General features: G+C 50.7%; 100 protein-coding genes, 3 tRNA genes and 1 pseudogene (2 of these 104 running past the window's edge). 103 read left to right on the plus strand and 1 reads right to left on the minus strand.

The features are described 5' to 3' along the window. The 18 genes from GF409_04350 to GF409_04435 form a co-directional block, all read left to right on the plus strand. Positions 1-1,391, plus strand: the 3' portion of a protein-coding gene (locus GF409_04350; GenBank protein ID MBD3426442.1) for a hypothetical protein. Its footprint begins 187 nt before the window's first position; 1,391 of the gene's 1,578 nt are visible here — the last part of the coding sequence; the start codon falls outside the window, past its left edge; its stop codon occupies positions 1,389-1,391. Continuing rightward, entirely contained in the window at positions 1,388-3,094 is a 1,707-nt protein-coding gene (locus GF409_04355; GenBank protein MBD3426443.1) for a carbon starvation protein A, read from the plus strand. Before GF409_04350 ends, GF409_04355 begins: the two co-directional genes overlap by 4 nt. Next, positions 3,085-3,161 (plus strand) — tRNA-Arg (locus GF409_04360). The genes GF409_04355 and GF409_04360 overlap by 10 nt, the downstream gene beginning before the upstream one ends. Before the next feature lie 16 nt (positions 3,162-3,177). Next, positions 3,178-4,830 (plus strand): NAD+ synthase, encoded by a 1,653-nt coding sequence (locus GF409_04365; protein MBD3426444.1) that lies wholly within the window; start codon positions 3,178-3,180, stop codon positions 4,828-4,830. Between the two features lie 85 nt (positions 4,831-4,915). Continuing rightward, a complete protein-coding gene (locus GF409_04370) occupies positions 4,916-5,866 on the plus strand; it encodes a glycosidase (GenBank protein ID MBD3426445.1) in 951 nt (316 codons plus the stop codon). Between the two features lie 84 nt (positions 5,867-5,950). Then, positions 5,951-6,026, plus strand: a tRNA-Lys gene (locus tag GF409_04375). A 34-nt stretch (positions 6,027-6,060) separates the two neighbouring features. Beyond that, positions 6,061-6,136: transfer RNA gene (locus GF409_04380), tRNA-Gly, on the plus strand. 96 nt (positions 6,137-6,232) lie between these two features. Continuing rightward, positions 6,233-6,706 carry a PTS sugar transporter subunit IIA gene (locus GF409_04385; protein MBD3426446.1) on the plus strand — a complete coding sequence of 158 codons (474 nt, stop codon included), beginning with the start codon at positions 6,233-6,235 and terminating at the stop codon, positions 6,704-6,706. A gap of 19 nt (positions 6,707-6,725) precedes the next feature. After that, positions 6,726-7,976 carry a uridine diphosphate-N-acetylglucosamine-binding protein YvcK gene (gene yvcK / locus GF409_04390; GenBank protein MBD3426447.1) on the plus strand — a complete coding sequence of 417 codons (1,251 nt, stop codon included), beginning with the start codon at positions 6,726-6,728 and terminating at the stop codon, positions 7,974-7,976. A 7-nt stretch (positions 7,977-7,983) separates the two neighbouring features. Next, entirely contained in the window at positions 7,984-9,993 is a 2,010-nt protein-coding gene (locus tag GF409_04395) for a DUF1926 domain-containing protein (protein MBD3426448.1), read from the plus strand. 3 nt (positions 9,994-9,996) lie between these two features. Then, a complete protein-coding gene (locus GF409_04400) occupies positions 9,997-10,272 on the plus strand; it encodes an HPr family phosphocarrier protein (GenBank protein MBD3426449.1) in 276 nt (91 codons plus the stop codon). Positions 10,273-10,307: 35 nt separating this feature from the next. Continuing rightward, a complete protein-coding gene (ptsP, locus tag GF409_04405; GenBank protein MBD3426450.1) occupies positions 10,308-12,095 on the plus strand; it encodes a phosphoenolpyruvate--protein phosphotransferase in 1,788 nt (595 codons plus the stop codon). Between the two features lie 24 nt (positions 12,096-12,119). After that, positions 12,120-12,863: an NTP transferase domain-containing protein gene (locus GF409_04410; protein MBD3426451.1), complete on the plus strand. Its 744-nt coding sequence runs from the start codon at positions 12,120-12,122 to the stop codon at positions 12,861-12,863. 20 nt (positions 12,864-12,883) lie between these two features. Further along, positions 12,884-14,026 (plus strand): methionine adenosyltransferase, encoded by a 1,143-nt coding sequence (locus GF409_04415; protein MBD3426452.1) that lies wholly within the window; start codon positions 12,884-12,886, stop codon positions 14,024-14,026. A 42-nt stretch (positions 14,027-14,068) separates the two neighbouring features. After that, positions 14,069-15,478: an adenosylhomocysteinase gene (locus GF409_04420; GenBank protein ID MBD3426453.1), complete on the plus strand. Its 1,410-nt coding sequence runs from the start codon at positions 14,069-14,071 to the stop codon at positions 15,476-15,478. A 9-nt stretch (positions 15,479-15,487) separates the two neighbouring features. After that, positions 15,488-16,471 (plus strand): 6-phosphofructokinase, encoded by a 984-nt coding sequence (gene pfkA / locus GF409_04425; GenBank protein ID MBD3426454.1) that lies wholly within the window; start codon positions 15,488-15,490, stop codon positions 16,469-16,471. Positions 16,472-16,499: 28 nt separating this feature from the next. After that, positions 16,500-17,594, plus strand: coding sequence for an LptF/LptG family permease (locus GF409_04430; GenBank protein MBD3426455.1), 1,095 nt, complete (start codon positions 16,500-16,502; stop codon positions 17,592-17,594). Positions 17,595-17,603: 9 nt separating this feature from the next. Continuing rightward, entirely contained in the window at positions 17,604-18,692 is a 1,089-nt protein-coding gene (locus GF409_04435; protein ID MBD3426456.1) for an LptF/LptG family permease, read from the plus strand. Here GF409_04435 and GF409_04440 read toward each other — a convergent pair. Next, positions 18,673-19,365: a hypothetical protein gene (locus GF409_04440; protein MBD3426457.1), complete on the minus strand. Its 693-nt coding sequence runs from the start codon at positions 19,363-19,365 to the stop codon at positions 18,673-18,675. The genes GF409_04435 and GF409_04440 overlap by 20 nt on opposite strands. Before the next feature lie 141 nt (positions 19,366-19,506). Here GF409_04440 and GF409_04445 point away from each other — a divergent pair, with 141 nt between their 5' ends. The 85 genes and pseudogenes from GF409_04445 to GF409_04865 all read left to right on the plus strand — a co-directional run. Further along, positions 19,507-19,899, plus strand: a complete 393-nt coding sequence (locus GF409_04445) for a DoxX family membrane protein (GenBank protein MBD3426458.1) — start codon at positions 19,507-19,509, stop codon at positions 19,897-19,899. 78 nt (positions 19,900-19,977) lie between these two features. Then, positions 19,978-20,166 (plus strand): ferredoxin, encoded by a 189-nt coding sequence (locus GF409_04450; GenBank protein ID MBD3426459.1) that lies wholly within the window; start codon positions 19,978-19,980, stop codon positions 20,164-20,166. 102 nt (positions 20,167-20,268) lie between these two features. Further along, on the plus strand, positions 20,269-21,057 hold the full coding sequence (locus GF409_04455) for a polysaccharide deacetylase family protein (protein MBD3426460.1): 789 nt from the start codon (positions 20,269-20,271) through the stop codon (positions 21,055-21,057). 11 nt (positions 21,058-21,068) lie between these two features. Further along, a complete protein-coding gene (locus GF409_04460; GenBank protein MBD3426461.1) occupies positions 21,069-22,358 on the plus strand; it encodes a glucose-6-phosphate isomerase in 1,290 nt (429 codons plus the stop codon). A gap of 3 nt (positions 22,359-22,361) precedes the next feature. Further along, a complete protein-coding gene (locus tag GF409_04465; protein MBD3426462.1) occupies positions 22,362-23,318 on the plus strand; it encodes a hypothetical protein in 957 nt (318 codons plus the stop codon). 109 nt (positions 23,319-23,427) lie between these two features. After that, positions 23,428-23,613 (plus strand): hypothetical protein, encoded by a 186-nt coding sequence (locus GF409_04470; GenBank protein ID MBD3426463.1) that lies wholly within the window; start codon positions 23,428-23,430, stop codon positions 23,611-23,613. Between the two features lie 13 nt (positions 23,614-23,626). Beyond that, entirely contained in the window at positions 23,627-26,047 is a 2,421-nt protein-coding gene (locus tag GF409_04475; protein ID MBD3426464.1) for an AAA family ATPase, read from the plus strand. Between the two features lie 8 nt (positions 26,048-26,055). Then, a complete protein-coding gene (locus GF409_04480; protein ID MBD3426465.1) occupies positions 26,056-27,693 on the plus strand; it encodes a CBS domain-containing protein in 1,638 nt (545 codons plus the stop codon). Positions 27,694-27,724: 31 nt separating this feature from the next. Then, positions 27,725-28,339, plus strand: coding sequence for a hypothetical protein (locus GF409_04485; GenBank protein ID MBD3426466.1), 615 nt, complete (start codon positions 27,725-27,727; stop codon positions 28,337-28,339). Between the two features lie 131 nt (positions 28,340-28,470). After that, complete coding sequence (clpB, locus tag GF409_04490) at positions 28,471-31,065, plus strand: ATP-dependent chaperone ClpB (GenBank protein ID MBD3426467.1); 2,595 nt, start codon at positions 28,471-28,473, stop codon at positions 31,063-31,065. Between the two features lie 12 nt (positions 31,066-31,077). Then, a complete protein-coding gene (locus GF409_04495; GenBank protein ID MBD3426468.1) occupies positions 31,078-31,731 on the plus strand; it encodes a DnaJ domain-containing protein in 654 nt (217 codons plus the stop codon). Positions 31,732-31,747: 16 nt separating this feature from the next. Beyond that, the gene (locus GF409_04500) at positions 31,748-32,029 is read left to right on the plus strand and encodes a metalloregulator ArsR/SmtB family transcription factor (protein ID MBD3426469.1); all 282 of its coding nucleotides are present in this window, start codon (positions 31,748-31,750) and stop codon (positions 32,027-32,029) included. 56 nt (positions 32,030-32,085) lie between these two features. Further along, on the plus strand, positions 32,086-32,577 hold the full coding sequence (locus GF409_04505) for a hypothetical protein (GenBank protein ID MBD3426470.1): 492 nt from the start codon (positions 32,086-32,088) through the stop codon (positions 32,575-32,577). Positions 32,578-32,584: 7 nt separating this feature from the next. Beyond that, entirely contained in the window at positions 32,585-33,598 is a 1,014-nt protein-coding gene (dusB, locus tag GF409_04510; protein MBD3426471.1) for a tRNA dihydrouridine synthase DusB, read from the plus strand. Further along, on the plus strand, positions 33,595-34,185 hold the full coding sequence (gene maf, locus GF409_04515; protein ID MBD3426472.1) for a septum formation protein Maf: 591 nt from the start codon (positions 33,595-33,597) through the stop codon (positions 34,183-34,185). The genes dusB and maf overlap by 4 nt, the downstream gene beginning before the upstream one ends. Next, positions 34,182-35,027: a radical SAM protein gene (locus GF409_04520; GenBank protein ID MBD3426473.1), complete on the plus strand. Its 846-nt coding sequence runs from the start codon at positions 34,182-34,184 to the stop codon at positions 35,025-35,027. The genes maf and GF409_04520 overlap by 4 nt, the downstream gene beginning before the upstream one ends. Next, positions 35,008-35,718, plus strand: a complete 711-nt coding sequence (locus GF409_04525) for a hypothetical protein (protein ID MBD3426474.1) — start codon at positions 35,008-35,010, stop codon at positions 35,716-35,718. The genes GF409_04520 and GF409_04525 overlap by 20 nt, the downstream gene beginning before the upstream one ends. 75 nt (positions 35,719-35,793) lie before the next feature. Beyond that, positions 35,794-36,135 (plus strand): hypothetical protein, encoded by a 342-nt coding sequence (locus GF409_04530; protein ID MBD3426475.1) that lies wholly within the window; start codon positions 35,794-35,796, stop codon positions 36,133-36,135. A gap of 127 nt (positions 36,136-36,262) precedes the next feature. Next, entirely contained in the window at positions 36,263-37,006 is a 744-nt protein-coding gene (locus GF409_04535; protein ID MBD3426476.1) for a MotA/TolQ/ExbB proton channel family protein, read from the plus strand. Between the two features lie 11 nt (positions 37,007-37,017). Continuing rightward, positions 37,018-37,443 carry a biopolymer transporter ExbD gene (locus GF409_04540; GenBank protein MBD3426477.1) on the plus strand — a complete coding sequence of 142 codons (426 nt, stop codon included), beginning with the start codon at positions 37,018-37,020 and terminating at the stop codon, positions 37,441-37,443. 24 nt (positions 37,444-37,467) lie between these two features. Further along, entirely contained in the window at positions 37,468-39,816 is a 2,349-nt protein-coding gene (locus GF409_04545; GenBank protein ID MBD3426478.1) for a tetratricopeptide repeat protein, read from the plus strand. Next, complete coding sequence (locus GF409_04550) at positions 39,803-41,461, plus strand: VWA domain-containing protein (protein MBD3426479.1); 1,659 nt, start codon at positions 39,803-39,805, stop codon at positions 41,459-41,461. The genes GF409_04545 and GF409_04550 overlap by 14 nt, the downstream gene beginning before the upstream one ends. A 33-nt stretch (positions 41,462-41,494) precedes the next feature. Then, positions 41,495-41,638, plus strand: a complete 144-nt coding sequence (locus tag GF409_04555) for a hypothetical protein (GenBank protein MBD3426480.1) — start codon at positions 41,495-41,497, stop codon at positions 41,636-41,638. Positions 41,639-41,673: 35 nt separating this feature from the next. Next, entirely contained in the window at positions 41,674-41,814 is a 141-nt protein-coding gene (locus tag GF409_04560; GenBank protein ID MBD3426481.1) for a DUF3096 domain-containing protein, read from the plus strand. 19 nt (positions 41,815-41,833) lie between these two features. Next, positions 41,834-42,217: a hypothetical protein gene (locus tag GF409_04565; protein MBD3426482.1), complete on the plus strand. Its 384-nt coding sequence runs from the start codon at positions 41,834-41,836 to the stop codon at positions 42,215-42,217. Positions 42,218-42,221: 4 nt separating this feature from the next. Continuing rightward, positions 42,222-42,677 (plus strand): nucleoside deaminase, encoded by a 456-nt coding sequence (locus tag GF409_04570; protein ID MBD3426483.1) that lies wholly within the window; start codon positions 42,222-42,224, stop codon positions 42,675-42,677. A 100-nt stretch (positions 42,678-42,777) separates the two neighbouring features. Continuing rightward, entirely contained in the window at positions 42,778-42,975 is a 198-nt protein-coding gene (locus tag GF409_04575; protein ID MBD3426484.1) for a hypothetical protein, read from the plus strand. 109 nt (positions 42,976-43,084) lie between these two features. Next, positions 43,085-45,076: a DEAD/DEAH box helicase gene (locus GF409_04580; protein MBD3426485.1), complete on the plus strand. Its 1,992-nt coding sequence runs from the start codon at positions 43,085-43,087 to the stop codon at positions 45,074-45,076. A gap of 125 nt (positions 45,077-45,201) precedes the next feature. Further along, a complete protein-coding gene (locus GF409_04585; GenBank protein MBD3426486.1) occupies positions 45,202-46,194 on the plus strand; it encodes an AAA domain-containing protein in 993 nt (330 codons plus the stop codon). Positions 46,195-46,212: 18 nt separating this feature from the next. Beyond that, entirely contained in the window at positions 46,213-47,100 is an 888-nt protein-coding gene (locus tag GF409_04590) for a DUF58 domain-containing protein (GenBank protein MBD3426487.1), read from the plus strand. After that, a complete protein-coding gene (locus GF409_04595; protein ID MBD3426488.1) occupies positions 47,101-48,054 on the plus strand; it encodes a hypothetical protein in 954 nt (317 codons plus the stop codon). Continuing rightward, positions 48,054-49,055, plus strand: a complete 1,002-nt coding sequence (locus tag GF409_04600; protein MBD3426489.1) for a VWA domain-containing protein — start codon at positions 48,054-48,056, stop codon at positions 49,053-49,055. Before GF409_04595 ends, GF409_04600 begins: the two co-directional genes overlap by 1 nt. Beyond that, positions 49,056-50,075: a VWA domain-containing protein gene (locus tag GF409_04605; GenBank protein ID MBD3426490.1), complete on the plus strand. Its 1,020-nt coding sequence runs from the start codon at positions 49,056-49,058 to the stop codon at positions 50,073-50,075. It begins immediately after the preceding gene. Between the two features lie 4 nt (positions 50,076-50,079). Beyond that, positions 50,080-51,075: a tetratricopeptide repeat protein gene (locus tag GF409_04610; GenBank protein ID MBD3426491.1), complete on the plus strand. Its 996-nt coding sequence runs from the start codon at positions 50,080-50,082 to the stop codon at positions 51,073-51,075. A gap of 22 nt (positions 51,076-51,097) precedes the next feature. Further along, positions 51,098-52,951, plus strand: a complete 1,854-nt coding sequence (locus GF409_04615; protein MBD3426492.1) for a hypothetical protein — start codon at positions 51,098-51,100, stop codon at positions 52,949-52,951. Further along, the gene (locus tag GF409_04620) at positions 52,951-53,745 is read left to right on the plus strand and encodes a tetratricopeptide repeat protein (GenBank protein ID MBD3426493.1); all 795 of its coding nucleotides are present in this window, start codon (positions 52,951-52,953) and stop codon (positions 53,743-53,745) included. The genes GF409_04615 and GF409_04620 overlap by 1 nt, the downstream gene beginning before the upstream one ends. Beyond that, a complete protein-coding gene (locus GF409_04625; protein MBD3426494.1) occupies positions 53,745-57,140 on the plus strand; it encodes a methionine synthase in 3,396 nt (1,131 codons plus the stop codon). Before GF409_04620 ends, GF409_04625 begins: the two co-directional genes overlap by 1 nt. Before the next feature lies 1 nt (position 57,141). Then, positions 57,142-57,348, plus strand: coding sequence for a hypothetical protein (locus tag GF409_04630; GenBank protein ID MBD3426495.1), 207 nt, complete (start codon positions 57,142-57,144; stop codon positions 57,346-57,348). A gap of 78 nt (positions 57,349-57,426) precedes the next feature. Beyond that, complete coding sequence (gene mnmG, locus GF409_04635) at positions 57,427-59,295, plus strand: tRNA uridine-5-carboxymethylaminomethyl(34) synthesis enzyme MnmG (GenBank protein MBD3426496.1); 1,869 nt, start codon at positions 57,427-57,429, stop codon at positions 59,293-59,295. Next, complete coding sequence (locus GF409_04640) at positions 59,292-60,197, plus strand: TIGR01212 family radical SAM protein (GenBank protein MBD3426497.1); 906 nt, start codon at positions 59,292-59,294, stop codon at positions 60,195-60,197. The genes mnmG and GF409_04640 overlap by 4 nt, the downstream gene beginning before the upstream one ends. Before the next feature lie 112 nt (positions 60,198-60,309). Then, positions 60,310-68,394, plus strand: a complete 8,085-nt coding sequence (locus GF409_04645) for a protein kinase (protein MBD3426498.1) — start codon at positions 60,310-60,312, stop codon at positions 68,392-68,394. Between the two features lie 131 nt (positions 68,395-68,525). Then, complete coding sequence (locus GF409_04650; GenBank protein ID MBD3426499.1) at positions 68,526-68,930, plus strand: hypothetical protein; 405 nt, start codon at positions 68,526-68,528, stop codon at positions 68,928-68,930. After that, the gene (locus tag GF409_04655; protein MBD3426500.1) at positions 68,845-70,281 is read left to right on the plus strand and encodes a PAS domain S-box protein; all 1,437 of its coding nucleotides are present in this window, start codon (positions 68,845-68,847) and stop codon (positions 70,279-70,281) included. The genes GF409_04650 and GF409_04655 overlap by 86 nt, the downstream gene beginning before the upstream one ends. Positions 70,282-70,300: 19 nt before the next feature. Continuing rightward, positions 70,301-70,660 carry a response regulator gene (locus tag GF409_04660; protein MBD3426501.1) on the plus strand — a complete coding sequence of 120 codons (360 nt, stop codon included), beginning with the start codon at positions 70,301-70,303 and terminating at the stop codon, positions 70,658-70,660. A 50-nt stretch (positions 70,661-70,710) separates the two neighbouring features. Beyond that, positions 70,711-71,877 carry a TRAM domain-containing protein gene (locus GF409_04665; GenBank protein MBD3426502.1) on the plus strand — a complete coding sequence of 389 codons (1,167 nt, stop codon included), beginning with the start codon at positions 70,711-70,713 and terminating at the stop codon, positions 71,875-71,877. After that, complete coding sequence (locus tag GF409_04670; protein MBD3426503.1) at positions 71,874-72,233, plus strand: hypothetical protein; 360 nt, start codon at positions 71,874-71,876, stop codon at positions 72,231-72,233. The genes GF409_04665 and GF409_04670 overlap by 4 nt, the downstream gene beginning before the upstream one ends. A gap of 103 nt (positions 72,234-72,336) precedes the next feature. Beyond that, positions 72,337-73,287, plus strand: coding sequence for a nucleoid-structuring protein H-NS (locus GF409_04675; protein ID MBD3426504.1), 951 nt, complete (start codon positions 72,337-72,339; stop codon positions 73,285-73,287). 2 nt (positions 73,288-73,289) lie between these two features. Continuing rightward, positions 73,290-73,925, plus strand: coding sequence for a bifunctional 4-hydroxy-2-oxoglutarate aldolase/2-dehydro-3-deoxy-phosphogluconate aldolase (gene eda / locus GF409_04680; protein ID MBD3426505.1), 636 nt, complete (start codon positions 73,290-73,292; stop codon positions 73,923-73,925). A gap of 27 nt (positions 73,926-73,952) precedes the next feature. After that, positions 73,953-74,723 (plus strand): exodeoxyribonuclease III, encoded by a 771-nt coding sequence (xth, locus tag GF409_04685; GenBank protein MBD3426506.1) that lies wholly within the window; start codon positions 73,953-73,955, stop codon positions 74,721-74,723. Further along, positions 74,720-76,036, plus strand: coding sequence for a radical SAM protein (locus GF409_04690; protein MBD3426507.1), 1,317 nt, complete (start codon positions 74,720-74,722; stop codon positions 76,034-76,036). Before xth ends, GF409_04690 begins: the two co-directional genes overlap by 4 nt. Continuing rightward, on the plus strand, positions 76,026-76,973 hold the full coding sequence (locus tag GF409_04695; GenBank protein ID MBD3426508.1) for a hypothetical protein: 948 nt from the start codon (positions 76,026-76,028) through the stop codon (positions 76,971-76,973). The genes GF409_04690 and GF409_04695 overlap by 11 nt, the downstream gene beginning before the upstream one ends. Before the next feature lie 43 nt (positions 76,974-77,016). Next, positions 77,017-80,079 (plus strand): glycogen synthase GlgA, encoded by a 3,063-nt coding sequence (gene glgA, locus GF409_04700; protein MBD3426509.1) that lies wholly within the window; start codon positions 77,017-77,019, stop codon positions 80,077-80,079. Positions 80,080-80,091: 12 nt separating this feature from the next. Beyond that, positions 80,092-82,224: a DUF1926 domain-containing protein gene (locus GF409_04705; GenBank protein ID MBD3426510.1), complete on the plus strand. Its 2,133-nt coding sequence runs from the start codon at positions 80,092-80,094 to the stop codon at positions 82,222-82,224. Positions 82,225-82,443: 219 nt separating this feature from the next. Beyond that, positions 82,444-83,094 carry a DUF4912 domain-containing protein gene (locus GF409_04710; GenBank protein ID MBD3426511.1) on the plus strand — a complete coding sequence of 217 codons (651 nt, stop codon included), beginning with the start codon at positions 82,444-82,446 and terminating at the stop codon, positions 83,092-83,094. Between the two features lie 2 nt (positions 83,095-83,096). Beyond that, a complete protein-coding gene (locus GF409_04715; protein MBD3426512.1) occupies positions 83,097-84,680 on the plus strand; it encodes a DUF1957 domain-containing protein in 1,584 nt (527 codons plus the stop codon). A gap of 27 nt (positions 84,681-84,707) precedes the next feature. Next, entirely contained in the window at positions 84,708-84,980 is a 273-nt protein-coding gene (locus tag GF409_04720; GenBank protein ID MBD3426513.1) for a DUF2934 domain-containing protein, read from the plus strand. Between the two features lie 81 nt (positions 84,981-85,061). Then, a complete protein-coding gene (locus GF409_04725; GenBank protein MBD3426514.1) occupies positions 85,062-86,327 on the plus strand; it encodes a glucose-1-phosphate adenylyltransferase in 1,266 nt (421 codons plus the stop codon). A 46-nt stretch (positions 86,328-86,373) separates the two neighbouring features. Next, a complete protein-coding gene (locus GF409_04730; GenBank protein ID MBD3426515.1) occupies positions 86,374-86,946 on the plus strand; it encodes a hypothetical protein in 573 nt (190 codons plus the stop codon). A 29-nt stretch (positions 86,947-86,975) separates the two neighbouring features. Next, positions 86,976-88,037 carry an SO_0444 family Cu/Zn efflux transporter gene (locus GF409_04735; protein MBD3426516.1) on the plus strand — a complete coding sequence of 354 codons (1,062 nt, stop codon included), beginning with the start codon at positions 86,976-86,978 and terminating at the stop codon, positions 88,035-88,037. Further along, positions 88,038-88,433, plus strand: coding sequence for a YkgJ family cysteine cluster protein (locus GF409_04740; protein MBD3426517.1), 396 nt, complete (start codon positions 88,038-88,040; stop codon positions 88,431-88,433). After that, on the plus strand, positions 88,430-88,810 hold the full coding sequence (locus tag GF409_04745; protein ID MBD3426518.1) for a response regulator: 381 nt from the start codon (positions 88,430-88,432) through the stop codon (positions 88,808-88,810). Before GF409_04740 ends, GF409_04745 begins: the two co-directional genes overlap by 4 nt. Before the next feature lie 9 nt (positions 88,811-88,819). Next, positions 88,820-90,946, plus strand: coding sequence for a response regulator (locus tag GF409_04750; protein MBD3426519.1), 2,127 nt, complete (start codon positions 88,820-88,822; stop codon positions 90,944-90,946). A 1-nt stretch (position 90,947) separates the two neighbouring features. Further along, complete coding sequence (locus GF409_04755) at positions 90,948-93,146, plus strand: PAS domain S-box protein (GenBank protein ID MBD3426520.1); 2,199 nt, start codon at positions 90,948-90,950, stop codon at positions 93,144-93,146. Positions 93,147-93,159: 13 nt separating this feature from the next. Beyond that, entirely contained in the window at positions 93,160-93,540 is a 381-nt protein-coding gene (locus tag GF409_04760; GenBank protein MBD3426521.1) for a response regulator, read from the plus strand. A gap of 10 nt (positions 93,541-93,550) precedes the next feature. Continuing rightward, positions 93,551-94,135, plus strand: coding sequence for a response regulator (locus GF409_04765; GenBank protein ID MBD3426522.1), 585 nt, complete (start codon positions 93,551-93,553; stop codon positions 94,133-94,135). Between the two features lie 219 nt (positions 94,136-94,354). Beyond that, complete coding sequence (locus GF409_04770) at positions 94,355-94,744, plus strand: MarR family EPS-associated transcriptional regulator (GenBank protein ID MBD3426523.1); 390 nt, start codon at positions 94,355-94,357, stop codon at positions 94,742-94,744. After that, positions 94,741-95,646: a glucose-1-phosphate thymidylyltransferase RfbA gene (gene rfbA / locus GF409_04775; GenBank protein ID MBD3426524.1), complete on the plus strand. Its 906-nt coding sequence runs from the start codon at positions 94,741-94,743 to the stop codon at positions 95,644-95,646. Before GF409_04770 ends, rfbA begins: the two co-directional genes overlap by 4 nt. Before the next feature lie 27 nt (positions 95,647-95,673). Next, on the plus strand, positions 95,674-96,243 hold the full coding sequence (gene rfbC / locus GF409_04780) for a dTDP-4-dehydrorhamnose 3,5-epimerase (GenBank protein MBD3426525.1): 570 nt from the start codon (positions 95,674-95,676) through the stop codon (positions 96,241-96,243). 29 nt (positions 96,244-96,272) lie between these two features. Further along, entirely contained in the window at positions 96,273-97,298 is a 1,026-nt protein-coding gene (gene pseB, locus GF409_04785; protein MBD3426526.1) for a UDP-N-acetylglucosamine 4,6-dehydratase (inverting), read from the plus strand. Then, positions 97,258-98,439, plus strand: a complete 1,182-nt coding sequence (gene pseC, locus GF409_04790; GenBank protein ID MBD3426527.1) for a UDP-4-amino-4,6-dideoxy-N-acetyl-beta-L-altrosamine transaminase — start codon at positions 97,258-97,260, stop codon at positions 98,437-98,439. The genes pseB and pseC overlap by 41 nt, the downstream gene beginning before the upstream one ends. Beyond that, a complete protein-coding gene (locus GF409_04795; protein ID MBD3426528.1) occupies positions 98,436-99,362 on the plus strand; it encodes a hypothetical protein in 927 nt (308 codons plus the stop codon). The genes pseC and GF409_04795 overlap by 4 nt, the downstream gene beginning before the upstream one ends. A 25-nt stretch (positions 99,363-99,387) precedes the next feature. Beyond that, positions 99,388-100,182 carry an NTP transferase domain-containing protein gene (locus GF409_04800; protein ID MBD3426529.1) on the plus strand — a complete coding sequence of 265 codons (795 nt, stop codon included), beginning with the start codon at positions 99,388-99,390 and terminating at the stop codon, positions 100,180-100,182. Between the two features lie 14 nt (positions 100,183-100,196). Continuing rightward, the gene (locus GF409_04805; protein ID MBD3426530.1) at positions 100,197-101,507 is read left to right on the plus strand and encodes an aminotransferase class III-fold pyridoxal phosphate-dependent enzyme; all 1,311 of its coding nucleotides are present in this window, start codon (positions 100,197-100,199) and stop codon (positions 101,505-101,507) included. A gap of 164 nt (positions 101,508-101,671) precedes the next feature. Then, positions 101,672-102,589, plus strand: a complete 918-nt coding sequence (locus tag GF409_04810; protein ID MBD3426531.1) for a methyltransferase domain-containing protein — start codon at positions 101,672-101,674, stop codon at positions 102,587-102,589. Beyond that, positions 102,590-104,056, plus strand: coding sequence for a GNAT family N-acetyltransferase (locus GF409_04815; protein ID MBD3426532.1), 1,467 nt, complete (start codon positions 102,590-102,592; stop codon positions 104,054-104,056). It abuts the gene before it with no gap. Between the two features lie 2 nt (positions 104,057-104,058). Continuing rightward, positions 104,059-105,063: pseudogene (gene pseI / locus GF409_04820) on the plus strand (pseudaminic acid synthase). A 598-nt stretch (positions 105,064-105,661) separates the two neighbouring features. Continuing rightward, the gene (gene hisF, locus GF409_04825) at positions 105,662-106,420 is read left to right on the plus strand and encodes an imidazole glycerol phosphate synthase subunit HisF (GenBank protein MBD3426533.1); all 759 of its coding nucleotides are present in this window, start codon (positions 105,662-105,664) and stop codon (positions 106,418-106,420) included. A 31-nt stretch (positions 106,421-106,451) separates the two neighbouring features. Beyond that, entirely contained in the window at positions 106,452-107,642 is a 1,191-nt protein-coding gene (locus GF409_04830) for an N-acetyl sugar amidotransferase (protein MBD3426534.1), read from the plus strand. Positions 107,643-107,648: 6 nt separating this feature from the next. Further along, positions 107,649-108,272 carry an imidazole glycerol phosphate synthase subunit HisH gene (gene hisH, locus GF409_04835; protein ID MBD3426535.1) on the plus strand — a complete coding sequence of 208 codons (624 nt, stop codon included), beginning with the start codon at positions 107,649-107,651 and terminating at the stop codon, positions 108,270-108,272. Beyond that, on the plus strand, positions 108,269-109,093 hold the full coding sequence (gene hisF / locus GF409_04840; GenBank protein ID MBD3426536.1) for an imidazole glycerol phosphate synthase subunit HisF: 825 nt from the start codon (positions 108,269-108,271) through the stop codon (positions 109,091-109,093). The genes hisH and hisF (GF409_04840) overlap by 4 nt, the downstream gene beginning before the upstream one ends. Beyond that, a complete protein-coding gene (locus GF409_04845; protein ID MBD3426537.1) occupies positions 109,090-110,217 on the plus strand; it encodes an N-acetyl sugar amidotransferase in 1,128 nt (375 codons plus the stop codon). The genes hisF (GF409_04840) and GF409_04845 overlap by 4 nt, the downstream gene beginning before the upstream one ends. Positions 110,218-110,269: 52 nt before the next feature. Continuing rightward, positions 110,270-111,859 carry a hypothetical protein gene (locus tag GF409_04850; GenBank protein ID MBD3426538.1) on the plus strand — a complete coding sequence of 530 codons (1,590 nt, stop codon included), beginning with the start codon at positions 110,270-110,272 and terminating at the stop codon, positions 111,857-111,859. Continuing rightward, a complete protein-coding gene (locus GF409_04855; protein ID MBD3426539.1) occupies positions 111,843-113,630 on the plus strand; it encodes an ATP-binding cassette domain-containing protein in 1,788 nt (595 codons plus the stop codon). Before GF409_04850 ends, GF409_04855 begins: the two co-directional genes overlap by 17 nt. Continuing rightward, positions 113,506-114,357 carry an acylneuraminate cytidylyltransferase family protein gene (locus GF409_04860; protein ID MBD3426540.1) on the plus strand — a complete coding sequence of 284 codons (852 nt, stop codon included), beginning with the start codon at positions 113,506-113,508 and terminating at the stop codon, positions 114,355-114,357. The genes GF409_04855 and GF409_04860 overlap by 125 nt, the downstream gene beginning before the upstream one ends. Before the next feature lie 38 nt (positions 114,358-114,395). Continuing rightward, positions 114,396-115,343 carry the 5' portion of an SDR family NAD(P)-dependent oxidoreductase gene (locus GF409_04865; protein MBD3426541.1) on the plus strand. It continues 51 nt past the right edge of the window, so 948 of the gene's 999 nt are visible here — the first part of the coding sequence; it begins with the start codon at positions 114,396-114,398; its stop codon lies beyond the right edge, outside the window.

Consider the following 115,343-nt stretch of genomic DNA (forward strand, 5'->3'; position numbering starts at 1 on the left):
CTTTCAAAAAAGATTCCGTAAAGGTGCCTTCCAGGATAGTTGTGGTCAACGCTTCTCACGATGACCTGCCCACCTCTTATGAGACGGCCAGGATCTTTAATGATTTCTGCAGGGAGAAAGGCTATGCCGCCGAGGCCGTTGTGGTGAACACCCGGGAACACCTGCTTAAGGAGGTCAATGTCGATCCTGAGGAGACTTTACTGGTCAGCCAGTGTGTTGACAAGAATGTATACAACGTTGCTCTGGCAGAAGAGCTGGCCCAGAAAGGTACGGTCACCGTCCCCGGCAGGGTCACCGCCCCGGGAAGCGTGTTCTCCGATAAGGACAGCACCTATCGGTTGCTTTCCGAGGAGGGAAGCGATTGGAGCAAGGTAGCAAGATATGTAAAGGTGCCCGTGGAGGGAAAGAGCGTCGAAGAGGTTGTTGATGAACTTTTCCAGGCGGTGGACGAGCTTGAACAGTTGACCGGGGATATTACATTCTTCGTTAAGCCTCATGAAGGCGGCGGCGGACTGGGGGGTTTTCGCATAACCAAGGTGAAGGAGGGGTACATAATACCGGATCTATCCAAGGTTTCCGGGGACCTCTCCGAAATACACCCGACCTTCATTGATTTCGACCTTTCCAGCGAGGCCAAATTAAGGGAGCTTTTGTGGATATACAGGCTTTTCGCAGGCAATGATAAAATGTCGGAAAACTATTTGAAGGTTAAACTTCCCGTTATGAACAAGGACCAGACCGAAGCTATCGGTATCCTGAAAGAGTACCTCGCCGGCAGCGAGATAAAAAGGCACAAAAAACTTGCCGGTATGGTGCTCAGTCCGGAGAAAGCCCGCAGCACGCTGGTGGAGGCGATAAAGATCTTCGAAAAGAAGTTCTACAGAAGATATGTGCCGCTTGTTAACGAGCATATAGATTTCGGATTATGGGGATTGAGGGCCCATTACAGGCTTTCCACCGAAGGGCCCAGACTGGAGACGATGTATCACCGAATTTTCCAGCTCGGGTTCACCGAGGAAGGCCTGGGGTACGTGGGGTCGGATAATATCTCTAATAAACAGACCGGGGATCTTGAGATCACCAGGCTGGGACCGGTTAACCCGATAATGCTCGAGGCCATAGGAGGAGAGCAGGCGCTTTTTGATTCGCTGTTAAAGGGCGCAGAAGCTTTGGCCGAACTCAATGATCTTCTTGCGGATGAGGAGAAAGGATCCGTTCCGCTCAGGCTGCAGTTGGACCTGGCGACGATATCCCGCCGTATCGGAGAGGGCAATGCCGATACCGCACGGGGATTATGCCTGGCCTCGCGCTGGTCTGATTTCGTGCGTAACGCCCGCCAGTGGCTTGAGGACAGCCTTGTGTATTATACAAAAGTAAAGGAGTCCGGTTGAATTCGGTCTACATAACAATATTTTCTATTCTGGTCTTGTGGGCGGCTTATCACTTTTACGGTAATTACATAGCCAGGAAGGTGTTCCGTGCCAGGAGGGACAACCCCGTGCCCAGCGAAGAGCTGAGAGACGATGTGGACTACGTGCCCACGAACAGGGAAGTGCTTTTCGGTCACCATTTCGCTTCGATAGCGGGTACCGGCCCCATTGTAGGACCCGCCATAGCCGTTATCTGGGGATGGGTGCCCGCGCTTATCTGGATACTGGTTGGTTCAATTTTCGCGGGCGCGGTTCATGACTACGCTTCCTTGATGATGTCCACCCGGAAAAAAGGCGTATCCATCGGTGAGCTCTCAAAAGGGGTCATCAGCCCACGGGTCAGGACGCTTTTTCTTTTCGTTATACTGTTCGCCCTGTGGATAGTCGTCGCCATATTCGGGATGGTGATGGCGGTAATATTCAAGATGTACCCGCAAGCGGTGTTCCCGGTGTGGATACAGATACCGATAGCGGTATCTGTGGGATGGCTGGCGTACCGCAAAAAGTGGAATATGACGGTAATGTCCATCGTCGCGGTGGTCCTTATGTACGCGTCCATAATTGTCGGGGTCAGCATGCCGCTCAGCATGCCCGGACTTTTCGGTCTTACGCCCATGGCCATGTGGATAATAGTGCTTTTTATCTACGCGTACATAGCCTCGGTGTTGCCTGTCTGGACACTTTTACAACCACGCGATTACGTTAATTCGCACCAGCTGATAGTTGGTATAATTCTTATAGTGCTTGGTATCTTTTTCGCGCATCCGGTGATGGTCGCCCCGGCCGTACAGCTCGCGCCCGACGGGGCTCCGCCCATACTGCCGTTCCTTTTTATAACCATCGCCTGCGGGGCCATCAGCGGTTTTCATTCGCTGGTCAGTTCCGGCACCAGCTCAAAACAGCTGAAGAACGAGGAGGATGTTCATTTTGTGGCATACGGCGGCATGCTCGCAGAGGGCCTTGTCGGAGTGCTTGTTGTGGTGGCAGTGGCCGCGGGGATAGGTATTTTCGCGAAAACAGCCACCGGTGAGGTGCTGAGTGGAAGCGCCGCGTGGGAGTATCATTACTCGAGCTGGGAAGCGGCTCGGGGGCTTACCGCGAAGGTAGCCGCTTTCGTTAACGGCTCGGCCAACATGCTTACGGCCCTGGGGATCCCGCTTGAGTACGGACAGGCCGTTATTGGCGTTCTCATCGCTTCTTTTGCCGGTACTACTCTCGATACGGCCACCCGTATACAAAGGTACGTGGTGACGGAGCTGGCGGTCGATTATAAAATCAAACCTATGCAGAAAAGGTATCCCGCGACTGCTCTTGTTGTCCTTGCCGCGGCGGCTCTTGCCTTCAGTGAAGGAAGCGGCAAGGGGGCGCTGCTTTTATGGCCGCTTTTCGGTATAAGCAACCAGCTTCTGGCGGGACTGGTTCTGCTTGTTGCGACGATATACATCATCAAGGAGGAGAGGACCAATGCCTGGACAACAGGCGTACCGATGATATTCATGATAATCACATCCAGCTGGGCGATGACGGTAGGGCTTGTTAATTTCTATAATACGGGATCGCATCTCAGGTTCGTTATCGGCAGCATGCTGTTCCTGTTGGAGATATGGATGATAATCGAGGCGGTTTTATACCTTCAAAGAAGAAAGAAAGGCGAGCGCCTGTAGCTCAGCTGGATAGAGCAACTGGCTTCGAACCAGTAGGTCGCAGGTTCAAGTCCTGCCGGGCGCGCCATAAAAAGGGGACAATAATGAAAGTGACCATAGCGCAGATAGATCCGGTCATAGGAGATATTGACGGCAACCTTAAAAAGATCGTGGATGTTTTCTGTGACCATGCCAAGCGAACGGATCTTGTAGTCTTTCCGGAGCTATCTGTTACCGGATATCCTCCGCGTGACCTTTTGGAAAAGCCGGGTTTCATAGAAAAGGCGCAGGAAGCCCTGCGCGAACTCGAGCAGATCTCAGGCAAATATCCGACCAGTGGCATGATCGTCGGTTCGCCTGTACCTACCGGTAAAAAAACAGGCAAGGGGCTTTACAATTCAGCCGTTCTGATACATGGGGGAAAGGTGCTCGGCTCCAGCAGCAAGACGCTTCTTCCCGCCTATGATGTGTTTGACGAGACGCGCTACTTTGAGCCCGCTCCCGAGCCGGCTGTTATTCCATTCAAGGGGGAGATGCTGGGCATCTCCGTTTGCGAGGACATGTGGACGGCGGATGAGCTCTGGCCGAGAATGGTTTACGGGTGCGACCCGATCGAGAAACTTAAAGAAAACGGAGCGACGATACTCATCAACGTTTCGGCATCGCCTTTTTACGCGGGCAAGGAAAAGATCAGGTATGACCTTATAAAAAGCCATGCGATCAAACACGGCAAGCCTTTCATTTTCGTGAACCAGGTGGGTGGTAACGATGAGCTTGTCTTTGACGGCAGGAGCCTTTCGGTGGACGCGCAGGGTGAACCGCTCGCCGTGCTTTCACCTTTTACCGAACAAATCAAGACGGTGGATACATCTGGTCGGGCCAGCGAGGGAAGTTACTCCCCCCAGGATGAGATAGAATCCGTTTACCAGGCCCTGGTGCTGGGACTGACCGATTACATGTCCAAATGCGGTTTCAGGGAGGCGGTAATAGGCCTCTCGGGCGGGATAGATTCGGCCGTTGTCAGCTGTATAGCCGCCGACGCCATAGGGCCGGAGAACGTGCTGGGCATCACCATGCCTTCGGAATATACCTCAGAGGAAACCGAGAATTATTCTAAGCAGCTTGCCTCGAACCTGGGTATATCCTTCAGGGTGATACCAATTAACGATATATATACCTCCTATCTAAAAGCTCTTAAGAACGACATTGAGCCGGAGGATGAGACAGACCTGGGTATAACCTTCCAGAACATACAGGCGAGGGTAAGGGGTAATATCCTGATGGCCTTTTCCAATCGGTACGGTCATCTTTTGCTCAGTACGGGCAATAAAAGCGAACTGGCCGTTGGATACTGCACGCTCTACGGTGATATGGCAGGAGGTCTTGCCCTTATATCCGATGTCCCCAAGACGATGATATACAAAATGGCTGGATATATAAACAGGAAAAAGAAGCTTATCCCGCAAGAGATAATCGACAGGCCTCCTTCTGCTGAGCTGAAGCCGGGGCAGCTGGACCAGGATACCCTGCCGCCTTATGATAAACTTGATGAGGTGCTTTACCGGTATCTGGACGAGGGAGAGTCCCCGAGAAAACTTATCTCCAGCGGTCTGGACGGAAAGCTCGTGAACTGGGTGGTAAGGAGCGTCAGCAGGAACGAGTATAAAAGAAGGCAGGCCCCTCCCGGGATCAAAGTGACCAGCAAGGCCTTCGGTTCAGGCAGGAGAATGCCAATTGCCGCCAGGTACACCGAATAAATGGTCCTGGCAGTTGCAATTTTACGGCTTTCATGATATAAAATGCTCTACCTGAAAATATACCTCGACAAGAAAAGGAGTCATCATGGCGAACGAAAGTGTCCTGAAAAGGTATAAGGGCAACCCCATAATCACCGCCAGCGCGGTACCCAGGGCCAACAGTATACATAACAGCGCTGTAGTCCCTTTTGAAGACGGATATGCGGGGATATTCCGCGTGGACGAAATAGACTTCAATTTCACCATGCACGTGGGTTTCAGCAAGGACGGTATCAAGTGGGATATAGAACCGGATATACTGAAGATGGAGTGCGACGACGAATATCTCAGGATAACCGACAGGACCTATGATCCCAGGCTTACAAAGATAGGCGATACGTATTATTTCACCTGGTGTCTGGATTCGCCCCAGGGGCCAGTGATAGGAATGGCAACCACCAAGGATTTCAAAAGGTTCGAACAGAAAGAGAACCTGACGCTGCCGGCGAACAGGAACTGCGTTATCTTCCCCCGGAAGATAAACGGTAAGTATGCCATGCTCAGCAGGCCGAGCGACAGAGGGCACACTCCCTTCGGGGACATGTTCTTCTCCTCGAGCCCTGACCTTGTCAACTGGGGCTGTCACCGTTTCGTTTTCGGTACCACCAGGAGCAGCTGGCAATCCACTAAGATAGGCCCCGGTCCGGCGCCGATAGAGACCGAGCATGGGTGGCTTCTGATCTACCACGGCGTTTGGACGAGCTGTAACGGCTACCTTTATTACGCCGGCGGGGCGATACTGGACCTTGAAGAACCCTGGAAGGTCCTTTACAGGACAAAGGATTACCTCCTTGCCCCTTCGGAACCGTATGAAAGGGTGGGGGATGTCCCTAACGTTGTCTTCCCCAGTTCGGCGATAGTCAATGACGGCACGATCCGTATTTATTACGGATGCGCCGATACATGTATATCCATAGCCGAGGGGGAGATCGAAGAAGTGATCGATTATATAAAGACCCATAGCTATGAAGCCACGGGAGGCTATAAAAGGGCTTGAGGGTTGAAGATACGTTATTAATATTATATTTATACTTGAATTTTTTTTTGACCCTGTGATATAATACGCTTCTAAAATAACGGTGCCCGCATAGCTCAGCTGGTAGAGCAACTGACTCTTAATCAGTGGGTCCAAGGTTCGAGCCCTTGTGCGGGTACCATCTTTTTCTTTATAAGAAATTGTACGCAAGTCGAGCGGGTGTAGCTCAGTTGGTAGAGCATCACGTTGCCAACGTGATTGTCGTCGGTTCGAGCCCGATCACCCGCTCCATTTTTAGAAGACCTCTCTAGTTCAGGAGCTTTCCAGAAAAAATGTTTTAGGTGCGAATATATATTATTGTGGGATAAATAATAAATTAGGAGTGGCATGAACATTATAGATTTACTCTCAAAAGACGCGATATCCGTGGACCTCCAATCGACCGAAAAGGAGGAGATAATCTCGGAACTGGTAGAACTGCTCGTTTCTTCAGGTTCCATCAAGAAACCGGACAAGGATCTGGTCCTGAAAAAACTTCAGGAAAGGGAGATGCTCGGCTCTACGGGTATAGGAAAAGGGGTTGCTATTCCGCATGCCAAGTGCGCCAAGGTAAAGAAAATGGTAGCCGCTCTGGGGATCTCGAAGGAAGGAACGGACTTCAAATCCCTGGACGGGGAAGCGACACATATTTTCTTTCTCCTTATAGCGCCGGGCGAGACTCCCGGTCCCCATCTTAAGGCGCTGGCCAAGATATCACGTCTTTTGGACGACAAGTTCGTCAGGGACAGGCTGCTTTCGGCTTCATCGCCGCAGGAGATATTGAAGATAGTCAAAGACGAAGAACTTAAAAAAGTAGCCTGATCAGGATACAAGGATAAGCATGAAGCGGCTAAAGTGGTTATATCCCGGGATGCTCATAAAGCGGTGGATATTCCTTACGGTCTTCGGGATACTTCTGGTCTCGATGGGGTTTGTGATAGTCATACTTGAACGCAACCCCGAGAACAAGGCCATAGCGGGCCTTGTCATTATCTCCGGTATACTTTGCGTGATAATAGCCGTAAAGAGGATACTCAAGTCGCTCATGGCGGCCCTGGTGCCGGAGCCGGGACGGGCCGAGAACCTGCTGGTAGAGAAGATATATGAAAAACGCATCCTGGAAAAAGGTCCCAAGATAGTCGTTGTCGGCGGCGGGACCGGGCTGTCCACCCTCTTGACGGGGCTTAAGCAGAAGACGAGCAACATTACCGCTATCGTCACGGTAGCCGATGACGGGGGCTCTAGTGGCAGACTGCGGGAAGAGTTCGACGTTCTGCCGCCGGGGGATATACGCAACTGTCTGGTGGCCCTTTCCGATTCAGAGGATTTGCTGGGCGCTCTTTTCCAGTTCAGGTTCAGTGAGGGCAGAGAGCTCAGGGGACATAATTTCGGGAATCTTTTCATTACCGCTCTTTCACAGGTTACGGGGGATTTCGCCAGGGCGATCAGGGAATCCAGCAAGGTCTTGGCCATAAGGGGCAACGTGGTGCCCGCTACTCTTGAAAAGGTCAGGCTTGTTGCCAAAAGGGAGGACGGCAAGGAGACGGTGGGGGAAAGCCGCATACGCGAAGAGGGCAACAGCCCCATCAACCGCCTGACGCTTACGCCTGACGGGTGCGAAGCCGCAAGGGAATCCGTCGAGGCGATAAGAGAGGCCGATGCCATTATACTCGGCCCGGGCAGTCTTTACACGAGCGTAATGCCCAATCTGCTCATTGAAGGGATAAAGCGAGAGATAATCAGGTCAAAAGTGCCCAAGATATACATATGCAACGTAATGACCGAAGCGGGGGAGACGGACTATTATTCTGTAAGCGACCACGTGAGGGCGATCATAAAGCATACGCATCCGGCGATAATCAATTACTGCGTAGGGAATGTTTCACGGATCCCCAAGCCGTTGTATGAGAAATACGCGAAGGAGAACAAGTTCCCGGTGAAGCTTGATGAGAACGACGAACGGTGGCTCAGACAAGAGAACATAACATTGGTCAAAGCGCACATAGCCAGCATGAAAGAATTCGTCAGGCACGACACGCATAAATTGAGCGACGTGATCGTAAGGATATTGAACGAACACAAGAAAAAATGAGGAACGCGTGAAAGCGGCAAAGTTCGCAATGGCGTTTCATTGCTATCAACCGGTCTTTAACTTTGTATCGGAATTTGAGAATGCGTATGAAAAGGCGTATCTGCCCCTTGTTGATACCCTGGGAGGATATCCCCGGGTCAGGGCGTCATTGCATTTTTCAGGTAATATGCTCGAATGGCTGGACGGGCGGCACCCGGATTATCTGGATAAGCTCAGGCTGCTGCTCGATCGGGACCAGATAGAGATACTGGGTGGAGGCTGTTACGAGCCGGTAATGGCCATAATACCCGAGCGGGACAGGGTGGAACAGCTCAGGCTGACAGAAACCCTTATCCAAAGGCTCTTTGGAGTGAAGCCGGAAGGCGCATGGCTCGCCGAAAGGGTGTGGGACCCCTCCCTTGCGGACACACTTAGCGGAGCGGGGATCAAATACACGATAGTTGACGACCACCACCTGGAAATGGCGGGTTTCGGTGAAAAGGTGTTCGCGCCGTGCTTTACCAGCGGTGAAAAGGGCAGGGTGGCTTTATTCGCCTGCCTGAAAGCGCTCAGATATTCGATACCTTTCAGGCCTCCGCGGGCATCGATAGGGTACATGAAGAGTATCGCTGCCGCAAGAGGTGATGAACCCACGTGTTTCTTCTTCGCCGATGACGGCGAGAAGTTCGGTGCCTGGCCGCATACGTACAGATGGGTTCACAAGAGGGGATGGCTCAAGAGTTTTTTCGCTCTTTTACAGGATAATGCGTCATGGCTTGAGACGGTCAGATATTCTGATGTTCTCTCCAGCGTCGAATGCGAGGAAGTGGGCAATGTGCCGCCTTCAAGTTACGCAGAGATGATGGGCTGGAGCGGCGGGGACTTCAGGAACTTCCTCGGGAAATACCCCGAGGCGGACAGGATGCACAAAAGGATGCTTTCTGTGAGCGATGCTATAAACGCGCATGGAATCGCCTGCGAGAGAACCCGGGCCGCGAGGAAAGAGCTTTTCAAGGCACAGTCGAACTGTGCTTACTGGCACGGCACTTTCGGCGGACTTTACCTGCCGCATCTTCGAAGCGGTGTGTACAGGCATCTGATAAGGGCGCAGGACATGATAGAGCCACCTGAAAGGGAAAAGCTCCGGAATTTCCAGTGCGTGGAAGTGGACCTCGGCTCCGCGGGCAGTGAGACCCTGCTGGGAAGCGGGCATCTGGACATTTATATAAGTCCCGGTGAAGGAGCTTCGGTAAGAGAGCTCGCCCACAAGGCTTCAAGCAGTAACCTGGTCAACACACTGACGCGTGTAAAGGAAAAGTACCATGATAAGCTGGGCAGGGGTTTTTCGCTCAGGGTGAGGAAGGCCAGAAGGGCCATTTTCCGGGGAGAGCACGCTGATATACATGACGTTCTAGGCGCGGCCGAGAAAGGCCTTAAAAAACACCTGATCTATGATAATTATCGGAGGGGATCTTTTCTCTCGCATGTTTTCCTGGAAAAATTCCCGTGGAAGGACCTGGCTTCGGGTAGATCCGGATGCAGCAGCTTCCTCAAGGGGGGATATTCCTCCTCCGTGAGAACGCATAGTGGATTCATTACATGCGACCTTGCAAGGAGAAGCGTTGTCCCTTCAGCCGGTGGGGCATCTTGCGAGGTGGGGATGGCTAAACGCGTGATGCTTGGAGAAGGGCCGGCCGTGATGTTCTCTGAGAGGCTTGAAAAATATTCCTCCGGCAGATATGATTTGAGGCATGCGGTGGAATTCAATTTTCTTGTCTGGGATAAAAAGGTGATTTCGCGTCAAAGGTTATTGCGAACGGATGCTTTATCGCTGAAAGACATGTACTCGGGCACGGTGCTCGATTTTTACATGGACAAAAAATATACGGTCTATGCCAGACCGGTTTATACGGTCAACGAGACCGAAATAGGACTTAAGAAAATGTTCCAGGGGATATCCGTCTTCATAGGGAATGATATCGTCCTGGACGATCAGAGAGGATCGGATCGGATAAAAGTGACCATAGCGATAGGATAGTTGATGGAGATCAGAAAAGAAATAGTCGTTAAGAACAAGACCGGGCTTCACGCCAGGCCCGCTGCCTTGTTCGTTCAGATAGCTAATAAATACCAGAGCGACATAACGATAATCAAGGATGACCAGGAGGTCAACGGGAAATCCATAATGGGTATACTTATGCTCGCCGCGGAAAAGGGTTCAAAGGTGACCATAGTGGCCAATGGTGAGGATGCTGAGCATGCCGTTAAGGAGTTGGAAGAGATACTGCTTAACGACATGGAGCCTGAAAAATTCTGAATAACAGGTGGCAGGAAGAAGAGGGGACTAATCTGATGGCTGATAATAAGAAGTCTTCCAAGAAGAAACAGATCCAGCTTAAGGGGATCCCGGCAGCGCCCGGTATCGCGATAGGAAAAGCTCATGTTTTCGGCACGGAGGACATGATACCCCAGGAACGCAAGATATCCGAATCAGAGGTATCCGGCGAGATAGACAGGTTCAAGCGGGCTCTTGCCGAGACCAGGAAAGAGGTCCTTGCCATTGAAAGAAGGATCTCCAAGGAAATGGGGGTAGAGCACGGGAGTATATTCAGGGCGCATCTTCTGGTTCTCGAGGACAGCGTGCTCGTGCAGGAGGTCATCTCCCGCCTTAAAAAGAGGAAAAAGAATATCGAGACCATCTTCGCGGAAGTGCTCAATAAGTACATAAGCGTTCTGTCTTCGGCCAAGGACGAATACCTCAGGGACAGGGTAAGCGATATAACCGATGTGGGAAAAAGGATACTTCGCAACCTGATCGGAGCCGAAGAAAGGAGCATGGAAGGGCTTCACGATAAATCCATTATAATCTCCTATGACCTTTCTCCTTCGGATACTGCAATGATGCACAAAGGCCGGGTGATAGGCTTCGCTACCGATATTGGCGGCAGGACCTCACATACCGCCATCATGGCGAAATCCCTGGAGATACCCGCAGTGGTCGGGCTGGAATCCATTACCGACGTGGTCAAGAACGGCGACCAGGTGATACTTGACGGTACGCACGGTGTGGTCATAGTCAACCCCACCAAGAGATTTCTTGACAAATACCATAAGGAGAAGAAGAAGCTCGAGAATCTTGAAAAGGAACTCGTCGAGCTTAAGACCCTCCCCAGCGAAACGACCGATAACAAGAAGGTCACCGTTGCGGGTAATATAGAGCTTCCCGAGGACGTGGCAAGTGTCATCTCCCACGGCGCCGAAGGCATAGGTCTTTACAGGACCGAATATTTCTATATGAACCGGCGGGATCTGCCCAGCGAAGAGGAACAGTTCAACGCCTACAAATCCGTGGCCCTCAGGATAAAACCCCATTGTGTCGTTATAAGGACCCTTGACCTGGGCGGGGATAAGTTCCTTTCGCAGCTTGAGGTCCCGAGGGAGATGAACCCGTTCTTGGGGTGGAGGGCGATACGCTTCTGCCTCGCCAGACCTGATATCTTCAAAGCCCAGCTGAGGGCGATACTCAGGGCCTCGGCGTTCGGTAACCTTAAGCTGATGTATCCGATGATATCCGGTGTCGGGGAGCTCAGGCAGGCAAATATGCTCCTTTCGGAGGTTAAGGAAGATCTGCGCAAGGAAAAGGTCAAGTTCAATAAGGATATCCCGGTCGGGGCGATGATAGAAGTGCCCTCGGCTGCCATTACCAGTGACGTGCTGGCCAAGGAAGTCGATTTTTTCAGTATCGGCACCAACGATCTGATCCAGTATTCACTGGCTGTTGACAGGGTGAACGAAAAGATAGCCTATCTTTATGAGCCCACTCATCCGGCTGTTCTTAACCTCATAAAGCAGGTGATAGACAACGGGCACAGTGAGAACATACCCGTGGCCCTGTGCGGTGAGATGGCGGGGGATATTTCGCTTACCATGATACTGCTCGGCCTGGGGCTGGATGAGTTCAGTACTTCTCCTATCGCTGTTCCGGAGATAAAAAAGATCGTTCGTTCGATAAGTTATGACCAGGCGAAGGAGATCGCCGAAAAGGCGCTTACTTTCAGCACGGGTAAAGAGGTGCAGGATTTCGCCAGGAAAAGATTGCTCGAAATAGTACCTGATATAGCCATAGAGTTGTCCGAATAAGTAGAATGTAAGGAAAGGATAAACATGAAAGCTCTGATACTAGCTGCAGGATACGGCACGAGGCTGTACCCGTTAACGCTTGACCGCCCCAAACCCCTGGTCAAGGTCGGCGGCGTTACCATACTGGAACGGCTTTTACGCAAGCTTGAGACCATCGAAGAATGTGATGAGATCTACATCGTTACCAACGACAAGTTCCACGACATGATAGTCAAATGGGTGCGCGACAGGAGTTTTTCGGTAAAGCTCAAGGTGATAAACGACCTCACCCGCTCCAATGAGGACAGGCTGGGCGCCATAGGCGATATAAACCTGGTGCTGAAGAAGGAGAATCCGGAGGATGACGTGCTCATACTGGCCGGGGATAACCTTTTCGAATTCGATATAAGCGATTTCATATCCTTCTCGAAGAGAAAGAACAAGTTCAGTGTCGCCCTGTATGACGTCAAGGACCGCAAACTCGCCCAGAGGTACGGGATCGTTTCGCTGGACGACGACAAGAAACTGACAGAATTCCAGGAGAAACCCGATAAACCCAAGAGCACCCTTGCCTCGACCGGGATATATTTCATGCCGCAAGAGACTCTCGGGATGATGAAGGATTATATGAGGACCGATCTTGTCAAGGATGCCCCGGGCAATTTCGTCAAATGGGTTTCAGAAAAGGACGGTGTTTACGGGTATGTGTTCAACGAAGGATGGTACGATATAGGGGACAAAGGTTCGCTTGAGAAGGCGGATATCGAGTACAGGAAAAAAGAGCTATAATAAGGAAAAAGGAGAAATGGATGAAGAACAGGTATTTATTCACCTCTGAAAGTGTTACCGAGGGGCACCCGGACAAGGTTTGCGACCAGATATCGGATGCTGTGCTGGATTCTATATACAAGGAGGACCCTTCCGGACGTGTCGCCTGCGAAACCATGGTGACCACGGGCCTGGCGATAGTCGCGGGTGAGATAACGACTTCCTGCTATGTTGATATACCTAAAGTGGTCAGGAATACCATAAAGGATATAGGGTACACACATGCCGATTACGGGTTCGATTACCTTACCTGCGGTGTTATGACGTCCATTCAGGAACAGTCGCCCGATATAGCCATGGGCGTTGATGTGGGTGGTGCGGGTGATCAGGGCATGATGTTCGGTTATGCGACCGACGAAACGCGTGAATTCATGCCCATGCCCATCACCCTCGCGCATGCCCTTACCCGGCGCCTGGCGAAGATCAGGAAAGAAAGGGTGGTCAAGTATCTCCGTCCGGACGGCAAGAGCCAGGTGACGGTAGAGTACCAGGACGGTAAACCCAAAAGGATAGCGACCATAGTGGTGAGTGCCCATCATGACCGCAAGACCGACATGAAGGATATCCACAAGGATATGAAGGAGCTTGTCATCAAGGAGGTCATCCCCCAGGAACTGGTGGATAAGGATACCAAGATATTCGTTAATCCAACCGGCCGGTTCGAGGTCGGGGGGCCGCAGGGTGACACTGGAGTTACCGGCAGGAAGATAATCGTTGATACCTATGGTGGCGTGGGCAGCCATGGCGGTGGATGTTTCAGCGGCAAGGACCCCACAAAGGTGGACAGGTCCGCTTCCTACATGGCCCGTTATGTGGCAAAGAACATAGTCGCCGCGGGAATAGCCCACAAGTGCGAGATCCAGTTCGCTTACGCGATAGGCGTACCGGAACCGGTGAGCATCATGGTGAACACTTTCGGTACCGGAAGGATCACCGAAGACAAGATCGTAAAACTGGTCAGGGAGAATTTTGACCTTACCCCCGGGGGCATAATCGAAAAGCTCATGCTCAGGCGTCCCATATACAGGAAGACGGCCGCCTACGGTCATTTCGGAAGGGACGGGGAAGGTTTCATGTGGGAAGAGATCGACATGGCCGAGGTCCTGAAGAAAAAAGCCAAATGACCGGTGTCTGCCAAAAAGCAGTTAAAGGAGAATGAAATGGCAATTTCTACCGAGGATTACAAGATAAAGGATCCCGCGTTGGCGGATCTGGGCAGGAAAGAGATAGCCATAGCCGAGCGCGAGATGCCCGGGCTTATGTCCATAAGGAAAAAATACAGCAAGCAGAAACCCCTCTCTGGCGCGCGTATCATGGGTTCCCTTCACATGACCATACAGACGGCTGTTCTCATAGAGACGCTGATCGAGCTGGGAGCGAATGTGAGATGGGCGAGCTGTAACATATTCTCGACGCAGGACCACGCCGCGGCGGCTATGGTCGAAAGAGGTGTGCCCGTTTTCGCCTGGAAAGGGGAGACCCTCGAAGACTACTGGTGGTGCACCGAGCAGGCTCTCACTTTCCCCGGCGGGAAAGGTCCGAATCTAGTGGTCGATGACGGGGGGGACGCCACGCTCATGCTGCATCTGGGCGTGCAGGCGGGAAAGGACCCTTCGGTGCTTGATAAAGAGCCCGGCGGGGAGGACGAGGAATGTCTTTTCAAGCAGTTAAAAAGTTCCCTGAAGAAAGACCCCTCTAAAGGGGACACTCTTGTTTCGGAGTGGACAGGTGTTTCAGAGGAGACCACTACCGGGGTCAACAGACTGTACCGCATGATGAACAGCGGTACTCTCCTGGTGCCGGCCATCAACGTGAACGATTCGGTGACCAAATCCAAGTTCGACAACCTTTACGGGTGCAGGGAGTCCCTGGGTGATGGCCTCAAGCGGGCCATGGACGTGATGCTTGCGGGCAAAGTTGCCGTTGTATGCGGTTACGGTGACGTCGGCAAGGGTTCGGCACAGTCGCTCCGGAGTCTCGGCGCCAGGGTGATAATCGCCGAGATAGACCCCATTTGCGCGTTACAGGCGGCTATGGAAGGATATGAGGTGACGACCATCGAAGAGACACTGGGCAAAGCCGATATATACGTCACTGCCACGGGTAACAGGGACGTAATAAGGATAGAACACATGGAAAGAATGAAAGACCAGGCCATAGTCTGTAACATCGGTCATTTTGATAACGAGATTCAGGTTTCGAAGCTGGAGAACTATCCGGGCATAAAGAAGGTGAACATCAAGCCCCAGGTGGATAAATTCATCTTTCCCGGGGGCAGCGAGATCTTTCTCCTTGCCGAAGGCAGGCTTGTAAACCTTGGATGTGCCACGGGTCATCCTTCTTTCGTAATGTCAAATTCCTTCAGCAACCAGGCCCTGGCGCAGATGGACCTGTGGAAGAACAGGGACAAGTACGAAAAAAAGGTATATTGCCTGCCCAAAAAACTCGACGAGGAGGTCGCCAGACTGCATCTTGAGAAGATAGGCGTTAAACTGACCAGGATGACCAGGGACCAGGCTGAATATATTGGCGTGCCGCTCGAGGGGCCTTACAAACCCGAACATTACAGATACTGAGAGAGGTGTATGGCAGATAAGTTAAAGAGGATAGGAGTGCTTACTTCAGGAGGCGACGCGCCGGGGATGAACGCCGCAATAAGGGCTGTCGTGCGCAAAGCCTGTCATGAAGGCCTTGAGGTCAAAGGAGTGCTCAGGGGATACGAGGGCCTTATCAACGGCGAATTCATCGATATGGATTCCCGCAGTGTGAGCAATATACTCGGTAACGGAGGGACCATTCTCAAGACGGCCCGCTCCTCCGCCTTCATGACCAAGGAGGGGCAGAAGCGCGCGGTAGATAACCTTTCCCGGAACGGCCTGGATGCTCTGGTCATAATCGGTGGGAACGGTTCTTTCCAGGGAGCGCATGTACTGCATTCCGAATGGGGCGTTACGAACATAGGCATACCGGGCACCATAGATAATGACCTGGGGTATACCGATTATACGGTGGGATCCCACACTTCGGTAGATACCGTGCTGGATGCGGTGGACAAGATACGTGATACGGTGACCAGCATGGAACGCATCTACGTTATCGAGGTGATGGGCAGGGAAGAGCCTTACATAGCCGTTATGGCAGGTCTTGCCGGGGGAGCGGAAGAAGTGCTTTATCCCGGTAAAGAGATCACGATAGAGGAGATGGCCGGGGAGATCCGTTCAGCCGAGAAGCGCGGCAAGAGGAGCTGGATCATAATCGTTTCCGAGGGGTTTTCCAGCGCCCACGATCTTTCAAGCAGCATCGCCGAAGCCACAGGTTACGAAGTCAGGCCCATAACCCTCGGCCATGTGCAAAGGGGCGGCAGACCCAACGCACCCGACAGGGTTCTCGCCTCAGCAATGGGGGTGGAGGCCGTCTCAGCCCTGCTTGAAGGCCATTCGGATAAAATGGTAGCCGTCCAGGCGCGCAAGCTCTGCCTTGTGCCTTATCTGAAAGCCTGCCACGAGAGGGAAAAGGACCAGAAGCTGTATGCCAGGACCTATGGGCTCACGAAACTTCTAGCCAAATAAAGAGCCGGCTATTCACCGTAAGCATAAAATGAGAATAACAACAAGATATCTTCTTAAAGAACTGGGAGGCCCTTTTGCCGCCTCTCTTTTTGTCTCGACCATCATCCTTGCAGCCGGGAACATCATCCAGACCGCGGACATGGTGGTGAATAAGGGCGTTGAGATAACTCAGGTCCTCAAACTATTCTTTCTTTTTTTGCCGTATGTCCTTATTTTCACGATACCCATCTCGGTGCTTGCCGCGGTACTTCTCGGCTTCGGCAGGCTTTCCAGCGACAATGAGATAACTGCCCTCAGGACGAGCGGTATAAGCATATACAAAGTGATACTGCCTATCATCATCGCCGGTTTCATCATAAGCCTTGCAAATGTGCCGCTTAATGACAAGATCCTTCCCCAGTCGGAATACCAGGCCAGGAAACTGGCAAAGAGTCTAGGGATAAAACACCCCACCGCGATGCTCGAGCCGGGGGTTTTCGTCAAGGGATTCAAGGACTACATAATCTTCGTGCATAATGTCAAGGGCAACAAGCTCGAAGGGATAAGGATATACCAGCCTCGCGAAGGAAAGGCGACAAGGGTCATTATCGCCAAGAAGGGGGAAGTTATACCCATGCCCGAGGAAGACGCCGTCAAGCTGAGGCTTGAGGACGGAACCGCCGATGAGGTAATGCCAGACAAGCCGGATGAGTTCTACAAGCTCACTTTCAAGGAATATTTCATGACGCTCAACCTTGAGCACGCGGTAAACACCAGCAATATCCAGAAAAAGGCGAGGGAGAAGAGCATCAAGGAACTGCTCCAGGAGATGGACACTCTGGCTGAAGATGATATTAACAGCGTTCCTCTAAGGGTCGAGCTTCATAAAAAACTCGCCCTGGCGTTCTCGAATCTGGTGTTCGTGCTGGTAGGTATCCCCCTGGCGATCACGACGCACCGCAGGGAGAAATTCGTCGGCCTGGGACTGGCGGTAGCCCTGTTCCTTGTATACTGGGGGATCATGCTCAGCGGGGTCGCCTTCGCGATAAGGGCCCTTATCCCCGCGTGGCTGGGCGTCTGGGCGGCGAACATGATCCTTACGGCCATAGCTTTTATTCTTTTCGGAAGGGTCGCTGGAAAATAAGGAAAAACAATGCGGATACTGGAAAAATACGTTCTTGGGAATTTTTTGGCCGCCCTTGTTTTCTGTGTGCTCCTTCTTGTCGTGCTGGGCATTATCGGTGACGTTCTGGGATTCATAGACGACATCTTCAAGCATGATATACCTCTGGGCAGCATCCTTTCATTTTATTTTTACCTTGCGCCTTTCGCTTTCGTGAACATGCTGCCTTTCGCTTGCATACTCAGCTCCGCTTTTGTTTTCAACAGCCTGAGCAAGCACCATGAGGTGACGGCGGTGATAGCGAGCGGGCTGAGCTTGTGGAAACTGTTAAGGCCCGTGGTATGCGTGACCTTCATCTTGTGTATAGCCACTTTCATAATCAATGACAGATATGTTCCCCCGAGCATGCAGAAAGCGACCCGCATCAAACAGGAGGAACTTGAAACTGGCAAGGAGAGATCCTCCTCCCACATGAAGAATATCGCGGTGTACGGTAAAGGCGACCAGATCATCTTTGCCAAATCATATTCTCAGAAAGAAGAGAGACTTGAGAACGTCATCATTCACAAACAGGATGAAAATAACCTCGTCAGCGAGAAGATAAGCGCAAGGCTTGTTGAATACTTGGGAGATGGTGCGTGGATGGGGACGGATGTGATCGTTTTCACTAAAGGAGAAGGCGGTCAGTTCGCGCCCGATCCCGAAGTCTACAAGAAGAAGCGCCTTGATATAAGAGAGAAGCCCCAGGACTTCTCGGCGCACCAGTGGGATCCCAAGTTCATGAGCTTTCAGCAGCTCAGGAAATACCTGCGCCTTTTCAGCAGGGGATCCCCCTCCACGGTCAGGCGGCTTCTTGTGGACCTCAACTACAAGCTGTCCTTTCCTTTCGCCGCGCTTGTTACGATACTTGTCTGCGTACCTTTCAGCATAGAAACAGGCCGTGCCAACCCGTTAGTGGGCATGGTCAGGGGTATTACCGTTGCCATGCTGTATGTACCTGTAATGGCGGTAAGCCTGGCCCTGGGAAAAGGAGGCGTTCTGCCTCCGGTCGTGGCGGCCTGGTTCAGTAACGTGCTCTTCGTGGGGCTGGGAGTATATTTCATACACCAGAAAAGCTGATCTGTTTTCTCGGGGTTCTGGCCAGAGTGAACCCTGATACCTTGCCCGCGCCTGCCTGGACGAGCTGCCGGGCGCAGGTCTCAAGAGTTGCTCCTGTTGTGATTATGTCGTCCACCAGTACCACGTTCCTCCCGGCGACCAAGTCTTTGTCGATAACCCTGAAGGACCCGGCAAGGTTCCTTACCCGTTCGTTCCTTGGAAGCCCCGTCTGGGCTCCGGTATTCCTGGTTTTGACCAGGATGTGTTTATGGCTGGGGACCGAAAGCTCTTGCTGGAGGATGTGCGCGATGAGTTCCGACTGGTTATATCCTCTTTTCCGTCTTTTTGCCGGATGCAGGGGTACGGGTATCAGGCAGTCGGAATCCTTTAGAAGGACGCCGTACTTCTCCAGGCAGGAAGAGATCATCCCGCCGAATAAAGGGGTCACTTTGAGGCGTCCGTTGTACTTGAACTTCTTAATGCACAGGCGAAGGCTCCCTGCGTATGGTCCGCAGGAGAGGATATTTTCGAGGGGGCCGGAACCGCTGGCAGGAGGGAGGAAGTGATCATTTAAGTCTCCCGCACAATCCGGGCAGATCGGCAGAGGGTAATCTGCGCTGTGCTTGGCGCATAAGGCGCATGTCTCGGGGAAAAAAAGGTTAACACAGGAGTTGACGATTTCTGCCAGTACCATAAAGCTTCCTCCATTTATATATATTGAGATGCGCCCCGGAGTGTTATTTCTTTCAAAAATTTTGTATTCTAAACGATATTCATATAAAATAAACCTGATAATATATTCATCGGGAAAGGATTTAAGATGAAGAACGAAAACTTGTTCAATCTTTCCATGCTGGTTCTCAGGCTCGTGCTCGGGGTCATTTTCGTTGCCTATGGCGCGCAGAAGCTCTTCGGGACCTTTGACGGCATAGGTCTGGAGGGAACGGCCAAGATGGTTGAAGGCCTTGGGTTCGGGAATGCCTATACGATCGCCCTGGCATGGGCCTGTATAGAGTTCATAGGCGGTATATTTCTCATGCTGGGCATACTGGCGAGATGGTCGGCTTTGGCGATATCCCTCACCATGCTCGTGAGGATCTGGAAAATCAATCTCATGTACGGGTTCTTTCTCCAGAACGGGGGAGTTGAATACGGTCTTTTAGTGGTGGGAGCATGTATACCCCTCATCCTTTTGGGTGGGGGCAGCTGGTCCGTCTGGGATATCTAGATCGTCCCTTCCGGAGCCGCTTGACCCTGTGAGTTGATTCTGATAGAATAGGCGAAAACGAAAGAGAGGTGCTTTATCATGAAAGCTGTAATTGACCAGGACAAATGCATTGGTTGTGGACTCTGCCCCCAGATAGCTCCCGAAGTATACGAGATGAAGGGTGATAAGGCAGTTACTATCTTGGACGAGATACCGGAGGACAAGGCTGAAGCCGCCCAGAACGGTGCTGACCAATGCCCTGTGGCGGCGATAGAAATAGTCAAGTGACCGCGACAGTGCTTCTTTGAATCAAGAAAAGACCCCTCCGCAACCCTTTACGGGGCGGCCGAGGGGTCTGTTATATTACAAAAAAAGGACTAACTGACCGTAATGAGAGCGTTGAGAAGGGTTATAGCATTTCTATTAGTGGTTGTTCTGCTTTTGACGGGTTTCTATTTTTTCTACATGAAGCCCAGGAAAGTGATCCCCATCCTCATGTACCACTCGATAAGCGACGATCGGGGGAGTTCACTTAATGTGACTGCGGAGAACTTCGACAGGCAGATGAGGTTCCTTGTCATGGGAGAGTATTCTGTTATCTCCCTGGATGATCTTGTCCGGGGTATCCGCCAGGAGCGCAAATTCCATCCCAAAACAGTCGTTATCACTTTTGATGACGGCTTCGAGGACAATTACCTTAAAGCTTTTCCTGTTTTGGCGAAATATAAACTGCCCGCGACGATATTCCTTGTAGCCGGCTATATTTCCGAGCGGGAAGGGTATCTTGACTGGGACCAGGTGAAGCTCATGATGGATAACGGCATTGATTTCGGCGCACATACGGTGAACAACGTATATCTGCCTTCGGTGGAAGACACCCGCACCCTGTGGTGGGAAGTTCACGGACCCAGGAACATAATAGAGAACAATACGGGCAAGGCGCCCGGTTATTTCTGTTATCCGACCGGCGGTTTCAACACCAAGGTGAAGAACGCCGTAAAAAGGGCCGGCTACGAAGGCGCCTGCACGACCAACAGGGGATTCGACAGGCTAAACAGGGACGTATACGAGCTTAACAGGATAAAGGTCACCAATTCCGACATGACCAAACCGTTCCATTTCAGGGCGAAACTCTCGGGATATTATAATCTTTTCAGGAGCCCGAAAAAAGGCGATTAAGGGGGAGTTCCATGCACAAAGGACTTATATACGATACCAGATACCTGGAGGGGAGTGTTTCCGAGGAGGATATCCAGGATCTCTTTCCCGAGATCGAGAAAGCGCATTCCCAGATTACCCGGGGTACCGGCGAAGGAAGCGATTATCTCGGATGGCTTGACCTGCCCGGCAGGATAACAGACGATATGACTGGAGAGCTTCTGGATACGGCTTCCGCTCTGCGTGAGAAGTCTGATGTAATGGTCATAGTCGGTATTGGCGGGTCTTACCTCGGCTCCCGGGCTGCGATTGAGTGCCTTTGCCCTCCGGAGGAGAAGAAAAGGATATTGTTCGCCGGTTACAACATGTCCTGCAGCGAGCTTAAGTCACTCGCGCAGCAGCTTGAGGATAAGGATTTCAGTGTGAACGTGATATCCAAATCCGGGACCACGACCGAAACGGCGGTGACTTTCAGGATACTTCAGGACCTTTTGAAAAAGAAGTACGGCCCCGGCGATATTTCCGAAAGGATCATAGCCACAACCGATAAGGAAAAAGGTGCCCTCATGACCCTGGCCCGGAAGAACGGTTATAAAACCTTCGTGATACCGGACGATGTGGGCGGGAGGTTCTCTGTCCTCACGCCGGTCGGGCTTTTCCCGATGGCGTGCGCGGGTATCGACATAAAAGAACTTATTGAGGGGGCGAGATACCAGCAGAAAGCTTCATCAGAGTGCGATATCGTTTCCAACCAGAGCTACAGGTACGCGGCGGTACGCAACTGTCTTTACCGCAAAGGTAAAAGGATAGAGATACTCGCTAATTTCAACAGCAGGCTCCATTACGTGAACGAATGGTGGCGCCAGCTTTTCGGTGAGAGCGAAGGCAAACAGGGTAAGGGTATTTTTCCTTCATCATGCGACTTTTCGACCGATCTTCATTCCATGGGACAGCTTATACAGCAGGGTGAAAGGAACCTTTTCGAAACGTTCCTTATCTTCGAGAAGGAGTCCTCCGGTTGCAAAGTTCCCAGGACGGATGAGGATCTGGATAAACTGAACTATCTGGCGGGGATGGAGCTCAGCCATATTAACAGAAAAGCCTATGAGGCGACGAGCCAGGCCCACTTCGAGGGAGGAGTGCCCAATTCAACGGTCTTTCTGCCCGAGAACACCGCGCACAGCCTCGGCCAGCTTTTCTATTTCTTCGAAAAAGCCGTAGCCGTATCCGCTTATTTGGCCGGGGTTAATCCTTTCGACCAGCCCGGTGTGGAGGCCTACAAGAAGAAAATGTTCAAACTCCTGGGTAAACCCGGCGCCTAGATCATGGAAATAGAATTCACTTTTATAAGCATATCCGTGGCCATACTGAAACTGTTCATGATAATGGTCGCTGGATTCTTGCTCTATTATTTCAAACTGATAGATGATAAGTTCACCGACATGCTGAGCCTGCTTCTTGTCAGGCTCGTTTTTCCCGCGCTTATAATATCTAAAACCGTCTTTCATTTCAGTTTCGCTGAATATTCTTACTGGTGGTTCCTGCCGTTGTGCGGTATTATCTTCTCGCTCGGGGGCATGGCTATGGGAGGTGCGGTGCACAGGCTGATGCGGCTTGACGCGCCTGTAAAGGAATTCATGTCAAGCTGCGGGTTCCAGAACTGCGGATATCTTCCTATGAACCTCATACTTTTCGCGTTCGCCGGGGCGGTGGCCGACAGGCTTCTTGTTTATATGTTCCTTTTTACCTTGGGGTTCAACCTTATTATGTGGTCGCTTGTTCCGCTTTTTCTTTCCGACAGGTTGAAAAGCGGGTTCCATCTCAAGGTATTCCTCAACCCACCGGTCGTGGCGATAGCGTTCTCTCTTGTTTGGGTAAGCCTCTTCGGAAAAGAGAGCCTGCCCCCGATTGTGGCCGATCCGCTGAAACAGCTCGGACAGGCGGCCTTTCCGCTTGCGATGCTGACCCTCGGCGCTTATCTTTCAAGGTACCGCGCGTTCCATCCCGAAAGGAAGTTATCCCTGGTAGCCTGTACCGTGACAAAACTGGTATTATTCCCGCTTTTGGTACTTGGGATACTTCTTATGGTTCCCCTGAGCCATGATTACATGTTTTTCCTCTTTCTGCAGGCCGCGATGCCCACAGCTGTATCCCTAGTGGTTATAGGTAGTTACACAAACGCCGACAATAAATTCCTTAGCAGCAGCATATTTTACACCCATCTGGTTGCGATCTTCAGTATACCTCTCTGGCTGGCGATATTCAGTTTTTTTACAGGATAAATCCCCGGGGATAAATGCTTGTTCCTGACGTTTGACTTATCACGGATAATAGGGTATTTTAGTTAAATCGGATGATATAATATATATATATTTTAAGGAGGTACATAATATGGCTTTGGGTATAATATTAATAATATGCGGGATACTGATTGCCTTGTATCCGCCCTTATTGTCACTGGTAGTGGCCGTTCTTCTTATTTTCTCGGGTATTGTTGTAACGATCATGGCTTACAGGTACAAGAAAATGGCGCGCCAGTTCGACGATCCGTTCCTGGATTTTTTCATGAAAATATAAAAGGAGCATTATAATGAGAGAGTTAAAGGCGAACGATCTCAGGCATGAATGCGATTCTTCAATATTTCCCTTTAAAACGACCGAAGATTACGAGTTCGAACATGAACCGGTGCACCAGGAAAGAGGCGTGAACGCAATAGATTTCGGGCTTAACGTCAAATCGAACGGGTTCAATATATTCGTCTGCGGGGCGACCGGCACCGGAAGGAACACACAGGTTAACAAACTCGTCAATGAGATAGCCGCTAGGCAGAAGAGCCCGGATGACTGGCTGTATGTCTATAACTTCAGTCGCCAGGATGAGCCTGTTGCGATAAGCCTGCCCGCGGGCAGGGGCATAATGTTCAAGAAGGACATGGAAGAGCTCATAGACGAGCTCAAGGTCGAGATCCCCAAAGCCTTTGAAAGCGAGGACTACGAAACGCGCAAGCATGAGCTGTTAAAAGAATATAAGACCATGAGGGATTCCACCCTGGAAAAGGTCGAAGAAGAAGCGTACGAGCAGGGCTTCATGCTCAAGCAGTCGGCTACCGGGGTCATACTGGTGCCCCGAAGCGGCGAACAGCCGATGACGGCGGATGAGTATAACGATCTTTCGGACGAAGAGAAAGAAGAGATAGACGGGGAAAAGCACGAGCTCCACATAAAGATCGAAAAGGTCTTAAGCGAAGTGAGGGCGATGGAGAAAGCGGCTAAAAATAAAATAAAAGAGCTGGAAAAAGAGGTCGTGCTTTTTTCTGTCAAACACATTATTGACGAGCTGCGCTTCAAGTATAGGGAATTCGAGGATGTAGTGCAGTATCTTAACCTGGTCCAGGAAGACATAGTCGATAATCTTGAACTTTTCAAGGAAGAGGAGGAAGACTCCCAGAACGTCCTTTTCGGGGTCAAGACCCCTTCCAAGAAAACCTCTTTGAACAAATACAAGGTCAACCTCCTGGTCGACCACAGGCATTCTAAGGGTGCTCCGGTAATCAGGGAACCCAACCCGACATATTATAATCTTGTGGGGAGGATCGAGTACGTCTCTCACTTCGGTTCCATGTCCACCGATTTCACCATGATCAGCGCCGGGGCTCTTCATAAGGCCAACGGGGGGTACCTCATACTGCAGGCTATGGACGTTCTTACCAGTTTCATGGCATGGGACGTGCTCAAAAGGGTCATACGTAACCAGGAGATAAAAGTAGAGGACATAAACGAACAGTTCAGGCTTATTACCACTACCAGCCTGAAGCCCAATCCCATCCCATCAAATATAAAGATCATCATGATAGGCCCGCCGTGGCTTTATCAGGTGCTTTACAAGTTCGATGAGGATTTCCGCAAGATGTTCAAGATAAAGGCGGATTTCGACATCGAGATGGACCGTGTCGATGACATGATAAATAAGTATGCCTCCTTCATCAAGGTTCGCTGTGAAGAGGAAGGTCTCAGGCATTTCGACAGGAAGGCCGTGGCAAAGATAGTCGAGTACGGTTCGCGCCTTACCCAGGACCAGGAAAAGCTCAGCGCCCGGTTCATGTACATCGCCGATCTTTTGAGAGAAGCCGATTACTGGGCGGGCAGGGATAACAAGGAGTATGTCGACAGGCCCCATGTTGAAAAGGCGATCCATGAGAAGATATACCGTTCGAACATGATAGAGGAGAAGATCATTGAACTTATCGACAGGAACATAATCATGATCGACGCCGAAGGCGCGGAGGTGGGGCAGGTCAACGGTCTTGCCGTACTGGATATAGGCGAATACATGTTCGGTAAACCCACGCGTATCACCGCCAAGACGTTCATGGGTATAAAAGGTGTCGTGGATATCGAACGGCAGGTCAAGATGGGCGGAAATATCCATTCCAAAGGCGTCATGATACTCAATGGGTATTTCGGGGAGAAGTTCGCTCAGGATAATCCCCTTACCCTGAGCGCGAGCATATGTTTTGAGCAGTCCTATTCGGGGGTCGAAGGAGATTCGGCATCCAGCACCGAAGCTTATTGCCTGCTTTCATCGCTTTCGGGGGTCCCTATCAAGCAGTCAATAGCCGTCACCGGGTCTATGAACCAGCATGGCATGGTGCAACCGATAGGCGGGGTTAACGAGAAGATAGAAGGTTTTTACCATACCTGTAAGATAAAGGGCCTTACCGGCGATCAGGGAGTTATGATCCCCGGGTCGAACGTGAAACACCTTATGCTCAAGGAAGAGGTCATAGAAGCGGTGAAAAAAGGAAAGTTCCATATCTGGGCAGTTTCCACAATAGACGAGGGCATTGAGATCCTCACCGGCAAGAAAGCGGGCAAAAAGAACAGAAAAGGCGCGTATCCCAAGGGGTCTATAAATTACCTCGTGGATAAGAAGCTCAAGGAATACTCCAAGAAATTCTCCAAGTTAGCCGAGAAGAGAAAACGCGCCAAAACGGGTCGGAAAGGCAGCTAGAGATCCAAATGAATATATTGCTGGTAATAGGACTCGTCATCCTTCTGGGTATGCTGGGAGGTAAAATAATGAGCAAGCTGAACCTGCCCCAGGTCATGGGGTACATGATAATCGGCTTGCTCCTGGGCGAATCATTCCACGGTTTCTTGAGCGGTCCCATCATTGATTCCTTCAGGCCCATAATCAGCCTCGCACTGGGCATAATCGGCTTTATGATAGGTTCGGAGATAATCTTCGACCGGTTCAAGAGATACAGCCGTTCGATATACACCATCCTTTTTGTCGAGGCACTCCTCACCTTTTTCCTTGTAGCCGGCGGGGTCACACTCCTGACCGGTAAACTGTACGTGGGGCTGATACTCGGGGCTCTGGCTTCGGCGACGGCTCCGGCGGCGACCTACAGCGTTCTAGGCGAATATAAGGCCAGGGGGCCTGTGACAACGACCACCCTGTCGATCGTGGCGCTCGATGACGCGCTGGCCCTCCTTATCTACGGTTTTGCGAGCGTGTTCGCAAGGGCCATAATAGTACAGCAGCGCGCTTCGGTGCTTTTGACCCTTGCGGTTCCTATAATGCAGATAGCCGGCTCCATACTTATAGGATTAGTCTCCGGTTTCATATTGCACAAGGTAGCCTCAAAGATGAAGGCCAGGGAGCAGATGCTTCCCTCCACGCTGGGCACCATAATCCTTGTAGTGGGGCTCTCCATATATTTCAAGGTCGATCCCATACTCGCTTCGATGGTACTGGGCACGGTTGCATCGAACCTGCAGTCGGCGGAGAACAGGGAGATGTTCGAGCAGATAAAACGATTCAGCCCGCCTATTTTCATACTTTTCTTCGTTATAGTCGGCGCGCGCCTTGATGCCAAGATACTTACCAAGGGCGGGGTTCCGGCGATCGCGGTGGCGTATATAGTCGCGCGGAGCATAGGCAAGGTGGCCGGCGCTTATATAGGGGGTAAGATCTCCAAGGCCAGGGAAACTGTGACCAAATATCTCGGTTTCTGTCTTTTTGACCAGGCGGGAGTGGCCGTCGGTCTTGCCCTTGCGACATACCATACCTTCAGCATGCTGGGCGGGGAGGCCCGCATAGCCGGTCTTATGATAGTCAATATAATCACGGCGACGACCTTTTTGCTGCAGATGGTCTCGCCGCCGATGATAAAGCTGGGCATAAAAAAAGCCGATGAGATCAACAGGAACGTGACCGAGGAGGATATAGTCGAATCCCACAAGGTCAAGGATGTGATGGAGGAGGACTTCTTTGTTATCAGGGAGAACAATAACCTCCACCAGATCATTGATATAATGAAGAAGACCGACGCGTTCAATTTTCCCGTTGTAAAGATGAACGGCGATTTTCTGGGTGTTATTTCACTGGGGGATCTGCGCGATACGTTCAACGAGGAACAGATGGACGAACTCATACTCGCCGGAGACATAGTCCGTGAAACTGATACCGTCGCGTACGCTGACCAGGAGCTTAAGGATGTGATAAAGGTCTTCAGGGCGAAGAACATTGATTATATCCCCGTTCTGGCTGACAGCACGAAAAACCAGTTCGTCGGCCAGCTTGAATACCGCAGGCTGATGGATCATATAACCAAGGAAGTGATATTCAGACAAAAAGAACTGGAAACCTGAGTCGATTATTAACTGAAGGGAAGGTGTGGGCATGAAGAAGATCTTAGTTGTGTTTGCGGTGATAACGGCGTTATCGCTGGCACTGACGTCCGTCGGCCAGTCACGTACGGTAATAAAAAATCTTTATACCGAGCTGGAGGGCGTTCGGGACATCAGGATCTACGTAGCCGATGTCAAGGATTCCTCCGGAGGTCAGATGAAAGGGATGCTAGAGGATACCAAAAAAGCCATAGAGAGTGAATTCGACACGAGACTGTCGCTTGACTTTAAGATCGTCGACAGCAGGAGTAAGGCCGATTTCATCATCATGGTCGATGTTGAGGAGCGCATATGGCTAGATCATGACCCTTTAGATTCCGACAAGGGGATAGGGACGCCCGCGACGGTCGCCGATATGCTTCTTGACGAGGACTACGCCAGGATGCAGGCGGATGTTGTAATACAAAAGGGGCCCAATGCCAGCAGGGATGTCAAAAAAGCCCTTAGGGACCTGCGCATACGGGGCGACGTGGTCTGGGAGAGAGAGCTCAAAGCCACCGTTACAGAGGGGGATATGCCCGAAGAGGCAAGCAAACCGCTTATCGAGAAGCGCCTTGCCCATATGATAATGATAAAGGTCTTCGGGAAAAAAGCGAAGATAAGATAAACCCCAGTTCGGAGAAAGATGGAAAAGCCTTGACTTTTCCATCTTTTTTGTTTAATATATAGATAGATATAAATATATCTATTTGATTTAAGAAGAGCTTCTTTACGCTAAATTAAGGAGGTTGAAAATATATGAGGTCCGATAGATTCACCGTTAAAACACAGGAGGCTTTACGCAACGCTGTCAACGAGGCCGTTGAACGCGGCCACCAGGAAGTTGACGTGGAGCACCTGCTTTACGCCCTTCTGGAAGATGAAGCCGGGAGCTGTTCAGTGATAATAAAAAAGATAGGAGCCGATCCCCACCGGATCCGGCAGATACTCGGTGAAGAGCTCGCCAAGAGGTCGAAGGTTAGCGGTGGAGGCGCCCAGCCCTATCTTTCCAATCGGTTGAACAGCGTGCTGTCCGTTGCCGAATCCGAAGCCAAGAAGCTCAAGGACGATTTTATCAGCGTTGAACATCTGCTTCTGGCCATGTCCGAAGAAAAAGGCACCGTTTCATCTGACATCTTAACAGGTGAAAAGGTAACAAAGAGTAATATCCTCGGCGCTTTAAAGGAGCTCAGGGGCGGACAGAGGGTTACCGACGAGAACCCCGAGGGTAAGTTCCAGCCGCTCGAAAAATACGGCCGGGACCTGGTGGAACTGGCCCAGATGGGCAAGCTTGACCCGGTCATAGGCCGGGACGAGGAGATACGCCGGCTTATACACGTTCTTTCGCGCAGGACCAAGAATAATCCCGTTCTTATAGGGGATCCCGGTACAGGTAAGACGGCCGTTGTCGAAGGGCTTGCGCAGCGGATAGCATCAGGGGATGTGCCGAACAGGCTCAAGAACAAAAGGGTGATAGCCCTGGACTTGGGATCACTTATCGCCGGGGCTAAATACCGGGGTGAATTCGAGGACAGGCTGAAAGCTGTTCTTAAGGAGATAAAGGAAAGGGAAGGGGAGATAATACTTTTCATAGACGAACTACACACCCTCGTGGGCGCGGGGGGCGCCGAAGGCGCGGTGGACGCCTCCAACATGTTAAAGCCGGCTCTTGCCAGAGGTGAACTTCGCTGTATAGGTGCGACAACGCTTGATGAATACCGCAAATACGTGGAAAAGGACAAAGCTCTTGAAAGAAGGTTCCAGCAGATCTTCATAGGGGAGCCGTCTGTGGAAAATACGATAGCCATCCTTCGAGGTCTCAAGGAGAAATACGAGGTCCACCACGGGGTGATGATATCAGATTCGGCGATAATAGCCGCAGCGATGATGTCTGACAGGTACATTTCAAACCGATTCCTCCCGGACAAGGCGATAGATCTCATAGACGAGGCCGCTTCCAAGCTGCGTATCGAGATAGACAGCGTTCCGACCGAGATCGACCAGGTGCAGCGCAGGATCATGCGTCTTGAGATAGAGCGCCAGGCGCTGAAAAAAGAGGACAAGACCGAGGCTGGCAAAAGCAAGATAAAAGCCGTGGAAGAGGAGCTCAAAGAGCTGCGCAGCGAACTTGAGAAGATGAAGGACCACTGGGAGAAGGAGAAAGCCGCGATCGGCAGGATAAGGGACATAAAAGAGAAGATCGACCGGGAAAAAATAGAAGAGACGAATGCTGAGAGGGAAGGTAATCTTGCCAAAGTTTCGGAGATAAGATACGGTTCGCTTGTCAAGCTGCAGAAAGAGCTTGACGAGAGAACGAAAACGCTCGCCGAGATACAGAAGGACAGGGTCATGCTCAAAGAGGAGGTCAACGACGAGGATATCGCCAAGATAGTCTCGCAGTGGACTGGTATACCCGTGAGCAAGCTGATGGAGTCTGAAATGGAGAAGCTCGTTCACATGGAGGACGTTCTTAAGACCCGTATCGTCGGGCAGGACGAGGCCGTGGAAAAGATAGCTAATACCGTCAGGCGCTCCAGGAGCGGGCTGGGTGATCCAAACAGGCCCATGGGGTCGCTGCTTTTCCTGGGGCCGACGGGAGTAGGCAAGACGCACATGGCCCGCACCCTGGCGTGGTTCCTTTTCAACGATCCCGAAGCCATGGTCAGGATCGATATGTCCGAGTATATGGAAAAACACGCGGTTTCCAGGCTGATCGGGGCGCCTCCCGGTTACGTGGGGTACGAAGAAGGAGGGCAGCTCACCGAGAGGATACGCAGGAGGCCCTACAGCGTAGTACTGCTCGATGAAATAGAAAAAGCTCATCATGACGTTTTTAACATACTTCTTCAGATAATGGACGACGGGCGGCTGACCGACGGGCAGGGGCATGTGGTGGATTTCAAGAACACCATATTGATCATGACCTCCAACATAGGTAGTCAGTATTTTGTGGACAAGACCAGCGGTAAGGAGGATATCCGCAGAAAGGTCACCGAAGAGCTTAAGAAGAATTTCCGACCGGAGTTCCTGAACAGGCTTGACGAGACAGTTATCTTCAATCGCCTGAGCGAAGAGGATGTTCTCAAGATAGTTGAACTTGAACTCGGTGAGGTTAAAAAGCGGCTTGAGGCTAAGAACATAGAGCTGGTGGTCACTGGTCCAGCGCAAAAAGAACTGGCCTCTCTCGGGTATGATCCGGATTACGGGGCCCGGCCCCTGAAACGGCTGATACAGAAAGAGATCCAGGATAAACTCGCGATGGAACTGCTTAAAGGCCGGATCTCCGATGGTGATAAGGTGACGGTTGATTATGACAGCAAGGAAAAGAGCTTCGTTTTCAAAAATACAGGATAAGAGGTGATATGAATGGCTAATGAAGACTATTATTCCGTACTCGGAGTGAAAGAGGACGCCAGCCAGGACAAGATCAAGAAAGCATACCGCAAGCTGGCGCTTAAATACCATCCGGACAAGAATCCCGGGGACAAGAAAGCCGAGGAGAAATTCAAGAAAATATCTGAAGCTTATTATACTCTCGGTGACGAAAAGCGCCGGAAGGAATACGATAACCTCCGGAAAATGGGTGGTTTCACGGGGGATTTTTCATCATCCCAGGGTTTCGATCCCTCCGAATTCTTCCGGCAGTTCTCAAGAGGAGGCAGTTTTTCATCGAGTTCGGGCTTTGGTGATATTTTCGGTGATATTTTCTCTGAAGCGGCTGGTCCCAGAGGAGGCAGGACGCGCACTTATTATTATTCGACCGGTGGCGGCCTCCGGGCAGACCAGGCGCAGACCCCGGCTGAGGTCAATACCGATTCCAGCGCCGTTCTTCCCATACCTAAGAAGCTTGCCGATAAGGGCGGGGAAGCTAAGTTCAGGCTTGCCACGGGGCGGAATATTACACTGAAGATCCCCCCGCAAACCAAAGAAGGGCAGAAACTCAGGCTCAGGGGCCAGGGCGAGGTCTGTCCCTGCTGTAAGCATAAAGGGGACCTGATAGTAACCATAAGGATAAAGTAAAATGGACGATCATGATATTGTAAAAATATTCAAGGCGCTAGCCGATAAGACGCGGCAGGATATAGTTGGACTGTTGGCGGAGGAGGAGATGAACGTTACCGATATCTGTTCCGAGTTCAATATTACCCAGCCCACCGTCTCCCACCACCTGCATATTCTCAAGAACTGCGATCTTGTTGACACCCGCAAGGACGGTAAGAACGTTTATTACTGTCTGAGACAGGAGATAGTCGACGAGGCTTTCGGCCGGATAGTCAAGAAAATGCATATAAAAATAGTCAGGAAGAAGAAAAGATAAGCTTAAGCTCCCTCCACTTGCGGGTTTTCCCTGCGTTATGATATGATATTACCACCATGAGAACGACACTCGTAGTCGACGGATATAACGCTATAAACGCTATTGCCAAAACGAGAAGGCATCTTGGGAAGGATCTGCTTTCGGCCCGGAGTGATATCATAACGATAACCAAAGAGTATGTCCGATCCAGCGGGTATATCACGGATTTCTGTGTTGTATTTGACGGGCAGGATAAATATCGTCATAATGAAAGGCTTTACGGGGCGGGTGACATTTCACAGGTCTTCTCCCGTACGGGTGAAGGTGACGATAAGATCATACGGACCGTTAAGGAATATTCCGCCGATGGCAGGGTGATCGTCGCCTCGAACGATAATTACGTGAGGAACATGTCCCGGGGCTACGGGGCCAGGATCCTTCCGGTAGAAAACCTTGTGAAGAAGAAGCGCAGCGTATCCCGCAAGGAACGGGGGAGTTCAAAGAGAATAGACGAGAAGATCAAAAACAGGATAACCCGTGAGTATAGAAGAATGCTGGGTTTGGAGTGAGATATAGATGGATACAATTACCCGTACAGATAATTCGCCGATAAGGCAGATGATAGAGGCTAAAGCCGTTTTGGCGCCCATGGCCGGCATAACGGACGTGCCTTTTCGTATGCTGGCAAGGTCTTTCGGCTGCGCGTTCTGTTTCACGGAGATGATAGACGTTAACGGCATAATATACAACAACAGGAAGACCTTTAAACTCATCGAAAGGGTCCCCGCAGATGCACCTCTGGGAGTGCAGCTCGTCGGGCAAAACGAGGATAAGTTCGCTTACGTCTCCAATCTCTTGCAGAGGAAGGGTTACAGGATGATCGACATCAACGCGGGTTGTCCTGCCAGGAAAGTCATCAAAGCCGGTAAGGGCGCTGCGCTTCTTAAGTCTCCTGAGAAGATCCACAGCATAGTGAAGAGGGTGGTCAGCGAGGTCGACGTGCCGGTTACCGTTAAAATACGCAGCGGGTGGGATGAAAATACCAGAAATTATCTTGAGGTGGCGGATGCGGCTTCTTCTGCGGGCGCAAAAGCTATCTGTGTTCATGTCCGTACCAGGGAGCAGATGTACAAGGGAAAGGCCGATCACGAAGTTAGCCGCCAGATAAAGAGCGCCCTGGATATTCCCGTTTTCGCCAGCGGTAACATTTTTAACGCCGAAAGCGCGGGAAAGGTTCTCTCCCAGACTGGTTGCGACGGGGTTTTCGTGGCAAGGGGCGCGCTTGGCCGCCCGTGGATATTCAGAGAGATCAACGGTTCTTTGACCGGGGGTGTGATCCCGCGCCCGCCCGGTTTCGACCAGATGAAAAGGGTGATGATAGAACACTACCGGTTATGTACCGAATATCTTGAGCCCGGCAGGGTCCATTCGAGGATGTACAAGCATGTCAGCTGGTATCTCAAAGGATACAAGAACCTTGACGATATCATGAAAGAATACCAGAAAGCCGGCACCCTGGACGGATTCATGCGTTTGGTGGAGAGGCTTCGTCTCGATAACGGCAAATACCTTAAATTGGGGGATAAATGAAAAAGGTAATACTGGCTTCGGCTTCAAAAAGAAGGTCCGATATTCTCGATTCCTGCGGGATCGAACACATTATCGTTATAAGTGATATTGAAGAAAAGACCGGCAAGGGAAAGAACGTATCGGATACGGTCCTTACTAATGCCGCAAGAAAAACGGAAAAGGTCTCGCGCGAGGCCGAGAAGGCAGTGGTGATAGGCGCTGATACTCTTGTCGTGCACGGTGAGGAAGTCCTGGGAAAACCGCAGGATGAGAACGCCGCGCGCCGGATGCTTAGCAAGTTCTCCGGTACCGAGGTTGAAGTTTATACGGGTCTCTGCGTTATAGACACTGATACCGGCAAGAAAGCCAAGGGCTTCGAAAAGAGCTCTCTTGAGGTAGTGCCGCTGTCCGGGGAGCAGGTGGAGAGATATTTCAGGCTGCTAGGGCCTTATGACAAGGCGGGCGGCTTTACCATCGAGGGTATTGGTTCTCTGATTTTTGATAACATAAAAGGATCCTTTTACAATATCCTGGGCCTGCCTATGATCAAGCTTAAGGAGATGTTCAAGGAGCTGGGCCTTGATATACTGGATTTCGTGAAAACATGAAAAAGTATTACGTTATACCTTTTTTTATACCGTTCAGGGGCTGCCCCAATAAATGCGTTTTCTGTGACCAGAACAGGATAACCGGCGAAAAGATGCCCGCTCCCGGTGAGATCTCCGAAAAGATGGAAAAATATCTTCACACCATGCCGATTTCGGGTGTTCATATTGAAGCCGGATTTTTCGGCGGGAGTTTTACCGGGCTATCGCGGAGAATGCAGACGGAATATCTTTCCCCGCTCGGGCCATATCTTAAAAAAGACCGTATACACGGCATAAGGCTTTCGACGCGACCCGATATGGTGGACGAGGAGACGGTGGTCTTCCTCAAGGACAAGGGTGTTACCTGCGTGGAGCTTGGCGTACAGTCGATGTGCGAGGGAGTTCTTTCATTGTCCCGCCGGGGACATACCCCCCTGGATACAGAGAGAGCCTCTCGACTGGTCCTCAGGCACGGTCTTATGCTCGGACACCAGATGATGGTGGGGCTTCCCGGAAGCAGTAGGGAGAAAGAGCTCTATACCGCCGAACGCATAAAACAGCTCGGTGCCTCTCAGGTCAGGATATACCCGCTTTTGGTGATAAAGGGCACAGAACTGGAGAAGATGTGGAAAAGTGGTGAATATACCGCTCTCGGGCTTGAAGAAGCCGCAGAAAGAGCGGCGCTTCTGATCTCGTTTTTTGAATCAAGCGGGGTAAAGGTCATTCGCTGCGGGCTGCATCCTTCCCCGGGGCTTATATCGGGCGAGGAATATCTTGCCGGACCATTTCATCCATCCTTCGGGCAGATGGCAAGGCGCAGAGCAAAGGAACTTGTTTGCAGAGATGCTGATCGTTCACGATAAAAGACTTCCCGAAAAATATACCAGAGCGCTTTCTCAAAAAATAGGAGGTGCTTCGTTCCTGGCTTTCGAGGGCGTTCCCTCAAGTGGATATGAATCCATTCGCGCTCATCCTGATATTTATTTTTTCCAGCTGGACAGGGATAGTCTAGTGCATTCTCCATCGGTGCCGGATGGATATCTTAAGATCCTGAGAAGGGCCGGAGTGCGTCTTATAAAAGGGGCGGAAGATCCCGGGGAAAAATATCCTTATACGGCCCCGTATAACGCAGTAAGGGTAGGGGATGCCGTCTTCTGTAACTCCAGGTATACCGATCCGGTCATTAAGCAAATGCTGAAGCGGGAAGGCCTCAGATGTGTGGACGTTAAACAGGGATACGCGAGGTGCTCCGTTATCCCCGTAAGCGGCAACGCCCTGATAACGGCTGACAGGGGTATTGCCGAAGCTGCGGGCAGAGAGGGTTTTGCGGTGCTTCTTGTCACAGCTGGGGCGGTCGTTCTTCCCGGTGAGAAGGCCGGTTTCCTGGGAGGTGCTGCCGGTGTGGCCGGAGAGAAGATCTTTTTTCTCGGAAGTATAGAAACCCATCCTGATTCAGAGAGGATGAAAGAGTTCCTCCGCGGGCATTCTGCAGAATACCGCGATATAGAAAGTGAACCGCTTTACGATGCGGGAAGCATTATGCTTTTCCAATAAATTATATTCTTGACAGTTTTGACGATTGTGTTACAATATTATCGGGTTAAAATTAAAAAAAGGAAGCACGGTCAGATGAAAGAACAGCGAAATTATGTCAGGTACAACGTTCTCCTTGAGGAAAGTGTTGGACTTGAGTGTGTTCACGACAGTGAAAAAGTCTGCGTCAGTGATATTTCATATACGGGAGCGGGCCTTTCTCTAAAAAAAAGGCTGTCGCTCGGTCAGACCATCAAACTTGAAATATGCGTGCCCGAGGACGATATCCCGATGTTCGTCACAGCAGTGGTCGCCTGGGTCTCCAAGCAGGCCGATCAGGACGGCCTATACCGCACGGGGGTGCGCCTGTTCAGGGTCAGTTCTTCCGACAAACAGCGTCTTCTTGCTTATCTCAATAAGCACCTCACCTATATTTAGAAAGCTTTTCCTTTACACGGGACCTTTTTTGGGGTTATAATCTTACCGAGTGACCGTTTCTTTTATTATTATTACTATAATAAGAAAACTTACCGCATTTTTTTCTGTATTTAATCAGGAGGCTTATATGTCCCGCTTCAAAAAGCTCTCTACCTATTTTCTGATGGTCCTTACCGGTGTTATTGTTGTTTCTTCTTTCGGGTTTTCAGCAGAAGACGTCGAAAAATATATCCCGAGTGCTGAAGCTGCCGAGAAGGGAATGACCCTCTGGCAGATAATCGTCGCCGGAGGAGAGGTCATGGTCGTCCTGGCCCTTCTTTCCATCGCGGCGTTGGGGCTTATAGTTTATTATTTTCTTACGATGAAGCAGAACGTGCTTTTTCCGGAGGGTTTCCAGGAAGAGGTAATACCTCTCGTGGAAGGCGGCCGGTACGAAGAAGCCCGTAAAAAGTGCCAGGGAAGCGACAATCTCCTGGCCGGTGTTCTTTCGGCCGGACTGGCGCGCATAGGACGCGACAAGATTGTCATCAAAGAGGCGATACAGGACGAAGGCAGACGCAGGATAGATGACCTGCGCCAGAAGCTGAGCTATCTCGCTGATGTTGCGGCCATATCGCCGATGGTGGGGCTTCTAGGGACCGTGCTGGGCATGATACAGGCTTTTAACGTTATCGCTTTCCAGACAGGTGCGGTAAAGCCGATCCTTCTTGCCAGCGGTATATCCAAAGCAATGGTCACGACCGCGACCGGACTTATAATAGCCATTCCGGCAATGATATTCTATTCCTTTTTCAAGGGGAAGGTGCAGAATTACTCGGCAAGGCTCGAGGATCTCTCGACCGAGCTTTTTCACCTGATAACCGAAAAGTAACCGGGGGATGAATGGATTTTTCTGACCAGAGACAGACTTTGTCGGAGAGGCCGACCATACAGATCGCGCCTCTTATAGACATAATCTTCCTGCTTCTCATATTTTTCATGGCGGCGTCGATATTCTATCAGCTGGAGACAGAGATAAACATAACGGTTCCCACGGCAAAAGAGTCCACTGATATACGGCGCACGCCGGGGGAGATCATAATCAATATCCGCAAGGACGGCTCCGTTGTCGTTAACCAGAGACAGATGAGTTATGATGAGCTGGACCGCATGCTCAGGCGAGTTTCGGAACTCTACAGGGGGCAGCCGGTCATCATAAGGGCGGACAAGCAGACTTATCATAAGAACGTGATCAGGGTGCTTGACCTCTGCGCCGGGGCCGATATCTGGAACGTTTCTTTTGCCACGATGAAAGAAAAGCAAGAATGATTCTTTCTTGAGACGGTGCGTATCATGAACAAATTCAGAACTCTTTTCATACTCGCGCTTATTTTCGTTATGCTCCCATCGACGGTGGAGCCACAGGATAAGCGCATCGACGCGGAATTGGAGGAATTCGATTTCGCGAACGGTCTTTTTTCACGGGGTATGTATGAGATGGCGATCGAGGGATACAAGGATTTTCTGAAGCAATATCCCCGGAGCGAATACGCGGAACTGGCAAGTTTCAGGATAGCCGAGTGTTATTTCATGGACGAAAAGTACGATGAAGCGATAAACCGGTTCAGTCTGTTCCTTGATAACTATCCCGATGGAGAAATGGCCGGTAAAGCCACCCTTAGAAAAGCACAGGTCCATTACCGGAAGGGCGACCTGGCCGCGGCGAAGCGGATACTCAAGCAGATACTTTCCGGAGGGCTGGATGAGAACCTGAAGACCTCGGCTAAGTACTACCTGGCGGGTATCCATTTCAAGCAGGGCGAGCATGCTTCTTCCGAGGCTCTTCTTGAAGAGGTCATCGCAAGTCCCGCCGGTGGAAAATATACCGCTTTCGCCTATATAAACCTCGGTGATATATATTCGGAAAAGGGAGCGCATGAAAAAGCGGCAAGATATTACGAAAAAGCCGCGGGCGAGACGAAAGAAGCAGAGATCGCAGCAAAGTCTTCCTTTCGCGCCGGCAACGCTTATTACAAAGCGGGTCTATTCGATAAGGCGAAAAGCCAGTACTCCAAGGTGACCAGCAAGCCCGGGGTTTCCGATTCTTTCGACGAAGCGGCCACGGGACTTGTATCCACGCTGTATAAGAGCGGCGACTATACCGCCGCCGTACAGGCTGCCGAGGATGCCCTCCCGAAACTGAAGCAGGATGAGTCAAAGGCGCAGATACTCTTTCTTAAGGGCAACGCGCTCTTCTTCGCCGATGAATATGACCGGGCGGAGACGGTATATGATGAAACCATAAGAAGCTATCCCGGCTCGGAATTCGCGTTAAAATCCATGCTGAACCGTTCCTGGGTCCTTTACAGGATAGGCAGGTATGACGAGTGTGTCGAAGCGGTAGCCGATTATATGTCCAGGACGCGCGAGAACACGGATGAGGCTCTTTACGTCAAGGGGGAAGCGCTCATAGGCGCCGGGTACACTTCACAAGCCATAGAGACTTATGAGGAAATAGCAAGTGATTTTCCCGAGTCGGTTTATCACAGGGAGGCATTGTACGAAATGGGATGGGCCTACGCCTCTTCCGGAGAGCCGGCAGAAGCGGTGCGCAATTACCGGATGTTCGTTGAGCAGTATCCGGACGACAGCAGGTCCCCGGCGGTTTTACTGAAAGCGGCGCAGGAGAACCTTGATATGCAAAGATATTCCCAAGCCGAAACGGATTACATGAAGTTTTTGTCCACCTACAGCGAAAATCCTCTGAAAGAGAACGTTTTATTCCAGCTCGGCAGGGTTTATCTGGAAAAGGGGGATACCGCCAAGGCCTTGAACATTTACCAGAAGTTCATCAGTGAATTCCCGGATTCTGAGGCCGCTGACGCGGCGATATACTGGATGGGACGGGCATATCAGGAACAGCAGGACTTTGACCGTGCCCTCAAGGCCTATTCGCGTCTTGAGGCCGATACGGAAAGTGGATTCTATCACGAGGCCGTTGAATCCATGGCGTATTCATATTTCCAGATGGGACAGTTCGATAAAGCAGCCGAGAAGTATTACGCGCTGATCTCCCGGGAGAAGGAACTTGTCCTGCCCGAGGGGGTATATAAATGGGTAGCCGAATACTACATGGGCCGGGATGAAAGCAAGATATCCCTTGAAGTCCTGGATATACTTACCCGGCGGTATCCGGACATGAAGAGCGAAGGCGAGATCCTGTACATGTACGCGGAGAATTACGCGGGCCTGGGAGAATGGGATAAGGCCCGCGAGCGGTTCCTCGGGGCGATAGAGAAAGGCGCTCCCTCACCCTACAGGGAAAGGTCCTATCTTGGACTGGGCAAAGCGTATTCCGCCGCCGGTGAATATGATAAAGCCGTTGAAATGCTCACAGAAGCCCTTGCCTCACGGGAAGACAACCTGACGGGCGCTCTGGCAAGATACGAGATAGGCAACGTCAAATTCAAAGTGATGGATTTCAAGGAGGCGGCAAAGCAGTACATGATGGTCGCGATCCTATACGACGACAGGGAACTTTGCTCGAAAGCGCTTTTCCGCGCCGGTGAAGCTTTTGAAAAGGCCGGTATGCCGGAAAAGTCCGCTGAAGCCTACCAGGAACTTATCCAGAGATATCCAGGAACACCTATTGCCGGGGAAGCCAAAGAAATGATAGGTCGGGTGAAAAATGGATCGAGGTAAGAAGACCATACTGGCCCTATTTATATCCGTTACCGCACACGCGGTTTTCTTCGCTACTTCGCCTCATGTCATCATGTCCGGGATGACGGGTGTCATGGACGAGACAAGGCAGATATTCCGTTTAAAGGGGGTAGAGGAGGAGCCCGCGGAGGTGGACCTTTTTGAAGGCGCTGAACCCGCGCCGCCTTCGATAAAAATGACCCAAGAGGTCTCGCAGATGAAGAGTCCCGCGCTCAGGAGGATGATGCTTGAGAGGAAGCTGGATGATGACCTCTCGCTGGATAAAAAGAAAAAAGAGATGACCGAGCAGATAAAAGAGGACATAGTTCCCGAGCCGGAGAAGTTCGATAACGGTGCGAGGCTCGATATTGACACAAAAGAAGAAAGGCAGCAGGCAGCTCCCCGGAAAAGGTCTCTTGCTGAGAGGCTTTCAACGGAGAGCCTGGTGGAATATCCCGCCCGTGAGTCTCCGTCCGTCCGGGATGAAGGATCTTACGGTGTTTCTAGAAGCCCTGTTGAACTGCCCTCAACCGGAAAGGAATGGGAGCCTTCCGCCGGAGGCGTCTTTCAGCCTGATAAAGCCGATGTCACCGGTCCGGCTCGTGTGGGGGAATACGAGGATATAGGAAGGTTCCTCGATGTTGAGGTCAAGGTCTATGAAGACCCGGCTACCGGGGAAAAGTTCTTCAAGATAGTCATCAAAACGAGAAAAGAGAATAATCTCGGGGTCATCCCGAAAGAAGTGATCTTTCTTGTTGACTCGTCAAAGAGTATAACCGGGGAAAAACTCTCTTACGTGAAGGAGGGCCTTTTATATTCGATCAGGCACCTTAATCAGGCAGACAGGTTCAACCTGGTTGCCTTCAGAGGCAGTCTCATCAGGTTCATGGAAGAATCCGTCAGCCCCCGGAAGAGAACTCTCGAGAAGGCCGAGGATTTCATAGGAGGCCTTGAAGCGGTCGGCCAGACCGATGTGGAGAACGCCCTTCTGGGGATCATCAACGAACCGGTACGCTTCCGTCCCTCCTACATAGTCCTCATTACCGACGGGAGGCCGACGACCGGGGTTACCGATTCCCGCAGGATCATACAGCAGATAACCAGGCAGAACAAGATGCAGAGGCCCATATTCTGTTTCGGCGGCGGGATGAGGGTGAACCGGTATCTTTTGGATTTCATATCCTACCAGAACAGGGCTTGGAGCCGTTTTGCCGACAGAACGCATGACATGGAGGATGAGTTCATCGAACTTTACCGCCAGATAAAGGATCCCATACTCCTCAATGTCAGATACAGGCTTAAAGGTGTTAGCGTTGAGGAGGTTTATCCCAAGTACCTTTCGGACTTTTACAAGGGAAAACCTTTTACGCTTTACGGGAGGTTCGAGGACGAGGACGTATTCTCCGTACAGATCCTCGGCCAGATGAACGGGGACACGAAAGAGTTCATATTCAAAAGTTCTCTTCTGGAGGCTGAAAGAGGAGGAGCCGATATAGCCCGCGAATGGGCGTTCCGAAAGATCTATTATCTCATAAGCCGTAACACCATGGGAGCGGGAGATCCTGAGCTTCTCAGGCGGCAGATAAACCACCTGAGCCGCAAGTATGGTATAATCACGCCATATGATATAGAGGGATCTGATTAAGTTAGGAAGCTTTAAAGAAGGAGAGTGGGCCGAGTGAAGTTCAAAAGGTTGTTGATCCTGGTAGTATTAGCCGTGTACGTGCTTTTTTCGGCGGGATGCGCGGTTGCCTGGTTCCTTGCCGGAGCGGGTACCGCGGCAACTGTCGGAGCCGTAATGGAAGAGCAGAAAAAGGAATAGGACCTAAGTCATCTTTTATAGCAAAAGGAGGTAACGTGTCGCTGAATCACCTTATATATATCCTGTCCATAGTCTTTGGGGTATTGATCCTGGCCGCGCCAAAGATAGCCAGCTATCTTGTCGGTGCCTATCTTATAGCATTCGGTGTAATAAAGCTGATCATGGTCTTAAGCTAATAACTTTACGGGGGTTTTCATGCAGATGAAAACTGATTTCAGGGAGAAGGAGAGGGAACTTGAGTCGGAGATCCGGAACTTCGAGCAGGAAAGGGAGAATATCCGCCGGATAATCGGCAAGATCGGCGGCGCGCCCACAAAGAAGGGCCGCCTCATCAACGCGGTTTTCATAGTGATGGTGCTGGCGGTATTCGCCATGTCCATTATATGGGGAGGACGTGTCAGGTTCTTTATGATAGAGGTGGGGATACTGCTTCTTTCGATAAAACTGATATATTTCTTAGAGAGCCATATCAGGTTGAACCATTTCCAGTTCTGGATACTTTCCTCCCTTGAATGGCGTCTTGACAAGATAGACAAGAACCTTAAAGAGCTTATGAAGGTCTACTCTGATGAAATCTGAATTCATGGAACTTGCTATTAAACAGGCCCGTAAAGGCGCTTCAGAGGGTCACGGCGGCCCCTTCGGGGCTGTTATTGTAAAAGACGATAAGATTATTTCATCGGCGCATAATTCGGTGCTAAGGGATAACGATCCCACCCGTCACGCCGAGATCAGAGCCATATCCATGGCGTCAGAGGAGCTGGGAAGCTATGATCTCTCAGGATGCAGCATATACGTGACCACCGAACCCTGTCCGATGTGTTTTTCCGCCATACACTGGGCCAGGATCGACCGGGTCGTTTACGGCACCCGCATAGAGGACGTCAAGAAGCTCGGATTCAATGAAATGACCATATCGGCCTGCTGGATGAAAGAAGAGGGCGCTTCCAAAGTTGAGATCGAGCCCTCCTTTATGAGGGATGAGTGTGTTGCCCTATTGAAATTCTGGGAAGGACTTCCGAACAGACAGGTGTATTAAATCCTTGTTGTTATTTGACTTGTGTTCTCTTATAAGTATACTTCTTACTAGATGGCGCACAGGGGTCTAGACCTGTAGATACCAATCAAGGAGGAAGATAATGAAAATGAGTTTAGGAGTGGGAGTCCTCGTGCTCCTGGGGCTTGTACTTATTCTTTTCGGGGTCATTTTCAAGCTTTCCGGGCTTAATCTCCTGGAGCCTCAGATAAAAGAGGTCACGAATTTCTTCATTGTAGCCAATACCTGTTTGCTTCTGGCGCTTATTGTAGCCAAGTTCGATACTTCTGAAGAAGAATAAGATCCAGACGGGTAAAGATAAGCGAAAAGTGATTTAGCAACAGAGGGTTCCCTGCCCAATAAGCGGGGAACCCTTGATTTTATAACCGCCATATCAGGCATATCCACAAATGTCCGTATCAAGGGAATTTTTCGAAAAAGACGGTCCCATGGCCAGGGAGCTTGAAGGGTATGAAATACGCCCCCAGCAGCTGGAGATGGTGCAGGCAGTTGAAGAGGCTATAGAAGGTGATCGCAACCTAATAGTCGAGGCCGGTACAGGTGTGGGCAAGAGCCTGGCGTATCTTGTGCCCTTCATCATGTGGGCCGCGAGGGAGAAAAGGAAAGTTGTTGTATCCACCTACACGAAGGCCCTTCAGAACCAGCTGTACGTTAAAGACCTGCCTTTCCTCAAGCGTGTTCTTGGCGTTGATTTCTCATATGAGATATGCATGGGCTCGGAGAATTACGCCTGCCTTAAGAAAGCTCAGCGTAACGGTCAGCGTAAGCTCTTTGATTCCAAAAGCAAAAAGGCCCAGATGGAAAAGATATCGAACTGGCTCACTCGCACCGAAACGGGACTTATGACCGACATGGATTTTGTTCCCGACAGAGCGATCTGGCAGAAATTCTCCAGGGAAGCCGATATGTGCCTGGGGAAGAAGTGTTCCTACAGCGAGAGATGTTTTTATCGCATGGCAAGGTCCAGGCAGCAGCAGGCCCATGTCCTGGTGACGAATCATTCGCTTTTATTCACGGATATGATGTCCGAGGCCAGGGTATTGCCCGAATTCCATGGACTTGTTCTTGATGAGGCCCATACGCTGGAGGATGTTGCAACAGGCCATTTCGGCAGGGACGTCAGCAATTTCGGGCTTAAGAACCTGGCCGGGGAGATATCCCGGCTGGCATCGTCTTCTCTCGTCGCGGAAAAAGGCGCTGAAGAGAGGGTGCGCGATGAGATCAGCGAGGTGAATACGCGCCTCAAGGAATTCAACGCCTCTTATGGCAGGTTCTTCGACGAGGCGGAGAAGATCTTTGGCCGTGATGAAAGAGTTATCGGTTTCAACAGGGAGGATTTCTTTCACGAAGATATCACAAGGCCGCTGGTCGCGCTATCGTTTTCACTGATGGTATTGAGCCGTGATCTGGCAGAACCCGAGGAAAGGGAGCAGGCCCACGCTTACGCGGAAAAGTGCGACAGGTACGCCGAGGCGCTGGACTTCATCTTCGCCCACCAGAACGATGATTACGTTTACTGGATAGAAGTGAAAACCCGTAAAAGGTCCACGAATTATTCTTTTCACGCTGCTCCCATAGACATAAGCGGCCAGATGAGAGAGCTTCTTTTTGAGAGGATCTCTCCGGTAGTCCTGACCTCGGCTACACTGGTCTGCTCTTCATCCGGCAGGGCTGACTTCAGCTTCATAGAGACCAGGCTCGGGCTGGATGACCCCCTTGAACTGGCTCTGGACTCTCCTTTTGATTACGCCAATAAAGTGCTCATGTACATGCCCCGGGAAATAGCGGACCCCAACAGTGATTTTGCTTCTTACAGGGAACAGGCGCTCGGTAACATCATCGATATCTACGATATAATGGGGGGCAGGATATTCGCCCTTTTTACCAGCTATGATATGCTCTTCTGGACGGCCGGAGAACTAGCAGATCGAAGAAGCCAGATGAACATCCTCAAACAGGGGGACCTTCCCCGGTATGTACTGCTTGACGTTTTCAAGAAGAACCCCGATTCAATACTACTAGGGACCACGACCTTCTGGCAGGGGGTGGACGTACCGGGAAGCTCTCTGGAATGCGTGATCATCACAAAACTGCCTTTTACTGTCCCCAGCGACCCCATAAATGCTGCCAGGATACAGTCCGTACGCGATAACGGACAGAACCCCTTTACCGAATATCAGCTTCCTCAGGCCATCATAATGTTCAAGCAGGGATTCGGACGCCTTATAAGGGGTCATTCCGACAGGGGTGTCGTCGCGGTGCTCGATCCGCGCATCAGAACCAGGTTCTACGGCAGAGAATTCATAAATGCCCTGCCCAGATGCCGCCGGACGGATGACCTCGCGCAGATAAGGGATTTTTTCGCCGTAACCGGTCTCTGAAGTCTGCCCCCATATAAGGATTTATCTCGCCTTAAAGCCGGGTTGTCATCACAAAAAAAGAATGTTATTATATATTACTTAAAACATAAGTAATTAGACGGACGTTAAAACCAAGGAGGTACGAAATGTCCCAGGGGATCACCGCCATAAACGAAAAAGTGCAAAAAGAAAGTGTGTTCATAGAGGACCTTCTTGCCGAGATAAGAAAAGTCATTGTCGGGCAGGAATATCTTATAGAGAGGCTCCTTGTGGGGCTGTTGGCGAATGGTCACGTTCTGATAGAGGGCGTGCCCGGTCTGGCCAAGACCATGTCGGTCAGGGTCCTTTCAGCGGCCATCGACACGGGTTTCCAGAGGCTTCAGTTCACGCCCGACCTTTTGCCCGCGGACCTCATAGGAACGCTGGTCTATAATCCGAAAGAGGGTAATTTCACGACCAAAAAGGGTCCTATTTTCTCTAACATAATACTGGCTGATGAAATCAACAGGGCTCCGGCGAAGGTACAGAGCGCCCTTCTTGAGGCGATGCAGGAGAGGCAGGTCACCATAGGCGAGAACACCTTCAAGCTCGACGAACCGTTCCTGGTGCTTGCTACGCAGAACCCCATTGAGCAGGAAGGGACTTATCCGCTTCCGGAAGCTCAGGTGGACAGGTTCATGCTCAAGATAAATATCGGATATCCGCACAAGGAGGAAGAGCACAAGATACTCAAGAGAATGGCAGTCACGGATAAGAAGCTGGAAGTCAAGCCCGTGATCTCCCCCGAGAAGATCGTTGAGATGAGAAAGATAATTGACGAGATATACATGGACGAAAAGATCGAAAAGTACATAGTTGACATAGTGTTCGCAACGCGCAGCCCCAAGGATTACGGCCTTGAAGAGCTTGAAGGGCTTATAGATTACGGGGCCTCTCCCAGGGCCAGCATAAATCTCGCGCTCACCGCGAAAGCGTACGCATTCGTCAAGAGACGCGGTTACGTTACACCCCAGGACGTTAAGTCGATAGGTCCGGACGTTCTGCGTCACAGAGTAATACCCAGTTACGAGGCCGAGGCGCAGGATAAAACATCGGAAGATATCATAAAGAGGGTTTTTGACGAAGTCGAAGTACCGTAAACGATCGCTCAGGCAAAGATGATACCCAAAGAAGTAATAAACAAGATAAGAAGGATACAGATAACCACCTCGCGAAAGGTGACCGATATCTTCGCGGGTCAGTACCAGAGCGTCTTCAAGGGCGTGGGCATGGAGTTCGAGGAAGTGCGACAGTACATGCCGGGCGATGAGATACGCTCCATAGACTGGAACGTGACCGCCAGGATGGGGCACCCTTATGTCAAGAAGTTCGTGGAGGAGAGAGAACTGACCATAATGATACTGCTGGATGTTTCCAACTCCTGCCGGTTCGGTACGGCCGGTCGCGTAAAAAGCGAACTCGCTGCGGAACTGTGTTCTGTGATAGCTTTTTCGGCCATTCAGAACAACGACAAGGTGGGTATGATAACCTTTACAGACCGTGTCGAGAAGTTCGTTCCCCCGCGCAAGGGCGTGCGGCACGTGTTAAGAGTGGTGCGCGAAGCTATATATAACGAGCCCGAGGGCAAGGGCACCGATATAAACCAGGTGCTTGAGTATCTTAACGGCGTGACGACCAGGCGTTCGATAACATTCCTTGTCTCGGACTTTTTCGCCGGCGATTTCAAGAAAACCCTTTCAATAACCAATAAAAGGCATGATGTTATCGCTGTTACCATTACCGATCCGGCCGAACTTGTGCTTCCCAAGGCCGGGATCATAAAGATGCACGACGCCGAGACGGGCGATCTTTTCGAAGTTGACACGTCCGATCCGGCGTTAAGGGTCTCTTACGAAAAGCGCTCGAGCGAGCTGGCCGAAAAGCGCTCGAAGATCTTTCGTTCCACCGGGGTGGATTCTATAGACATACGCACGGATTCTTCTTATGTGGAACCGCTGATCAAGTTCTTCAGGATGAGAGAGAGAAGAATAAGGGGAGGCAGATAGTTGGTTCTTACTAAAAGAAAAATGTTCATTTTTGCCGTTCTGGCGGCCATGGCCGTCGGGCTTATGGCAGGAGAAGCCTGTGGCGATGAGGAGCTGGTCTTTAACATAACCAGCAAGGTCGACAGGAGCAAGGTCAATATCGGTGACCCCATCAAGCTGGAGATAAAGGCCGAGGGAGCTTCGGGATATAAACTCGTTTTCCCCGAGAAGCCCCAGGAGTTGGGGGAGTTCTCTCTTATGAGATCGCGCCCGATCGAGGAAGGCCGAGCGGAAAGGATCGTCGGCCGGGAATACGTGCTTGGCATATATACAACAGGGCTGCACGTTATACCGCCCGTGGAGGTCATGTATCGCAGTGAAGGTTCCGGTGGGGATTGGCTGAAAGCGAAAAGCCCTCAGGTGCCCATGGATGTGAGGAGTCTCCTAACAGGCGACGATACCGACATAAAGGATCTTAAAGGCCTTGCGTTTCTGGGGGGGGGTTCTCCCGGGCTATTGCTCTTTTTGATTGTTCTGGTTCTTGTCGGCGCTGCCGCGTGGTTTTTCTGGAAGAGGCGCTGGCAGCACATAGAGCAAGCTCAAATGAGGGAAAGGACAGCCTATGAAATAGCTCACGAAGAGCTCAGCCGCCTGAAGGCGATGGACCTGGCGGGCAAGGGAAGGGTGAAAGAATATTATACGCGGCTTTCCGATATCGTAAGACGTTATCTGGAGAAGAGGTTCAGCTACAGGGCCCCGGAGATGACGACAGAGGAATTTTTGCGGGAGCTGAAGACCTCGCCCCTTATCCAGAACGAGCACAAGGAATTGCTTAAGGATTTTCTTTCGAAATGCGACATGGTCAAGTTCGCCAAGTACGGACCGACCCCCATCGAGACCATTGACAGTTTTAAGGCTGCAGAAAAGCTGGTCGAGCAGACGCGCGAAGTAGAAAAGGAGGAGGTGGAGGCTTGATATATCTGGCGAATCCATGGGTCCTACTTCTTTTGTTGTTGATACCCCCAGCGGTGTACCTGCTCACGAGGTACGGCAGGCGCAGAGAAAGCAGCGTGCGTTTTTCCGATAAAGGCCTCGTAAAGGGATTCAAACCGTCCTTGAGGCTCAGGATGAGTAAAACTCTCGTATATGTGCGGGCGCTCTCTCTTGTTTTGATAATTGTCGCGCTGGCACGCCCGCAGTCGGCCTTCGAAGAGACCAAGATACATATCGAGGGTATAGATATAGTGCTCGCGGTGGATGTCTCCAGCAGTATGCGCGCGATGGATTTTGAGATAGACGGCGAAAGGGTGGACCGGCTCGAGGTGGTAAAGAAAGTCGTGCGTGATTTTATCCAGAAAAGGCCGAACGATAAAATAGGGCTTGTAGCTTTTGCCGCGCACGCCTATACGGTCTGCCCACTTACGCTTGATCATGACTGGCTGGAGAAGAACCTGGAGAGGGTGAAGATCGGCATGATGGAGGACGGCACGGCCATAGGTTCGGCCCTGGCCGGCGCGCTTAACAGGATCAAGGATACAGGGACTAAGGAAAAGATCATAATCCTCCTGACCGACGGGAGGAATAACGCCGGCAGGGTATCGCCGATGGTCGCAGCAGAAGCGGCAAAGGCGCTAGGGGTGAGGATCTATACCATAGGAGCCGGCACTAAAGGCATGGCACCTTACCCGGTGAAGGACATGTTCGGCAATACGGTCCTGAGGCCCGTGGAAATAGAGATAGATGAGAAGCTTTTAAAGGAAATAGCCGATACCACCAGCGGGCTTTTCTTCAGGGCTACGGATACAAGGTCCCTGGAGGACATATACGGGGAGATCGACAAGCTCGAGAAGACCCCCATGGAAGAGACGGGATACCACATTTACAATGAACTTTTCGGATATTTCCTCGTTCCCGGTCTTTTGCTGCTGCTTCTGGAGGTTCTGTTGTCAAATACATGGCTGAGGAGGATACCGTAGATGAGGTTCGGTCTGCCATATATGTCCATATTGCTCTGGCTGGTGCCGCTACTTGTTGTTTTTTACTTCCTGGCCGCCAAGATGCGGAAAAAGACCATGGAAAGGTTCGCTGAAAGCCCCTTGCTTGTAGAGATAGCTTCTGATGCGGACAGGCGGAGGAGAAATATATCAAGCGCGATCATTGTCGTTTCCGTTTTTCTGATCGTTCTGAGCCTGATGAGGCCGCAATGGGGTTTTCAGTGGAGAGAGGTGGAGCGGCGCGGAATTGATATTGTCATTGCCCTGGATACGTCAAAGAGCATGCTCGCAGAAGACGTGTTGCCCAACAGGCTTGAAAGGGCCAAGCTGGGCATTAAGGACCTGGTCAGGAAGCTCAAGGGCGACAGGATAGGGCTTGTGGTGTTCTCGGGTACCGCTTTTTTGCAGTGCCCGCTCACTGTGGATTACAACGGGTTCTTGCTTTCGCTGGATGACGTTACTGTTGATACCATACCCGTGGGAGGGACCTCGCTGGCGAACGCCATATACACCGCCATGAAAAGTTACGAAGGCGGAGGTAAAAAGAACAAGATACTTATAGTGATAACCGACGGAGAGGACCTCGAGGGCGGGGTAGACAAGGCAATAGCCATGGCTAAGCACGAAGGCGTGAGGATATTCGCCGTAGGGATAGGAGCCATCGAAGGCGAGCTTATACCCGTCACCGGGAAAGAGGGACGCAGGGTTTTCCTCAAGGACCAGAAAGGGAACGTTGTCAAGACAAGCCTCAGAGAGGATGTTCTCCAGAAAATGGCGATCGAGACCAACGGTATGTATGTAAGAGCCACCGGGGGGGAATTCGGACTTGATCTTATATATGAGAAGGAGCTCTCGAAACTGGAAAAAGAGGAGCTTAAAAGCCGGATGGAGAAGCGATACCATGAAAGATATCAGTATTTTCTGGGGCTGGCGCTGCTGCTCCTTTTCATTGAGCCGTTCATAGGTGATTCCAGGAGAAAAGACAGGGCGTTCGTTAAATAAGGATATGTTTATTGGGACTATGAGAACAAGAGCACTGATCATGATCATATTATCCGCGGCGTTTATCTTTTTATCTGACGCTGCGTCTGCTGCGTCGGTAAGGGGTATCGTGCGCAGGGCGGAAGAACTTTTTGAAGAAGGGAAATATGCCGAGGCCCTGGAGGAATACGACAAGGCTCTTCAGCTTGAACCCAACGCGCCGGTCATCCGTTATAATAAGGGAGTTGCGCTTTACCGGAAAGGTGAATATCAAGAGGCGAAGAAAGCTTTCATGAGAACTCTCGCGACAGGCGAGGAGGATGAGAATATAGAGAAAAAAAGCATTTATAATGCCGGTAACAGTAAGTTCCGGGCCGGTGAAAGCTTGGAGAAGGCTGACCCCCAGCGGGCTATAAACAGTTATAAGGAAGCCTTAGAATATTACAAAAAAGCCATACAGCTCGCGCCGGAGGATGAAGACGCCAAGTATAATTATGAGTTTACGCTGAAGAAAATACGTGAGCTGCAAAAACAACAGCAGCAACAGCAGCAACAGCAACAGGATAAGGAGCAAAAAGACCAGCAGCAGGACCAGAAGCAACAACAGGATCAACAGCAGCAGGACCAGAAGCAACAACAGGATCAACAGCAGCAGGACCAGCAAGACCAGAAAAAGGACCAAAAGAAGAAAGACCAGCAGCAGGACCAGAAGCAACAACAGGATCAACAGCAGCAGGACCAGCAAAAGGAGAAGGAGCAAAAAGACCAGCAGAAGAAGGATCAGCAAAAGGACCAGCAGAAGCAGCAGGACCAAAAGCAACAGAAGAAGTCTTCCCGTCACGAAGAGAGACAGCCTGGGGGAGCGGGCGAACTGCAGCAGCCACAACCCGCCCCGGGGGAGCTTACCAAAGAGGAAGCGCAAATGCTTTTAAGGGCGCAGGAAGAGGAAGAAAGCCGGATGAGAGCCCAGCGCATGAAAGCTCGCAAAGCTCGCAGGCCGGAGGTCGTAAGGGACTGGTGATCTTTCAAATCTCAGGATAAAAATGAAAAAGACAATTATTTACATACTGGTTTTTTGGATGGCCGCATCCGCGAATTCGTGGGCCGAGGACTACAGCTACGAAGCCGAACTTGAGAAAAACAATGTCTCAGTGGGTAACCCCATATATCTCTATCTTACGTTCCGCGGCTCCCAGAAGGTGGACAGGCCCAGCATCTCGAAGATCGACGGGCTCCAGGTGCAGTACGTCGGTCCTTCCACGAAGATACAGGTCATAAACGGTCAGGTATCGCGGTCGATAACACATACCTATCTATTGCTGCCCTTAAAAAAAGGTGAATATACGCTCGGTCCGTTCGTTGCCAACGTGGGAGGCGTGGATTACAGTACGGGTGCGGTCACTCTTTCGGCCAGGGACGTTCCCGGTCCGGTTACACCGGGAGGCGGTGGTATCGCACCGGCGCCGTCGGCGCGACAATCTAACCCTGCGCGGGAGGAGCCCTCGGCAGCGTACCAGGATGACAGAGTGTTCCTGACCATGGATGTCGAAAAGCAGAGCGTTTACGTCAATGAAGAGATCCCCCTTGTCATCAAGCTCTATGTCAGTAATGCGGGGCTGAGAGAGATACAGTACCCGACGTTCCCTCATGAGGGTTTTTCCACGGGGGAATATTCTGAACCCATAAGGCGCAGCGAAGTAAAAAGGGGGGTCAGTTATGAGGTCCTCATGTTCAGGATGAACCTCTATGCCATTAAGGAAGGCGATTATGTGCTGGGCCCGGCAAGGCTTAACTGTAAGATGGTGACCCAGAAAAAGACCAGGCGAAGAGCATCGTTTTTCGGAAGGAGCATATTTGACGATGATTTCTTCACCAGCCGGTTCGGGGTCAATACCTTTCCCATAGAGCTCGAATCCAATGAGATACCCATGACGATACTGCCTTTCCCGGAGAAGGGCAAACCCACCGATTTCCAGGGAGCGACCGGGGACTTTTCTATGGAGGTCTTTGCCGATCCCAGAGAGGTCAAGGTCGGCGATCCTATCGTTCTTAAGATGATAATCACCGGCACCGGCAATCTTGATACCGTTACCGCGCCGGAAGTTTCCGTGGGCGATAAGTTCAAGACCTATGAACCTCAGGTCACAAAGAAAGATAACAGGAAGATCTATGAACAGATACTTATTCCCAAAAACGAAAAAGTGGAGCAGATACCCGAGGTCTCTTTCAGCTTTTTCAACACGGATACAGGCAGGTATGAGACGATTACGCGCGGCCCCGTGCCCGTTAAGGTCATCGAACGCCCTGAGTCCGAACGTGCCGTCAAGATGGTATCTATAGGCGGGGAGGAGCAGATGCTCTATCCCAAGGAAAAGCTCGGGCAGGATATCGTGTATATAAAAGAGAGCCTCGGGGGCCTTGATCCAAAGGGGGAGTTCATTTTTTCAGGCTGGCTGTTCTGGGTGGTGCAGCTCGCGCCATTGGCGGCGTTCGTATTCTTTTACGCCGCACACCGCAGAAAAGAGAGGATACAGACAGACAGAGGTTACGCAAGGTCTCTTAAAGCGCCCCGGAAAGCCAGGAACGGGTTGTCAAGGGCTAACACTTATCTGAAGAAGGGAGAGATACTGCCTTTCTATGACGCAATATTCAAAACGCTGCAGGAATATATCGGCAACCGCTTCGACCTTCCCAGGGGCAACGTGAGCCTGACAGTGGTCGAGAAGAGGCTTCTTTCTTCAGATTGTGACGAGGAGATCCTTCAAATGCTTCGCGAGGTGTTCTCAAAATGTGAAATGGCCCGGTACGCGTCGGCGCCCCCGGGAGGGGAAGAAGCTGAAGAGATGCTCAGTAAGGTGAGGAAGATCATCGACTATATGGAGAAGGTGAGGATCTGATGGGTTTTCGTATATCAAAAGGACGTTTTGGAAGCGCAATTAAATGTCTGTTATGCGCTGCTGCTGTTCTGTCTTTTTGCATCTGTTCCCATGCTGAGGAGAGGGAAGCCGGTCCTGAGAGGCTTTTTGCGCGCGGCAATGACTATTATGAACAGGGTGACTATCAGAACGCCATCAATGAATACAAGAAGATAATCGATGGGGGTCAGGCCAGCGGACCTCTTTACTATAACATCGCCGGGGCGTATTTTAAATCAGGCCAGCTTGGGAAGGCTGTATTGAATTACAGGCGGGCGATGTTCCTGATGCCGCGTGACGGTGACCTGAAGGCCAATTACAAGTTCGCCAAAAGTGCCGTTCTGGAGAAGCCGCCTTCGCCCCAGGGTATATGGCAGAAGGCGGGGATCGGGTTATATGCCGGCAATTTCACCGTAAATGAACTTGCTATTCTTTCTTCAGCTGCATATATTCTCGCGCTTTTTCTTCTTTACCTGTTACTTACGCGCCATGCGGTCAACTGGTATTTATCGGTCGTTATCCTGTGTCTCGTGCTTTATATAGGCCTTAACATGGCCGTTATCTGGAAGAAAGCCCATGACTACAGGACCGGTGCGGTCACTGTCTCTTCCGAAGCGCAGGCATATTACGGACCTTTCGATACCGCGACCAAATTCTTTACCCTGAATGAAGGAGTGCATGTGAACGTTCTTAGTTCAAAAGATGACTGGTACAAGGTCAGGCGCCGTGACGGAAAGATCGGCTGGGTGAAAAAAACCACAATGGAAAGAATATAATGATGACGATCAAGGAAAAGATACAGAAGGATCTGATACTGCTGGACGGGGCGTTCGGGACCTACGCGCAGATGCTGGGGTTAGGGGACACGCATTTCGGGGATAAACCGGGGTGCATGGAATACCTTTCCGTTCAGAGTCCCGATTTTGTCACTAAGATACATGAGGATTATCTTGAGGCCGGGGCCGACGCTGTTGAGACCAACACTTTCGGAGGCAACGCACTGAAACTGGCCGAGTACGGTCTGGGTGACGATGTTTACGATATTAACCTTGCCTCAACCAGACTTGCCCGTTCGGCCGCGGACAGATTCTCCTCCGGCGGTAGACCAAGGTATGTTTTAGGCACCATGGGCCCCACCGGTAAGCTTCCCTCCTCGCAGGATTCTGAACTTGGGAACGTTCTGTATTCGGATTTGAAAGAAGATTTCTACCGTCAGGCACTGGCTATAATAGACGGTGGAGCCGATGCGCTCCTTATCGAGACGGGGCAGGACCTTTTGGAGATGAAAGCTGGCGTTAACGGAGCCCGCCAGGCTCTGAAGGAAAGAAGGAAGGACCTTCTTGTCTTGGCACAGTGCACCCTTGCCAATAACGGGAGGATGCTCCTGGGGACCGAGATATCAGCGGTCTGTTCGACGCTTGCATACCTCGGGGCCGATGTTGTGGGGCTTAACTGCAGCACGGGTCCGGTGGAGATGGAAGAAGCGGTCAGGTATCTCAGTTCGCGTTCATCGGCGTATATATCATGCGTCCCTAACGCGGGACTGCCTCTGGAAAAGGACGGCAAGACGGTCTACCCCCTAAAGCCGGATGAAATGGCACAGATAATGGCGCGCCTGGTGAGGGATTATCATATCGACATTATAGGTGGTTGTTGCGGGACAAGTCCCGAACACATTAAAGCCATGAAAGGGGCCGTTACCGTCTCCAAGAAAAGGGCTTTACCGGCCAATTTCTCTTTTTCCAGTTATTACAGGGCGAAAGACCTTCGCCGGATCAAAAGACCGGTGAAGGTGGGGGAGAGGATAAATACACAGGGTTCACGCAGGATGAAGGACCTTCTGAGGAATGAGGATTACGATAATATCGTGGAACTGGGTAAAAGCCAGCAGAAAGACGGGGCGGATATCCTGGATGTATGTACCGTTCTGACGGAGCGTTCAACGGAGAAAAGGGATGCGGTGATCCTTACCCGGTCCCTTGGTGAAAGCGTGGATATACCTCTTATGATAGATTCCACGGACGCGGATGTCATAGAGAGCGCACTTGAGAACTATCCGGGAACTCCTTTCATTAATTCGGTCAACCTTGAGGACGGGGGGAGGAAGGCCGACAGGGTGTTCTCGCTCGCCAAAGAGCACGGCGGGTTCGTCGTCAATCTTGTGATAGATGAGAAGGGAATGGCCAAAACCGTCGAGAGAAGGCTCGGTATAGCTGAGAGGCTTTATAAAAAGGGAGTGGAAGAACACGGTCTTCAGCCGCACAGGATGATATTCGATATGCTCACCTTCACCCTGGGTACCGGTGAGGACGAGTATACGAAATCAGGTAGGGACACTTTGAGGGCCATCAAAATGCTGAAGGAGAAGTATCCCGATGTCCTTACCGTGCTGGGGGTTAGCAACATATCCTTCGGATTGCAGAAGAACGCCAGAAAGGTGCTGAACATGGTTTTTTTGCACCACGCGGTAAAGTCGGGCCTGGACCTTGCGATAGTGAACCCGGGTGAGTACCTGGATGACAGGGATATCCACAAGGATGATAAGAAGCTGGCGGAGGACCTTCTGTTCAACAGAAGAGATGACGCTTTATCACGGCTGGTGGCCCATTTCGACAGATCCGCCGCAGAAGCCGTGGAGGTCACAGAAGGCGACGAACACCTGACGGCCGAGGAAAAACTGCGCAAGTGTGTTTTTGAGCGTGACAAATCGGGTATTATTAAGGCGGTAGAGGAGGCGATGGAATCCTATACCCCCCAGCAGATAATAAACGATATCTTGATGGCCGCCATGAGAGAGGTTGGGGATAAGCTGGATTCGGGTGAAATGGTCCTACCTTACGTTCTTCAGTCCGCCGAGGTCATGAGGAAGGCTATAGAATATCTTGAGGGTTATCTTCCCGCCGAATCGGTGGCGAACAAGGGCAAGGTGCTTCTTGCGACCGTGTTCGGGGATGTGCACGACATAGGCAAGAATCTCGTTAAGATGATCCTCAAGAATAACGGTTTCCAGGTCATAGATCTGGGTAAACAGGTTCCCGTGGAAAAGATCGTCGAGGAGGCCCGTAAGAACAAGGTGGATGCGGTGGGTCTGAGCGCGCTTTTGGTTTCGACGGCCAGGCATATGAAGACCTGCGTCCAAGCCATGTATGACGCTGGGCTTGAATATCCGGTCCTTATAGGGGGCGCGCCTACCAATGACAGGTTTGCCCGGGAGATATCTTTACTCCGGGATAAGAGCGTTTACAAAGGAGGCGTTTTCTATTCAAGGGACGCTTTCACCGGGCTTAAGATAATGCAGGCTTTGATGGATCCGGCGAAGAAGAAAGAGGCCATGAACGAATATCTCTGTGAAGAAGCCCGCGAAGGGAAAGCCCGACGAAGAGTAGCTCCTAAAAGGCGCGAAAGCCCCACTAAAAAAGAAAGCGCGGCGGGTAAAGTTCCGATGCCTCCCTTTTTCGGAGTGAGACCCTTATCCAGCATACCTGCCGACGGGGTCTTCGAATATCTGGACAAACGTGCGGTTTTCGAGCTTGCCTGGGGCGCGAAGCTGAAGGACCAGGATAAAAAACATATGCTCATGAAGAAAGAATATGAACCCCTTCTCGATGAGCTTAAACAGGAATGTATGCGAAAAGGATGGCTCGATCTCAAGGCGGTTTACGGTTATTTCAGGTGCCGTGTAGAGGGGGATAAGATGCAGGTGCTCGATGAAGGCGGTTCTCCGCTCGAGGAATTCATTTTTCCTGTTTCGGGCGGCATATGCCTTACGGATTATTTTGTGAAAGGTCCCGATAAACTGGATGTAGCCGCTTTCCAGGCTGTCACGGTGGGTAAAAGGATCAATAGAGCGATAAGCGAACTGGGGGATAACAAGGAGTATGCGCGCGCGTTCTATCTCCACGGGCTTAGCGTGCATCTGGCCGAAGCACTTGCTTCCTACGTGCATGACCTCATCAGGAGCGAGTGGGGCCTTAATAAGGGCCAGGGCAAGCGTTACAGTCCCGGCTATCCCATGTGGCGCGACCTTAAGGACCAGAGCAAGCTTTTCCGGCTTCTGGAAATAAACGAAAGGCTGGGGCTTGACCTTACCAGGGGTTACCAGATAGTACCCGAACAGAGCACTACCGCCATGATAGTGCACAGCGACAAAGCAGAGTATCAAGGAGGATAACATGGAATGCAAGCAAGACAGGAACAGATCCTTTTGCAACTGTTCGTATGAACCCTGTTCCAAAAAAGGTATATGTTGTGAATGCCTGCAGTATCATATTAAATCCGGGGAAATGCCGGCGTGTTTTTTTCCGGATGATATAGAAGAGGGATATGACAGAAGCGTGGGTAACTTCGTAAGGATCTGGCAGGAACGTAAACACATATAAAGGACGATCTATCCGGACGGTGGGGGATCTGGTGTGGTAAGGTCTGACACCGGGACTCTGCCGTTATTAGCTTTTATCATGAGGAAGACAAAGTATCAGGTCATAGTTGTTGGAGGAGGTCACGCCGGCTGTGAGGCCGCGCTTGCCTGCGCGCGCATGGGCGTGGATACGCTCCTTGTGACGCTCAAAAAACAGGCGATAGGCTATACTTCCTGTAACCCCTCGATAGGAGGGGTGGGCAAGGGGCAGCTTGTCAAGGAGGTGGATGCTCTGGGGGGGGAGATGGCCAAGGCGGCTGACGCCAGCGCGATACAGTTCCGTATGCTTAACACCTCCAAGGGTTATTCGGCCCGCTCTTCGAGGGCACAGATAGACCGGAAAATGTATAACGATTACATGCTTGGATGTCTTGACTCAGAAGAGAGCCTGGATATAGTGGAAGGTGAGGTAACGGAACTTGTCATCTCAGGCGCTTCCTGTAAAGGCGTGCGCACCTCAGGCGCCGGGGAATACACTTCTTCCTGCGTGATTCTTACCACAGGCACTTTCATGAACGGTACCATACATATAGGCCTGGAACATTTCCCGGGAGGCCGTATGGGCGAGAAATCTTCAAAAGGCCTTTCGCAGAACCTCTCGTCACTGGGTTTCAACGTGGGCTCTTTGAAGACGGGTACCCCGGCTCGCCTTGATGGCAAAACCATAGATTTTTCGCTTCTTGAAGAACAAAAAGGGGATACGCAGATAATACCTTTTTCCTATTCGACGAGCGCGATAAGGCTGCCGCAGAGGTCCTGTTACATGACCAGAACAAATCCCGGAACGCATCGCATAATCACTGGCGCGCTTGACCGTTCACCGCTTTATTCGGGTAAGATAAGGTCAACGGGGGTGCGGTATTGCCCGTCCATAGAGGATAAAGTGGTAAAGTTCCCCCACAGGGATTCCCACATAGTCTTCCTTGAACCTGAAGGCTTGATGACGGACGAATACTACCCTAACGGGATATCCACATCTCTTCCCGTTGACGTGCAGGTAGAGATGCTGCACAGCATAAGAGGGCTGGAAAGGGCCAGGATGAAAAAGCCTGCCTACGGTATAGAATACGATTTTGTAGACCCCACTCAACTTTATCCCACCCTTGAGACAAAGCCGGTAAAGGGTCTTTTCCTCGCGGGTCAGATTAACGGGACCACCGGATATGAAGAAGCCGCGGCTTTGGGACTAATGGCGGGTATAAACGCGGCCTCAAGAATAAGAAAGAGGGAACCGGTAGTGCTTGAAAGGTCGCAGGCTTACATAGGTGTGCTCATAGACGATCTTGTCACAAAGGGGACCAGTGAACCTTACAGGATGTTCACCTCCAGAGTGGAGTACAGGGTCCTTATCCGGGAAGATAATGCCGACACCAGGCTTTCAGAAATAGGCAGCCGACTGGGGCTTATCCCGGAGAGTTATCTGAAGAGGGTGCGTGAAAAAGCCGAAAATATCCGAAAAGAGAAGAAAAGACTGGACGAGGTTACAGCCGAGCCCGGAGGCGAAGCTGATCGCTTTCTCGCTGAAAGGGGCGAGGCTCTTCTTTCAGCTAGAATAACGCTCGGCCAGTTCCTTAAAAGACCCTCGGTCACTTATGAAGACGTGCTCCGTCTGGACGCGGGGAGTTTGAAGCTCACCTACCAGGAGAAAGTGCAGCTTGAAGTGGATATAAAATATTCGGGTTATGTCGAGAGGGAGCTGGCCAAGATCCGCAGGTTCGAGGACCTTGAGAAGATACGCCTGCCGGAAGAGCTGGATTATTCCCGCATACACGGACTTTCCAATGAAATAAAAGAAAAACTCGAAAAATTCCGTCCCCGTTCACTTGGGCAGGCGTCGAGGATCTCCGGCGTTACTCCGGCGGCGGTATCAATAATCATGATCCGCCTGAGATCGCTGCAGAAAAAATGAAATATTATTCCTTCAGCTCATATTTAAAGCGGAAATTCGATCAAAAGGTATGGAGAATATGTCTTGACCCTGGGTTCGGATGCCCGAACAAAGAGGGGCATACCGGAAGAGGGGGTTGTATATATTGTAATGAGTCGGGGTTCAGCGACATAGCCGGGAAGCGGTTGCCCCTGAAAGATCAGATAGAGGACCAGATATCCCGTGCCAGGAAAAAAAGGGGGATCGAAAAGTTCATAGCGTACTTCCAAAGCGGTACCGGTACCAATGCCCGAGTAGAAAACCTTAAAGCTTCCTACGATGTTATCAGGGATTACCCGGAGATAGTGGGTCTGGCCGTATCTACCCGGCCCGATTGCATTGACGATGAAAAACTGGACCTTATAGCCGGTTATACGCGGGATTATGATGTCTGGATCGAATACGGCGTGCAGAGCGTTCATGACAATACTCTTGAGAGGATCGGCAGGGGCCACGGATATGACCAGTCAAAAGAGGCGATAAGGCGCACTTGCGAACGAGGCATTAAATCGGCAGCCCATGTCATTCTGGGGCTCCCCGGAGAGACGCATCACGAGATGGTCGCCACCAGCACTGAGCTCTCACGCCTTCCGCTGTGGGGAGTGAAACTGCATGTTCTTCATGTCCTGAAGGATACACCGCTTGAAGAGGATTACAATAAAGGCAAGCTCAGACTTCTTGATAGAGGCGAATATGTCTCCATAGCCTGCGATTTTATTGAGAATCTTAGAAAGGACTGCGTTATCCTCAGGATACTCTCTGACGCCAGGAAAGAGTTCCTTGTAGCCCCCCGCTGGATCAACGCAAAGCAGGCAGTTCTGGCCGATATAGAAGATGAGTTCACGAAAAGAGGAACCGGCCAGGGTAGCTCAAATCCCTCCTGAAACGCCCGAAAACACCTGTTTTCCGGGGGATCACCCATATAATAGTTAAGCTATAAAATAGTTAGTTATAGCGGATTGACATCTTCTGTTTATCTGATATAATGAGTTTATCATGAGAAAGTTAGGAGTATTAAAAGCCATAGCTATAGCTGTTCTGTTCACGTTCACAGTGCAGAATATCGTCTATGCCAACCCGGATATCCTGACGCGTAAAGCGACCGGGTATACCGACACACTGGCGCCTGTATCGCGTCTTCAGAATTACGGGGTGGAGCTGGCAAGTGCCATGTTCCTGGTCAAGGTAGCAAGCGATATCCTCTCAAGGGGGGACGTGCAGCCGGATAAGCTTTCCGCGTTCATTCAGGATGAACCCACGTTCACACCGGAAATAGCCAAAAAACTGGATCTGGATAGATGCGAATTCTCCGGTGATGAATTACGTATCGTTTATAACGGAAATGACGGTCCTTTTCGTATTAATTTTTACAAAAAGCCCGACCACATCGAAGGTGATATGGCCAGCGCCCCGGGAAGGGAAGAATTCTGTGATATCGTTCTGGAGATCAAAGTTCCACAGCAAGAATACGCGAAAGGTCAGGATAGCGCCGGAAAGGATGAAGATGCCGCATCCGGCGATGAAGATATAAGGTCCGAAAAGAACGATGATGTTACAGGGTCCAGTCAGGGTAACACTGCCGCGCATGAAGCGAACAAGGTGTGGAAGAGGTTCCTTGGTATCTTAGGCGGTCCTTTCGGTCGATGGAAATCCCGAGGTATTCTTGGTGTCAACGACGTGATAAGACCATACTGGAAGAACGGCCGCCCCAGGAAGGGATGCGTTAAGTCCCCGGATATGCCTGATATTATAAATATTCTCTACAATACGGGGTTTTCCGGTATAGCCCAGAGCATACTCCAGAACGACTACAACATGTATGTCTACGATCTGGGAAGACCGGATTTCGTTAAGGGGGTCAACACCCATTACGGCATAAGGACTGGTAGTATCCACATAACGAAAGAAGAATATGACAGATTAAAGAAAATGGGCAAATATCATCTGGCAGCCAGGGTCGTACATGAAGTTTCCGAGATAGACAGCTGGCGGGAGAAAGCTGATGAGCTCATAGCAGAAGGCAAGATCAATGGTTTGGGCAAGGTCCCCATAAAATACAGCTCGGCATGGGCTAACGGTATAAGGAAATGGATAAAAGATAATTGCGATGATTCACACACCGCCCACGCCCAGGAACTTGACAAGGAATTCCACCGCAGGGGTGTGGAGCATGAGATCGCTATCCTTGTAAATGAGATACTCGTACGCAAGGATACCATGAGCGTTCATGAATATTCAAAAGCGGTAAAATCATTGGCTGGTGAATTCCTTAAGGGAAAATATAAAGGAATGTTGACCGAACCCTGGAAAGAACAGGATCCCCCTTCCGGGATATTCAAGCCGATATACACCAAGACACAAAAAGCCCTGCAGCATTTTGCGAGTAAAGAAGAGCGGGAGTTCTTCCTTAACGCGCTTTTTCTCAACGCTTCGCTTGAACTGGCCCGCAGCCAGAACGGCGGGATCGATCTTATAATGGCCTCCCAGGAAAGCGAAAGCTACAAGGGGAGGTTGATCCTTAAGGCAGTGGGGACTCTCAGGGAAGCTGTCAAGGAGCCGGAGGTTATAGATTCGGTTACACGCGCTGAGATAGAAGGATGGATCAATGATCTGATAGAACATGCCGAGGTATTTTCTTCGAAAACAAAGGACATTTTAAGCCAGAGCTTCGCCAACCTGCGCAAGCAGATCTCGCAAAAACACCGCCAGAAATGGACCTACGGCCATTCTCGCGATCCCCAGGATATCCTGGGCGCGGCCTCACAGGCCGGGGACCCCTCCAGTATGGGGGGCGATACCAGTATGGGACCGTTAAGATACGGGCTGGGGATGATCGGAAGTTCGAATCTGGCTCAGTGCATAACTCCCCAGGGGAGCGCAACGACCCGCATAAAGGACCCGAGTGATGTTATTAACCTCCTCGGGCATTACAAGAACTGGGGATACCGCGATATCAGGGACAGGTCCAGTTCTGCGAGGGCTTCTGACAGTGATCAGGCTTCTTCTTCGAAAGATACTTCATCCAAACCCGGCAAACAGGCCACGAAATACGCATACATTGCCAGGTTCAGAGACGAATCCACGTTCAGGGAAAGGGTGACCTATGCCTGCAGAAGCGCAGTGCATCTTTTAAAGGATCCTAAAATACTGCAACTTGCCGGTTCGCGGGATTTCCGTGTTTTCTACGGGTCACGTTCAGGATATTTCCAGGTCGATGACACGGAAAAAGGTTACGCGCACGAACTGGATATCACGCTTGTGGTCGACGGGGACAAGGGACTTACCGAATACAATTATTCTCCCGAGCAGCTTACGAAAATAGTTCAGGAATTCTCGCCCCAGGACAGGGTAACACCAAGTATCCGCGGGGTAAAGATAAAAGTGGTCGGTCTCAATACCCTTAGACTCGGGTTAACCAGTCTTATCAAGGGTGTCGGGGTGACCAAAAAGCAGATCGAAGACAGGGCTGAGATGCAGAGGCTCTTTATCCAGATATACAGGGAAGACATCCAGGTCGCCGGTGAGAACTTGGTAGCACAGTCGAATTTCGCGCTTTTCGAGGAGGAAATGCCGCAGTTCGAACAGAAATATATACAGGAACTGGTTGCAAGCCTTGACCGGGTCGTGGCAAGGAGGCAGGAACTCGAAGCCGAAAAGGGAACTATATCGGTGACGGAACTCGATTCCGACGAAGAGCGGAAGTTGAGCGAGATCGAGGTCTCTCTCGATAGTGATTATCTGCGCGAGGAAGAGCTTAAGCAGGAAAAAGCAGATGTGGAAAAGCGGAGGTCCCAGAGCGAAGTTAAGAAAAAGCAGCTCGGCGTGACCTTCAAATATTTCGAGGATTACCAGGAGAGGATAAAGAAGGGAGAGGAGATAAGTCACGAGGAGAAGTCCAAGTACAACCAGTTGGTAGCGAAATACAACGAGGAACGCGCGCAGTACCTGGAAGAAGTCGAGGCAATATCCAAGGAGGAAGGGCGCATCAGCGGAGAGATGCAGGCTCTCAGGGCTAATATTGAAAGAAAGGAAAAAGCCGCAGATGATCTGAAAAAGCGCAAGCAACGCGCGTCACAGAGGAGAATGGCGTTCGATTACCAGGCAAGGCACCTTGACAGGCATTACGAACTATTGTGTAAAAGGATAGAAGACGCGCAGTTCGGACATCCCCTTACAAGGGGCGTTGTTATAAGCAACAGGTACAGGGTCATGGACAAACTCGGCCAGGGCGGTTTCGGTGCCGTGTACAGGGTAAAGGACCTACAGCTTGACCAGGAAAAGGCCATAAAGATACTCTTGCCGACCCAGCATATGACCATAGCACAGAGGCAACAGGCTACTCTGGGTTTCGAAAGGGAAGTAACAAGTTTAAAGAAGCTCGGAGAGGCTAACGCGCCTGTTCCGGTTATAGGGGACAGGTTCAAGTATGCCGGATCGGAAGGGTTTGTAATGTCCCTGGCCAAGGGTATAACCCTGGAAGAAATGTTCCATAAGATCAAAAAAGGCGAACTGAGCTTGAGCGCGCGAGAGAAGATCGTGCTGATGTATGCCATATGCAAGACCGTGTCAAGGTTCCATGTTGAAAAATACATACACAGGGATTTCAAGCCCGCTAACATCATAATCCCCACGAATGAGGACGGATCTCTGTCCCTTCCGAACATAGCCGACGGCGAACAGCTCCTTAAAAGCGCCAGTTTCGACGCTTTTGTCAGGAAGATATGCGTAATTGACCTGGGTAGTGCCATTCCGGGGCAGACCTCCGACAAGAAAGAGACCGGCGACTTCAAAGCGCTTACCGATAGAACGATCATAACGGGTGACAACGTGATCCACGGTACGCCATGGTACATAGCGCCGGAACAGGCAGTCCCCGATCATACCAATCCCATTAGCAGTAAAACAGATGTCTATTCACTTGGTATTATGTTCTACAGGATGTTCTCCCGTCATTTTCCGAGGGGAGAAAGCGCTAATCGTAATGATCCTGTACAGATAGTGCTCAGCCATAACAGCGATGAACCCATTACGTGGCTGGAACGCATGATAGAGTCGGAGAACATCAACCTGAAGCAACAGAGGCTCCAGAACAATCTGGTGGACGTAAAACGACTGGATGCGATAAGGCCGAAGACCAGAGAAGGGGAGATGAGCCTGACCGAAAAGCTTGCCAGGGCCACAAAGGCGGAAAGAAGACTGATGATACGTAATTCGCAGGGTGAACTTGTATGGGTAAAAAGGGTTCTGGAAGATGAAGACAATTTAATGGAAACCCTGGCAAATATCCCGGGGCTTACGGACGAAGAACGGGACAAGATATTCAACCTTGTCGTACAGAAAGTGCCGGTGGTTGACGGATTCATAGAGGCTATTGTGCACAGGATGCTTATCAGGAAATCTATCGAAAGGCCTACCGCTGAAGAGATCGCCAGGGAGCTTGAAAAATACCTCACCGACAGGAAAGACGAGATGAAATACCGTCCCCGCGGGGAGAAGAAGAGCAGGGGCACGGTTGTGCGTATAGCTGAATGGTTCCAAAATCACTGGACGTTTTTCGCGGTATTTTTAATGATGACCGCCGTGGGACTGGCCGCGCTTGTTGTATGGTTATATCAACTTTACGACCAGGCCGTAAAAGAAAGGGCCAAGGCGGTACAGGAAGTGAGGATCGCCAACAGGGAGAAGAAAAAAGCGTTCGAGGCGAAGATGCAGGCCGAAAAGGACGTCAAACTAGCCGAACGAAGACAGGAGGAACTGCTTGGAGAAAGGAAGGCCATTGAATCCAGTCTTGAGATCCTCAGGAAAGAGAAGGGATCTGTGGAGGAGCAGAAGGCTTCTCTTCTAGACCAGGTCAAAGCTCTCAGCGACAAGGCCAAGAGAGCGGTTGAACTGGAGGGGCAGTTGAAAGAACTCGAAGCGAAGGTCAGAAGTCTCAACGAGAAAGAAGACGCCCTTAAACGCAGGGAACAGGAACTGAACAAGAAGATCGAGGAATCCGAGGCCCGGCTTGACAAAGCTGAAGAGGAACTTGAAAAACACCGCAGGTCATTACCGGGTGTTTTCGGGGACGCCAAGGCGGCAGCCGCTAATTTCGAGGCGGATGAGGCGCTTCGCATTATAGATAACAGGCTTTTTTGGTGGACGGTCAACGAAGATAACATAAAACAGTATTCGCTTGGATATGACGAACTTTCAAAAATACTGACGGACAATGGTTATATTGACAAGGCGATAGAGCTTGAGAATAAAAGAGTGGACCAGTCACCGAGGATCTCAAGGTTCATAGGAGGCGGATCCGAAGAGGCTAAGGCGCTTTTTCGTGCCGAAGGGGTCAAGGGCAAATTGAAACAGCTGGACCTTTTATGGACCAAAGGGGATTATCCGGGCGCCCGGAAATATGCCGAATCCCTTCTGAGGGATAAGGTTGTAACGGCCTCAAAAGCCAGGGTCGAATCAATAAAAGGTAAATTAATAGAGATACTTCTTGAAGAGGCAACGCTGACCAAAAGCAGTGACCTCAGGAAAGCGAGGACCGAAACAGCCGAAAGTCTTATCAAACAACTGGAAAGCGACATTGGAAAGAACCTGTACTATGCCAAGCTCTATCTTGCCAGAGGGGAATACCGTTCGGCTGTCAAGTATTTCGGTTATCACCATAATACCTGGCAGAAAAAGTCGGAAGAAGAAGGTATAGCCCAGGGCGTTAAGATACTCAGGGAGAGAGAGGCGGCGTATGCTCTTTTGATGCAGGCTGTTACTTACCGCCAGCAGGCTTTTACATACAAGCTGAAGAACGATGAGGATGGAGTCAACGTAGCCGCCGGTGCCGCATACAGCCTGATCGAAAAACTTGCAAAGGAATATCCCAAGCATAACGCTATACTCGCATGGGGAATCTTTATAAAGGGAGAACTTCTGGCGCTTCAGGGCAAGCAGCCCGCGTCCGGACAGGAATACAAAAACGCTATCGGGATAGCCCGGATGGTCAAGGAAAAACTTCTTCTTCTCCTGGTGAAGAACAACCTTGGCGAGAAAATGGAACTGACAGACCTTACGGATACATGGTCTGAGCTGGTCTCCGGGAAGATACCTGTGCCGGCGGTCTATATCGTAGAGATCAGGAAACTCCTCAATGAGCAGACACTCCTTCATCAGGAAGCGGCGGCAGAAGAGAAACGGAAGGCAGAGGAGGAAAAAAGAAAGGCTGAAGAAGCCAAACGCAAGGCCGAAGAAGAAGAGAAAAGGGCGCTGGAAGAGGCCAGGCGCAAGAAAGCCGAAGAGCTCATCAGGCAGGAGGCTTTAAGGGGTGTCAAGACCGCTGAAGAGGCCAAGGTGAGGCTTGTTCAAGTCAATAAAGAGATCTCTACCCTGGAGCGGAACGTGCAGCTTGAGAAGAACAGGGCCAAGCGTGCCGAGGCCGAGAAGCAGCTTGAAAGGGCAAAGAAAAAGAAGCAGTACCTAGAGGATTTCATGGATACTCTCCGGAAGCAGCAGGTCCCGCCCGAGGAAGAAGATAAGGACAAGGACCAGGTGCCGGATGTGCCGGATGAGGGCGCGTTTTACCGCCATACATACCCATGGCAGGATTCCTGGGGGGCTCATGAGTTCGTGAACCTGTTCCCGATGCCGTCTGAGCCGGTGATCGACCAGCTGGACGCGGTGGATGCCCTAAGCGATATGCCGATAGCGGACACTCTTTCAGATATATATCCCGATCACCGTCTTCTTAACGCAGTTATAAGGGCTTCCATAGAAGAATTCCTCTACACGAAATTAAGGCGTGACGGGGTGACCGTTTACGTGCTGGGCACCGACATCTGTCATAATTTCAGGGATCTGTATAACCATCTTCCGCGATCTAAAAAGAAGAGAGTGGAGGAGCTTTTCGAAAAATACTGTAAGGTGACCAATGTGCCTCCTTTTGCAAGGATGAACCTCTACCAGCGAGGGCTTGAGGCCCTTAAGAGGATCTCGGGACATGCCGGGAGGCGGCTGAATACGGTTTATGTTGTAAAGGGTTCGACGGAACTGGAGACACGTATCAATCATGAAATAGCCGAGATGAGGATCCACCAGCAGAGGGCGGCAGAACTTGCGGGTTATTCCTCATGGGATGAGGTGCCCGATGAAAAAACCGACAGAGACACGGCCATTGCGAGGCTTAAGGATACTCCGGGCTACAGGGAGTTCGCTCTGGCGGCGCATGAGATCGCCCAGGATACTTTCGAGGTCCCGAAAGGCAGAGAGCTCATTCCTGATGAGGTCTCATCATCCGAAAATGAAAAACTCGTGGATACGGCTAAATATTTCCATGAAGTCCCGATAGCGTCCCAGGAACAGAACAACGAAATGCCCGCGCCCATATTCAACATGGATATCCTTCTGGCCGCGGTGAACGCGATAACCCTTGGAATGGTTTCGCTATTCAAGGAAGAGACCATGAAAACGCAGAGCGCCATGACCGCTCCTACAGCGAGAGGGGTGGTAATATTCGCAGACGACCTCGTGGATTGTTCGGCCGTCTTTGATCTTAACCGTATGGCTGAAATAGTGGGTAAAGATGACAGTGTCCTTTCCAAGGTGGTGCTTTATGCCAGGGATCCCGCAAAAGGCGATATAGTCAGAAAGCTTATAAAGGACAGTAATCCCGAGGCAGTCGTCGAAACCGTACTGGAATCCGACGTCAAGGAACATTACGGGGAAGATTATTATTCGACGAGCCAGGTCGCTGCCGTGCTGCGCTATTCGATGAACAAGAAAAGCGGGCAGCTTTTCAGGAAACCCGATCAGATCCTGGGTGTTGTCAGAGGCCCCCTTGTCAACGGGGAGGATGCCGAGCAGATAGAAGAGGATCTTAGGTCGATGAACGTACCTGTTGTGGCGTTCGAGGATAACACCAAAGGTAATGTTTATTCGATTATGCAGGCTTTGGCTGAACTTGCTTCTGCGAGAACCTCGGGCAAGGCTCTTGCGGACAGACTTTTCATGGTATTGCCGCCGATGACGCGAATATCAGAAGCCCTGGAAAAGGAATACCGTACTTTCAAGGCCATGGTGGAAGCGCTTGAATCCGCAGCATAATATTCCCTCACGGACACCTTATCATCCAATATTCACCCACGATTTAAAAATATTGTCCCACGATGGATAATATGTTAATATTATATAGAATTTCAGGTGATGATTTCCCGCAATATTAAGGAGGGATACCTATGAGTAAGAAAGTCATGATCCTTTTGCTGATAGCTGCCGTCGTGACATCAATGGCCGTGGAGGAAAGTTCTGCCAGAAGTTCTTCCGACGATATCCTTAAGAGAGGTCTTCTCGGCGCGGGAGCGGGTGCCGCAGGAAGCGCCGCCGGCGGAGGTAACGTGGGGACCGGTGCCCTGGTGGGTGCTGGTGTAAATGTTCTCGGGGGCGCTCTTCTGGATTCAATGACCGAGGACAAGAGTCAGCCGGCTCCGCCGCCTCAGCAGTACCAGCAGCCGCAACAGTACCAGCAGTCTCCTCAGTCGGGTTATTCCGAGGGCTATGAAGCCGGCTACAGTAACGGCTACAAGAAAGGTTATACGGACGGTTATAAGGAAGGTTTGCAGGAAGGCTACAAGTCCAAGTGATAAAGAGAGATCCGATCATGCAGGGGAATCCGCATTGGGAACAAGCGGGTTTCCCTGTTTTCATTTTACTATCCGAAAGACGAGCGCAGAACAAGTGCAACCAAAGGCGGTGCAGGGTATGAAGAAGAAAGACAAGCCTGATAAGAAAAACAAAGACCACCAGAAGAAGGATTCCGGTGAAGCTTTAATGGGGCAGGGCAGGGCGAAAGCGAAAATGGAATGGCTTCTTGATGAAACGGACAACCTCCTGAAGTCACTGATAAGCAAGGAAAAAGAGATCATACAGACCGAAGACGCGCTTGTCGAGGCGATGAGGCGGTTCAGGGACCTTTTCGAGCAGTCCCCCATAGGCGTGGGGATACACGGGACCAGCGGGGAACTGCTTATAGTGAACAAGTCATACCTGGATATCTTCGGTGTTGACAGTTTCAAGGAGATATCCAGCCAGAACCTCTTCCGTGACCTTGACCTGTCGAAGAAGGAAGTGGACAGGATCAAGGAGGGGCATGTTTTCCAGCATGAACTGGAATATGATTTTGTCGGTGCGGATTACAAAACCGATCGTGAAGGCGTCGCGCATATACTGTTCACGATCTCGCCTCTTTTCAGGGAGAAAGAAGTGATAGCCTATATGGTCCAGGCACAGGATATTTCCCAGCGAAAACAGGCGGAGGAATCGCACCGTCTGGCTCAGCTGGGACGTCTTCTTTCGGACATGGCCCACGAGGTGAACAATCCCCTCATGATCATATCCGGAAGAGCCGAGCTGGCTTTGCTGGAGGGGGTAAAGGACGAGAAGATAAAGGACACGCTGAATGTCATACTTGACCAGTGTTTTCTGGCAAAGGATATAATACACCGCTTGCTCAGGTATTCCAGGATAGGTAAGATAGAGCGCACCCCGGTTGACATGTACAAGATAATCGACCTTATAACGAACATACTGCAGCATCATTTCCAGATGTCCAACATAGTCCTGGAGAAAGAGGTCGAAGAGGGGCTCCCCATGGTCATAGGCAACGAGAAACAGCTCCAGCAGGTATTCATGAACATAATCCGCAATTCTGCCGACGCCATGCCGGACGGGGGCGTAATAACGCTCAAGACCCATCGGCAAGGAAATTATATCCGGATCGACATCAGGGATACCGGTGAGGGGATGAGTCCCAAAGTGCTGGGCAGGATATTCGAACCGTTCTTTACCACAAAGCAAAAGGGCACTGGCCTGGGACTGGCGGTATGCCATACCATAATACAGGACCACGGCGGCAAACTGAAATACGAAAGCAAGATAGGTGAGGGTACAACGGCGACGATACTTTTGCCAGTTGAAAGCCGTCTCGAGGAGTAAGTTCTCAGGGAGATGATAAATGAACACCATTCTGGTGATTGATGATGAGATACAGATAGTCGAAATACTTGAACAATTTCTGTCTTCTGAAGGGTTCAAGGTGGAAACAGCCTATAACGGCCGGGAAGGGCTGGAGAAACTGGACGAATGCCATCCGGATATTATTTTGCTGGATGAGAAGATGCCGGAAGTTGGCGGGGCCGCTTTCAGGCAAGGCATGCAAAAGCTTGGCAAGGATATACCAGTGATAGTCCTGACCGGCTCTGTAGGAGTCGGTCAGAAGAAGGATAATAACAAGCAGGAATACGGGTACCTTCTCTTTAAGCCGGTCAGACTTTCCGATCTTAAAGAACTTATACTCGAAATACTTTCCCAGTGATATGCCGCTTCTCCGGTCAATGATACGCACTCCGCATTTTAAGGTAACAGATGGGAAAAAAACTCAGCACTAGAATATATACGATGGCCTTCGGCGGAAGCGGCATCGGCAAAATCGACGGTAAGGTATGCTTCGTGGAAGGCGCTCTTCCGGGTGAAGAGGTCACCTTTGACGCCGAGAAGGAGACCTCAAGCTATATCAAGGGCAGGGTAACGGAGGTGAAAAATCCTTCTCACGACAGGGTCGATCCGGTCTGCAGGCATTACCGGGTGTGTGGCGGCTGCCAGTTGCAGCATGTCTCATACGCTAAAGAGCTGGCGCATAAACAGCAGCAGGTGGTCGAGCTTATCGGTAAAATAGCCGGGGAGCGGGATATCGACTGCTGCGATATTATAGCCTCGGACCGGGAATACAACTACAGGAGCAGCGTGACCCTGCATAAAAGCGGGACCGGGTACGGGTATTATGCTTCCGGAAGCAGGAAGGTGATAGATATCGATGAATGTCCGGTAGCCGCCGAGGCCATTAACGCCGAGTTGGGCGGTCTCCGCGGGAGCAAAAAGGATATCACTCTGAAGGCGGACCACCTAGGCAACGTCTGGAGCTCTGATAGATCTGGACACAGGTATTTTACCGACAGATATTACGGAACGGAGATTGTTCTCTCGCCAAAGGCTTTTTCACAGGTCAACCGGCACATCGCCGAGAGAATAGCCCAAACTCTGGATGAGTGGATAGCGACTCCGGACGGGGAAAGCACGTTTTTTGATGCGTATTGCGGTGCAGGTTTTTTCAGTTTTGTTCTAAAAACGGACTTTACCACGCGTATAGGTATGGATATCGACAGGGTGGCGATAGATTGCGCCAAAACGACCGCTAAAAAGTATACGACCAAAAACGCCAAGTTCTACAGAGCGGATGCTGCCGAAGAACTATTCGGTCTGCTTGAGAGACACGATAGCTCCAGGAACATTCTATTAATAGACCCTCCCAGAAGAGGGGTTGAAAAAAAGTTCTTAGAAGCGATAGGCGCGCGGGATGATATAGCGGAAATATATTACCTTTCCTGTGATCCGGCAAGGCTTGCTAGGGATATAAAGATAATTGTTGACGGAGGATTGTGGAAACTGGGACGTGTCCAGCCCTTTGATATGTTCCCTCAGACCAAACACATAGAAACGCTCGTTGAGTTCGTCAAACAAGGAGGCAGGTCATGAAACTCTTAAAAGCACTTGCTGTTACAGTCTTTCTTGTGAGCCTGTGTACAGGCCTGGTTGTCGCGGAGGATTACCAGTTGTCCAGGGACCCCAGATTATCCAAGGCAAAGACCAGTTTTGAAAAGGGTCTTGAGTACCTGAAACGGGGCGACAGGGCCTTTAGCGTAAGGGCCGGGCGCGCTCAGAAGATGTATGAGCATGCGGAGGACTATATCCTGAAAGCGGAGTTCCTCTATAAGGAACTCGGACAGGAGCACGGAATAGATGTAACTAGTGAGGTCGCGACCTGCCGTGAATTGTACCGTGAGATACACGTTAAAGTCAATAAGGCCAGGCGCAAGACCCGTATGCGGTGAGAAGGTTTTACTTTACGCTCAGGGGCTTTTCGTATATCATATGACGGTAAAAAACGTGTCATAAGGATACGGTGCCTGAAAAACCAACAAAGGAGAAAAGAGGATGTACAGGGATCAGATCAAGGTGCTCGACTGCACTATAAGGGACGGCGGTCTTATAAACGCCCATTATTTTGACGATAAGTTCGTGCGGGAGGTCTACAAGGCCGTGACCTCTTCCGGCGTCGATTACATGGAGATAGGTTACAGGGCTTCCAGGAAGATCCTTAACCCCGATGAGTTCGGCAAATGGAAGTTCTGCGATGAAGATGATATCAAAAAGGCCATAGACGGGATAGAGAGCAACACGAAGCTTTCCGTCATGGTGGACGTGGGTCGCGTGACAAGGGATGATATCCTTCCTTGTGAGGACAGCGTGGTTGATATGATACGCGTTGCCACCTACGTTAAAGATGTCGATAAAGCCATAGAACTTGTCAAGGAAGCGGAAGCTAAAGGGTACGAGACGACCGTAAACATAATGGCTATTACCAAAGCTTTCAGCAAAGAACTGGACGAGGCATTGCAGCAGATAGACCAGGAGACCAATGTCAAAGCGGTTTATATTGTTGACAGTTTCGGGCATCTTTACTCTGAGCCGTTACGTTATCTTATCGACAAGTACAAGAATTTCATTACCAAAGCCGAAGTGGGCGTCCACGCGCACAACAACCAGCAGCTGGGTTTCGCGAACACGATAGAGGGGATAATCCAGGGCTGCAATTTCGTTGACGCCACCATATACGGTATCGGAAGGGCGGCCGGCAACTGTCCTCTGGAGCTTCTGCTTGGTTTCCTTAAGAATCCCAAGTATAAGCTTGCCCCGATAATGGACGTGATAGCGAAAGAATTCCTTCCCCTGAGGCAAAAGATAGAGTGGGGATATATCATACCCTATGCTGTTACCGGTATGTTCAACGAGCATCCGCGCGTGGCCATGGAGCTGAGGCAGACCGATAAGAAGGATGATTATCTGGAATTCTATAAAAGCATGGCGGCTACGGAAATAGATTGACGATGGATATGGAGCGATTTGAAAGATTGCCCCTTATGGGCATAGTCAGGGGAGTGTCTCTCCAGGATATGGGTAAGCTGGCGGAAACTGCCGTTGAAGCTGGGCTCCGGACCATGGAGATCACGATGAACACCCCCGGGGCAAAAGAATTGATATCTCTCTCGCGCGAGATCGCCGGCGATCGTATGCAGATAGGCGCCGGCACGGTTCTTTCTTCGGAAGATCTTGATGGGGCTCTTCGATCCGGCGCTTCTTTTATCGTGATGCCGTCTTACATAGAGGAGGTAGTAGAAGCCTGTAACGACAGGGGAGTAGCGGTATTCCCCGGAGCTTTTACGCCTGGTGAAGTCCTTACAAGCTGGCGGGCCGGTGCCAGTATGGTCAAGGTTTTTCCCTCAGGTATGTTCGGCCCCAGATATATCAGGGAACTGAAAGGGCCTTATGACCGGATCAAGCTTATGGCAGTCGGTGGTGTAAGGGTCGATAACATTGCCGAATATTTCTCATCCGGCGCGGACGCGGTCGCTTTCGGTTCGAGCGTTTTCCGCAGGGATTGGCTCCAGAGGAAAGATTTCGGCTCTATCGGAGCACTCATAGCGCAGTATGTTTCCCTTGTCCGTGATGCGACCGGCAAGTGAGCCGGATCCTTTGAGTTTCTTTCCGACATGAAAAAGATCAGAATATATTCCTGGAACGTTAACGGTATACGGGCGGTAGCCAGAAAAGGGTTCGTAGAGTGGCTCGGGGCCGAATCCCCCGACGCACTTTGCCTTCAGGAGACGAAAGCCCACCCGGAACAGCTTGATGACGACATCAGGTCGCCGGAGGGCTATCATGCCTACTGGAACAATCCGCCGAGAAAAGGGTACGCAGGAGTTTCAGTTTATACCCGCACGGAACCCTCGTCCGTGGAAGATGATTTCCCGCCGTCAGATTTTGATACCGAGGGAAGGATGCTGAAGCTTCAGATCGGGGATTTCGTGCTTCTGAACGTGTATTTCCCCAACGGGGGTATGGGGCCGGAAAGGCTGGGATACAAGCTGGATTTTTACGAGAAATTCCTTAAATATATCGACGGCATCGAGAGTAGGAATATAGTGATATGCGGTGACTTCAATACCGCGCATAAACCGATAGACCTTGCCCGCCCCAAACAGAACGAGATGTTCTCGGGTTTTCTTCCCGAGGAAAGGGCCTGGCTGGACAAACTGGTCTCACACGGGTACGTGGATACCTTTCGCCATTTCAATGACGAGCCGGGGCAATATACCTGGTGGGATTATAAGAGCCGTTCCCGGGAAAGGAACGTGGGCTGGAGAATAGATTATTTTTTTGTAACTGAGAAATTCCTCCCCAGGGTGAAAGACGCTTTCATACTTTCAGAGGTAACTGGAAGCGATCACTGCCCCGTGGGCATAGAGATAGACCAGAAGTGAAAAAAGCTTATCCAAAATTACTTATATCGGACGAAAACAATAATGTTTACGACCTTCCGCATCTTGAAGCTGCGGGGATGAAGGGGGGCAGCTTTTTCCGGCTTGATGCTTCGGATCTGGTAGAACTGCCCGAGGACTCAGAACTATTCATGCTGCCGGACAGGATGCCGGTGGGTTATGATCCGGATACGGGCGAGTTCGCCATTCTGGAGCAGAACCCTTATTCAGAGAAGGCGCGTGCCTGTTACGCCGTCGCGGCATTCCTCCCTCCGGGATTTACTGGAACATACAGTGCTTCATACAAAACCGGCAGAAAAGCTGTATCCCTGCCCTTATTCAGTTATGCGGCAGCGGTCTTTTACAGGGGAAAGATCCATGCCGCGGGGGTGAGGGTCGATCGCGAAAGGCGCCAGCAGCTTGCCGGTATGGACATACGTCTTGTGGAGAAGAACGTGCGCCTGTTCAGAAAGAGATTCCCGGAAAATCGGCTTGTACGCCACCTTGAGAGATGTGCCCTCTGTTACGGTTGTCCGGCGGCAAAGAATTTCTTTCTCAAGAGATACGAAGGGCCTCTTCCAGCTTCCCCGACTTGTAACGCAAGGTGCATAGGATGTATCTCCTATCAGCCCGGAAGTGGCTGCTCGGTCACTCAACCGCGGATAGAATTCGTTCCCACGCCCGAAGAGATCGCCGAGGTGGCTCTGGCTCATATTAGTGCCGTCAGGGACCCGGTGGTGAGTTTCGGCCAGGGTTGTGAGGGAGAGCCGCTCATGGTGGGGGAGGTCATTCTTGAGGCGGTTAAGATCATAAGAAAGGCCACTGCCAAGGGCGTGATCAATATCAATACGAACGCAAGCCGCCCACGCCTCATCGGTGAGCTTTTTGACGCCGGGGTCGATTCGATAAGGGTAAGCCTGAACAGCGTCAGGGAAGAGTTCTATAATGCCTATTACAAGCCCGACGACTATATTTTCAGCGACGTCGTCTCTTCGATAAGAGCCGCCAAAAAGCGAGCGGGGTTCGTTTCGCTTAATTATCTGACCATGCCGGGTTTTACCGATCTTGAAGCAGAGGTGAAGGCGTTTCTCCGATTCCTGGAAAATGAGGCCCCTGATATGATACAATGGCGCAACCTTAATTACGATCCGGAGGCGTATTTCGCTCAACTGAAGCTGGCGCCATCTGCCGACAGGATGATAGGGATAAGGGCATTATTGCGCAGTGTGAAGGAACGCCATCCGCAGATCATGCAGGGGTATTTCAACCCTTCTCTGGGAAGGGTCAAAAGACATCTGAAAAAACATGATAGTTAACAGGATGATATCAAAATATGTTTTGAGCGCGGTAATAGCCGTGTGCTTTCTTGCCGGATGTTCCCGTTCGGCCGAAGAAGCCGTTGATATTTCGGTCAATGCCCGCTCGGCGGTTATAATGGAAGCGCGCTCGGGCCAGGTCCTTTTCGAGAAATCCCCCGGGAACAAATACCCACCGGCATCGACCACCAAAGTGATGACGGCAATAGTCGCCTTTGAGAACATGAACCTTTCTGATGAGATAGTCCCCAGGAAGGGAGCGCTTAATGTTGAGCCAACAGTGGCCGGACTTAAGGCGGACGTGAAATACCGTCTGAAAGATCTTCTCAAGGCCATACTCATTAAATCTGCCAATGACGCCGCCGTCGTGATCGCGGAGGCGGTCGCGGGGAGCGAAGATGAGTTCGCCCGGATGATGAACGAGAAGGCCAGAGAGATAGGCATGGAAGATACTTACTTCGCAACGGCTTCGGGATTGCCCACAGGCCGGGATGATTCTCAGTACACAACTTCTATCGATCTTGCCAGGATGATGAGGTATGCTTTGAGGTATCCGGTCCTCGTCAGGTTCATGTCCAAAAAGGAGGCGACTATCAAGGGTAGTGACGGGATCGGGATCCAGCTGAAAACACATAACAGATCTCTCTATTCGGATAACGGCGCAAGCTGGGGCAAGACGGGGTACACCCGCCAGGCGCGACGGACCTTTGTCGGGGTGGATCCTTCACCCCGGACCCATATAATAATCGCACTGCTCAAGTCCAACGCGCTCTGGAGCGATATAGATACTCTTAAGAATGACGGCCTTAAACTTTACAGAAAGAAGAACCGATCCTTTTTGGCCAATGTGCTGGACTGGATCAGTGAACAGCGTCATAAAGGACGTATCGCGGTAAGGATGCTCAAGCCGGGGACCGGAACAGAAGCTCAGCAATAAACGCTTGACTATGCCGTGCATATATAAGTAATATAAGTGAATCATGAAAAAGAAGCTTTCTGTAGCTTTCCTCTGGCACATGCACCAGCCCCTTTACAAGGACTTTGTAACGGGCAAATATCACCTTCCCTGGGTAAGGCTTCATTCGACTTATTCATACCTGGACATGGCCTCAATACTGGAGGACTTTCCGGGGGTCAAGGTGACCTTCAATCTCACGCCTTCGCTTATATGGCAGCTTCGTGACCTTTCGGGTGATGGAGAGGTGGATGATCTCTACCTGAAACTTACCGAGAAGGATGCCGCAAGCCTTACAGAGGATGATAAGTACTTCCTGCTGAGGAATTTCTTCTCCTGCGATCTCGACAAGGCGATTTTCCCCTTGAAGAGATATAAGGAACTTTTCTACAAGAGGGGAAGTGTTCTCAAGGAAGAGCAACTCAGGGGAAAGACCCGGGAATTTACCGCCGACCAGATGCGGGACCTGCAGGTGCTTTTCAACCTCGCCTGGTGCGGGTTCACTCTTAAGGACAAGGATCCTCTTGTGCGTGAACTCTTCCATAAGGGTGCAGGCTATACGGAAAAGGATAAAGCTGAGCTGCTCAAGCGCCAGAAGGAAGTCGTTCGCTCCATTATACCTTTGTACAAGAGATTGCAGGATGAGGGCAGGATCGAGATATCGACCACTCCCTACTATCATCCCATATTGCCGCTTTTATGCCGGTGTTCTTCGGGACAGGGCTATGATTTCCAGGATGATGCGAAGGTGCACGTCCGCAGAGCCATCGAACTCTACCGGGAGGTTTTTGGCAGAAAACCCGCGGGCATGTGGCCCGCAGAGGGCAGTGTCAGCCAGGAGATCATTCCCATTCTGGAAGAGGAGGGCGTGGGATGGATCGCCACCGACGAAGGCATACTTCTTGAGTCTTTCAAGGGAGAAGATCTTCTCAGGGAGGAACTTATTTACAAGGCTTATACCGCCAGGGAAGACGGCAGGTCGATCGATATCCTTTTCCGGGACATCAATATTTCCAACGCTATAAGCTTCCGTTATGCCAATATGCCCACGAAAAAAGCGTGCGCGGACATGATCAGAGACATAAACTGTATCTACAAGAACGTATCCCGGCAGGAGGGAGAACATGTGGTCTCTGTTATTCTGGACGGGGAAAACCCGTGGCCTTATTTCCCGGACGGGGGGAAGGATTTCCTTTCCCAGATCTATAAAAGGCTCTCATCATGCAAAAGTCTTGAGATGGTGACCATGGATGGGTATCTCGAAACCCACAAGGAAAGGCGCGAGATACCGGAACTTTACAGCGGGTCATGGATAAACCGTGATTTCAGCAAATGGATAGGTTCCCCACAGAAGAACAAGGCGTGGGATTACCTTGAAAAGGCAAGAAGAGAGCTCTTCGCGGAGAAGGATCCCCCGAAGGAAGCGCTGGAAGAACTTTACATCTCGGAAGGAAGTGACTGGTTCTGGTGGTATGACGACTTCGGGAGTGAACTGAACTTCGTTTTCGATGAACTTTTCAGGATGCACTTGGCGAACATCTACCGCCTCATGAAAAGGAACATTCCCCACCATCTGGAAGAGCCCATACATGCCGGCCCTGCTGCCCAGAAACTGGAAAGATCGGGAACGCCTCTTACCATGGGTAAGTTCCCTCGGGTTCTTTTGGTCTCTTCAGAGGTCGTGCCTTTCGCCAAGACCGGAGGTCTCGCGGATGTCGCGGGAAGCCTGCCCAAAGCCCTGAACTCGCTCGGGTGTGATGTACGGGTGGTCATGCCCCTGTATAAATGCGTCTGGGAGGGCGCGTTCGATCTGAGCAAGGAACCCGTACATTCCAGGCACGGATGGAGGCACAAGTTCCAGATATATTCGACACGTTCAGAGGGGATGACAACGTATTTTGTCAAGGACGACAGGCTCTTTGGCAGGGAGGGGCTCTACGGAACCCAAAGCGGTGACTACCAGGATAACGCGGTCCGTTTCGGTTTCTTCTCGAAAGCGGTCCTTGATACCATAAAGGGGCTGGATTTCAAGCCTGACATAATACACTGTAACGACTGGCAGACGGCGCTTATACCTTTTTACATGAAATTCAAGTTCACGGATGACGATTATTTTAACGGGATAAGGACGCTTTTTACCATACACAACATGGCTTATCAGGGGGTTTTCCCCAGAAGGACCATGAAGTCTCTCGGGATACCCGAGGGATTCTTCAATATGAATGACCTTGAGTTCTACGGCAAGATCAACTTCATGAAGTCCGGTATCCTCTATTCAGACGCGGTGAGCACGGTCAGCCATAAATACGCCGAAGAGATAATGACCAGTGAATACGGCTGCGGCCTGGACGGACTGCTCCGCACGAAGAAAGACGTGCTATACGGCATCCCCAACGGGGTGGATTACTCGGTATGGAGCCCCAAGAAGGACAAATATATCAAGGTCAATTATGACATGGAGACTTTGGACAAGAAGGCGGAATGCAAGAAGGACCTGATCGATCACGCCGGCCTTAAGCTGTCACAAAAAGCGCCCCTGATAGGCTGCGTTACACGCTTCGCCGAACAGAAGGGCGTGGATCTATTGGCGGATATCGCCCAGAAGATCGTCGGTCTCGGCGCGGGACTGGTCGTGCTTGGAAAGGGGGAGAAAAGATACAACAGGCTTTTCCGGGACCTTGCCAAAAAACACCCCGAAAATATATACGTCTGCACTGATTTCAACGATGAGCTCGCCCATAAAATAGAAGCCGGTTGCGATATTTTCGTGATGCCCTCAAGATACGAACCCTGCGGCCTTAACCAGATGTACAGCATCAAATACGGTACGATCCCAGTTGTCCGTAATACCGGAGGGCTGGATGATGTTATAGTCGATTTCGACGAGAACAGACAGGAGAGTAACGGGTTCAAGTTCGGACCGGCCACCAGTAAGGCTTTCTGGGGCGCGTTGAAAAGAGCGGTGGAGGTGTATAACAACGAGGATTCCGCCTGGAAGAAGCTCGTCGAGAGGGCGATGAAGTGTGACTTTTCCTGGAGACGTTCGGCTGAACAATATCTCAGGCTTTACAGGAAGATAATCGGATAAAAAGGAGCCGACATGAAAACAGATCTGGCTATGGCACTGCATTTTCACCAGCCCGTTGGCAATTTCGACCATGTCATAGAAAGGGCTTTTGATAAATGCTATATTCCTTTCCTCGAGACGCTCAAGAAATATCCGGATATAAAGATGACTTTTCATTTCACCGGATGTCTTTTCGAATGGGCCGAGAAGAACCGTCCCGAAATAATACGGATGGCTGCCGAAATGACCTCTAGAGGCCAGGTGGAGATCATGGCCGGCGGGTTTTACGAGCCGATCCTTCCTTCGATACCACGCAGGGACCGGGTTGAACAGATCTCCATGCTGCAGGAATACGTCAGGAAGAACTTCTCTTACGATCCGAAGGGCGCGTGGGTCGCCGAAAGGGTTTGGGAACCCGGGCTGGCCTCGGCATTACACGATGCCGGCGTGAAGTACGTCATTCTCGATGACACGCACTTTTTTTATTCCGGAGTACCCAAAGAGAGGACATACGGTTATTACGTAACGGAGGACCAGGGTAAGACGGTCGCGGTCTTTCCCTCGGACAAGGTGCTTAGGTACTATATCCCCTTCAAGATGCCGGAGGAATCGGTCAATTACATGCGGGGGGTGCTTGAAAGCAACCCGGAGGCGGTTTTCATCTACGGCGATGACGGCGAAAAGTTTGGGGAATGGCCGGGAACGCACAAGTGGGTCTTTGAAGAGAAATGGCTTGAAAAATTCTTCGACAAACTCCAGGAATGCAAGGACTGGATAAATACCATAACCCTTTCCGAATGCATGGAAAGCAGAAAGCCCCTGGGCAGGGTATATCTTCCCACCGGTTCTTATGAGGAGATGCTCGAATGGGCTCTGCCTGCGGATAATCAGCAGTGGCTCGAAGACGTGATGAACGATATCAAGTATTCCGGCAAGGAGGATTTTTACAAACCTTTCATAAGGGGCGGGTTCTGGAGGAACTTTTTCAGCAAATACCCGGAATCCAACCATATGAACAAGAAGATGCTTTACGTGAGCGAAAAACTCGACAACCTGATCGGCGGCGGCAACGTCCGGGGAAGCGACATTGAGGAGGCGAAAAAGGACCTTTTAAGAGGACAATGCAACTGCGCTTACTGGCACGGGGTTTTCGGAGGGCTCTACCTGTTCCATCTGAGAACGGCGATCTATCATCACCTGATAAAAAGCGAAGTCGCGATGGACGGGATACGTTACGGGCGAAAAACCTTCTGTGAAGCCACCAGCAGGGATCTAGACGCCGACGGCCTGGAAGAGGTCGTGCTGGAGAACAGGGATATATCGCTTTACCTGGATCCCGCTGAAGGCGGGATAATAAAGGAGATAGATTCGAAGAAGGTTTGCCAGAACCTGATGAACACCCTCTCCCGCAGAAAAGAGGCCTATCACAGGAAAATACTCGAGAAGATCGCCCGGCATTCACAAGAATCAGACGATCAGGAGGTGCAGACCATACATGATGGCATACAGGCCGCCTCTCCCGAGCTCAAGGAACACCTCAGCTACGACTGGTACGACAGGTACGGACTGATCGACCATTTTCTGGACGGCGAGACCAGCATTGAGGATTTCTCAAGATGCAGTTATCATGAGGCGGGCGACTTTGTCAGGGGTCTCTACGAGCACAGGATCGACCGAAGCAAGAAAGGCGTCACTGTCACGATGAAAAGGGAAGGCCGCGTGGACTCATCGCGCGTTCTCGTTACCAAGGTACTGGTGATGCCGGCTAAAGGCGCGCATTTCAGCGTTGATTACACGATAGAGAACAGGGAGGACCGCCCGCTTGAACTGGTATTCGCTCCGGAGATGAACATCACCATGCCAGATGCGAACTCGGAAAGATATCTTCTGGTGACCGACGGGCAGATCACTCCGTACAATCTGGACGGTATGCTGCAGAAAGAACAGGCCCGGGAGATCGAGATCCGTGACAAAGAAAAAGCCCTTTCGGTAAAGATAGGTTTTTCCGGCGAACAGCGCCTGTGGTGTTTTCCCGTGAAGACTGTTTCCCAGTCGGAGAAGGCGTATGAACTCAATTACCAGAGTTCTGCCATTGTGGCGGTCAAGGGACTCCGGCTCGGGCCCGGGCAGAAGAAGAGTTTCACGGTGAAGATGGAATTGGTATAATCCCCCCTTGACTTTAGCCTCTAAATCATTATCTTTTATCTTAAATGTATGATGCCGCTTGGAGCTGAAACGCCCCCAGGCACAATAAATGCTTTCAACCAAAAGATTTCTGTTGACATTACCGAACCGCTGGGAGTAAAATTCTATGTGCCTTAAGTGATTCCGGTAAATGTTTGTTCCTTTAAACTGTACTTAGCTATTTACAACAGGGGACCTGAAATGGAAAACACATATTCTTCCTCGGATTCTTCCTTCAGAAAGCAGGACGCTGGGCAGGGCTCAGGCGATGTAGTTTTCATGACGGAAAAAGAATTCTCTCTACCGCACGGTTACGGTGACAACAAGATAGTTCTGATGGTCAGAGATCCATGGACCTTTTACGCGTACTGGGAGACGCGCAAAGATGTGGAGGAGCGTGTAAGGCAGCAGATCTCCGCAAAAGGCCTTGGGGTTTCGAAAAGTCTTCTCAGGGTATATGACGTAACCGGCCTCGACCACAGCAGCACCTCAAATATAGCTTTTGATTTCGGGATAGACGATAGGGTCAAAACCTGGTACGTCCACTGCGAACCCGAAAAGGATTGGGTCGCAGAGATAGGCCTGTTGTGTACCAACGGTGAGTTTTACAGCATAGCAAGGTCCAATGTCGTCAGAACTCCCGCCAACAGGGTCTCGGACATACTCGACGAAGAATGGATGTGTCCGGACGAGCTGTATCATAAGATGTTCTCCACCTCGCGGGAGATCGGCAGAAGTTCTCAGAGCATAAAAGAATTGGTAGAGCGTTACCTCAGGAAATGGCTGTCTTCAGGGGGCGTCTCTTCGGGTTTTTTCGGCAGCGCTAGTTTTTTCATTCACAGGAAGAGATGATCATGGCAAAAGGATACCTCGCACTCGTATTGCACGCGCACTTACCCTTTATCAGGCACCCCGAACACGAAAGTTTTCTCGAAGAGAACTGGCTGTTCGAGGCGATCACCGATACCTACATACCTCTTATCAATGTCTTTGAGAGACTTGTTGACGACGGCGTGGATTTTCGCATAACAGTTTCTCTGAGCCCCACGCTTATCTGCATGCTAAGGGACGATCTATTGGTCTCAAGGTACCTCAGGCATCTCGATAAGATGATAAGACTGGCGGAGATGGAGGTCGAAAGGACGAAGAACGAGCCCGATATAAACAAACTGGCGGTAATGTACTCCGACCGCTTTAAGAACGCACGGCATGTTTTCAGCGAACGGTACGGTAATGATCTCACCGCCGCGTTCAAGAAGTTCCAGGACCTGGGGAAGGTCGAGGTGATCACATGTTGCGCTACGCACGGGTACCTTCCTCTGATGGACCTTTATAAGCCGGCCGTTAAAGCACAGGTCAAGACGGCGGTCGATGTGTACAGAAGCGTTTTTGGCAAGGTTCCCGAAGGCATATGGCTTCCCGAATGCGCCTACCAGCCCGGCCATGATGAAGTGCTCAGTGAATTCGGCATAAAGTATTTTTTCGTTGAGACACACGGGGTGATATTCTCCGCTCCCAGACCAAAGTACGGCATACACAGCCCTTACCTGTGCAAGTCGGGTGTTGCCGTTTTCGGAAGGGACATGGAAAGTTCCAAGGCCGTCTGGAGTTCCAAGGAAGGATACCCAGGTGATTATAGTTATCGGGAGTATTACAGGGATATCGGGTTCGATCTGGATTACGACTACATAAGACCTTTTATCAACAGTTGCGGTTCAAGGATCAATGTTGGCATCAAGTACCACAGGATAACCGGTGAATCCGACCATAAAGAGGTCTACGACAGGCAGCGGGCCATGGAAGCCGCCGCTTCGCACGCCGGTAACTTCATGTTCAACAGGGAAAAACAGATCGAGCACCTTTCGGGCATAATGGACAGGGCTCCCATAATTGTTTCCCCGTATGACGCGGAACTTTTCGGGCACTGGTGGTTCGAAGGCCCTGAATGGCTTGAATATCTTCTGCGCAAGATGCATTATGACCAGGATATCATCAAGACCATAACGCCATCGGAATATTTGGAGCTTTACGACAGATACCAGGTAATCTCTCCTTCGATGTCCAGCTGGGGATACAAGGGCTACAGCGAAGTCTGGCTTGACGGGTGCAATGACTGGATCTACAGGCATCTTCACAAGGCTGCCGAATTGATGATACAAGCCGCTAAAGATTACAGTGATCCTTCCGATATTGAAAGAAGGGTGCTTAACCAGATGGCCAGGGAACTGCTCCTGGCGCAGTCCAGCGACTGGGCGTTCATCATGAAGACCGGTACTTTCGTGGATTACGCCAAGAAAAGGACAATAGAGCATGTAGGCAGGTTCCTCGCGTTACACGGACAGTTAAGGGATAATAATGTGGATATGGGCCTGCTTGAGGATGCTGAGAGCAAAAATAACGTGTTCAGCGATATAGACTACGGCGTTTACGCCAGATAAACAAGAAAAAACAAGGAGGAAAAGAGGATGATAAAGAAGCTGGCCAAGAAACTGGCGAATAAGAACTCCGCGGGGAAAAAATCCCGGACGGCAAAGAAAACAACATCCAGGTCCAAGACGCAGACCGGGAAGAGCAAAAAGAGAACAACGAGGAAGAAGACCTTCGGTCAGCAGGACCTGAACGTCATGATCGCTGAGGTTGCATACAGCCTCTACGAACAGCGCGGTTACGCTCACGGGAATGACCAGGCTGACTGGTACGAAGCGGAGAAGCTCGTTCTTAACAGCCGGAAGGCTTGAAAGTGATATAGTTTAAAAGGCCCGGGCCGGAGCCAGAAGGTTCGGCCCGGGCATTTGTTTTTTAAATACGGGATTTTAAACATGACCATAGGAGCGAAAGAAGTATTATGTGTTATCTTGGGAGGCGGAAGGGGCAGCAGGCTTTATCCGCTTACCAAGGAAAGATGTAAACCGGCGGCACCTCTTTTCGGAAAATACCGCCTTATAGACATACCGGTAAGTAACTGCCTGAATTCAGGATATAACCGCATCTATGTGCTGACGCAGTTCTTGTCAGAATCACTCAACAAGCACATAAGCCGCACATACAAGATGGATCCCTTCAGCCGCGGGTTCATAGAGGTAATAGCTGCCGAACAGTCTATGGAGGATACGAACTGGTTCCAGGGGACGGCCGACGCAGTCAGGCGTTCCCTTAAGCATTTTAACGATCCCGCCATAAAGTACATCTTCGTGCTCTCGGGCGACCAGCTTTATAAAATGGACCTCAGGGACATGTTCCATTACCATGCCGACAAGAACGCTGAGGTCACCGTTGCGTGTAATCCGGTGCCTTCCGAAGAGGTGTCGAGTTTCGGTATAATGGGAGTGGACGGGGACGGCCGCATAAACAGGTTCGTGGAGAAGCCCAAGGAGCATACCAAGATCAAGGAAATGGCGATAAGCTCCGGTGACACCGACAAGTTCCAGGGTTCGATGGGGATATACCTTTTCAATAAATCCACTCTTATTGAACTGCTCCAGAATGAAAAACAGGTGGATTTCGGAGGAGAGGTCATTCCCGAGGCCATAAAGACGCGTTCGACCTATGCGTTCCTTTTCGATGGCTACTGGAGGGACATAGGCACCATTAAATCCTTTTATGAGGAGAACCTTTCGCTGACCGAATCCATACCGCCTTTGGACATGTTTGAGGAGAGGTGGCTGATCTTCACCCGCCCCAGGTATCTTTCACCGGCGAAGTTCCAGGACAGTTGCGTAGAGAAAAGCATAGTCGCCGAAGGGGCGATAATTCTTTCGGCTAAGATCTCACACTCGATAATCGGCCTGAGGTTCAGGGTGAACAGCGGTTCGGCGATAGAGGACACCGTGGCGATGGGCTGCGATTATTACGAAACTGTCGAGGAAATAGAAGAAAGAGCTTCAAGAGGGATGCCCCCGCTGGGGGTCGGTAAGGATTGCATAATTAAAAAGGCGATCCTGGATAAGAATGTCAGGATAGGCGACAATGTCAAGATAATCAACAGCCAGGACCGGGATAATTACGACGGGACGAATTATTTTATCAGGGATGGTATAACCATAATCCCCAAAGGCGCGGTCATTCCTTCCGGTACAGTGATCTGAGGGCGGCGATTCGGTAGCGGATAATAACAGAGCAGGGGGGAATACGATGAAAGTTCTTGGTATTTGCGGAAGCCCCAGAAAAGGTGGGAACACCGATATTGTTCTTGAGAAGGCCCTCGAAGGAGCCCGCTCGGGCGGAGCCGACACGGAAAAGATCATAATAAGCGAGCTTGACATATCACCGATACGTGTTGAGGAGTATGAACGGGTCAATGAACAGGGGCTTTCGGTGACCGAAGATGATCTTAATTCACTGATAAGGAAGATCCAGAGCGCTGATGCGCTTATAATGGCTTCGCCTGTTTTTTTCGGCAGTCTTTCCACCCAGTCCAAGATGGTTATAGACCGTTTCCAGTGTGTATGGCTTTCAAAAACACTTCGAGATAAAGAGATATTCCCCAATCCCATAAAAGGAGCTTTTATATGCGTGGCGGCGACACAAAGAGAAGATTTCTTTGATAACGCCAGGTCAATAATCCGACATTTTTTCGCGACAAGCAACGTCAAGTATACAAAAGAACTTTTTTGTCCGAAGTGCGAGGATAAAGGGGATATTTTACGGCATGAGGACCTGATCGAGAAAGCTTTTTCTCTGGGGAAGGAACTCGCAGGCGAATAACGATCTTTTCTTGAGTGCAGGTACAGTATATGGGCTTCATCAGTGGCATAATAAAGGAATCGTTCTTTCTGTTGAACAGGATGAGTCCATATCTGCTGTTCGGTTTCTTGGTGGCCGGCATCCTCCACATGTTCATAAACACCGAGACCATAGGGCGGCATCTGGGCAAAAGCACTTTTTATTCTGTGGTCAAGGCCTCGGTCTTCGGTGTTCCCTTGCCGCTTTGCTCCTGCGGGGTTCTGCCGGCTGCCGTATCATTAAGAAAACAGGGTGCCAGTAAAGGCGCCATACTTTCTTTCCTTATTTCGACCCCGACCACGGGGGTTGATTCCATTCTCGCTACCTATTCTCTTATGGGTGGTTTTTTCACTGCGTTCAGGGTCCTGGCTTCGCTGTGCGCGGGTATTTTCTCGGGTGTTCTGGCTAATTTATTCCTAAAGGAGGAAGGGGATTTTTCTGGGGAGGAGGAAGAAGAATGCAGGTTATGCGGGGTGAGCGGGGCCCATGAACATCCTTTAAGCCATAAGATAGGCGGTCTTTTCCGTTATTCGTTCGGGGAGCTTCTGGGTGACGCGGGTCTATGGATAATAACGGGCGTTATCATAGGAGGCGCTATAACTTATTTTCTTCCGGAAGAATTCATAAACACGTATCTGGGGACCGGCTGGAAAGCCATGTTCGTTATGCTTCTTGTGGGCATACCCATGTATGTCTGCGGAACAGGTTCCATACCCATAGCCGTGGCCCTTATGCTTAAGGGAATGAATCCGGGAGCGGCTTTTGTTTTCCTGCTGGCCGGCCCGGCGACCAACACTGTGGGGATGACGATCGTTTCGAGGCAGATGGGCAGGAAGGCTCTTTATATCTATATAACTTCAATAGTCTTCAGCAGTATGGCCCTGGGTTTTTTGCTGGACTTTCTCTGGCGAAGCTATAACAGGGAAGGTTTGAGGCGGATCCTGGAGCATCAGGAACTCATTCCCGGATGGGCCGGTGTGGCGGCTTCGGCGGTGCTTTTGGCACTGATAGCGGCCGCTGTTTTACGAAAAAATATCTCGGGACTTAATTCAGGGAAGGGAGGAACACGGTAAATGACGCTTTGCACGGATTGCGGCGCGAAGTGCTGCAAGTATTTCGCTATGCAGATAGACGCGCCTAAGAACAAGAACGATTTTGAGAACATAAGGTGGTATCTGGCGCACAGGGATGTTTCGGTATATATAGATAAAAGGAGGTGGTATCTGGAGATCAAGAACGAATGCGAACATCTTACGGTGGACCACCGCTGCGCGATCTACGAGAAAAGACCCCTTATATGCCAGGAACATGATGCTTACACCTGTGAAAAGGATTTCGATGATTTCGGGCACGAACATGTTTTTCACAACATAGATGAGTTTGACAGGTACCTTAAGAAAAGGTTCGGCGGGAAAAAACGGAAAACAAAACCTAAAACCTCCCGAAAAAAACAAAAGAGGACCTCATGAGCGAAGAGAAAAAATATAAGATCCTGATCGTTGAAGACGAACCTGATGCGGCGAAAGTCCTTCACAAACGCGTTACCGGCGCGGGATTCGGCGCAGTTATAGCCTACGATGCCTATGCGGCCATCAAATCCATACGTGAAGAGACCCCCGATCTTATTCTTCTTGATCTGATGCTTCCGGCGGGTGGCGGGCTTTCCATTCTGCAGAACCTCAATCTTTTCGCCGCGAGCAAGCCCGTACCCGTCATAGTGATAACGGGAATAGGCGATGACGCTTACAGGCGAAAGGTCATGGACATGGGGGCCGATGCCTATTTTGAGAAGCCGTATGAGGCTGAAGAGGTAATCTCTAAAATGAAGGAATTGCTAGGTATATAGGAGAGATGAATGTCAAAACTCATTGACGCGCTTATAAATGAAGACCTCTTGACCGTGGAGCAGCTTAATGATGCCAAGGATAAGCAGTTGGGAGCGAAAAAGCCCATTCAGGATATACTCCTTGATATGGGTTTTTTGAGCGAGGAGGATCTGATGAAAGTCTCTTCGCGGGTTTTTGACATGGCTTTAGTCGATCTCAGCACAGAGGAGCTCGACAGCTCAGTTGCAGATCTTTTGCCCTACGAAACCGCCAAAAAATACGGTGTCGCTCCTCTGCGCAAAGAGGGGCAAGAGCTTGTCCTGGCGATGAGCAACCCCCAGGATGTTATCGCGCTCGATGACATAGGTATTAAAACGAGCATGAAAATAAGTCCTGTGTTGAGTTCGAAAAGCCAGATCGATGAATGCATCGAGAAACAGTATCAGTCGGATGAATCAGTTTATGATATTTTGAAGAATGTCGTGGTCGATTCCAAGGTAGAGATCGTTGATAAAGAAGGAGGAGAAACTGACGCGGTGGATATGGGGGAGCTGAAAGTCGAAAATTCTCCCGTGGTAAGGCTGGTAGACCTTATACTTACCGACGCTCTCAATAACAGGGCCAGTGATATCCATATAGAGCCCCGCCAGGACCATACGGAGGTCAGATACAGAGTGGACGGTGATCTGAAAAGCGTGATGAAACTGCCCGCGAAAATGCAGGCAGCTCTGGCCGCCAGGATAAAGATCATGGCGGAAATGGACATAGCGGAAAAAAGAAAACCCCAGGACGGAAGGATACAGGCGAACATTAAAGGCAGGACGGTGGACCTGAGGATCTCAACCGTTCCGGCGTATCATGGTGAAAAAATAGTGGCAAGGCTGCTGGACAAGAAACAGGCCGCCATAACCCTGGACAAGATAGGAATGGATAAAAGCGAGCTGCGTATTTTTAAAGAAGCCATTAATAATCCCCAGGGGATGGTGCTGGTGACCGGCCCCACCGGTTCGGGAAAGACGTCCACGCTTTACGCGGCGCTCAATTACCTCAAGGACGAGACCAAGAACATAATAACCATAGAGGACCCGATAGAATATATCTGCGAGGGTATAAACCAGATGCAGGTGAACCCGGCGAAGAACTTCACCTTTTCGACGGGTCTTAGGAGCATACTCCGGCAGGATCCCAATGTGATACTCGTTGGTGAGATAAGGGATAAGGAGACCGCGGAGATGGCTTTCAGGTCCGCCATGACAGGCCACCTTGTATTCTCGACCCTTCACACCAAGAGCGCCGTCTCCTCGGTGCCCAGACTGCGGGACATAGGGCTTGAACCTTATCTGATAGCCTCATCGCTCATACTTGTGGTCGCACAGAGGCTCGTACGGCTTATCTGCCCGGACTGCAAAGAGGAATATGAGCCTGATGGGGATCTGTTAAGAAGATATCGTCCGTATATTGAAAAACTGGGCATAACCACCTTTTACCGGGGCGCAGGATGCGATAAATGCGGCTATTCAGGGTATTTCGGACGCACGGGCGTTTTTGAGCTTCTCGGATTCGATGACGAAATACGTAAACTCATAAACAGCGGAGAGGGGGAGGAAGATATAGCCCAAAAAGCCAAAGAAAAAGGTTTTAAACCCCTTACTTCCTCGGCCATGGCCAGGTTGGCCCGGGGTGATACGACCCTGGAGGAGATCGACAGGGGCGTAGGAGCCGCCGAGCCCGAAACCGAATCATCCGCGGAAGAAAAGAGGCGCCACGGTAACACCAGTGTGCTTGTAGCTGACGACGAGAAAGATGTGCGCAAGATCTTGTCCAAGCGTCTGCAAACGGAGGGGTATGAGGTCATCGAAGCGGTTAACGGCAGGGAAGCCGTTGAGCTGGCCTCAAGGGAAAGGCCTGATGTGATCATAATGGACGTTATGATGCCCGAAATGGACGGGCTTGAAGCGACAAAGCAGCTCAGGTCGCGTTTGGAAACGGCGGTCATTCCAATAGTGATGCTCACCGCCAAGAAGGATAAAGAAAGCGAACTTGCCGGGCTTGATGCCGGCGCGGACGATTATCTCACCAAACCGTATGACAAGGACAAGCTTCTTGCGAGGGTTAAGATATTACTGAGAAGACGAAAGACCACCCCGGAAGGTTAATATGACTGAACAGGATACCATTAACATATTGATAGTAGGAGCCGGCAAGGGAGGGAACGCCCTTATCGATGTCTTCAGAAAAATACCGGGCATAAACATAACAGCGGTGGTCGACAAGAACAGGCAGGCTCCCGGAGTGAAAAAGGCGCAGCACCTGGGTATATCCGTTTCCGAGGATTATGTTCAAATGCTTGATGATGCCGATGTCGACGAGATATTCAATGTCACCGGAAGTTCCAAAGTGCAGGAGGATCTCGAGAAAAAAGTCTCCGAAGGAGTTGAAGTGATAAGCGGGCACACTGCCAAGCTTGTCTGGGAGCTTATAAAGGATTACATGAAGGCGGAGGAACGCGCCGAGGAAGCCAAACTGAAGGCCGCCAAAGAATACGCTGAACGCATTTTCCAGGCGGCGCCTATCTCCATATTTACAGTTGACAAGGAAAGGAAAGTGACCAGCTGGAATAAAAAAGCCCAGGAGGTCTCAGGCTATTCGGCGGATGAGATGCTGGGACGTAAGTGTAATATATTCGCCGATGAGAACGGCATGAAAAGGGATGATCTTTACGGGGTCGACAAGGGCGAGCCTATCGTCAACAAGGAGTGCACGATCCTGAAGAAGGATGGAGAAAGCATTCCGGTAGTAAAGAACGCGGATCTGCTGAAGGACGAGAAAGGCGACCTGGACGGAAGCATTGAATCTTTCGTGGACATGACCAGCCAGAAGAGATTCAGGGCCATGATCAGGTCCGCTTATACCGAACTTGATCAGATATTCCAGAGTTCAGGCGACGGCATGCTTGTTTTCGACCGGGAGCTCAGGATAATCAGGGCGAACAACACGCTTATAAAGCTCATCGGTAAGACCAGGCGGGAACTTATCGCGGCATATTGTAATAGGGTTTTCGATGAGTTCATCTCCGGCGTGCTTGAAGGGTCCATGCGCAAGATCACTGAAGGCGCCGAATCAGTGGATAATGACGTGACTTTGACGAATAAGAGCGGTATCACTATTCCGTGTATCCTGACGGTGGCGCCTTTTCGTGACCGTGAAGGGGTTCTTGTAGGAGGAATAGCCTCTTTCAGGGATATAACCGAGCGCAAGTCCGCTGAAAAAGCCCTGCTAGAGAATATACGGCTCAAAAGCAACTTTACTTCCATGGTATCCCATGAGCTGCGCACGCCCCTAACCGCAATAAAAGAGGGAATAGGCATCGTGCTGGACGGTTCAGCCGGGGATATAAACGATGAGCAGGAGGATTTCCTTGAAACAGCCAAGAGGAACGTTGACCGCCTCGGAAGGCTCATTAATGATGTGCTTGACTTCACTAAACTTCAGTCCGGTAAGATGGCCATGAACATATCAGAGGGGAGCATCGAGCCAGTGGTCAAAGATGTGGTGAAAATGCAGAAACCCGTGGCCGATGAAAAAGGTCTTTACCTTAAGGCCAAGGTCTCCCCGGGGCTGCCCAGCCTTCAGTTCGACCAGGACAGGATAACTCAGGTTATAATGAACTTTGTGAATAACGCGCTTAAATTCACTGAAGAAGGCGGTATAACGGTAGCGGCTTATAAAAAAGGGACGGATGTGTGCGTGTCTGTCGAAGATACAGGTCCCGGCATCAAGGAAGAGGACATGTCCAAGGTTTTCCGGGAATTCAGCCAGGTAGAGGATGCCAAAACAAGAAAAAGCGGAGGAACCGGTCTGGGACTCGCTATTTCAAGGGAAATAATAGAGCGTCACGGCGGGGATATCTGGGTGGAATCAATATACGGAAAGGGAAGCCAGTTCAAGTTCACACTTCCTGTGGCAAGGACTTACAAGGTACTGGTCGTGGACGACGAGGATACGTTCTTGAACTTTTGCAAGAACGTGCTCAAGGATGAAAGATACGAAGTGGTCACCGCGGGAAGCGGCATGAAGGCCATAGAATTGGTGAGGAAGGAACACCCGGACCTTATAATCATGGACCTGGTGTTGCCGGATATAAACGGGTACGAGGTCGTCGGCAGATTACGCAGTGAAAAAGAGCTTTCACATATTCCCGTGCTTGCTGTTTCCGGTTACACGGATAAGCTCAAGGAACTTGACAAAATAGAACTTCCGGCCGAAGAACTGGCTATTCCGCGGTTGACCAAACCCGTGGAGCCGGAAACGCTTCTCAATACCGTTAAGAGAATGGTCGTTTCCGGTGGGGAATAAATGACGAGGAGGCATTATCGTGAACGGTAAAAAGAAAGTGCTTATAGTGGATGATGAACCCGATATACTTAAATCGGTGGTTTTTCGCGTCAAGAAAGCCGGGTATGACACACTGGAAGCCTCTGACGGAGAGACTTGCATAGATATCGCCAGGGCCAAGAGTCCCGATCTGGTTTTGCTGGACTGGAGACTGCCGGGGAAGAACGGGGGTGAAGTATATAAGGAGCTTAAGGCGCACGAAGGAACGAAAGATATCCCCGTTATTATACTCACCGCCAGCAGGGAAACGGAAAATCTTGACGTAAAACTTAAAGATATCGGTATCGAAAACGTCATTATCAAACCATATGAACCTTCAGAACTCATACAAAAGATCAAGGACCTCATAGGTTAAGGAGAGATTTATGAACAGCGAAGGAATAGTTCTAATAGTAGATGACGATAACAGGATAATCACCCTTTTGGAGGAAATAATAACCCCGATGGTGGAAGAGAAGGTCGTATGTGCCTCTTCGGGGAAGGAGGCAAAGGACATAATCGCAAAAAACAGGCTTAACCTTGCGATACTGGATTATCGGCTTCCCGATACTGACGGGATAGAACTGATGAAACTCATAAAGGAGAAGGACGAGGAGATCCCCGTGATAATAATAACAGGCTTTGGCTCCATAGAGACGGGGGTCGAAGCAATAAAAAAGGGGGCGTATGATTACATATTAAAACCTTTCCACCCTGAGAAGATACATGCCCTGGTCAGGAGACTTGTTTCGTACCGGGAAATGGAGAAGGAGAACAGGTCCCTTCGCAATGAACTGGAAAGTAAGTTTTTCAGGACCAATTCACTGAAAGAGCATGAAAAGGCCCTTATAAGGAAGGTGCTCGCCGAATGTGATAATAATATCAAGAAAGCATCAAAAGAACTGGGCATTTCACCACTTGTACTTAACCTCAAGATCAGAAAACTAGGTCTAACCAGAGCATCTAAATGATAAGTTATTATAAATAAATAACTTATACTCATATCTTGGGCATACCAGTTACACTCCTGCGCCATTAACTCACTTAACTATTTATAAACAAACGAGTTACAGTAAATTCGCAGTTAGATCATATCTGGATCTTATCCTGTTCCGGGATAATCCGGGTAAAAAGGGCGGAATGTAAAAATTTATTGACATAATATGTGTTAGTCTATATAATATCGTTCAATGAATGAACACCATTTAAAAGAAGATTTTTTTAAGATCTTACGCCTTTTATCCTCGAAAGAGGACCTTTCCCAAAGAGACTTGTCCGGGCATCTTGATATGTCGCTGGGCAAGACGAACTATCTGCTCAAAGCCATGATCAAAAGAGGTCTTATAATGGTCAGGAACTTTTATGTCCGGGACAATAAGATCAAAAAAGTCAAATATGTGCTCACCAAAGAAGGATTTGACGTCAAACTACAGTGGGCCTATGAATACCTGAAAAGAAAGGAGCAGGAATATCTGGACCTTAAAAGAGAGCTGGAGAAGGATACCGGGAATATGAACTTCGGCGGTGACATGGAGAACGCCGATATGGATTCACAGGATACGCTGGAGGAAATGATATGAAGGGAATTATACTGGCCGGAGGAAGGGCCACCAGACTCTATCCGGTAACTAAAAGTACCTGCAAGCAGATGCTCCCGGTGTATGACAAGCCCATGATCTATTATCCTTTATCGGTATTGATGCTCGCCGGGATCAGGGATGTACTCGTTATTTCAACACCCGTTGATCTACCGAGGTTCAGAGAACTTTTAGGTACGGGCGAAGAACTTGGCATCAGGATATCATATGAGGTGCAGCCCAAACCCGGCGGGATAGCGGAAGCTTTCATCGTGGGAGAGAAGTTCATAGCCGGTGAAGACGTGTGCCTTATCCTCGGGGATAATATTTTCTTCGGGCACGGTCTTACCGAACTCCTGCAGCAAGCCGCCGAGAGCACGGACCAGGCGGTGATCTTCGGTTACTATACAAAAGAGCCCCAGAGATACGGTGTTGTCGAATTCGACCAGGATCAGAACGTTTTATCCATAGAAGAGAAACCGGACTTGCCGAGATCCAATTACGCGGTTTGCGGTCTTTATTTTTATCCTAATGATGTAGTGGGTATATCCAAGAAGATCGAGCCTTCCTCCCGCGGGGAGCTTGAGATAACCGATATCAATAACGTTTATCTTAGAGAAGGCAGGCTCAGGGTCAAGACGCTGGGGCGCGGGTTCGCGTGGCTTGATACCGGAACACACGATTCGCTTCTTGACGGCTCTTATTTCATAAAGACCGTGGAGGAAAGGCAGGGGCTGAAGATAGGGTGTATAGAAGAGGTGGCCTACAGGATGGGATATATAGACCAGGAGCAGCTTAAAAGACTCGCTGGGCGGATGAACTCAAGTTACGGCCGGTATCTCATCGAGGTGATCAACGAGGAAAGCTCCGAAAGCGCGGGACTAATGGAGCGGGGCGGAAATTGAGAGGGATCCATCTAAGAGGAGTAAATGATGCCGTTTGAATTTACCAGACTTGAGATACCGGAGGTCGTGCTCATAAGCCCGCGGGTCTTTGAGGACAGCCGGGGGTTCTTCATGGAGACCTATAAGCACACCGATTTTGCCGGTGCGGGCATAAATGATCGGTTTTTGCAGGATAATCATTCCAGATCGTTCGAAAAGGGCACCCTGAGAGGACTGCATTACCAGGCGGAGCCCCGGAGCCAGGCTAAACTCATAAGGGTTGTCAGGGGGAGCATATTTGACGTGGCCGTGGACATTAGGCCGGGGTCGCCCGCGTGCGGCCGATGGGTTTCAGCTGTTCTTACCGACCGGGGCAAAGAAATGCTTTATATCCCCAGGGGTTTTGCCCACGGGTTCTGCACTCTGGAGGAAGATACCGAAGTGATATACAAGTGCAGTGATGTTTATTCGCCGGAACATGAACGGGGTATCATCTGGGATGATGCCGCTATGTCTATAGAATGGCCGGTAGAGGATCCGACTTTGTCTGAGAGGGACAGTTGCTGGCCCGGTTTAGAGGAAGCTTGCGCGGGTGCGGGCCGGGAAACAAGGCCGTAAGGCCGCTTTGAAAATACAAAAGGAGTCTTATGTTAAACGATAAAAACATACTTATAACCGGCGGGACAGGTTCTTTCGGCAAGAAGTTCGTCGAGGCCGTTCTGGGCAAATACAGACCGAAAAAGATCATAGTTTTCAGCCGAGACGAGTTCAAACAGTATCAGATGTCCAAGATCTTCCCTGATTCAAAGTATCCTATCAGGTTCTTTCTCGGGGATATCAGGGATAAGAGCAGGCTTTACCGCGCCTTCGAGGGTGTTGATTATGTGATCCACGCGGCTGCTCTTAAACAGGTCCCGGCACTGGAATATAACCCCATAGAGGCGGTCAAGACGAACGTCGTGGGAGCCGATAACATCGTAGATGCCGCCATTGATACCGGGGTCGAAAAGGTTATAGCCCTTTCGACAGATAAAGCGGTCAATCCCATCAACCTGTACGGGGCTACGAAACTGGTGGCCGAAAAGATATTCGTTGCCGGCAACGCTTACGGCGGCGAAAAGACGACCTTTTCGGTCGTAAGATACGGGAACGTCATAGGTTCCAGGGGAAGTGTCATACCGTTCTTCCTGGACCTTAAGCAGAGGGGCCTCAGGGAATTCCCGATAACGCATGAGAAGATGACCCGGTTCTGGATAACTCTGGACCAGGGGGTCGATCTGGTCTTGAAGGCCGTTGAGGAAACCGTGGGAGGGGAGGTTTTCGTTCCCCGGATACCCTCGATGAAGATATGCGATCTGGCCAGGGCGATCGATCCCGGTTGCCGCTTCAAGGTAATAGGCGTAAGGCCGGGCGAGAAGATCCACGAAACCCTCGTTTCGGAGGACGAAGCCCGAGCGGTCAGGGAATTCGACGGCATATACGTCATGCTTCCCCAGTTCTTTGAAAGGAAGGAAGTGCACCAGAAATATGACAAATACCCTTCCGTGCCCGAGGGTTTCGCGTACAGAAGCGATAATAACGGAGAATGGCTTACTGTCGATGATCTATGCCAAATGATAAAGGTTGAAAAGAATGAAAAAGATACCTTATGCCAGACAATCGATAAGCGATAAAGATATCAAGGCTCTTCTAAAGGCTACCGGATCCGACTGGCTGACCCAGGGTCCCGAGGTAAGAAAATTCGAGGAAGACCTGGCCGGATACGTCGGGGCGAAACACGCTGTTGCCGTATCCAGCGGCACCGCCGCACTTCATCTTGCCATGCTGGCTTTGGGGGTGGGCCAAGGCGATAAGGTCCTGACATCGCCGGTGACGTTCGCGGCCAGCGCCAATTGCGCGCTTTATGTGGGGGCCGAGCCGGCGTTCATTGATATCGACGGGACCACTTATCACATGGATCCGGAAAAACTCGACAGTTTTCTCGAAAAGCCTTCCAACCGCAAGCGGGTCAAAGCGGTCATCCTGGTCCACTTGATGGGTACGGTCGCCGATATAGTCGGCATAAAGAGGATCTGTGACAGGTACGGTATACCGCTGGTAGAGGACGCGGCCCACGCTTTGGGGGCGCGGTACAGCTCGAGGGGCAAGTGGTTCAAAACGGGTAGCTGCGCTCATTCAAAAGCCGTGATAGCGAGTTTCCACCCGATAAAACACATTACTACCGGTGAAGGCGGAGCTGTCTTCACGAACGATAAGAACGTTTATGAAAGGATCCTGCGGTTCAGGCATCACGGTATGGTCAAGGGAGGCAGCGACCTGGCCCCGCATTTAAAAAAGTACAGTCGCCAGCAGTGGTTCTACGACATACCGGAGGTGGGCTTCAATTACAGGATAACCGATTTCCAGTGCGCGCTTGGAAGCAGCCAGCTGAAGCGGCTGGATGAATTTGTTGAAAAACGCAGGAAGATCGCGGCCAGGTACAACGAGGCGTTCTCCGATATGGACCAGATACAGCTTCCCTGCCAGAGGGGGAACAGCTATGCGTCATATCATCTTTATGTGATAAGGGTGCCCGCGGAGAAAAGGGACGCTTTGTACGCTTACCTGAGGGGGAAAAATATCCTTACCCAGGTCAATTATATTCCCGTGCATCTATTCTCGCATTACGGGAAGAACTTCGGTTACGCCCCCGGGGATTATCCGGAGGCCGAGCGGTATTTCGAGGAATGCCTGAGCCTTCCGATGTATCCATCTCTGGGTGAGAAGGACCAGAACAGGGTCATAAAGAACATAAGGGGATTTTTCAGGACATGAGCGGTCGACATTTGGACAGAATGTGCCTGGGGTCGGTTCAGCTGGGCATTGACTACGGGATATCAAACAAGAAGGGGATGGTTCCTTCCGCGGAAGCCCATGATATGCTCGGATACGCTTTCCAGAAGGGGGTTAGATTCATAGATACCGCCGCTGATTACGGTAAGAGTGAAGAGGTGATAGGCGAATTCACCAAGAACTCAGGTAACTATTTCAAGGTAATAACCAAGGTCAGCGCCTCCCCCGGCAGCGACAGGGCTTATCTCGAAGAGAGTATTTACACTTCCCTAGACAGGCTGAACGCGGATAGACTTTACGGTGTCTTGGTACATTCGTTCGGTGACTTTTTGAACAACTCTCGCGTATGGGATGCCGTTTCGGCGCTTCGCCAGAAGGGGCTCATAGAAAAAACAGGTTTTTCCCTGTACAAGCCTCTTGAGCTTGAAATGCTCTTCGAGCGGGGGATATCCTTCGATCTTATCCAGATTCCGTTCAGCGTTTTCGACAGAAGGTTCGTTCCTTATCTGAAACGCCTTAAGGGAATGGAGGTCGAGATACACGCCAGGTCCGTCTTTCTGCAGGGGCTTGCTTTTATGGGGCCTGAGCAGCTTCCTGAATGCTTGAAGGGTGCCGGGGGAGCTGTCAGGAACCTGCGTTCCGCCTCGGCCCGGGAAGGGCTTCCGCTGCATAAAATGTGCATTGACGCAGTCTTGAGCGAGGATCTGATCGACAAGGTCATAGTAGGGGTGGACGGTTTCGATCAGCTTAAGGATAATATCGGTATTTTTTCGACCTTTGGCAGGACGGATACGCTCCAGGGTATGCTGGCGGGATCCGAGATAGAGGATGAAGATATACTTATGCCTTACAGGTGGCGCTTGAAGAGGGTAGCCGAGTTCCAGGAAGGGGAACTCAACGCTTGAACTTCTATAAATACAGGTAAGGACCATGAAAACGACCGCGATAATACAGGCCAGGATGGGGGCAAGAAGACTTCCGGGGAAAGTGCTCATGGAGCTTTCCGGAAGGCCCGTCCTCGAGCATGTCATTAACAGGGTGATGAAAGCCCGGAACGTCAGCCGGATAATCGTGGCTACGAGCCTTGACCGTGAGGACAAGAAGATAGCCGATTTTGCGAAAAGCAGGGGTGTCAACGTCTACCGAGGTTCGCAGGACGATGTGCTGGACAGGTTCTACCGGGCGGCGCTTTGTTATTCAGCGGAACATATTATAAGGATAACGGCCGATTGTCCGGTGCTAGACCCCGGAGTGATAGACCGCGTCGCGGATATGTACTTTGGAAAAGAGGCTGATTACTGCTCGAATGTAATGGTCCCGACCTTTCCCGACGGCGAGGACGTTGAGATCTTTTCTTTTAAATCACTTAAAGAAGCCTGGGAGAGGGCAGAGCTTCCTTCGGAAAGGGAGCATGTGACGCCGTATATACGCAACCATCCTGAAAGGTTCAAGTGCGCATCCCTTGAGAATGACCAGGATCTCAGCCATAAGAGATGGACCCTTGACAGGATAGAAGATTACCGTTTTTTGGAGGTTCTGTTCGGGAACCTGTATAAAGAGAACCCTTTCTTCGGCATGGGTGAAATACTGGGTTTTCTGAGGGGGAATCCCGAAGCCGGAGATATTAACAGCAATATAGCAAGGAACGAGGGATATGCAAGATCGCTCGAGGAAGATGAGAAAGTCATAAAGGACCAGCAAAGGGCAGGGGGAGGGTTAGCCTGAATACCCGCGATCATATGGAAAAGGGACAGCAGTTATATAAAAAGGCCAGGAACATAATACCCGGAGGCACACAGCTTCTTTCCAAAAGGCCAGAACTCCACCTGCCGGAACTCTGGCCGGCCTATTATGATAAGGCCCGCGGGTGCAGGGTCTGGGACCTAGAGGGGAATATATATACGGACATGAGCTATATGGGCATAGGTTCGTGTATTTTGGGATACTCCGACAGGGACGTTGACAATGCTGTGAAGATGGCCGTGGACAAGGGAACGATGAGCACGCTGAACTGTCCCGAAGAGGTGGAACTCGCCGGGATCCTCTGCGACATCCACGGATGGGCGGATATGGTCAGGTTCTCGCGTACGGGAGGAGAGGCCGCCGCGATGGCTGTCAGAATAGCCAGGGCGAGCACCGGAAGGGACATAGTTCTTTTCTGCGGATATCATGGGTGGCATGACTGGTACCTGTCGGCCAATCTGGCCGATGATTCCGGCCTTGACGGGCATTTGCTTCCGGGGCTGGAACCCCGGGGGGTTCCACGAGAGTTGAAGGGAACTTCAATACCTTTTCAATATAACGATTCGGACGGGTTCCTGGCGCTTTTGGAGAAATACCGGAGCAGGATAGCCGCGGTTATCATGGAGCCGGTAAGGAACCTTTATCCGACCGGCGGGTTCCTGGAAACAATAAGAGATAGGACGCAGCGGGAGGGGATAATACTCATATTCGATGAAATAACCTCTGGATGGAGACTTAACCACGGCGGGGCGCATCTGGGATTCGGTGTAGACCCGGACATGGCGGTCTTCGCCAAGGGGATCAGTAACGGTTATCCCATGGCGGCGGTAATAGGAAGAGAAAATGTGATGACGGTCGCGCAGGACACCTTTATTAGCAGCACATACTGGACAGAGAGGATAGGTCCGGTGGCGGCGATCTCGACCATAGGGAAGATGAGCAAAAATAATGTCCCTGGGCATCTAAAGCATACCGGAAGCAGGATAAAAGCCGGATGGAGAAAATATGCCGATGAGCATGGTCTAGAGATCGAGATATCGGGGATAGATCCCCTGGGTCATTTCACGTTCTCGGGGGAAAAACACCTGGTGCTGAAGACCCTTTTCACCCAGTATATGCTTGAGAGGGGTTTTTTGGCGACCAACGCTTTTTACGCGTCGTATGCGCACAAGGATGAGCATGTGGATAAATACCTGGACGCGGTGAGTGAGGTCTTCGGGCTTGTACGTAAAGCAGCGGACAGCACTTCGCCTGAGGACTTCTTGAAAAAGAAGGTATGTCACAGCGGGTTCAGGAGACTGACATGAGGCATTTGCGGCCCGTGACCCGCCGGGCGGTTAAACGCGGGAAGTAACCAACAACAACGGAGCTCATTTTGGATAACGACAGATCAAGACCTTTAAAAGCATCCGATATAAGCCCGGAGCACCTGGAGGCGGAACAGGCAGAGCGTTTTGCTCGCGATATCAGGATGCTCCTGTCATACAGGGACAGGTTCGTCCCTGTTCCGTGCCCCGCCTGCGGCTGTCCGGACCATAAGCAAGCCTTCGAAAAATACAGCCTTGGTTATGTACGATGCGCGGATTGCGGAACCGTGTATATAAACCCCAGGCCTTCTCCTGAAGTGCTGGATATTTATTACAAGAATTCCGAAAACTATGCTTACTGGAACAAGTACATATTTCCCGCTTCCGAAGATGTCCGGAGAGAGAAGATCTTCAAGCCCCGTGTCCGGAGACTCTTGGAGATCTGTGAAAGACACCGGGTGAGCCGGGATACTATGCTTGAGGTGGGTGCCGGTTTCGGTATTTTCTGCGAAGAGGTTTCCAGGGCGGGATTTTTCAACAGGGTAACGGGCATCGAACCGACCCCGGATCTGGCCAGAACCTGCAGGTTGAAGGGGATAGACATAATAGAGGATCTGGTGGAGAATGTCGATCTGGGCGATGAGAAAATAAGTGTCATCGCCAGTTTCGAGGTCATCGAACACCTTTTCTCCCCGGAGGATTTTCTGCGGAAATGTTTTTCGCTGCTTTCACCCGGGGGTCTTTTGGTGCTTACCTGTCCTAACGTGAAAGGGTTCGATATAAGCGTACTGGGAAGTGTTTCCGATGCGGTGGATGTCGAACATTTGAATTATTTCCATTCCGATTCGCTGGCCGCCTTGCTTGAGCGGTGCGGGTTCGAGGTTATCGAAACCTCCACGCCCGGGAAGCTTGATGCGGACAGGGTGAGACAGGCAGTGCTTGGCGGAAGGTTCAGCCTTGAAGGACGCCCTTTTCTGAAGGATGTCCTTATAGAAAGATGGGACGAACTGGGGGATAAGTTCCAGAAATTGCTCTCGGACAGCGGCCTGTCCTCGCATATGTGGATTGTCGCAAAAAAGTGAATGACCGGAAAAGACATGAAAGATAAATTAAAGGTATTCATAGTAACAGAAGGCGGGGGCAGCAGGGGTTACGGTCACATGACCAGGTGCCTGGCCCTTTATCATGCTTTTCTGCAGCATGAAGTCCGCCCGGTATTTATTGCCAGCTGCGACCGAAGCGCTGAAAAGATGATCGAAGGTGCCGATCGGAGGATCTTCGACTGGGTTGCTGAGGAAAAAGCGCTCATTAGAACTCTCGCGGGAGCGGATATAGCGATAATAGATTCTTATCTCGCGCCGCCGGGGTTATACGCACGTGTAGCCGAAGCTGTTCGGCTCCCGGTTTATATAGACGACAACAAGCGGGTCGATTACCCGGCGGGGGTAATATTGAATTCTGGCGTCGGGGCTGAAAATATCGAGTATACCTCTCCCGGAGGGAAGTCTCTTCTGGGATGTGAATACGCTCTTTTAAGGAAGGATTTCTGGAGCATCCCGCGCAAGAAAATAAACAAGCAGGTTAGCAGGATATTGGTGACCTTTGGCGGGGCCGATCAGATGGAAATGACCCGCGGGATACTGGATATATTGAACAAGAAATATCCCGGTATTACCAAGGACGTTGTCGCCGGAGGAGCCTCTTCAGGTATCAAGCCCCGGGAAAACGTCAGTGTCATACACGATGCGGATGCCGGGAAGATGAAAAGCCTCATGCTTGATGCGGATATCGCCGTTTCGGCGGCGGGTCAGACCCTTTATGAACTGGCCGCGGCAGGTACCCCTGCGGTAGCGGTCTGTGTGGCCTTGAACCAGAGAAGCAATCTGAGGGGCTGGCAGAAGGCCGGTGTCTTCAGGTGTATAGATGCGGCTGGCTCAATAAATGTCGAGAAGGAGCTAGTAGAGGCTCTTGAAGAGCTTATGCCTTTGGAAGAGAGGGAAAAGGCGTCGGAGAAGGCAATAAGTTCAATAAACGCGGAAGGACCGGTCAAAGCTGTCCGGGAGATCTTGAGGATATACGCGGACCGCATCTTCATGAGAAAGACAGGCAGGGAAGACTGCCGTGATCTGTGGCAATGGAGGAACCACCCGGAAGTAAGAAAATGGGCTTTTACAGACGGAGAGATAGATCTTTCCGATCACAGGGAATGGTTCGAGAAAAAAATGAAAGATAATAAGAGCCGTATGTATATGGCCGAATATCCGAAGGGGCAGAAGATAGGACAGGCGCGTTTCGACGCCCTGCCCGGGGATACACTGATAAGCGTCAACCTTAACCCGGCCTTTTTCGGAAAAGGTCTGGGCAGCGGGCTCATAAGAAGCGCTACCGGAAGCTTCCTGAACGAGAGGCCTGAAGTGAAGACGATAACGGCGAACATAAGATCAGATAATATAGCCTCCAAAAAGGCTTTCGAGAAAGCGGGATATCGGTACTCCGGGAATACGACAGTTCAGGGCTGTAAGACCGATATCTATAAATATACGAGGTAGGAATGGAACTTGCAAGAGCTAAAAAGTGCCTGGTGGTCGCGGAAGTTTCCGCAAATCACGGTCAAGACCTGGAAAGAGCTCTCCGGATGATAAAAGCCGCTAAAAGTGCCGGGGCGGACGCAGTGAAGTTCCAGGCGTACACGCCTGATACTTTGACCATTGAGTCCGAAAGACCTCCTTTCAGGGTGGAACACCCTCAGTGGGGCGGGCAGACCCTGTACAGCCTTTATGAAAAAGCCTATACCCCCTGGGAATGGTTCAGTACGCTCAAGAAGACCGCGGATAAGGCCGGGATCGGCTTTTTCGCGACCTCTTTTGACAGGTCATCGGTGGATATGCTTGAACAGCTCAACGTACCGGTACATAAGATAGCGTCTTTCGAGCTGGTCGACCTTTCTCTTGTGGAATACGCGGCAAAGACCGGGAAACACCTGATCATGTCCACGGGCATGGCTTCCAGGCGCGAAATAGCCGAGGCGGTGGAGGTCGCTAAAAAAGCCGGCGCGAAAAGCGTTACGCTCTTGAAGTGCGTAAGCAGTTATCCTGCCGACCCGGCTCAGATGAACCTGCTTACCATGAGGGATATGGAGAGGGTGTTTGACTGCCCGGCGGGGCTTTCCGATCACAGTCTGGGCACGGCCGCGGCGGTGGCCGCCGTTTCGCTCGGGGCGGTCATGGTCGAGAAGCATTTCAAGTTATCCAAAAGGCACAGGACACCGGACAGTTTTTTCTCTGTCGGGCCTGATGAGTTCAAGAACCTGGTTGACGATATCCGTGTAGCGGAAAAGGCCGTTGGGCGGGTCCATTACGGATTGACCCGCCAGGAGAAGAGGACCAGGAACTTCAGAAGGTCCCTTTTCGTGGTCAGGGACGTGAAAAAGGGGGAAAGATTCAACGAAGACAACGTAAGGTCGATAAGGCCGGCCGATGGCCTGGCACCGAAATACCTGGATAAAGTTTTAGGCAAGAAAGCCGAAAAGAGCATCAAAAAAGGCACTCCTCTGAAGCGGCATCACCTGCCGAAAGAGGCTATCGCGGCCGTGGAGAGCTCTAAGGTGAAAGAATACGGCCATTACATCGAAGGGGAGAGGCTGTATCTCAGGGATGTAGTATTGGGTGATGTTTCAGAGGATTATCACAGGTGGATGAACGATCCGGAGGTCACGCAATATCTTGAAACCAGGTTCGCGACGCCGCAGTCCATGGAGGATATCAGCGATTATGTCGGGGCCATGTCCGGCAAAGAGAACGAGATATTCCTCGCGGTCTGCCTTAAGGGAACCAGAAGACACATCGGTAACATCAAGCTTGGCCCGATCAACAGGAGTCACCGATTCGCGTATATAAGCCTGGTAATAGGCGCCAAGGAACATTGGGGGAAGGGATACGCCACTGAAGCCATACGGCTTCTTGCCGAGTATGCTTTCATGGAGGAGGGCCTCCACAAAGTGATGGCTGGCTGCTATGGGAACAATACCGCATCGGCTAGGGCCTTCGAAAAAGCGGGTTTTGTCAGGGAGGCCGTCGAGCCGGAGAAGTGGCTGTGCGACGGCAGATATGTTGACGGGATAACCCTGGGGCTCATTAACCCCGACTGGGAACATAATGCTTAAGAACCGTTTGATACCCATATTGCTGTTAAGGAACGGAAGATGCGTTAAAGGAAGGCGCTTCGGTGAATATCGTGACACAGGTCATCCTGTCACGGCCGCAAGGATCTACGACGCCCAGCGTGTCGATGAACTGGTGTTCCTGGATATAATGGCGAGCCTGGAAAAAAGGGACGTTCTTCTTAATATAGTGGCCGAAACGGCCGAGGAATGCTTCATGCCTCTTACAGTAGGCGGGGGAATAAGGAACCTGGAGGATATCAAGGTCACGCTGGCGGCGGGAGCGGACAAGGTCGTTATCAATTCCGCCGCGGTCGAGCGGCCCGGGCTGATCAACGAAGCCGCCAGGGTGTTCGGCAATTCCACCATCGTGGTGGGGATAGATTACAGGCAGGACGGTAAAGGCGGACGCGAAGTACATACGCACGGCGGGACAAAGCCCGCGGGGCTTGAGCCCTCAGACTGGGCTGAACAGGTAGCCGCACGCGGTGCCGGTGAGATCATACTTACGTCGATCGACCGTGAGGGCATGATGGAAGGCTATGATTTGGCCCTCATCAGACAGGTAAGCGAAGCGGTCGACATACCGGTGATCGCGCACGGGGGCGCGGGAACGCTAAAGGACCTCAGGGACGGTATAGAAGAGGGAAAAGCCTCCGCCGTGGCGGCGGCGAGCATTTTCCATTTTACCGACCAGAGCCCCATTAAGGCGAGACTGTATCTTAAGGATAACAGTGTTAACGTGAGGATATAGATATGAGTGAAGGAGAAGATGCCCGATGGATATGATGGACCTTAAAAGATGTTCAAGATGCGTGATGCCCGAAACGCACGAGACCATATTCTACGACGATGAGGGGGTCTGCAACATATGCCGCCAGCACGAGCTTAAACACGAGAAAATAGACTGGGACAAAAGAAAACAGGAATTCGTCGAAATAGTCGACCGCTACAGGGGAAAGGGCGCTTATGACTGCATCATACCGATCAGCGGAGGCAAGGACAGCACTTACGTTCTTTACATGATGATGAAGAAATACAAGGTAAAGCCTCTGGCTGTTTCATTCGACCACGGTTTTTACCGCCCGCACCACATAAAGAACAGGGACAAAGTCCTGAGGAAACTGGGCGTGGATCTTCATCTTTTCAGGTCGAACCAGAAGGTAGTTAAAAAGCTGATGCTGGAGTCTCTCAAGAGAAAAGGCGATTTCTGCTGGCACTGCCATACGGGAGTTTTCGCTTACCCCATGCAGATAGCGGTCAAACACAATATCCCTCTTTTGATATGGGGCGAGTCGACGGCCGAATACACCAGTTATTACAGTTTTGATGAACCCGATGAAAGGGACGAGGAGGCTTTCAATAAGTGGATCAACCTGGGAATAACGGCCGAGGACATGGAAGGCATGCTGGACGGAAGCGTTACGATGAGGGACCTTGAGCCGTACAGGTATCCCAGGTTGAGGGACCTTAACAGGATAGGCTACAGGTCCATATGCTACGGTACCTATCATCCGTGGGACGTCAGGAAACACGTTGATGTCATACAGAAAGAACTGGGATGGGAAGTGGACGAGGTGGAGGGGGTGCCTTCCGATTACTGGTATACCAAGCTGGAGTGCATGTTCTCGGGGGTCAGGGATTATTTGAAGTTCCTAAAAAGGGGATTTGGAAGAACCACTCAGCTCGCCACGGATGACGTGCGGGCGGGGGTCATAACCAGGGAAGAGGCGTTAACAAGGCTCAGGCAGAACGATGGTCTGAAGCCCGCCAGTCTGGGCCCATTTCTTGAATTCATAGGTATCACGGAAGATGAGTTCAATGAAATAGCGGCCCGGCATATGGTAAGCCCCTGGAAATGCGACCCCAAAAAGATAAGAAAGGGCAAAACGCTTCATGACCAGGAAGACTGGAACCTTTCAGGCGTCAATGAACAGGTCATAATCGCGAAAGAGGCGGAAGCGCAGGAGGAGTAGAGCGAAATGAAAGATGCGAACGTATGCATAATCGATTATGGTTCGGGGAACGTGAAAAGCGTGTATAACCTTTTCCTGAGCATTACCGGGTCGGTCAAAGTTTCGAATCAGGCCGATGATATTAACGGATCTACGCACATCGTTCTGCCTGGAGTGGGAGCCTTCGGCTCGGCCATGCAGAAGATAAAAGCGCTTTCTTCTTTCGGAGTGCTGGAAGAGAATGTGCTTTCGGGGGGAAAACCCTTTCTGGGCATATGCGTCGGCATGCAGGTCCTGGCGGAGAAGGGATACGAACACGGAGAGAACGAAGGGCTCGGCTGGATACCGGGGTCGGTGAGGAAGCTCGAGACGGGAGGCCTTTACCTGCCGCATGTTGGGTGGAACGATTTTACCGAATGCTCGAAGGATAACCCCCTATTTAAAGGGATATCCCCGGACATGGATTTCTATTACGTGCACAGTTTCTATTTTGATGTCGTTGATAAGGCCAGCGCGATAGCCAAATGTGAGTACGGCATGGAGTTCACTTCGGCCGTAAACAGGGATAATATTTACGGGGTTCAGTTCCATCCCGAAAAGAGCCAGAAAGCGGGAAGAAAACTGCTCCAGAACTTTATGGATATATCATGAAAAAGAAACGTTTAATACCGGTGCTCTTGCTGAAGAACGGGTTCCTTGTACAGAGCAAGTCCTTCAAAAGATACCAGAACCTGGGCAACCCCGTTACTTCGGTAAAGCGTCTGAGCGAATGGGCGGCGGACGAGCTCATTTATATCGATATAAGCCGTGAGGATGTCTATGACATGCGCAGGGATGACCTCGGTCATTACAACAGGGATAATATACTGGATATAATAGACGACGTCTCAAGGGATTGTCACATGCCGGTGACCATTGGGGGCAGGATACGGTCGCTCCGTGATATGGCTTTCAGGCTCAGCAAGGGAGCGGATAAGGTATCGATCAATACAAAGGCCCTCGAGGACCCGGGGTTCATAGAAGAAGCGGCGAAAGAATTCGGTTCCCAGTGCGTCATAGTGTCAATGGACGCCAAGTCGGTTGACGGCGCTCACCGGATCATGTCCGACGGAGGACGCCAGATGACCGGATACTCTCCCGCGGAATGGGCAACGATAGCGGAGGAGAAGGGCGCCGGCGAGATACTGATAAATTCCATAGACCGTGATGGAAGAAAGAACGGATACGATATTGACCTGGTCTCGCAAGTTGTGGATGCGGTGGATATCCCCGTTATCGCGCTTGGCGGGGTCGGCGAATGGGAGCATTTCTCCGAGGTTCTGGAGAAGACGGACGTGGATGCCGTGGCCGCGGCGAATATATTCCATTACTCGGACCAGAGCGTGTACCTGGCCAAGAAATACCTGTACGAAAAAGGTCATCTCGTGCGTCAGCCGGATCTTTTGCTTGAGGAGGTGAATTCAAGACGATGAAATACTGTAATAGGTGCGTATATCCCGAAGTGGCGGTTAACCTTTTCATCGATGATGAAGGCGTCTGTTCCGCCTGCAGAACGGCAGAGGAATTCAACCAGCTGACGGATACTTTCTGGGAAGAGAGGAAGAAGAGGTTCGAAAAAGTTCTGGCTCAGGCGGTTAGCGGGAATACCTCGAACTATGACTGTGTAATACCGGTTTCCGGAGGTAAAGACAGCTACTACCAGACCCATAAGATAGTTTCCGAATACGGCTTAAAACCTCTTCTTGTGACCTATCACGGTAATAATTATCTTCCCGAGGGAGATTATAACCGCGACCGCATGCGGCATGTGTTCAACGCCGACCATATCGTCTTCGGTCCGTCGGTCGAGGTGCTGAAGAAACTCAACCGGCTGTGTTTCAGGAAGATGGGGGACATGAACTGGCACGCCCATTGCGGGATAGAGACCTATCCCATACAGATCGCCGTCAAGTTCAATATACCTTTGATCATCTGGGGAGAGACCAGCTGGGATGTTTCAGGAATGCACGATCCGGATGATTTCGTGGAGTTTTCCGCCAGGAGCAGGCATGAGCACTCCCTCAGGGGATTTGAATGGTACGATCTTCTGGATGACCTCGGGGAAAAACTTACCGAAAAAGACCTTATGTGGGCGAAATATCCCGAAGACGATGAGATCCTGAAAGTGGGAGTGAGAGGCTTGTATATCGGTAACTTCTTCAAATGGGATCCCAACCGTCATGCCAAGCTCATGCAGGAGCAATATGGATGGAAATGCCCGGAAAAGCCGTTCGAGAGGACCTATAGAAGATTTTCGAACCTGGACGACAGGTATGAGAACGGCATACACGACCTTCTCAAATACATTAAATTCGGTTACGGGCGCTGTTCGGACCATGTCTCCAAAGATATAAGGTCAGGATACATGACCAGAGAGGAAGGTATACAACTTGTTAAAAAACATGACCATGTGGTCTCAAGTGACCTCGGCTACTGGCTGGATTATGTGGGCATGAGCGAAGAAGAGTTCTGGAAGGTCGCGGACAGTTTCCGCGATCCGCGGGTATGGAGAAATGAGAACGGCAACTGGGTAAAAGACAATATCTGGGATGAATAGAGAATCAATAACAGGGAAGTACTCTCAAGCGCAAGGCGAATAGAACAGGATCATGAATTTTTTACTGGAGTTTACAAAGAGTAATTATAAGGTATGGCACAGCGTGGCAAAACGGCTGAACAAGATATATCCCGGAAGCAGCTTTTCCGGGTTATGCGGCAAAGATGTTGTTGCATTTCTTGAGGGTCAGGACGACCTTGAGTACAGGACTTTATATGTACATCCTGATATAGTAAAGGAATCCCTGAAGGATGAGGTAGATCATGTTCTTCTGGAAGATTTCGAGAAGCAGCTGCCCCGGAAAAGCCTCTGGCGCCTCATATCTTCTGACAGGGAATGGGGAAGCCCCTTCATGCACGGTGCCGTTCTTAACAAGACGTTCATCAACATGAATAATGACCGGGAAAACATACTTAAGCTTATCAGCGGTTCCATTAAGCGATACAGGAAGATCTTTGATGAGCAGCAGGTAGATATATTTCTGCCTGCCATAGCGATGGGTTCGGTTTCTGTACATCTTCTTGAGCATATCTGCAGGGAAAGGAACATACCCTATATAGTTCCAACAAGCGTGAGGGTGAAGAGTTTTTTTACCTTCGCCGGGGATGTACAGCTCAGATTCCCCCAGATAGACCGGACCTATGAGCGTATATCCCGGGGTGAGCTTGAGGTGGATCTCGATCGCGCAGAAAGGCTCTACCGGGAGCTTATTTCAGAATTCAAGGACTCCCAGTATTTTGACAGGCAGCTCCCATGCTTTAACCAGAAGAAACTGGACAGCGTATCTGCCCATTTCATTTTTTGGCTGAAGACGGTCAAGGCCGTCATAGTGACGATGTGGCGGTGGCTCGGAGACGCCTTCATGGATAAAACACGATTGGATATCTACAGACAACTCCACACCCCGGGTGTTTTGGTGGATAACGTGAAGAACATACTTCTTCGTCAGAAAATGAGAGCATATCTTCTTGGCCCCGGTTACGGGGAAGAACTCCCCCCGGGCCAGAAATATATCTATTATCCCCTACATACCAGCCCGGAATACTCAACGCAGTTCCAGGGCACCATGTGGATGGACCAGTTGTATACTATAGAGCTTCTAGCCAAGAGTGTGCCGTTTGACTGGGTAGTCTACGTCAAGGAGCATCCGGCGATCCTGACCTCACGTGTGCGCCCAAAAGGGTTTTATGAACGCTTAGAACGCCTACCAAACGTGAAACTTGCTCCGATATACGCTGATACACATAACCTTATAGGTGAGGCAGAGATCGTGTCAGTGGTAACGGGTACTACCGGCTGGGAAGCGGTGCAGAGGGGAAAACCTCTTATTACTTTTGCGGATAACTTTTGGGATGTCCTGGCGCTTTCCCGCAAGTGCACCGATGTGGAGTCCCTTTCGCGTGATATACAGGATGAAGTGGAAAGAATGAAGGTCATTACCGAAAATGAGAGAAAAAGCAGGATAGTCCGTTTTCTGGCCGCTGTTCTTGAGCACGGTTTTGAGATCACATATCCCCAGCAGTTCTCATACGAGAAGGGTAGTGACGAACAGTATGCAACCGTGGGGCGGGAGACGGCGGATGCGTTGAAGAGGCATTTGGACCAAGTCCATAAAAAGGATTTTTATGAAGAATGTATATAAATTGTTCACAGGAGCGTTAAGGAAGCTTCGCTATATAGGAAGGCTTGTTGTAACAACCCCCCGCTGGGGATTGATAATCTTCCTGCAGATATTGAGCGGCCTGTTGAGTTTCGCGGGTCTGCCCATGCTCGTACCTGTCCTGAATATCCTCAAAGACGGCAGTATCTCTGCGGGTAATGAGAAATACCTTCTTTTCATGGGCAAAGGGCTTGAGCTATTAGGTATAGAGCCGGGATTTTTCAGCATATTGACCATTGCTGCCTTATTCATATTCTCCGGCCAGCTTCTTGTGTTCCTCTCATCGCTTATCGCGGCGAATGCCCAGGCGGAACTTTCCGAGAAATACAGAAAAGATCTGTTCAATGCTTACGGAAGCGCCAAGTGGTTATGGCTTCTCGACTCAAGGTCCGGCGAAATGAATTTTTCCGTGATCAGGGAAGCGGATATAGCCAGCGTGGCCCATCTCAACGCTCAGAGGATAGTGATCTATTTCGTCCAGGTCTCGGTCCTCATCTTTGTGGTTATCAGGCTGTCCCCGGTCATCACTCTTTTTTCAATGACGGTCTACGGTCTTCTTCTGCTTTTAAGCGTTCTAATCTCGAACCAGGTCTACAAGCTGGCGGACCTTTATAACAGAAAGTTCAGGAAACTCTCCAATGACCTTAACGGTCTTCAGCAGAACAAAAAGTTCTTTAAGGCATCCATGCTGAATAAGAGGCTCATAGACGGTATCTTCACACATGTACATGAGATCGCCAATACCACCAAAAAACAGAATTTTTTCATAGAAACGCAGCGCGCCCTGAGCCTTATGCTTACGTTCATATTCATGATCTCTCTCATGTTCTTTCACCGGCAGCTGTCACTCGATTATTCGGTGCTCATGCTGGTGCTGCTCATATTCATAAGGATATCCCCGCAGTTCGCCGCCTTGTCAACCGCTTATGCGACGCTTGACAGCAATATCCCGATGCACCGGTCTTTGTGCGGCCGGTTACGGGACTTGGAGAACAATACCGAAGAGAACGGCACGCAACAGTACGCTCCGGACCGAGAAGTGCGTTTCGAGAACGTAAGTTTCATCTATCCGAACGGTAACAGGGTTTTCGAAGGCCTGGATATAACTATAGAACCGGGTAAGACCACTTCTTTCATCGGTGGTTCCGGAGTGGGTAAGTCAACCCTGCTTGACCTGGTCCTGGGGCTCTTGAAGCCTTCATCCGGCGCTATTTATTACGGGAATATCCGGCATGATACTTTGGACAAGGTATCTCTGAGAAGCAGGGTAGCTTATGTCAGCCAGAACACTACACTGGTCGATGGCACAATGAAGGAGAACCTTACCATAGGATTAGTCGACTGCGATGAAGACAGGATAAGAGAAATAACCCGGAAAGTCGCTCTTGAAGAGGTTATTGACCAGATGGCGGAGGGACTGGATACGCACGTAGGGGAGAACGGGATCAAGCTTTCCGGAGGGCAGAGACAGAGGGTCGCCCTGGCGCGTGCGCTATTCAGAGAACCGGACATACTTATACTTGATGAAGCGACAAGTTCACTTGACGCCGAGTCGGAGAACATGATCCAGGAAACGATAAAAAGCCTTCAGAAGGATTTTACTATAATAGTCGTCACGCATAAACTGAATGCGGTCAGGTTCTCTGATATTATCTATGTGCTCGAGGACGGGAAGGTATGCGAAGCGGGCAGTTACACGGAACTGCTTGCCAGAAAGGGCAGGCTTTACGAGCTTGATTCGCTTCAGGCATGAAAAAACCAGGAAAGACAAGATGAAAAAGAAAGATAACAGAGTTCTGGCAGTGATCCCCGCAAGGGGCGGATCAAAGGGGCTCAGGGACAAGAACATAAGACCTCTTTCGGGTAAACCTCTTATCGGATGGGTTCTCAGGGAGGCTTTGAAGAGCCGTAAGATCAGTGAAGTGGTCGTTAGCACGGACAGTGCCAGGATAGCCGAAATAGCAAGAGAGTACGGTGCTCAGGTGCCTTTTATGAGACCTAAAAACTTGGCCTTGGATGCTTCTCCGGGAATAGACCCGGTCCTGCATTTATTGGGTTATTACAGAGATAGACTTGACTTGCCCGGGATCGTCGTGTGTCTTCAGTGCACTTCGCCTTTGACCGAGGCAGGGGACATCGACAATGCTGTTACCATTTATGAGAAAAGCGGGTTCGATTCTCTGGTCAGCGTGACCCCCGCTCTGGAAAATCCGTACTGGATGGTATCGGTTGACGACAAGAACAGGATAGATCCCGTCGTCAAGACCGGTATGAATTATACCTGCCGGCAGCAGATACCTGTTGCGTATAAGCTCAGCGGGGCGATATATGTGTCCAGGCCCGAGATCCTCTTAAGAAAAAAAAGCTGGGTTACGGACAATACGGGCGCTTACGTGATGGAAAAGGAAAAGGCATATGATATAGATACGTTGGCTGATTTTGAGCAAGTTGAGGCCGTGTTGAGCAAGAGGAAAAAATAACATGTTCTTTTTTACGGGACAGCAAAAACGGGGATGAGATGAAGATAAAGGGAAAAAAAGTACTGGTTACTGGCGCGGACGGTTTCATAGGCAGCCACCTTGTGGAACGGCTGGTCGAGGAGGGCGCTGAGGTGAGGGCGTTCTGCTTCTATAATTCTTTCAACAGCTGGGGGTGGCTTGACACATTCAGCGATGATGTAAAGTCCTCTTTTGATGTCTTTATGGGTGATGTGAGAGATCCCAACGGGGTAAGAAGCGCTATGAGGGGAGTGGATATAGTATTTCATCTTGCCGCGCTGATCGGGATACCCTTTTCATATCATTCTCCCGATTCCTATGTGGATACCAACGTGAAAGGCACGCTCAATATACTGCAGGCGTCCCGGGAGGAAAACTGCTCAAAGATCCTCATCACGTCAACTTCCGAAGTATATGGTACGGCCAGGTACGTGCCCATAGATGAAGCGCACCCTTACCAGGGACAGTCTCCCTACAGTGCGACAAAGATCGGAGCGGACAGGCTCGCAGAATCCTTCTTGAGGTCTTTCGGGATGCCTGTGACTATCGTACGTCCGTTCAATACGTACGGACCGAGACAGTCTGCCAGGGCGATAATCCCCACGATTATCACACAGCTCTTATCCGGTGTAGATAAGATAAAACTGGGTTCACTCCATCCGACACGTGACCTTGTTTTTGTCAAGGATACAGTGGAAGGTTTCATAAAGATTGCCGAAGAGGATAAAACCGCGGGAGAGGAGATCAATATAGCCACCAAGACCGAAGTCTCCATAGGGGATCTGGCGAACAAAATAATCGATCTTGTGAACCCGGACGCCCTTGTAGTTCGGGATACCGAGAGGGTCAGGCCCGAAAAGAGCGAAGTGGAAAGACTTTTCGGCAGCAATGATAAACTTAGAGAACTAACCGGGTGGGAGGCAGGACATTCTCTTGAAGAAGGGCTTAAGCAGACCATAAACTGGTTC

The organism is Candidatus Omnitrophota bacterium (genome assembly GCA_014728045.1).
Lineage (GTDB): Bacteria > Omnitrophota > Gorgyraeia > Tantalellales > Tantalellaceae > WJMH01.

What these genes read in the sequence shown, in the direction of transcription:
- GF409_04730 (MBD3426515.1), top strand. Translation starts at nt 86,374, where the DNA reads ATGAAAGTTCTTGGTATTTGCGGAAGCCCCAGAAAAGGTGGGAACACC.
- hisF (MBD3426533.1), top strand. Translation starts at nt 105,662, where the DNA reads ATGCTTAAGAACCGTTTGATACCCATATTGCTGTTAAGGAACGGAAGA.
- GF409_04585 (MBD3426486.1), top strand. Translation starts at nt 45,202, where the DNA reads ATGTCCCAGGGGATCACCGCCATAAACGAAAAAGTGCAAAAAGAAAGT.
- hisF (MBD3426536.1), top strand. Translation starts at nt 108,269, where the DNA reads ATGAAAAAGAAACGTTTAATACCGGTGCTCTTGCTGAAGAACGGGTTC.
- maf (MBD3426472.1), top strand. Translation starts at nt 33,595, where the DNA reads ATGAAAAAGGTAATACTGGCTTCGGCTTCAAAAAGAAGGTCCGATATT.
- GF409_04575 (MBD3426484.1), top strand. Translation starts at nt 42,778, where the DNA reads ATGAAAATGAGTTTAGGAGTGGGAGTCCTCGTGCTCCTGGGGCTTGTA.
- GF409_04755 (MBD3426520.1), top strand. Translation starts at nt 90,948, where the DNA reads ATGACTGAACAGGATACCATTAACATATTGATAGTAGGAGCCGGCAAG.
- rfbA (MBD3426524.1), top strand. Translation starts at nt 94,741, where the DNA reads ATGAAGGGAATTATACTGGCCGGAGGAAGGGCCACCAGACTCTATCCG.
- GF409_04550 (MBD3426479.1), top strand. Translation starts at nt 39,803, where the DNA reads ATGGATCGAGGTAAGAAGACCATACTGGCCCTATTTATATCCGTTACC.
- GF409_04655 (MBD3426500.1), top strand. Translation starts at nt 68,845, where the DNA reads ATGAAGCCGGCTACAGTAACGGCTACAAGAAAGGTTATACGGACGGTT.
- GF409_04720 (MBD3426513.1), top strand. Translation starts at nt 84,708, where the DNA reads ATGATAAAGAAGCTGGCCAAGAAACTGGCGAATAAGAACTCCGCGGGG.
- rfbC (MBD3426525.1), top strand. Translation starts at nt 95,674, where the DNA reads ATGCCGTTTGAATTTACCAGACTTGAGATACCGGAGGTCGTGCTCATA.
- clpB (MBD3426467.1), top strand. Translation starts at nt 28,471, where the DNA reads ATGAGGTCCGATAGATTCACCGTTAAAACACAGGAGGCTTTACGCAAC.
- pseC (MBD3426527.1), top strand. Translation starts at nt 97,258, where the DNA reads ATGAAAAAGATACCTTATGCCAGACAATCGATAAGCGATAAAGATATC.
- GF409_04610 (MBD3426491.1), top strand. Translation starts at nt 50,080, where the DNA reads ATGTTTATTGGGACTATGAGAACAAGAGCACTGATCATGATCATATTA.
- GF409_04630 (MBD3426495.1), top strand. Translation starts at nt 57,142, where the DNA reads ATGGAATGCAAGCAAGACAGGAACAGATCCTTTTGCAACTGTTCGTAT.
- xth (MBD3426506.1), top strand. Translation starts at nt 73,953, where the DNA reads ATGAAAAAGATCAGAATATATTCCTGGAACGTTAACGGTATACGGGCG.
- GF409_04580 (MBD3426485.1), top strand. Translation starts at nt 43,085, where the DNA reads ATGTCCGTATCAAGGGAATTTTTCGAAAAAGACGGTCCCATGGCCAGG.
- GF409_04520 (MBD3426473.1), top strand. Translation starts at nt 34,182, where the DNA reads ATGAAAAAGTATTACGTTATACCTTTTTTTATACCGTTCAGGGGCTGC.
- GF409_04440 (MBD3426457.1), bottom strand. Translation starts at nt 19,365, where the DNA reads ATGGTACTGGCAGAAATCGTCAACTCCTGTGTTAACCTTTTTTTCCCC.
- pfkA (MBD3426454.1), top strand. Translation starts at nt 15,488, where the DNA reads ATGGCAGATAAGTTAAAGAGGATAGGAGTGCTTACTTCAGGAGGCGAC.
- GF409_04850 (MBD3426538.1), top strand. Translation starts at nt 110,270, where the DNA reads ATGAATTTTTTACTGGAGTTTACAAAGAGTAATTATAAGGTATGGCAC.
- GF409_04455 (MBD3426460.1), top strand. Translation starts at nt 20,269, where the DNA reads ATGAGAGCGTTGAGAAGGGTTATAGCATTTCTATTAGTGGTTGTTCTG.
- GF409_04450 (MBD3426459.1), top strand. Translation starts at nt 19,978, where the DNA reads ATGAAAGCTGTAATTGACCAGGACAAATGCATTGGTTGTGGACTCTGC.
- GF409_04675 (MBD3426504.1), top strand. Translation starts at nt 72,337, where the DNA reads ATGTACAGGGATCAGATCAAGGTGCTCGACTGCACTATAAGGGACGGC.
- GF409_04670 (MBD3426503.1), top strand. Translation starts at nt 71,874, where the DNA reads ATGAAACTCTTAAAAGCACTTGCTGTTACAGTCTTTCTTGTGAGCCTG.
- hisH (MBD3426535.1), top strand. Translation starts at nt 107,649, where the DNA reads ATGAAAGATGCGAACGTATGCATAATCGATTATGGTTCGGGGAACGTG.
- GF409_04365 (MBD3426444.1), top strand. Translation starts at nt 3,178, where the DNA reads ATGAAAGTGACCATAGCGCAGATAGATCCGGTCATAGGAGATATTGAC.
- mnmG (MBD3426496.1), top strand. Translation starts at nt 57,427, where the DNA reads ATGAGGAAGACAAAGTATCAGGTCATAGTTGTTGGAGGAGGTCACGCC.
- GF409_04735 (MBD3426516.1), top strand. Translation starts at nt 86,976, where the DNA reads ATGGGCTTCATCAGTGGCATAATAAAGGAATCGTTCTTTCTGTTGAAC.
- GF409_04495 (MBD3426468.1), top strand. Translation starts at nt 31,078, where the DNA reads ATGGCTAATGAAGACTATTATTCCGTACTCGGAGTGAAAGAGGACGCC.
- GF409_04415 (MBD3426452.1), top strand. Translation starts at nt 12,884, where the DNA reads ATGAAGAACAGGTATTTATTCACCTCTGAAAGTGTTACCGAGGGGCAC.
- GF409_04410 (MBD3426451.1), top strand. Translation starts at nt 12,120, where the DNA reads ATGAAAGCTCTGATACTAGCTGCAGGATACGGCACGAGGCTGTACCCG.
- GF409_04565 (MBD3426482.1), top strand. Translation starts at nt 41,834, where the DNA reads ATGCAGATGAAAACTGATTTCAGGGAGAAGGAGAGGGAACTTGAGTCG.
- GF409_04475 (MBD3426464.1), top strand. Translation starts at nt 23,627, where the DNA reads ATGAGAGAGTTAAAGGCGAACGATCTCAGGCATGAATGCGATTCTTCA.
- GF409_04525 (MBD3426474.1), top strand. Translation starts at nt 35,008, where the DNA reads ATGCTGATCGTTCACGATAAAAGACTTCCCGAAAAATATACCAGAGCG.
- GF409_04770 (MBD3426523.1), top strand. Translation starts at nt 94,355, where the DNA reads ATGAATGAACACCATTTAAAAGAAGATTTTTTTAAGATCTTACGCCTT.
- GF409_04385 (MBD3426446.1), top strand. Translation starts at nt 6,233, where the DNA reads ATGAACATTATAGATTTACTCTCAAAAGACGCGATATCCGTGGACCTC.
- GF409_04815 (MBD3426532.1), top strand. Translation starts at nt 102,590, where the DNA reads ATGACCGGAAAAGACATGAAAGATAAATTAAAGGTATTCATAGTAACA.
- GF409_04715 (MBD3426512.1), top strand. Translation starts at nt 83,097, where the DNA reads ATGGCAAAAGGATACCTCGCACTCGTATTGCACGCGCACTTACCCTTT.
- GF409_04535 (MBD3426476.1), top strand. Translation starts at nt 36,263, where the DNA reads ATGTCCCGCTTCAAAAAGCTCTCTACCTATTTTCTGATGGTCCTTACC.
- GF409_04485 (MBD3426466.1), top strand. Translation starts at nt 27,725, where the DNA reads ATGAAGAAGATCTTAGTTGTGTTTGCGGTGATAACGGCGTTATCGCTG.
- GF409_04745 (MBD3426518.1), top strand. Translation starts at nt 88,430, where the DNA reads ATGAGCGAAGAGAAAAAATATAAGATCCTGATCGTTGAAGACGAACCT.
- GF409_04590 (MBD3426487.1), top strand. Translation starts at nt 46,213, where the DNA reads ATGATACCCAAAGAAGTAATAAACAAGATAAGAAGGATACAGATAACC.
- pseB (MBD3426526.1), top strand. Translation starts at nt 96,273, where the DNA reads ATGTTAAACGATAAAAACATACTTATAACCGGCGGGACAGGTTCTTTC.
- GF409_04640 (MBD3426497.1), top strand. Translation starts at nt 59,292, where the DNA reads ATGAAATATTATTCCTTCAGCTCATATTTAAAGCGGAAATTCGATCAA.
- GF409_04705 (MBD3426510.1), top strand. Translation starts at nt 80,092, where the DNA reads ATGAAAACAGATCTGGCTATGGCACTGCATTTTCACCAGCCCGTTGGC.
- GF409_04650 (MBD3426499.1), top strand. Translation starts at nt 68,526, where the DNA reads ATGAGTAAGAAAGTCATGATCCTTTTGCTGATAGCTGCCGTCGTGACA.
- GF409_04615 (MBD3426492.1), top strand. Translation starts at nt 51,098, where the DNA reads ATGAAAAAGACAATTATTTACATACTGGTTTTTTGGATGGCCGCATCC.
- GF409_04750 (MBD3426519.1), top strand. Translation starts at nt 88,820, where the DNA reads ATGTCAAAACTCATTGACGCGCTTATAAATGAAGACCTCTTGACCGTG.
- GF409_04370 (MBD3426445.1), top strand. Translation starts at nt 4,916, where the DNA reads ATGGCGAACGAAAGTGTCCTGAAAAGGTATAAGGGCAACCCCATAATC.
- GF409_04480 (MBD3426465.1), top strand. Translation starts at nt 26,056, where the DNA reads ATGAATATATTGCTGGTAATAGGACTCGTCATCCTTCTGGGTATGCTG.
- GF409_04660 (MBD3426501.1), top strand. Translation starts at nt 70,301, where the DNA reads ATGAACACCATTCTGGTGATTGATGATGAGATACAGATAGTCGAAATA.
- GF409_04470 (MBD3426463.1), top strand. Translation starts at nt 23,428, where the DNA reads ATGGCTTTGGGTATAATATTAATAATATGCGGGATACTGATTGCCTTG.
- GF409_04645 (MBD3426498.1), top strand. Translation starts at nt 60,310, where the DNA reads ATGAGAAAGTTAGGAGTATTAAAAGCCATAGCTATAGCTGTTCTGTTC.
- GF409_04665 (MBD3426502.1), top strand. Translation starts at nt 70,711, where the DNA reads ATGGGAAAAAAACTCAGCACTAGAATATATACGATGGCCTTCGGCGGA.
- ptsP (MBD3426450.1), top strand. Translation starts at nt 10,308, where the DNA reads ATGGCTGATAATAAGAAGTCTTCCAAGAAGAAACAGATCCAGCTTAAG.
- GF409_04625 (MBD3426494.1), top strand. Translation starts at nt 53,745, where the DNA reads ATGATGACGATCAAGGAAAAGATACAGAAGGATCTGATACTGCTGGAC.
- GF409_04795 (MBD3426528.1), top strand. Translation starts at nt 98,436, where the DNA reads ATGAGCGGTCGACATTTGGACAGAATGTGCCTGGGGTCGGTTCAGCTG.
- eda (MBD3426505.1), top strand. Translation starts at nt 73,290, where the DNA reads ATGGATATGGAGCGATTTGAAAGATTGCCCCTTATGGGCATAGTCAGG.
- GF409_04725 (MBD3426514.1), top strand. Translation starts at nt 85,062, where the DNA reads ATGACCATAGGAGCGAAAGAAGTATTATGTGTTATCTTGGGAGGCGGA.
- dusB (MBD3426471.1), top strand. Translation starts at nt 32,585, where the DNA reads ATGGATACAATTACCCGTACAGATAATTCGCCGATAAGGCAGATGATA.
- GF409_04465 (MBD3426462.1), top strand. Translation starts at nt 22,362, where the DNA reads ATGGAAATAGAATTCACTTTTATAAGCATATCCGTGGCCATACTGAAA.
- GF409_04530 (MBD3426475.1), top strand. Translation starts at nt 35,794, where the DNA reads ATGAAAGAACAGCGAAATTATGTCAGGTACAACGTTCTCCTTGAGGAA.
- GF409_04810 (MBD3426531.1), top strand. Translation starts at nt 101,672, where the DNA reads ATGCTCCTGTCATACAGGGACAGGTTCGTCCCTGTTCCGTGCCCCGCC.
- GF409_04830 (MBD3426534.1), top strand. Translation starts at nt 106,452, where the DNA reads ATGATGGACCTTAAAAGATGTTCAAGATGCGTGATGCCCGAAACGCAC.
- GF409_04805 (MBD3426530.1), top strand. Translation starts at nt 100,197, where the DNA reads ATGGAAAAGGGACAGCAGTTATATAAAAAGGCCAGGAACATAATACCC.
- GF409_04845 (MBD3426537.1), top strand. Translation starts at nt 109,090, where the DNA reads ATGAAATACTGTAATAGGTGCGTATATCCCGAAGTGGCGGTTAACCTT.
- GF409_04710 (MBD3426511.1), top strand. Translation starts at nt 82,444, where the DNA reads ATGGAAAACACATATTCTTCCTCGGATTCTTCCTTCAGAAAGCAGGAC.
- GF409_04430 (MBD3426455.1), top strand. Translation starts at nt 16,500, where the DNA reads ATGAGAATAACAACAAGATATCTTCTTAAAGAACTGGGAGGCCCTTTT.
- GF409_04460 (MBD3426461.1), top strand. Translation starts at nt 21,069, where the DNA reads ATGCACAAAGGACTTATATACGATACCAGATACCTGGAGGGGAGTGTT.
- glgA (MBD3426509.1), top strand. Translation starts at nt 77,017, where the DNA reads ATGAAAAAGAAGCTTTCTGTAGCTTTCCTCTGGCACATGCACCAGCCC.
- GF409_04400 (MBD3426449.1), top strand. Translation starts at nt 9,997, where the DNA reads ATGGAGATCAGAAAAGAAATAGTCGTTAAGAACAAGACCGGGCTTCAC.
- GF409_04855 (MBD3426539.1), top strand. Translation starts at nt 111,843, where the DNA reads ATGAAGAATGTATATAAATTGTTCACAGGAGCGTTAAGGAAGCTTCGC.
- GF409_04695 (MBD3426508.1), top strand. Translation starts at nt 76,026, where the DNA reads ATGATAGTTAACAGGATGATATCAAAATATGTTTTGAGCGCGGTAATA.
- GF409_04605 (MBD3426490.1), top strand. Translation starts at nt 49,056, where the DNA reads ATGAGGTTCGGTCTGCCATATATGTCCATATTGCTCTGGCTGGTGCCG.
- GF409_04860 (MBD3426540.1), top strand. Translation starts at nt 113,506, where the DNA reads ATGCGGTCAGGTTCTCTGATATTATCTATGTGCTCGAGGACGGGAAGG.
- yvcK (MBD3426447.1), top strand. Translation starts at nt 6,726, where the DNA reads ATGAAGCGGCTAAAGTGGTTATATCCCGGGATGCTCATAAAGCGGTGG.
- GF409_04740 (MBD3426517.1), top strand. Translation starts at nt 88,038, where the DNA reads ATGACGCTTTGCACGGATTGCGGCGCGAAGTGCTGCAAGTATTTCGCT.
- GF409_04435 (MBD3426456.1), top strand. Translation starts at nt 17,604, where the DNA reads ATGCGGATACTGGAAAAATACGTTCTTGGGAATTTTTTGGCCGCCCTT.
- GF409_04570 (MBD3426483.1), top strand. Translation starts at nt 42,222, where the DNA reads ATGGAACTTGCTATTAAACAGGCCCGTAAAGGCGCTTCAGAGGGTCAC.
- GF409_04505 (MBD3426470.1), top strand. Translation starts at nt 32,086, where the DNA reads ATGAGAACGACACTCGTAGTCGACGGATATAACGCTATAAACGCTATT.
- GF409_04540 (MBD3426477.1), top strand. Translation starts at nt 37,018, where the DNA reads ATGGATTTTTCTGACCAGAGACAGACTTTGTCGGAGAGGCCGACCATA.
- GF409_04800 (MBD3426529.1), top strand. Translation starts at nt 99,388, where the DNA reads ATGAAAACGACCGCGATAATACAGGCCAGGATGGGGGCAAGAAGACTT.
- GF409_04545 (MBD3426478.1), top strand. Translation starts at nt 37,468, where the DNA reads ATGAACAAATTCAGAACTCTTTTCATACTCGCGCTTATTTTCGTTATG.
- GF409_04620 (MBD3426493.1), top strand. Translation starts at nt 52,951, where the DNA reads ATGGGTTTTCGTATATCAAAAGGACGTTTTGGAAGCGCAATTAAATGT.
- GF409_04765 (MBD3426522.1), top strand. Translation starts at nt 93,551, where the DNA reads ATGAACAGCGAAGGAATAGTTCTAATAGTAGATGACGATAACAGGATA.